The 115,343-nt window shown below is 44.9% G+C and carries 104 protein-coding genes, 1 tRNA gene, 2 pseudogenes and 1 riboswitch (1 of these 108 running past the window's edge); of the genes and pseudogenes, 64 read left to right on the top strand and 43 right to left on the bottom strand.

The window, feature by feature from the left end; translation table 11 throughout:
* Positions 1-627 (bottom strand): glycoside hydrolase family 11 protein (locus tag RF007C_RS06930; protein ID WP_037298609.1); only part of this gene is annotated, 627 nt, incomplete at its 3' end.
* Between the two features lie 502 nt (positions 628-1,129).
* Here RF007C_RS06930 and RF007C_RS06935 point away from each other — a divergent pair.
* The 5 genes and pseudogenes from RF007C_RS06935 to bglS form a co-directional block, all read left to right on the top strand.
* Positions 1,130-4,126, top strand: coding sequence for a family 43 glycosylhydrolase (locus tag RF007C_RS06935; protein WP_037298611.1), 2,997 nt, complete (start codon positions 1,130-1,132; stop codon positions 4,124-4,126).
* Positions 4,127-4,254: 128 nt separating this feature from the next.
* Positions 4,255-5,004, top strand: coding sequence for a helix-turn-helix domain-containing protein (locus tag RF007C_RS06940; RefSeq protein WP_019678372.1), 750 nt, complete (start codon positions 4,255-4,257; stop codon positions 5,002-5,004).
* Positions 5,005-5,189: 185 nt separating this feature from the next.
* On the top strand, positions 5,190-5,981 hold the full coding sequence (locus RF007C_RS06945) for an AraC family transcriptional regulator (RefSeq protein WP_019678373.1): 792 nt from the start codon (positions 5,190-5,192) through the stop codon (positions 5,979-5,981).
* Positions 5,982-6,130: 149 nt separating this feature from the next.
* Positions 6,131-7,228, top strand: a pseudogene (locus tag RF007C_RS18045) (glycoside hydrolase family 11 protein); the annotation flags it as partial.
* A 561-nt stretch (positions 7,229-7,789) separates the two neighbouring features.
* Positions 7,790-8,470, top strand: a pseudogene (gene bglS / locus RF007C_RS18300) (beta-glucanase); the annotation flags it as partial.
* A gap of 128 nt (positions 8,471-8,598) precedes the next feature.
* Here the strand turns inward: bglS and RF007C_RS06960 are convergent.
* On the bottom strand, positions 8,599-9,465 hold the full coding sequence (locus RF007C_RS06960; RefSeq protein WP_019678376.1) for an AraC family transcriptional regulator: 867 nt from the start codon (positions 9,463-9,465) through the stop codon (positions 8,599-8,601).
* Positions 9,466-9,688: 223 nt separating this feature from the next.
* Between RF007C_RS06960 and RF007C_RS06965 the strand changes: the two genes are divergently transcribed.
* The 11 genes from RF007C_RS06965 to upp all read left to right on the top strand — a co-directional run bounded on the left by RF007C_RS06965 (position 9,689) and on the right by upp (position 21,482).
* Positions 9,689-10,579 (top strand): hypothetical protein, encoded by an 891-nt coding sequence (locus tag RF007C_RS06965; RefSeq protein WP_037298612.1) that lies wholly within the window; start codon positions 9,689-9,691, stop codon positions 10,577-10,579.
* Between the two features lie 69 nt (positions 10,580-10,648).
* Positions 10,649-12,727, top strand: coding sequence for a glycoside hydrolase family 3 C-terminal domain-containing protein (locus RF007C_RS06970; RefSeq protein WP_019678378.1), 2,079 nt, complete (start codon positions 10,649-10,651; stop codon positions 12,725-12,727).
* Between the two features lie 11 nt (positions 12,728-12,738).
* Entirely contained in the window at positions 12,739-14,055 is a 1,317-nt protein-coding gene (xylA, locus tag RF007C_RS06975; RefSeq protein ID WP_019678379.1) for a xylose isomerase, read from the top strand.
* A gap of 47 nt (positions 14,056-14,102) precedes the next feature.
* Positions 14,103-15,503 carry an ABC transporter substrate-binding protein gene (locus RF007C_RS06980; protein WP_019678380.1) on the top strand — a complete coding sequence of 467 codons (1,401 nt, stop codon included), beginning with the start codon at positions 14,103-14,105 and terminating at the stop codon, positions 15,501-15,503.
* A gap of 66 nt (positions 15,504-15,569) precedes the next feature.
* A complete protein-coding gene (locus RF007C_RS06985; RefSeq protein ID WP_019678381.1) occupies positions 15,570-16,562 on the top strand; it encodes a carbohydrate ABC transporter permease in 993 nt (330 codons plus the stop codon).
* The gene (locus RF007C_RS06990) at positions 16,550-17,401 is read left to right on the top strand and encodes a carbohydrate ABC transporter permease (protein ID WP_019678382.1); all 852 of its coding nucleotides are present in this window, start codon (positions 16,550-16,552) and stop codon (positions 17,399-17,401) included. The genes RF007C_RS06985 and RF007C_RS06990 overlap by 13 nt, the downstream gene beginning before the upstream one ends.
* 170 nt (positions 17,402-17,571) lie before the next feature.
* Positions 17,572-19,245: a formate--tetrahydrofolate ligase gene (locus RF007C_RS06995; RefSeq protein WP_037298613.1), complete on the top strand. Its 1,674-nt coding sequence runs from the start codon at positions 17,572-17,574 to the stop codon at positions 19,243-19,245.
* Between the two features lie 14 nt (positions 19,246-19,259).
* Positions 19,260-19,700: a tRNA (adenosine(37)-N6)-threonylcarbamoyltransferase complex ATPase subunit type 1 TsaE gene (gene tsaE / locus RF007C_RS07000; protein WP_037298615.1), complete on the top strand. Its 441-nt coding sequence runs from the start codon at positions 19,260-19,262 to the stop codon at positions 19,698-19,700.
* A complete protein-coding gene (gene tsaB / locus RF007C_RS07005; protein WP_242836282.1) occupies positions 19,672-20,370 on the top strand; it encodes a tRNA (adenosine(37)-N6)-threonylcarbamoyltransferase complex dimerization subunit type 1 TsaB in 699 nt (232 codons plus the stop codon). Before tsaE ends, tsaB begins: the two co-directional genes overlap by 29 nt.
* Before the next feature lie 28 nt (positions 20,371-20,398).
* Positions 20,399-20,836 (top strand): ribose 5-phosphate isomerase B, encoded by a 438-nt coding sequence (rpiB, locus tag RF007C_RS07010; protein WP_037298621.1) that lies wholly within the window; start codon positions 20,399-20,401, stop codon positions 20,834-20,836.
* 16 nt (positions 20,837-20,852) lie between these two features.
* Complete coding sequence (upp, locus tag RF007C_RS07015; RefSeq protein ID WP_019678387.1) at positions 20,853-21,482, top strand: uracil phosphoribosyltransferase; 630 nt, start codon at positions 20,853-20,855, stop codon at positions 21,480-21,482.
* Positions 21,483-21,612: 130 nt separating this feature from the next.
* On the opposite strand, the gene RF007C_RS07020 is transcribed toward upp, so the two are convergent.
* The 4 genes from RF007C_RS07020 to RF007C_RS07035 all read right to left on the bottom strand — a co-directional run bounded on the left by RF007C_RS07020 (position 21,613) and on the right by RF007C_RS07035 (position 24,527).
* Complete coding sequence (locus tag RF007C_RS07020) at positions 21,613-22,593, bottom strand: Gfo/Idh/MocA family protein (protein WP_037298627.1); 981 nt, start codon at positions 22,591-22,593, stop codon at positions 21,613-21,615.
* A 14-nt stretch (positions 22,594-22,607) separates the two neighbouring features.
* Positions 22,608-23,081 carry an LURP-one-related/scramblase family protein gene (locus RF007C_RS07025; RefSeq protein WP_037298629.1) on the bottom strand — a complete coding sequence of 158 codons (474 nt, stop codon included), beginning with the start codon at positions 23,079-23,081 and terminating at the stop codon, positions 22,608-22,610.
* A gap of 56 nt (positions 23,082-23,137) precedes the next feature.
* On the bottom strand, positions 23,138-23,947 hold the full coding sequence (locus RF007C_RS07030; RefSeq protein WP_037298630.1) for a TrmH family RNA methyltransferase: 810 nt from the start codon (positions 23,945-23,947) through the stop codon (positions 23,138-23,140).
* Between the two features lie 73 nt (positions 23,948-24,020).
* On the bottom strand, positions 24,021-24,527 hold the full coding sequence (locus RF007C_RS07035; RefSeq protein WP_037298639.1) for an SUKH-3 domain-containing protein: 507 nt from the start codon (positions 24,525-24,527) through the stop codon (positions 24,021-24,023).
* A 206-nt stretch (positions 24,528-24,733) separates the two neighbouring features.
* On the opposite strand from RF007C_RS07035, the gene ligA reads away from it, so the two are divergent.
* Positions 24,734-26,689 carry an NAD-dependent DNA ligase LigA gene (gene ligA, locus RF007C_RS07040; RefSeq protein ID WP_037298641.1) on the top strand — a complete coding sequence of 652 codons (1,956 nt, stop codon included), beginning with the start codon at positions 24,734-24,736 and terminating at the stop codon, positions 26,687-26,689.
* Positions 26,690-26,755: 66 nt separating this feature from the next.
* Here the strand turns inward: ligA and RF007C_RS07045 are convergent, their stop codons facing one another.
* The gene (locus RF007C_RS07045; RefSeq protein WP_037298642.1) at positions 26,756-27,406 is read right to left on the bottom strand and encodes a CpXC domain-containing protein; all 651 of its coding nucleotides are present in this window, start codon (positions 27,404-27,406) and stop codon (positions 26,756-26,758) included.
* A gap of 208 nt (positions 27,407-27,614) precedes the next feature.
* Between RF007C_RS07045 and RF007C_RS07050 the strand changes: the two genes are divergently transcribed.
* From RF007C_RS07050 to RF007C_RS07100, 11 genes are all read left to right on the top strand, one after another.
* Positions 27,615-28,427 carry a sigma-E processing peptidase SpoIIGA gene (locus tag RF007C_RS07050; RefSeq protein WP_037298646.1) on the top strand — a complete coding sequence of 271 codons (813 nt, stop codon included), beginning with the start codon at positions 27,615-27,617 and terminating at the stop codon, positions 28,425-28,427.
* Positions 28,428-28,444: 17 nt separating this feature from the next.
* Positions 28,445-29,143, top strand: coding sequence for an RNA polymerase sporulation sigma factor SigE (gene sigE, locus RF007C_RS07055; protein WP_019678396.1), 699 nt, complete (start codon positions 28,445-28,447; stop codon positions 29,141-29,143).
* Positions 29,144-29,266: 123 nt separating this feature from the next.
* Positions 29,267-31,345, top strand: coding sequence for a single-stranded-DNA-specific exonuclease RecJ (recJ, locus tag RF007C_RS07060; protein WP_037298649.1), 2,079 nt, complete (start codon positions 29,267-29,269; stop codon positions 31,343-31,345).
* Positions 31,346-31,356: 11 nt separating this feature from the next.
* Positions 31,357-33,654, top strand: coding sequence for a RelA/SpoT family protein (locus RF007C_RS07065; RefSeq protein ID WP_019678398.1), 2,298 nt, complete (start codon positions 31,357-31,359; stop codon positions 33,652-33,654).
* Between the two features lie 10 nt (positions 33,655-33,664).
* Positions 33,665-34,303 (top strand): MBL fold metallo-hydrolase, encoded by a 639-nt coding sequence (locus RF007C_RS07070; protein ID WP_019678399.1) that lies wholly within the window; start codon positions 33,665-33,667, stop codon positions 34,301-34,303.
* Positions 34,296-35,783 carry a coproporphyrinogen dehydrogenase HemZ gene (gene hemZ, locus RF007C_RS07075; protein ID WP_051456584.1) on the top strand — a complete coding sequence of 496 codons (1,488 nt, stop codon included), beginning with the start codon at positions 34,296-34,298 and terminating at the stop codon, positions 35,781-35,783. The genes RF007C_RS07070 and hemZ overlap by 8 nt, the downstream gene beginning before the upstream one ends.
* Complete coding sequence (rlmD, locus tag RF007C_RS07080; RefSeq protein ID WP_037298652.1) at positions 35,747-37,105, top strand: 23S rRNA (uracil(1939)-C(5))-methyltransferase RlmD; 1,359 nt, start codon at positions 35,747-35,749, stop codon at positions 37,103-37,105. The genes hemZ and rlmD overlap by 37 nt, the downstream gene beginning before the upstream one ends.
* Before the next feature lie 60 nt (positions 37,106-37,165).
* Positions 37,166-37,882 carry a Type 1 glutamine amidotransferase-like domain-containing protein gene (locus RF007C_RS07085; protein WP_051456585.1) on the top strand — a complete coding sequence of 239 codons (717 nt, stop codon included), beginning with the start codon at positions 37,166-37,168 and terminating at the stop codon, positions 37,880-37,882.
* 720 nt (positions 37,883-38,602) lie between these two features.
* Positions 38,603-39,196, top strand: a complete 594-nt coding sequence (locus tag RF007C_RS18305) for an acyltransferase family protein (RefSeq protein ID WP_430344442.1) — start codon at positions 38,603-38,605, stop codon at positions 39,194-39,196.
* Positions 39,197-39,473: 277 nt separating this feature from the next.
* Positions 39,474-40,112: a GNAT family N-acetyltransferase gene (locus RF007C_RS07095; RefSeq protein WP_206537802.1), complete on the top strand. Its 639-nt coding sequence runs from the start codon at positions 39,474-39,476 to the stop codon at positions 40,110-40,112.
* 168 nt (positions 40,113-40,280) lie between these two features.
* A complete protein-coding gene (locus RF007C_RS07100; protein WP_037298658.1) occupies positions 40,281-41,414 on the top strand; it encodes an acyltransferase family protein in 1,134 nt (377 codons plus the stop codon).
* Positions 41,415-41,481: 67 nt separating this feature from the next.
* On the opposite strand, the gene RF007C_RS17480 is transcribed toward RF007C_RS07100, so the two are convergent.
* Complete coding sequence (locus tag RF007C_RS17480) at positions 41,482-41,652, bottom strand: hypothetical protein (protein ID WP_161634880.1); 171 nt, start codon at positions 41,650-41,652, stop codon at positions 41,482-41,484.
* A gap of 10 nt (positions 41,653-41,662) precedes the next feature.
* A complete protein-coding gene (locus RF007C_RS07105; RefSeq protein WP_037298661.1) occupies positions 41,663-43,384 on the bottom strand; it encodes a DEAD/DEAH box helicase in 1,722 nt (573 codons plus the stop codon).
* Between the two features lie 343 nt (positions 43,385-43,727).
* Between RF007C_RS07105 and RF007C_RS07110 the strand changes: the two genes are divergently transcribed.
* The gene (locus RF007C_RS07110) at positions 43,728-45,011 is read left to right on the top strand and encodes an O-acetylhomoserine aminocarboxypropyltransferase/cysteine synthase family protein (protein WP_037298663.1); all 1,284 of its coding nucleotides are present in this window, start codon (positions 43,728-43,730) and stop codon (positions 45,009-45,011) included.
* 37 nt (positions 45,012-45,048) lie between these two features.
* Here the strand turns inward: RF007C_RS07110 and RF007C_RS07115 are convergent, their stop codons facing one another.
* The 7 genes from RF007C_RS07115 to RF007C_RS07150 form a co-directional block, all read right to left on the bottom strand.
* A complete protein-coding gene (locus tag RF007C_RS07115; RefSeq protein WP_037298667.1) occupies positions 45,049-45,798 on the bottom strand; it encodes a tRNA threonylcarbamoyladenosine dehydratase in 750 nt (249 codons plus the stop codon).
* Between the two features lie 13 nt (positions 45,799-45,811).
* Positions 45,812-46,777: a GNAT family N-acetyltransferase gene (locus RF007C_RS17880; RefSeq protein ID WP_082316723.1), complete on the bottom strand. Its 966-nt coding sequence runs from the start codon at positions 46,775-46,777 to the stop codon at positions 45,812-45,814.
* Between the two features lie 12 nt (positions 46,778-46,789).
* Complete coding sequence (locus RF007C_RS07130; protein ID WP_037298670.1) at positions 46,790-47,509, bottom strand: CPBP family glutamic-type intramembrane protease; 720 nt, start codon at positions 47,507-47,509, stop codon at positions 46,790-46,792.
* A gap of 13 nt (positions 47,510-47,522) precedes the next feature.
* The gene (locus RF007C_RS07135; protein ID WP_037298672.1) at positions 47,523-47,762 is read right to left on the bottom strand and encodes a DUF3781 domain-containing protein; all 240 of its coding nucleotides are present in this window, start codon (positions 47,760-47,762) and stop codon (positions 47,523-47,525) included.
* Entirely contained in the window at positions 47,762-49,030 is a 1,269-nt protein-coding gene (locus RF007C_RS07140) for a DUF1015 domain-containing protein (RefSeq protein ID WP_037298675.1), read from the bottom strand. Before RF007C_RS07140 ends, RF007C_RS07135 begins: the two co-directional genes overlap by 1 nt.
* A 223-nt stretch (positions 49,031-49,253) precedes the next feature.
* Positions 49,254-49,811 carry a Maf family protein gene (locus RF007C_RS07145; RefSeq protein ID WP_026052831.1) on the bottom strand — a complete coding sequence of 186 codons (558 nt, stop codon included), beginning with the start codon at positions 49,809-49,811 and terminating at the stop codon, positions 49,254-49,256.
* A 71-nt stretch (positions 49,812-49,882) separates the two neighbouring features.
* Positions 49,883-50,227, bottom strand: coding sequence for a dockerin type I domain-containing protein (locus tag RF007C_RS07150; RefSeq protein WP_037298681.1), 345 nt, complete (start codon positions 50,225-50,227; stop codon positions 49,883-49,885).
* Positions 50,228-50,445: 218 nt separating this feature from the next.
* Here RF007C_RS07150 and RF007C_RS07155 point away from each other — a divergent pair, with 218 nt between their 5' ends.
* From RF007C_RS07155 to RF007C_RS07190, 8 genes are all read left to right on the top strand, one after another.
* Positions 50,446-52,035, top strand: a complete 1,590-nt coding sequence (locus tag RF007C_RS07155) for an MATE family efflux transporter (protein WP_037298684.1) — start codon at positions 50,446-50,448, stop codon at positions 52,033-52,035.
* A 67-nt stretch (positions 52,036-52,102) separates the two neighbouring features.
* Positions 52,103-52,177, top strand: a tRNA-Gln gene (locus RF007C_RS07160).
* Positions 52,178-52,857: 680 nt separating this feature from the next.
* Entirely contained in the window at positions 52,858-53,979 is a 1,122-nt protein-coding gene (locus tag RF007C_RS07165; protein WP_173908292.1) for a substrate-binding domain-containing protein, read from the top strand.
* 162 nt (positions 53,980-54,141) lie between these two features.
* A complete protein-coding gene (locus tag RF007C_RS07170; RefSeq protein ID WP_037298687.1) occupies positions 54,142-55,590 on the top strand; it encodes an efflux RND transporter periplasmic adaptor subunit in 1,449 nt (482 codons plus the stop codon).
* A gap of 5 nt (positions 55,591-55,595) precedes the next feature.
* Complete coding sequence (locus RF007C_RS07175; protein WP_026052832.1) at positions 55,596-56,309, top strand: ABC transporter ATP-binding protein; 714 nt, start codon at positions 55,596-55,598, stop codon at positions 56,307-56,309.
* Complete coding sequence (locus RF007C_RS07180; RefSeq protein ID WP_037298690.1) at positions 56,296-57,624, top strand: ABC transporter permease; 1,329 nt, start codon at positions 56,296-56,298, stop codon at positions 57,622-57,624. Before RF007C_RS07175 ends, RF007C_RS07180 begins: the two co-directional genes overlap by 14 nt.
* A gap of 120 nt (positions 57,625-57,744) precedes the next feature.
* Positions 57,745-58,227, top strand: coding sequence for a deoxycytidylate deaminase (locus RF007C_RS07185; RefSeq protein ID WP_037298693.1), 483 nt, complete (start codon positions 57,745-57,747; stop codon positions 58,225-58,227).
* 128 nt (positions 58,228-58,355) lie between these two features.
* The gene (locus tag RF007C_RS07190) at positions 58,356-59,105 is read left to right on the top strand and encodes a radical SAM protein (protein WP_037298695.1); all 750 of its coding nucleotides are present in this window, start codon (positions 58,356-58,358) and stop codon (positions 59,103-59,105) included.
* Positions 59,106-59,211: 106 nt separating this feature from the next.
* Here the strand turns inward: RF007C_RS07190 and RF007C_RS07195 are convergent, their stop codons facing one another.
* Positions 59,212-61,167, bottom strand: a complete 1,956-nt coding sequence (locus RF007C_RS07195; RefSeq protein ID WP_082316724.1) for a substrate-binding and GGDEF domain-containing protein — start codon at positions 61,165-61,167, stop codon at positions 59,212-59,214.
* Between the two features lie 373 nt (positions 61,168-61,540).
* Here RF007C_RS07195 and RF007C_RS07200 point away from each other — a divergent pair, with 373 nt between their 5' ends.
* The 3 genes from RF007C_RS07200 to RF007C_RS07210 all read left to right on the top strand — a co-directional run bounded on the left by RF007C_RS07200 (position 61,541) and on the right by RF007C_RS07210 (position 66,477).
* Complete coding sequence (locus RF007C_RS07200) at positions 61,541-62,071, top strand: inorganic diphosphatase (RefSeq protein ID WP_037298697.1); 531 nt, start codon at positions 61,541-61,543, stop codon at positions 62,069-62,071.
* Positions 62,072-62,143: 72 nt separating this feature from the next.
* Positions 62,144-63,289, top strand: coding sequence for a ribose-phosphate pyrophosphokinase (locus RF007C_RS07205; RefSeq protein ID WP_019678422.1), 1,146 nt, complete (start codon positions 62,144-62,146; stop codon positions 63,287-63,289).
* Between the two features lie 176 nt (positions 63,290-63,465).
* Positions 63,466-66,477, top strand: coding sequence for an ABC transporter ATP-binding protein/permease (locus RF007C_RS07210; RefSeq protein WP_037298698.1), 3,012 nt, complete (start codon positions 63,466-63,468; stop codon positions 66,475-66,477).
* A gap of 47 nt (positions 66,478-66,524) precedes the next feature.
* Here the strand turns inward: RF007C_RS07210 and RF007C_RS07215 are convergent, their stop codons facing one another.
* Genes RF007C_RS07215 through RF007C_RS07255 form a run of 9 tightly spaced genes read right to left on the bottom strand, consistent with a single transcriptional unit; the run spans position 66,525 to position 72,996 of the window.
* Positions 66,525-67,193, bottom strand: a complete 669-nt coding sequence (locus RF007C_RS07215) for an HAD family hydrolase (RefSeq protein ID WP_037298703.1) — start codon at positions 67,191-67,193, stop codon at positions 66,525-66,527.
* Complete coding sequence (ribH, locus tag RF007C_RS07220) at positions 67,193-67,660, bottom strand: 6,7-dimethyl-8-ribityllumazine synthase (RefSeq protein ID WP_019678426.1); 468 nt, start codon at positions 67,658-67,660, stop codon at positions 67,193-67,195. The genes RF007C_RS07215 and ribH overlap by 1 nt, the downstream gene beginning before the upstream one ends.
* A 21-nt stretch (positions 67,661-67,681) precedes the next feature.
* Positions 67,682-68,206, bottom strand: coding sequence for a hypothetical protein (locus tag RF007C_RS07225; protein ID WP_037298709.1), 525 nt, complete (start codon positions 68,204-68,206; stop codon positions 67,682-67,684).
* Positions 68,207-68,218: 12 nt separating this feature from the next.
* Positions 68,219-68,707, bottom strand: a complete 489-nt coding sequence (locus tag RF007C_RS07230; protein ID WP_019678428.1) for a hypothetical protein — start codon at positions 68,705-68,707, stop codon at positions 68,219-68,221.
* A gap of 11 nt (positions 68,708-68,718) precedes the next feature.
* Positions 68,719-69,918: a bifunctional 3,4-dihydroxy-2-butanone-4-phosphate synthase/GTP cyclohydrolase II gene (locus RF007C_RS07235; protein WP_037298713.1), complete on the bottom strand. Its 1,200-nt coding sequence runs from the start codon at positions 69,916-69,918 to the stop codon at positions 68,719-68,721.
* Positions 69,918-70,775 (bottom strand): hypothetical protein, encoded by an 858-nt coding sequence (locus tag RF007C_RS07240; protein WP_037298715.1) that lies wholly within the window; start codon positions 70,773-70,775, stop codon positions 69,918-69,920. The genes RF007C_RS07235 and RF007C_RS07240 overlap by 1 nt, the downstream gene beginning before the upstream one ends.
* Before the next feature lie 13 nt (positions 70,776-70,788).
* On the bottom strand, positions 70,789-71,436 hold the full coding sequence (locus RF007C_RS07245) for a riboflavin synthase (protein WP_037298718.1): 648 nt from the start codon (positions 71,434-71,436) through the stop codon (positions 70,789-70,791).
* Complete coding sequence (ribD, locus tag RF007C_RS07250) at positions 71,436-72,557, bottom strand: bifunctional diaminohydroxyphosphoribosylaminopyrimidine deaminase/5-amino-6-(5-phosphoribosylamino)uracil reductase RibD (RefSeq protein WP_037298720.1); 1,122 nt, start codon at positions 72,555-72,557, stop codon at positions 71,436-71,438. The genes RF007C_RS07245 and ribD overlap by 1 nt, the downstream gene beginning before the upstream one ends.
* A 55-nt stretch (positions 72,558-72,612) precedes the next feature.
* A complete protein-coding gene (locus RF007C_RS07255; protein WP_019678433.1) occupies positions 72,613-72,996 on the bottom strand; it encodes a DUF3021 family protein in 384 nt (127 codons plus the stop codon).
* A gap of 74 nt (positions 72,997-73,070) precedes the next feature.
* Positions 73,071-73,185, bottom strand: a riboswitch (FMN riboswitch).
* 275 nt (positions 73,186-73,460) lie between these two features.
* Here RF007C_RS07255 and RF007C_RS07260 point away from each other — a divergent pair.
* The 7 genes from RF007C_RS07260 (at position 73,461) to RF007C_RS07290 (ending at position 80,036) form a co-directional block, all read left to right on the top strand.
* Positions 73,461-74,285 carry an Mrp/NBP35 family ATP-binding protein gene (locus RF007C_RS07260; protein ID WP_037298722.1) on the top strand — a complete coding sequence of 275 codons (825 nt, stop codon included), beginning with the start codon at positions 73,461-73,463 and terminating at the stop codon, positions 74,283-74,285.
* A gap of 175 nt (positions 74,286-74,460) precedes the next feature.
* Positions 74,461-75,489 (top strand): 3-deoxy-7-phosphoheptulonate synthase, encoded by a 1,029-nt coding sequence (locus RF007C_RS07265; RefSeq protein WP_019678435.1) that lies wholly within the window; start codon positions 74,461-74,463, stop codon positions 75,487-75,489.
* 74 nt (positions 75,490-75,563) lie between these two features.
* Positions 75,564-77,285, top strand: a complete 1,722-nt coding sequence (locus tag RF007C_RS07270; RefSeq protein WP_037298723.1) for a MutS-related protein — start codon at positions 75,564-75,566, stop codon at positions 77,283-77,285.
* 157 nt (positions 77,286-77,442) lie between these two features.
* The gene (locus tag RF007C_RS07275) at positions 77,443-78,441 is read left to right on the top strand and encodes a lysylphosphatidylglycerol synthase transmembrane domain-containing protein (protein WP_275450840.1); all 999 of its coding nucleotides are present in this window, start codon (positions 77,443-77,445) and stop codon (positions 78,439-78,441) included.
* 101 nt (positions 78,442-78,542) lie between these two features.
* The gene (locus RF007C_RS16460) at positions 78,543-79,055 is read left to right on the top strand and encodes a MotA/TolQ/ExbB proton channel family protein (protein ID WP_019678438.1); all 513 of its coding nucleotides are present in this window, start codon (positions 78,543-78,545) and stop codon (positions 79,053-79,055) included.
* A 2-nt stretch (positions 79,056-79,057) separates the two neighbouring features.
* Positions 79,058-79,633 (top strand): biopolymer transporter ExbD, encoded by a 576-nt coding sequence (locus RF007C_RS07285; protein WP_037298724.1) that lies wholly within the window; start codon positions 79,058-79,060, stop codon positions 79,631-79,633.
* 10 nt (positions 79,634-79,643) lie between these two features.
* On the top strand, positions 79,644-80,036 hold the full coding sequence (locus RF007C_RS07290; RefSeq protein WP_037298726.1) for a hypothetical protein: 393 nt from the start codon (positions 79,644-79,646) through the stop codon (positions 80,034-80,036).
* Between the two features lie 38 nt (positions 80,037-80,074).
* Here RF007C_RS07290 and RF007C_RS07295 read toward each other — a convergent pair whose 3' ends face one another.
* Genes RF007C_RS07295 through thyX form a run of 6 tightly spaced genes read right to left on the bottom strand, consistent with a single transcriptional unit; the run spans position 80,075 to position 85,597 of the window.
* Positions 80,075-81,292 (bottom strand): peptidase U32 family protein, encoded by a 1,218-nt coding sequence (locus RF007C_RS07295; RefSeq protein WP_037298728.1) that lies wholly within the window; start codon positions 81,290-81,292, stop codon positions 80,075-80,077.
* Positions 81,285-82,811: an endolytic transglycosylase MltG gene (gene mltG, locus RF007C_RS07300; RefSeq protein ID WP_037298731.1), complete on the bottom strand. Its 1,527-nt coding sequence runs from the start codon at positions 82,809-82,811 to the stop codon at positions 81,285-81,287. Before mltG ends, RF007C_RS07295 begins: the two co-directional genes overlap by 8 nt.
* Positions 82,804-83,364, bottom strand: coding sequence for a 5-formyltetrahydrofolate cyclo-ligase (locus RF007C_RS07305; protein ID WP_242823059.1), 561 nt, complete (start codon positions 83,362-83,364; stop codon positions 82,804-82,806). The genes mltG and RF007C_RS07305 overlap by 8 nt, the downstream gene beginning before the upstream one ends.
* Before the next feature lies 1 nt (position 83,365).
* Positions 83,366-83,908, bottom strand: coding sequence for a DJ-1 family glyoxalase III (locus tag RF007C_RS07310; RefSeq protein WP_037298732.1), 543 nt, complete (start codon positions 83,906-83,908; stop codon positions 83,366-83,368).
* 13 nt (positions 83,909-83,921) lie between these two features.
* On the bottom strand, positions 83,922-84,812 hold the full coding sequence (locus RF007C_RS07315; protein ID WP_037298735.1) for a DUF2156 domain-containing protein: 891 nt from the start codon (positions 84,810-84,812) through the stop codon (positions 83,922-83,924).
* Positions 84,813-84,829: 17 nt separating this feature from the next.
* A complete protein-coding gene (gene thyX, locus RF007C_RS07320; protein ID WP_037298736.1) occupies positions 84,830-85,597 on the bottom strand; it encodes an FAD-dependent thymidylate synthase in 768 nt (255 codons plus the stop codon).
* 224 nt (positions 85,598-85,821) lie between these two features.
* Between thyX and RF007C_RS07325 the strand changes: the two genes are divergently transcribed.
* Positions 85,822-87,099 (top strand): hypothetical protein, encoded by a 1,278-nt coding sequence (locus tag RF007C_RS07325; protein ID WP_037298737.1) that lies wholly within the window; start codon positions 85,822-85,824, stop codon positions 87,097-87,099.
* 32 nt (positions 87,100-87,131) lie between these two features.
* On the opposite strand, the gene RF007C_RS07330 is transcribed toward RF007C_RS07325, so the two are convergent.
* From RF007C_RS07330 to sigK, 5 genes are all read right to left on the bottom strand, one after another.
* Positions 87,132-88,094 (bottom strand): ATP-binding protein, encoded by a 963-nt coding sequence (locus tag RF007C_RS07330; RefSeq protein WP_037298738.1) that lies wholly within the window; start codon positions 88,092-88,094, stop codon positions 87,132-87,134.
* A gap of 10 nt (positions 88,095-88,104) precedes the next feature.
* On the bottom strand, positions 88,105-89,094 hold the full coding sequence (locus tag RF007C_RS07335; RefSeq protein WP_019678449.1) for a DnaD domain protein: 990 nt from the start codon (positions 89,092-89,094) through the stop codon (positions 88,105-88,107).
* Between the two features lie 105 nt (positions 89,095-89,199).
* Positions 89,200-89,643, bottom strand: coding sequence for an HD domain-containing protein (locus tag RF007C_RS07340; RefSeq protein ID WP_037298744.1), 444 nt, complete (start codon positions 89,641-89,643; stop codon positions 89,200-89,202).
* The gene (locus RF007C_RS07345) at positions 89,640-90,551 is read right to left on the bottom strand and encodes an NAD-dependent epimerase/dehydratase family protein (RefSeq protein WP_037298745.1); all 912 of its coding nucleotides are present in this window, start codon (positions 90,549-90,551) and stop codon (positions 89,640-89,642) included. Before RF007C_RS07345 ends, RF007C_RS07340 begins: the two co-directional genes overlap by 4 nt.
* Before the next feature lie 57 nt (positions 90,552-90,608).
* Complete coding sequence (gene sigK, locus RF007C_RS07350) at positions 90,609-91,292, bottom strand: RNA polymerase sporulation sigma factor SigK (protein WP_082316726.1); 684 nt, start codon at positions 91,290-91,292, stop codon at positions 90,609-90,611.
* 227 nt (positions 91,293-91,519) lie between these two features.
* On the opposite strand from sigK, the gene rpe reads away from it, so the two are divergent.
* The 11 genes from rpe (at position 91,520) to pfkA (ending at position 103,846) form a co-directional block, all read left to right on the top strand.
* Entirely contained in the window at positions 91,520-92,179 is a 660-nt protein-coding gene (gene rpe, locus RF007C_RS07355) for a ribulose-phosphate 3-epimerase (RefSeq protein ID WP_037298750.1), read from the top strand.
* Positions 92,173-93,159 (top strand): RnfABCDGE type electron transport complex subunit D, encoded by a 987-nt coding sequence (locus tag RF007C_RS07360; protein WP_037298752.1) that lies wholly within the window; start codon positions 92,173-92,175, stop codon positions 93,157-93,159. The genes rpe and RF007C_RS07360 overlap by 7 nt, the downstream gene beginning before the upstream one ends.
* Positions 93,152-93,787: an Rnf-Nqr domain containing protein gene (locus tag RF007C_RS07365; protein ID WP_037298755.1), complete on the top strand. Its 636-nt coding sequence runs from the start codon at positions 93,152-93,154 to the stop codon at positions 93,785-93,787. Before RF007C_RS07360 ends, RF007C_RS07365 begins: the two co-directional genes overlap by 8 nt.
* Positions 93,771-94,343 carry an Rnf-Nqr domain containing protein gene (locus RF007C_RS07370; protein ID WP_019678456.1) on the top strand — a complete coding sequence of 191 codons (573 nt, stop codon included), beginning with the start codon at positions 93,771-93,773 and terminating at the stop codon, positions 94,341-94,343. Before RF007C_RS07365 ends, RF007C_RS07370 begins: the two co-directional genes overlap by 17 nt.
* Positions 94,344-94,375: 32 nt before the next feature.
* Positions 94,376-95,575, top strand: coding sequence for a putative glycoside hydrolase (locus RF007C_RS07375; protein ID WP_019678457.1), 1,200 nt, complete (start codon positions 94,376-94,378; stop codon positions 95,573-95,575).
* 38 nt (positions 95,576-95,613) lie between these two features.
* The gene (hprK, locus tag RF007C_RS07380) at positions 95,614-96,573 is read left to right on the top strand and encodes an HPr(Ser) kinase/phosphatase (RefSeq protein WP_037298758.1); all 960 of its coding nucleotides are present in this window, start codon (positions 95,614-95,616) and stop codon (positions 96,571-96,573) included.
* A 28-nt stretch (positions 96,574-96,601) separates the two neighbouring features.
* A complete protein-coding gene (murB, locus tag RF007C_RS07385) occupies positions 96,602-97,507 on the top strand; it encodes a UDP-N-acetylmuramate dehydrogenase (RefSeq protein ID WP_037298952.1) in 906 nt (301 codons plus the stop codon).
* A 24-nt stretch (positions 97,508-97,531) separates the two neighbouring features.
* Entirely contained in the window at positions 97,532-98,404 is an 873-nt protein-coding gene (rapZ, locus tag RF007C_RS07390; RefSeq protein WP_019678460.1) for an RNase adapter RapZ, read from the top strand.
* 17 nt (positions 98,405-98,421) lie between these two features.
* The gene (gene whiA / locus RF007C_RS07395) at positions 98,422-99,336 is read left to right on the top strand and encodes a DNA-binding protein WhiA (protein ID WP_037298760.1); all 915 of its coding nucleotides are present in this window, start codon (positions 98,422-98,424) and stop codon (positions 99,334-99,336) included.
* Complete coding sequence (locus RF007C_RS07400; protein WP_037298763.1) at positions 99,326-102,730, top strand: DNA polymerase III subunit alpha; 3,405 nt, start codon at positions 99,326-99,328, stop codon at positions 102,728-102,730. Before whiA ends, RF007C_RS07400 begins: the two co-directional genes overlap by 11 nt.
* A 153-nt stretch (positions 102,731-102,883) precedes the next feature.
* On the top strand, positions 102,884-103,846 hold the full coding sequence (pfkA, locus tag RF007C_RS07405; protein ID WP_019678463.1) for a 6-phosphofructokinase: 963 nt from the start codon (positions 102,884-102,886) through the stop codon (positions 103,844-103,846).
* Positions 103,847-103,887: 41 nt separating this feature from the next.
* On the opposite strand, the gene RF007C_RS07410 is transcribed toward pfkA, so the two are convergent.
* Positions 103,888-104,805, bottom strand: coding sequence for a S1 RNA-binding domain-containing protein (locus tag RF007C_RS07410; RefSeq protein ID WP_037298768.1), 918 nt, complete (start codon positions 104,803-104,805; stop codon positions 103,888-103,890).
* 66 nt (positions 104,806-104,871) lie between these two features.
* Positions 104,872-105,228: a hypothetical protein gene (locus RF007C_RS07415; protein WP_037298770.1), complete on the bottom strand. Its 357-nt coding sequence runs from the start codon at positions 105,226-105,228 to the stop codon at positions 104,872-104,874.
* A gap of 171 nt (positions 105,229-105,399) precedes the next feature.
* Here RF007C_RS07415 and RF007C_RS07420 point away from each other — a divergent pair, with 171 nt between their 5' ends.
* The 5 genes from RF007C_RS07420 to RF007C_RS07440 are packed head-to-tail and all read left to right on the top strand — an operon-like array spanning position 105,400 to position 109,831.
* A complete protein-coding gene (locus RF007C_RS07420; RefSeq protein ID WP_037298772.1) occupies positions 105,400-105,588 on the top strand; it encodes a DUF951 domain-containing protein in 189 nt (62 codons plus the stop codon).
* Between the two features lie 49 nt (positions 105,589-105,637).
* Positions 105,638-106,711, top strand: coding sequence for a peptide chain release factor 1 (gene prfA, locus RF007C_RS07425; RefSeq protein ID WP_037298774.1), 1,074 nt, complete (start codon positions 105,638-105,640; stop codon positions 106,709-106,711).
* Between the two features lie 5 nt (positions 106,712-106,716).
* Positions 106,717-107,730: an L-threonylcarbamoyladenylate synthase gene (locus RF007C_RS07430; protein WP_037298777.1), complete on the top strand. Its 1,014-nt coding sequence runs from the start codon at positions 106,717-106,719 to the stop codon at positions 107,728-107,730.
* Positions 107,727-108,377 (top strand): dephospho-CoA kinase, encoded by a 651-nt coding sequence (gene coaE, locus RF007C_RS07435; protein WP_019678467.1) that lies wholly within the window; start codon positions 107,727-107,729, stop codon positions 108,375-108,377. The genes RF007C_RS07430 and coaE overlap by 4 nt, the downstream gene beginning before the upstream one ends.
* Before the next feature lie 50 nt (positions 108,378-108,427).
* Positions 108,428-109,831, top strand: coding sequence for an aminopeptidase (locus RF007C_RS07440; RefSeq protein ID WP_037298779.1), 1,404 nt, complete (start codon positions 108,428-108,430; stop codon positions 109,829-109,831).
* A gap of 300 nt (positions 109,832-110,131) precedes the next feature.
* Here the strand turns inward: RF007C_RS07440 and RF007C_RS07445 are convergent, their stop codons facing one another.
* The 4 genes from RF007C_RS07445 to RF007C_RS07460 form a co-directional block, all read right to left on the bottom strand.
* Complete coding sequence (locus RF007C_RS07445) at positions 110,132-111,070, bottom strand: LysR family transcriptional regulator (RefSeq protein ID WP_019678469.1); 939 nt, start codon at positions 111,068-111,070, stop codon at positions 110,132-110,134.
* 84 nt (positions 111,071-111,154) lie between these two features.
* Positions 111,155-113,392: a DEAD/DEAH box helicase gene (locus RF007C_RS07450; protein WP_037298782.1), complete on the bottom strand. Its 2,238-nt coding sequence runs from the start codon at positions 113,390-113,392 to the stop codon at positions 111,155-111,157.
* Between the two features lie 11 nt (positions 113,393-113,403).
* A complete protein-coding gene (locus RF007C_RS07455; protein WP_037298783.1) occupies positions 113,404-114,723 on the bottom strand; it encodes an ATP-binding protein in 1,320 nt (439 codons plus the stop codon).
* A gap of 12 nt (positions 114,724-114,735) precedes the next feature.
* A protein-coding gene (locus tag RF007C_RS07460) for a TerB N-terminal domain-containing protein (protein WP_037298785.1) crosses the window boundary here: on the bottom strand, positions 114,736-115,343 show its 3' portion. Its footprint extends 880 nt past the window's final position; the window shows 608 of its 1,488 coding nt (coding positions 881-1,488); the start codon falls outside the window, past its right edge; the stop codon is at positions 114,736-114,738.

The raw sequence follows: 115,343 nt of genomic DNA on the forward strand, positions 1-115,343 counted from the left end.
GAGACCTGCCTTGCTCCATGCGTCAAAGTGTGCCGAAACGGTAACGCTGTCCTTCATGTAGTTTGTGGTATTGTTGCGTGAACCGCTTGAAGTGCGGACGCTCCAGTACTGCGGGAATGTCTTTGTACCCTCGATGGAAGGCTGATTGTAACGCATAGACTTGCGTATCTTGTAGGTCCTTCCGTCGATGGTTGCAGTACCGAAATTGTCTACGCCGTCATTTCCGGGTGGCTCCCAGTCGCCCCAGCCCTCAACTATGTAGTACTCCATAAGGGGATTTCTTGTCCAGCCGTAAATACACATATACGAGTTACCGCGGGGAGTGTACTCAACGTCATAGGAGAGCACGATGTCGCCCAGAGCCTTGTAATTGATCTTCTGTGAGTCATAGTTCTTACCCATACGGGCAAGGAAGTTCTCGATACCGCTCCATGAGCAGGTAAAGGAACCTGCACTGGGCTTCATGGAAACCGTACCTGTATAGTTCTGATTCCACATCTCCCAGTCGTATCCGCCTACGTTGCCTTTTTCCTGCTGGTCATCGGCATAAGCGGAAAGAGCTGCAGGCATACTTGAAGCGATAATAAATGCTGAAAGCAGCCCGCTGATTATTTTCTTTGTTTTCACTTAAATCACTCCTTTGTTTAATTAAGCAATGTCATGATTTTAGCAATCCCCTGAAGAGGCACAATTCCTCTCCCTTTTTTTATCTGTTTATATTATAATACATATAAATAATATAAATCAAGTCAAAATTTGTGCTGTTTATATATAATAGCTAAAAATTGCGTGACGTGTTGAACACAGAATGAAAAATATAATCATAAAAAGAGCTTATTATAATACATCATTTCACTTTATCTTTCAACCCACTTTTTGAAGAAAAGGTGGATAAAGTACGGAAAAACGGTTTTTTCATTAGTTGGAAAATATAATTATGATATCCGTAGCGCAAAAATGTTATTAATAGTAGAAAAAATACCATTTATGTCATAATAGTGGTATAAATATTCAAGCTGGCGCAATTATAATTTAGGTAATATAAAGAAATATGTGTATTTTGTATAAGTTTTTACAAAATGCACAACACAAGAAGGGTAAAAAAATCTAAAAAAATGGGGGCAGACTTATGAAAAAAATTGTCTCACTCGTGGCTGCTGCGGCTTTGACTATACCCGCTGCGGTCTTCACTCCGTCTGCATTGACAAATGCGGACAATCCCTGCATCCAGACCATTTACAGTACCGATCCGGCGCCTATGGTGTACGATGATACGGTCTATGTGTATACGGGCAGGGATGAGGACAACGCAAGTAACTATGTAATGCCTGACTGGCACTGCTATTCATCCAAGGATATGCAGAACTGGACAGATCATGGCACGATGCTCTCATGGGACAGCTTCTCATGGGGCAATAAGAATACTGCGTGGGCCTCACAGTGCATTGAGCGCAACGGAAAGTTCTACTACTACGTTACTCTTGAGTGCAACAACGGCGGTGGACGCGGCATAGGCGTTGCTGTTGCCGATTCACCAACAGGGCCTTTCAAAGACGCTCTCGGCAAGCCACTCTGCGGTCCAAGCTGGGAGTACATCGATCCTACGGTATTTATCGATGATGGCCAGGCATGGCTCATGTTCGGAAATCCGAGTTGCTACTACGTTAAGCTTAACGAGGACATGATAAGTACCAGCGGCGGGATAAAGAAATTCGACATGAATCAGTCGACTTTCGGTCCCAGCAAGAACGGCAGTTCTTACATTGAGGGTCCGTGGTTCTATAAGCGCAATGATCTTTACTATCTTGTATTTGCTGCGTTCTACGGAAATGACGGCAGCGAAAGCATAGGTTATTCCACATCGTCTTCTCCCACAGGTCCGTGGAAATACGGCGGACAGGTGATGAAAGCAGGCGGTTGTTATACAAATCACCCCGGTGTTATCGACTTTAAAGGACATTCGTACCTGTTCTACCATGACGCGAGCCTTCCGGGAGGCGGCAGCTTCACAAGAAGCGTATGCGTAGATGAGTTCAACTACGGCTCAGACGGTTCGATACCTACTATTTCGCCTTCAAAGACAGGTCCCAAACAGCTTCAGAGCCTTGATCCCTACAAGCGCGTTGAAGCTGAGACCATGTCTTTCTCAAAGGGTATAAAAACAGAGGCCTGCAGCAACGGCGGCATGAATATCGGCATGATCGAGGACGGCGACTATATCAAGGTCAGCGGTGTTGATTTCGGCAGCGGTACAGATAAGTTCACTGCAAGCGTCTCTTCAGATTCTGACGGAGGCAATATCGAGCTCTATCTCGACGGCCTCAACGGTAAAAAGATAGGTACCTGCAAGGTTCCCGGAACCGGCGGATGGCAGGAATGGAAGGAAGTTTCCTGCGATGTCAGCGGAGCAAGCGGAGAGCATGATCTCTACTTCAAGTTCACAGGCGGCAGCAGCTACCTACTCAATGTTGACTGGTGGAAGTTCGGCGACGGCAGTGAGCCTGTCACAGTTACAACTACCACATCTTCACCTGTAAATGTTACTACGACCACTTCTCCTACAGTCCCCGAAACTGGAAATTATATCCTGTACAGTTCCTTCGAGAGCGGAGATGACGGCTGGGAAGGCAGAGCAGGCGGAAGTGTTGAAGTATCTTCAAAGGCTTCTCTTGCAGGAAGCAAGTCCCTTTACTGCTCCGGCAGATCGGAGGCATACCAGGGTGCTGCTGTTTCTGTTGACGGCAAGCTCAAAGCAGGTGAGAGCTACAGCTTCAGCGCTAATGTGATGTACGATACAGGAAAGGACAGCGATACCTTCCACCTGACCATGCAGTATGACCTGAACGGCGAAACAAAGTACACAAAGATAGCTACCGGTCAGCCTATGAAGGGCAAGTGGGTACAGCTGGCAAATACCAATTTCCAGATACCTTCGGGTGCTGAGAAGATCTACATATATGTTGAGACAGACAAGAGCACTCCCAGCTTCTATGTTGATGAAGTAAAGGTAGCAAAGGCTGGTACGTCGATAGCAGGCGCTGAGGGCGGACAGTTCATTCTCGGCGATGTGAACTCTGACGGCTGCATAAATTCTCTTGATATGATAAAGGCAAGAAAGCTCCTCCTTTCACAGAATAAGGATGCTACACTGGAGAAGCTTGCCGATATTGACAGAAGCACCGCTTTCGAGGTAAATGACCTCGTACTTATCCAGCAGTACATTCTTGGTAAGGTTACGACCTTCCCAGACAATACTCCCGAGCCTCCTCCGAGTGATTTTATTTACGAGGCGAATAAGAAGTATGTTACGGCTCCTGACTCTCCCGGGAATAGTTATTTCGACTCATGCTCACAGCAGGGAAAGGTAACGAAGGAGACCTATAACGGCATCAGAGGCTCCAAGTCGCTGTATGTTTATACACCTTACAACTATGATCCCGGCAAGAAGTACAACATATTCTATCTCATGCACGGAGGAAACGAGAACGAGAATACTCTGTTCTTCCAGAATGATACCATGATCCAGAATATGCTCGACCACATGATAATGAACGGCGAGCTTGAGCCGCTTATCGTGGTAACTCCTACATTCAACGGCAGCGGCAGCTCAGCTCAGAACTTCTATGAAGAGCTCCGTCAGAGCGTTATTCCGTTCGTTGAGGGCAAGTATTCAACATTTGCCGAGAATACCACAGCCGAGGGCATTGCTGCTTCCAGAATGCACAGAGCTTACGGCGGTTTCTCTATGGGTGCAGTTTCCACATGGGCTGTATTCAAGAACGATCTTGATATCGTTGGCTACTTCATGCCTCTCAGCGGCGATCACTGGGATGCAAATTCTCCTGACGCCAAGGCACAGGATCTGGCTAACGCTGTTCATAAGTTCGGTCTGAATCCTAATCAGTACTTTATCTTTGCTGCTACAGGTACAAAGGATATGGCTCAGCCTAACATCGGACCTCAGATAGAGGCCATGAAGAAGCTGGATGAGTTCATATTCACCTCGGATTTCTCGAAGGGTAACTTCTACTACTTCGAGGGACCTGGCAACGATCATTGGTGGGCTCACGTCAGACACTATGTATATAACGCACTCCCGTATTTCTTCCATGAATCAGGTCAGTGATTACTGAAATTGAAGGACGGCTCACTGTGAATTTCACAGTGAGCCTGTTCTGGGATATGAGAATGGTAGAATAGTTCATAATTATGTGATATAATTTAGGGGAGATCTTATTTGAGAGGTGTTAGTACATGAGTGATTATACTGAAAAATATATTTCATCACATCTTTTTCTCAAGCGTGAGGAAGGATTTGAGCACGCTCCTTTTGACCGTGAAATAGCCTGTTATGAAAGCATATGTTCGGGCAATATCGAGCTCGTTAAGGTCTTTGCAACTCCGCTTTGCAGCGAAGGCTACGGAATTTTAAGCAAGGATCCGCTCAGGAATTTAAAATACCATTTTGCAATTTCGGCGGCTCTTATCGCACGTTTTTGCATCAACAGCGGCATGACTCTGGAGGAGGCCTACAACCTCAGTGATATTTATATCATGAAATCCGATGAGTGCCGTACCGAAGCAGAGGTGCACGCTGTCCATCAGGAGATGATAGAGGGGTATACCCGCCATATGAGAAGAGTCCGCAACAGCGGTATCTACTCGAAGCAGATCGTCCGCGCCCTGGACTACATAAGCGATCATCTCCACGGCAAGATAATGATCGAGGATGCCGCTGCATACCTCAAGATCAGTCCTGCTTATCTTTCAAGGCTTTTCAAGGCTGAAACGGGCATAGCCTTCAGTAATTATGTCAGCAAGACAAAAGCTGAAGAGGCTGCAAATCTGCTTACCTTCTCGGAGTATACCGATTCCGAGATAAGCAATCTTCTGGGCTTCAGCTCACAGAGCTACTTTATAAAAATATTCAAAAAATATCTGGGAGTTACTCCGAAGGAGTACAAGAAGCGTTATAAATTCCCTGATTTTTCAAAAGAAAAATAATGAACTTTATCCCCCGCACTGCGGGGGATAACATTTTATGCAGATATCATAAAAATACCAATTTTGACAATAAAATAATATATTTTTAGGCCTCAAAGTGGTATAATTTACACAATCGGTAACATACACAGTTGATAAAGGGTAATGTATCTGCCAAAAATATTACAGAAAACGGAGAGTTGACAATGATCATCAATAATGTTGGCTTTGACCACTGCCATGATGCAGACTTTTTTATTGACAGACCTGACGGCAGCGGAGATTATCTGCTCCTGCTGGTCAGAAGTGCGGCGGTTTTTGAGATTAACGGCAAAGAGACCGTTACTCCTGCAGGTTCGGTATTTATTTATCCAAAGGGAAGACCGCAGCGTTACCGCTGTGTTCCGTACAACGTGTTTGAAAATGACTGGGTGCATTTTGATTTCGTCAGTCCCGATGAGGAGGAAGAATTCCTCAGCATGGGCATACCCATGGAAACTCCCGTGCAGATGTCGCTGGAGTTCCTAAGCTACTGCGTAAAATCCATTGCTTATGAAAAGTATTCGGACAATCCCTGCAGCGCAGAGACTTCCGACCTTTTTATGAAGCTCATGTTTATAAAGATCCGTGAAAGAGCACTTAATAAAGTGGCCGGCAGGAGAAGCACTCAGTTTGAGCTGATTTCTACTGTGCGCAACAAGATATACAGCCGTCCCTACGAGCAGCGCAATGTGGACAGCACTGCTCATGAAGTGCGGATGAGCCGCTCGGCTTTCCAGCACGCTTATAAAAAGCATTTCGGAATGACTTTTATAGAGGATCTTGTCCGCAGCAGAGTTAGCTATGCAAAAATGCTTCTTTCCACTACTAATATGAATATAAATGACATTTCCACAAGCAGCGGTTATCACAGCTATGTTCACTTTGCAAGGCAATTCAAGGAACAGACGGGAGTTACGCCGTCTGAATACCGCAAAAAGGCACAGAGTGTAACGTGAGGCGGCCGCCCGAAATGAGTCGGGGGCGCTGCGTTGCAATGATGTATAAATAATACAGTGACCACGGTCACGGAATGAGAGGGCTGATTATGAAAAAGAGCATATTCAAGCGTTATGCTGCTGCTGTCGGTTTAATGGCTTCAGTTCTTATGTTTACCGCAGTACCGACAACGTCAAATGCTGCTGATGACCAGAAAACAGGTAAGGTCGGCGGATTTGACTGGGAAATGTGGAATCAGAACTATACCGGTACAGTTTCTATGAATCCGGGCGCAGGTTCATTTACCTGTTCGTGGAGCGGCATTGAGAACTTCCTTGCCCGAATGGGTAAGAATTATGACGACCAGAAGAAGAACTATAAGGCTTTCGGTGACATCGTGCTTACATATGATGTTGAGTACACTCCCCGCGGAAACTCATATATGTGTATTTACGGCTGGACAAGAAATCCCCTTATGGAATACTATATCGTTGAAGGCTGGGGCGACTGGGAGCCACCCGGAAATGACGGCGTAGACAATTTCGGTACAACAACTATCGACGGAAAAACATATAAGATACGCAAGTCCATGCGTTACAATCAGCCTTCTATCGAGGGAACAAAGACATTCCCGCAGTACTGGAGCGTCCGCACTACAAGCGGTTCACGCAATAATACTACAAACTATATGAAGGATCAGGTCTCTGTTACCAAGCATTTTGACGCATGGAGCAAGGCAGGTCTTGACATGAGCGGTACTCTTTATGAGGTATCACTTAATATCGAAGGCTACAGATCAAACGGTTCTGCCAATGTCAAGAGCATATCCTTTGACGGCGGTATTGATATTCCCGATCCCGAGCCGATAAAGCCTGACGAGAACGGCTACTATCTCAAGGAAGATTTTGAGTCCGGCGAAGGAAACTGGAGCGGACGCGGATCTGCAAAGGTCAAGTCAAGCTCGGGCTATGACGGAACGAAGGGCATCTTTGTTTCAGGCCGTGAAGATACATGGAACGGCGCTTCCATAAACCTCGATGAACTTACATTCAAGGCAGGAGAGACTTACAGCTTAGGTACTGCTGTTATGCAGGACTCCGAGTCATCTGTTGACTTCAAGCTTACTCTTCAGTATACAGATGCTGACGGCAAAGAGAATTATGATGAGGTAAAGACTGTTACTGCTGCAAAGGGACAGTGGGTAGACCTTTCAAATTCTTCATATACGATACCTTCGGGCGCAACAGGACTTGTTCTCTATGTTGAGGTGCCTGAGAGCAAGACAGACTTCTATATGGACGGCGCTTATGCTGGCGTTAAGGGCACAAAGCCTCTTATCTCCATTTCTTCTCAGTCTGTTGATCCGCCTGTTACAGAGCCTACAAATCCCACAAATCCTACCGGTCCTTCGGTTACGAAGTGGGGTGATGCAAACTGTGACGGCGGTGTAGACCTCAGTGATGCTATATTTATCATGCAGTTCCTTGCTAATCCGAATAAGTATGGTCTTACAGGAACTGAGACAAATCATATGACCAATCAGGGAAAGGTCAACGGAGATGTCTGCGAGCATGGTTCGGGACTTACCGGAGACGATGCTGTTTCCATCCAGAAGTACCTCATCCGTGCCATCAGCGAGCTTCCAGAGTCTTATCTCGAAGGCCACGATCCTTCAAAGACAACGACCACCACAACAAGGATCACTACTACAACTACAACTACCACAACGACTACAACATCGAAGACAACGACAACTACTACCACAACTTCTCCCGCAATGCACGGCGGTTACAGAGATCTTGGTACTCCTATGAATACAAGTGCTACAATGATCTCCGATTTCCGTACAGGCAAGGCAGGCGACTTCTTTGCATCCGACGGATGGACCAACGGCAAGCCTTTCGACTGCTGGTGGTACAAGCGTAATGCTGTTATCAATGACGGCTGTCTCCAGCTGAGCATTGACCAGAAATGGACAAATGACAAGAATCCCGACTGGGATCCCCGTTATTCCGGCGGTGAGTTCCGTACAAATAATTTCTATCACTACGGATACTACGAGTGCTCAATGCAGGCTATGAAGAATGACGGTGTTGTATCATCGTTCTTCACCTATACAGGTCCGTCTGACGATAACCCGTGGGATGAGATCGATATCGAGATCCTTGGCAAGAACACTACACAGGTTCAGTTCAACTATTACACAAACGGTCAGGGAAAGCATGAGAAGCTGTACGACCTCGGCTTTGATTCTTCTGAGGCTTATCATACATACGGCTTTGACTGGCAGCCGAACTACATCGCATGGTATGTAGACGGCAGGGAAGTTTATCGTGCTACTCAGGATATTCCCAAGACCCCCGGAAAGATCATGATGAACGCATGGCCCGGACTTACAGTTGATGACTGGCTCAAGGCATTCAACGGAAGAACTCCTCTTACAGCTCACTATCAGTGGGTTACATATAATAAGAACGGTGTTCAGCACAGCAGTCAGGGACAGAACCCCTGGGGTTGATAAAACGCAATAATTGAAGCTTAGGCAATTTTCTTCCATTATATAATAAGCAGGGCAGTACAAATGTACTGCCCTGCTTGCATAAAAGCGGTTGCACATCATGCAGCCGCTTTTATGATTTATGTGTGATCTGAGATCTTATACAATGTCTTGAACTCTGTGGGAGTGCAGTTTTTGGCTTTTTTGAAGGCGCGATTAAATGTGGTCAGACTGGCAAAGCCGGCACGCATAGCGACCTCGGTAACGGAAAGATTGGGATCTATGAGAAGCCTTTCCGCTGCTTTTATCCTCTTGCTGTTTATATATTGTATATAGGAAACATTATTGTACTTCTTGAAGATACGTGAGAAGTGGTATTTGCTGTAGCCGGCGATGGATGCTATCTTTTCAAGAGGTATCTCGTACATATAGTTCTGGTTGATGTACTTCATTACCATGCTGAACTTCCTTGTATCGTCCCTGCCGCCAAGCTCGCCGGAAAATGCGTCGGCTGCCTGAGTGAGCTGGTACTCGCGTACAGAAGTGAGCATTTTTATAAGACAAAGGTATATCCTTACATCCGAAAGAGAAGATTTTGAGTAGTACTCGGAATAAATATCGAGTATGCTCTTGCGCGACAGGATATAGAGCTCCTTGCTTATTGTAGGGGTTATGTGGAATGCCTCCGAGAAAACGGGGACAATAGCTTCCAGCGCGGGAACATCGCTTATTATACTGTTATCACACTGGAAGATGATCCTGCGTCCTTCCTGAGCCGGCATGGAATGAAGCTCTCCGGGAGGGATGATTATTATTTCCTTTTCATTTAAATGGTAATCGACACCGCCGGCGGTAACGGTGAAGCCGTTGTGCAGGGGTATTATTACTTCAACGGCATTGTGCCAGTGAGTAGGATATTCTTCAATTTCATCGTTGTCGTAAAGCATGACAAATCTTTGGTTTTCGTACTCAACGGTTTCATAGTCACCGGATAGATTTTTAATCATGATTAGCCTCCTTAACCAAAAATTGTTGTGAAAAATATGTCAATATTCATAAATCAGCGTAATATCTGGATATATTATACACTATTATCATAGTATTTGTAAAGTGGGTTTGAAGAATTTGTGCAATGTTAGCAATTCTTGAATAAACAGACGCAATTTTTGATTAGTATAAATTGCCGAAGTAGTATATAATAGCAATAGAGCAAACGAAAGGTGATGTGTGATGTCTGTTAAATGCTATGAGAGCGACTACAAGAATTATGGGAAGTGTCTTTGCCTTGATAACGGGAAAATAAAGCTTATCGTCACTATAGATGTAGGACCGAGAATTGTTTTCTTCGGATTCAAGGACGGGGACAACGTTCTTTTTGAGGATGTTGACAGAAATTTCTACGAAATCAATAACGGATACGGTGTATGGTATGCTTACGGCGGTCACAGAATATGGTCAGCTCCGGAGGTCATGCCTGAAACTTATCTTCCCGATAATTCAAAAGTAGAAGCTATTTTTGACGACGGCGTTCTTACACTCACCCCGGCAAAAACAAAATTTGATAAGCAGTTCGAGCTGGTTATTGCAATGGGCGATGATTGCTCGGTAACTGTTGAGAACAAGATCACCAACTGCTCGGATAAAGCTGCGGAGTTTGCACCGTGGTCCGTTACGGGACTTGCGGCAGGAGGAGTGGAGCTTATTCCGCTTTGCCGTGATGATAACGGCTTTTTGCCTAACAGAACGGTGGCTCTGTGGAGCTACTCGGACATAAACGATCACAGGTTTACTCTTGCAGACGGCTATGCTGTCCTCAGGCAGGATTCGAAGGAGAAGAAAGCATTCAAGGCCGGCTTCAATGTAACAGGAAAACAGGTAATATACATTAAAGGACACAATATATTAAGACTGTGTTTCGACGGATACGAGCCCGTTAGATATCCTGATTTCTGCTGCAATTATGAAACCTACACAAATGACCTTTTTCTTGAGTGCGAGATACTCGGAGAGCTTAAAAGCTACCTCCCGGGCGAGACTGCTTCTATCAAGGAAAAATGGGAACTTTCAACTACAGAGTGGGCTGCTGATAAGGTAATAGATGAATTTGTAAGCAAATTATAATCAAATTGTAACAAAAAAATAATTGGATTGTAAATAAAATATAGTATAATTTAAGAAAGGAGAATGCTTGTGGAGAAGTATTTGGACGAAGCATTATCCGCTCTTGAGAGAGCCGAGGACATTACGGACAGGCTTTCAACAGAGGAAAAAGCCGAACAGCTGAAGTATGATGCTCCCGCAGTAGAACGTCTGGGGATAGACGCTTACAATTGGTGGAGCGAGGGATTGCATGGTGTTGCAAGAGCAGGAACAGCAACAATGTTTCCGCAGACCATCGGCATGGCTGCCATGTTTGATGATGAGGCTGTTCACAGAGCAGGCGAGATAACTTCTATAGAAGCAAGAGCCAAGTATAACGAGTATTCAGCTCACGATGATCGTGACATATATAAAGGTCTTACACTCTGGTCACCGAATGTAAATATATTCCGTGATCCGAGATGGGGCAGAGGTCAGGAGACCTACGGTGAAGACCCTTATCTTACATCATGTCTCGGAGTTGCTTATGCAAAGGGACTGCAGGGAGACGGAAAAGTCCTCAGAACTGCTGCCTGCGCAAAGCATTTTGCTGTTCACAGCGGCCCCGAAGCTACAAGACATGAGTTTGATGCCAAGGCAAATATGAAGGATATGACAGAGACCTATATCGCCGCCTTTGAGGCTCTTGTAAAAGATGCCAAGGTCGAGAGCGTTATGGGAGCTTACAACCGTGTAAACGGTGAGCCCGCCTGTGCAAGCGATTTTCTTATGAATAAGCTTGAGGAATGGGGCTTTGACGGTCATTTCGTTTCAGACTGCTGGGCGATAAGAGACTTCCATACAAACCACGGAGTTACCAAAACGGCTCCCGAGTCCGCAGCGCTTGCACTCAAAAAGGGCTGCGACCTCAACTGCGGCAATACATATCTTCATCTTCTTGCCGCATTCAATGAAGGTCTCATCAACGAGGAGGATCTCAGACGTTCCTGCATCAAGCTGATGAGAACAAGAGTAAGGCTGGGAATGTTCGACAAGTCCACTGAGTATGACGGACTTGATTACGACATTGTAGCCTGCGATGAGCACAAGGAATTCTCGCTCAGATGTTCGGAGCGTTCCATGGTGCTCCTGAAAAATAACGGTATCCTGCCTCTCGACGGCAGTAAATACAAGACTATCGGTGTTATAGGCCCAAATGCTGACAGTGTTCCCGCACTTGAGGGAAACTACAACGGTAAAGCGGATGAGTACATCACGTTCCTCAGCGGTATACGCGAGGCACATGACGGAAGAGTGCTATACACCGAAGGAAGTCACCTTTATAAGGACAGATGCATGGGACTGGCTCTTCCCGACGACAGACTCTCCGAAGCGGAGATCATTACAGAACACTCCGATGTAGTGGTTCTTTGTGTTGGTCTTGATGCTACCATCGAGGGCGAAGAGGGAGACACAGGAAATGAATTCTCCTCAGGTGACAAGAATGATCTCAGACTTCCTGAGTCTCAGAGAAAGCTCGTTAAGACGGTAATGGCTAAAGGTAAGCCCGTCATCATAGTTACTGCGGCAGGCAGTGCAATAAATGTTGAAGCAGACTGCGATGCTCTTATACAGGCATGGTATCCAGGTCAGCTTGGCGGCAGAGCTCTTGCGAATATACTTTTCGGTAAGGTCTCTCCTTCAGGTAAGCTTCCGGTAACATTCTATGAAGATGCTTCAAAGCTGCCCGATTTCTCGGATTACAGCATGAAGAACCGTACTTACAGATATTCCGAGGGAAATATCTTGTTCCCCTTCGGCTACGGACTGACCTACTCCGAGACAGAGTGTTCGGAGCTGTCCTTTGAGAACGGCGTAGCTACTGTAAAGGTAACTAATACAGGCAGCCGCTTTACAGAGGACGTAGTTCAGATCTATATCAAAGGTTATTCGGAGAACGCAGTTCCTAATCACAGCCTCTGCGGCTTCAAGAGAGTCGCGCTTGACGCAGGCGAGAGCAGGATCGTACAGATCACTCTCCCTGAAAGAGCCTTTATGGCTGTCAATGAAAAGGGCGAGTGGATAAAGGAAGGCAGTGAGTTCACCCTCTACGCAGGCACCTCTCAGCCAGACGAACTCAGCAAAAAGCTGACAGGCAAGGAATGCACAACTCTGAAAATAAATATATAATGGAGGATAAAATGGAATTTTTCAGCAATATCGGTAAAATTCAGTATCAGGGACCAAAAAGTACTGATCCTCTCTCATTTAAGTACTATAACCCTGAAGAAGTCATCAACGGAAAGACAATGCGCGAGCATCTGAAGTTCGCTCTTTCATGGTGGCACACAATGGGCGGCGACGGAACAGATATGTTCGGCTGCGGCACAACAGACAAGACCTGGGGACAGTCCGATCCCGCTGCAAGAGCAAAGGCTAAGGTTGACGCAGCATTCGAGATCATGGATAAGCTCTCCATTGACTACTATTGTTTCCACGATCGCGATCTTTCTCCCGAGTATGGCAGCCTCAAGGCTACCAACGATCAGCTTGACATAGTTACAGACTATATCAAGGAGAAGCAGGGCGACAAGTTCAAGTGCCTCTGGGGTACAGCAAAGTGCTTCGATCATCCAAGATTCATGCACGGTGCAGGTACATCTCCTTCTGCTGATGTATTCGCTTTCTCAGCTGCTCAGATCAAGAAGGCTCTCGAGTCAACAGTAAAGCTCGGCGGTAACGGTTACGTTTTCTGGGGCGGACGTGAAGGCTATGAGACACTTCTTAATACAAATATGGGACTCGAACTCGACAATATGGCTCGTCTTATGAAGATGGCTGTTGAGTACGGACGTTCGATCGGCTTCAAGGGCGACTTCTATATCGAGCCCAAGCCCAAGGAGCCCACAAAGCATCAGTACGATTTCGATACAGCTACTGTTCTGGGATTCCTCAGAAAGTACGGTCTCGATAAGGATTTCAAGATGAATATCGAAGCTAACCACGCTACACTTGCTCAGCATACATTCCAGCATGAGCTCCGTGTTGCAAGAGACAATGGTGTGTTCGGTTCTATCGACGCAAACCAGGGCGACGTTCTTCTTGGATGGGATACAGACCAGTTCCCCACAAATATCTACGATACAACAATGTGTATGTATGAAGTTATCAAGGCAGGCGGCTTCACAAACGGCGGTCTCAACTTCGACGCTAAGGCACGCAGAGGAAGCTTCACTCCCGAGGATATCTTCTACAGCTATATCGCAGGTATGGATGCATTTGCTCTGGGCTTCAGAGCTGCTCTCAAGCTTATCGAAGACGGACGTATCGACAAGTTCGTTGCTGACAGATACGCTTCATGGAATACCGGTATCGGTGCAGACATAATCGCAGGTAAGGCAGATTTCGCATCTCTTGAAAAGTATGCTCTTGAAAAGGGCGAGGTTACAGCTTCACTCTCAAGCGGCAGACAGGAAATGCTGGAGTCTATCGTAAATAACGTTCTTTTCAGTCTGTAAAGGCTGATTGAAATAATATCAATTTTTATAATTGGAGGTCAAGAAAAATGAAAAAAGCATTATCGGTCATCTCAGCAATCGCACTTCTCGCTTCATGCGTAGCTGCTACAGGCTGCAGCAAGAAGGATGAAGGCACAAACACTGACTCAACACCCAGCGGCGGTGGCGAGAAGAAGGGCAAGACAGTAATCAATCTCTGGACATTCACTGACGAAGTTCCGAAGATGGTTAAGAAGTACATGGAAATGAACCCTGACTTCGCTGCTCAGTATGAGGTTAAGGAGACAATCATTCCTACAACTGACGGTAACTATCAGCCTGCACTTGATAAGGCTCTTCAGGCCGGCGGCAAGGATGCTCCCGACTTCTACTGCGCTGAGGCTGCATTCGTTCTGAAGTATACACAGGGCGATATGTCAAGCTACGCTGCTCCTTACGAGGATCTCGGAATCGACGTTGAAAATGAGATCAACGCTTCCAAGATCGCTCCTTACTCTGTAGATATCGGTACAAATCCTGCAACTAACAAGGTTGTTGGTCTTGGTTACCAGGCTACAGGTGGTGCATTTATCTACAGACGTTCAGTTGCTAAGGCAACATTCGGCACAGACGATCCTTCTACAGTAGCAGAGAAGATCGGTGCAGGTTCAGGCAGCTGGGATAAGTTCTTCGATGCTGCTGAAGAGCTCAAGGGCAAGGGCTATGCTATCGTTTCCGGTGACGGTGATATCTGGCACGCTGTTGAGAACAGCTCTGACAAGGGCTGGATGGACGGCGACAAGCTCTTCATCGATTCCAAGAGAGAGGAATTCCTCGATCTTTCCAAGAAGCTCAAGGACAATAACTATCACAACGATACAGAAGACTGGTCTGAGGCTTGGAAGGCTGATATGAGAGGCGAGGGCGATAAGGAAGTTCTCGGATTCTTCGGTCCTGCATGGCTCATCAACTACACAATTGCTGAGAACTGCGGCGGTAAGAAGCCCGGCGAAGGCACATACGGTGACTGGGCAGTTTGTGCACCTCCTATCGGATTCTTCTGGGGCGGTACATGGCTCATCGCTAACAAGGACAGCGAGAAGAAGGAAGCAGTTGGTAAGATCATCGACTGGATCACACTTGATTCTTCTGACACAGGTCTTCAGTATATGTGGGCTAACGGCACACTCAATGGCCCTGGCGGAACAAAGGACTGTGTAGCTTCTAACACAGTTATGGAGAAGTCTGACGGATCTCTCGAGTTCCTCGGCGGACAGAATATGTTCGATGCATTCGTTCCCGCTAACGAGTATGCAAACGGTAAGAACCTCACTCAGTATGATGAGAAGATCAACAGCTCATGGCGTGGACAGGTTCGTCAGTACACAGCTGGCAACAAGTCAAGAGACGCTGCTATCAAGGACTTCAAGCAGGAAGTTGCTGATAACCTCGGTATTTCTGTTGACTAATTTTTCTAAGAGCTGTACCGCAGACTACTGCGGTACAGCCCTCTAATAAAAAGGAGGCTAACGGCTTTGAAAACGAAGCTTAAGGGTATTAGTTATTCAAAATACGGATATCTATTCAGTATTCCTTTTATTGTTGCATTCTTGATTTTTACGCTGTATCCCACTATATATACAGCTACCCTCGGTTTTACCGACTGTAAAGGCGTAAATGGTCCTGAGAATTATCATTTTCTGGATAAGCCATTTGAAAACTTTAAGTCTATATTAGAGAATGATACTTTCCGTATATCTCTCAAGAACACGATTCTTATCTGGATAATGAACTTTATCCCTCAGATCAGTATCGCACTTCTGCTTACTGCTTGGTTCACATCCCACAGTAATGAGATAAGGGGAAAGGGTTTCTTTAAAGTCGTTTTCTATATGCCGAACATCATCACAGCTGCAACAGTTGCGATCCTCTTCCATACACTTTTCAACTATCCTATCGGACCTGTAAACGATTTCCTCGAAAGTACAGGCCTAAGAGAATCACCGTACTATTTCTTTACAAGTAAGACAGCGTGCAGAATAATTGTAGCTTTCATACAGTTCTGGACATGGTACGGAAATACAATGATAGTGCTTATCTCAGGTGTACTTGGTATAAGCCCTGACATTTATGAAGCGGCAGAGATCGACGGAGCGAACGGTGTTCAGACCTTCTTCCGTATTACAATACCTAATTTAAAGACAGTGTTGCTTTATACACTGATAACCAGCCTTGTCGGCGGACTTAATATGTTCGATATTCCGTTCCTGTTCCTCAACGGCGGACCTGACAGAGCTACAACAACTACAAGCGTATTCATTTACAATCAGGCTTTCGCGGGCAGCTACCTGTATAATAAGGCTGCGGCGGCAAGTATGATCATGTGGGTAATCATTGCTCTCTGTTCAGCTGTATTGTTCTTTGTGATGCGAGACAAGGATCAGATAAAGTTGGAGAAGGAGATCAAGAGAGCCAAAAAAGAAGCTAAATTGGCGTCGAAAGGAGGAGTAAATCAGTGGCAGTGGTGAATAAAAAGCCGGGAAGTTACGCTTTCAAAATCATTGCGTATACATTCTGTTTACTCTTAACAGTGCTCAGTTTATTTCCGTTCGTTATCATGATCGTTAACGCAACAAGAAGTTCGGGACAGATCCAGAGCCACGCTCTTTCTCTTGTACCCGGAACAAATCTGGCGAAAAACTGGAGCATCCTTTTTGGACGCGGATTTAACCCACTGGCAGGTTTTAAGAATTCGCTGATCATTTCTGTATGTTCAACAGCCTGCAATGTATATTTCTCAACAATGACTGCATTTGCACTCGTTGCTTATGACTGGAAACTCAGAAAGCCGTTCTTTACACTTATCATGGCGGTTCTTATGATCCCCGCACAGGTAACAAGTATCGGTTTCTATCAGTTTATGTATAAGATCCATTGGACAAACAGCTATTTGCCACTTATACTTCCTGCAATAGCAGCGCCTACAACTGTATTCTTTATGAGACAGTACATGATTCCCTCGCTCCCTATGGAGATACTCCAGTCAGCGAGAATCGACGGTGCAGGAGAATTCAGAATCTTTAACCAGATAGTTCTTCCCATGATGAAGCCTGCTATGGCTACACAGGCAATTTTCTCTTTTGTAATGAGCTGGAACCAGCTGTTTATGCCCCAGATCCTTATTACAAGGATGGAGAAGTATACAATGCCTATGATGGTAAGCCTTCTCAACGGTGACGCGTACAAGACCGAGTACGGTTCCGTTTATCTGGGACTGTTCTTAACGATAGTTCCTATTCTTATTGCATACTTCCTGTTGTCAAAGTACATCATCGAAGGTGTTGCATTGGGTGGCGTTAAGGGCTAAAGTTTATTCTTAATGTTATTACATTTTTCTTTCTTAAATCTTGGAGGACTGTGCCGTAAGGCACAGTCCTCTTTAATTTATGCCGTGAATAATATTGTGTGAGACCTTGCATTTGTACATAAAACGTGGTATAATATAACTACTATTACAATGACACGGAGGATCTATTTATGTTATCTGATATTGAAATCGCTCAGAGCGCTGAAATGAAGCGTATCACCGAGATCGCAGCTGATCTTGGCATAGATGAGCAGGACATCGAACCCTACGGACATTATAAGGCTAAGATGTCGGAGGCTCTTTATTCCAAGCTTGCCGATAAAGAGGACGGAAAACTCATACTTGTTACCGCTATAAATCCTACTCCTGCGGGCGAAGGAAAGACTACCATAAGCGTCGGCCTTTCAGATGCACTGCGCAGGATCGGCAAAAAGTCCGTTCTCGCACTGAGAGAACCTTCTCTGGGCCCTGTATTCGGTATGAAGGGCGGAGCAGCCGGCGGCGGATATGCTCAGGTAGTTCCTATGGAGGATATCAACCTCCACTTTACAGGTGATATGCACGCTATCACAGCTGCAAATAATCTTCTCTGTGCAATGATCGACAATCATCTCCAGCAGGGGAATGAGCTCAGAATTGACCAGCGCAGGATAATGTTCAAGCGCTGTATGGATATGAATGACCGTGCTCTCAGAAATATTCTCATCGGACTGGGCGGCAGAGCAAACGGTATCCCCCGTGAGGACGGATTCAATATCACAGTTGCTTCCGAGGTAATGGCTATACTTTGCCTTGCTTCCGATGTGGCAGACCTCAAGGAGAGGCTTGGCAATATCCTTGTGGCATATAATCTCAGCGGAGAGCCTGTATACGCAAAGGATCTCGGCTGCACAGGAGCTATGACAGCTCTTCTGAAAGATGCTCTCAAGCCTAATCTGGTACAGACCTTAGAGAATACTCCCGCGTTTATACACGGCGGACCTTTCGCAAATATAGCTCATGGCTGCAACTCACTGAGAGCTACAAAGCTTGCTCTTAAACTGGGCGATTATGTTGTTACGGAGGCTGGCTTCGGTTCAGATCTTGGCGCTGAGAAGTTCCTTGACATAAAGTGCCGTATAGCAGGACTTGCTCCTGCCTGTGTAGTTCTTGTAGCTACCATAAAGGCTCTCAAGTACAACGGCGGTGTTCAGAAGCAGGACCTTGCAAAGGAGAATATGTGGGCACTTGAAAAGGGTATCGAGAACCTGAGGACTCACATCGAGAATATGCACAAGTTCCATGTGCCTGTAGTAGTTGCTATCAACAGGTTTGCAACAGATACAGACGAAGAAGTAAAGTTTGTACAGAATTTCTGTTCGGATATGGGCGTTGAAGTGTCCATGTGCGAGGTATTTGCAAAGGGCGGCGAAGGCGGAAAGGATCTTGCAGAGAAGGTATGCGAGACCATAGACCTGGTGAGCGGAACCGAATTCAAGCCTATTTATGATACTCATATGACCATCAAGGACAAGGTCGACAAGATCGCTAAGGAGATATACCGCGCTGAGGGCGTTACCTTTACAGCTCAGGCAGAGAAGGCTATCAAGGAGATCGAGAGCATCGGATTCTGGGATCTTCCAATATGTGTAGCAAAAACACAGTATTCTCTCTCAGATAATCCCAATCTTCTCGGAAAGCCCAAGAATTTCAAGATAACAGTCCGTGACGCGCGTCTTTCATCCGGTGCAGGCTTTGTTGTAATATATACAGGTGATATACTCACAATGCCCGGACTTCCCAAGGCACCTGCCGCACTCAATATCGACTGCGATAAGGACGGAAATATCTCCGGACTCTTCTGATAGGACTGACTTTTATGAAGATTGTAACTCATTCTCCTCAGGAAACTGTCAAAGCTGCTGAAAAGCTGGGCAGTCTGCTCAAAGCAGGAGATATGATAGCCTATAAAGGCGGACTCGGTGCAGGAAAGACTACTTTCACAAGAGGGCTCGCCATTGGAATGGGACTGGGGGACAGTGTTACTTCTCCCACATTTGCCCTTGTCAACGAGTACAGGGGCAAAAGCATGACGCTCTATCATTTTGATATGTACCGCATCAGCTCAGAGGAGGATCTTGAGTCTACAGGATTTTATGATTATCCCTTTGAAGACAATGTGGCAGCTGTGGAATGGTCGGAGAACATCGCGGAGTTCCTGCCGAAGGATACTATTTATATAACCATTAACAGTATCGGTGAAAACGACAGGGAAATTATTATCGAGGACGGTGGAAGATTTGCTGCTGCTTGGGATTGACACATCGGGAAAGAATGCTTCCGCAGCACTTTTTGATTCGGAAAGTGAGCTGTTTTTAGCTCAGAGTACGGTATATACGCAGAAAACACATTCTCAGGTCATAATGCCCATGGTAAAGGACGTAATGGCTCAGGCAGGTAAGGAGCTCTCAGACCTCGGCGGCATAGCCGTTGCAAACGGTCCGGGATCATATACGGGACTTCGTATCGGAGTTGCCGCAGTAAAAGCGCTCAGCTTCGGGCTCGGCGTGAAATGCTGCGGAGTATCGACACTTCTTGGGCTTGCCTGCAACAACCTTGCCTACAAGGGCAATATATGTGCCATAATGAAGGCAAGAGGCGAGCTTGTATATACCTGTACCTATAAGAGCGACGGATTCTGCGTGGAGCAGATAGGTGAGGAGCGTATAATCTCCCGTGATGAGCTTGCAGAGGATCTTGCCCTCAACATAGGCGGAGCAATGCTCTGCGGTGACGGCGCGGCTGATTTCTATAACAGCTACAGCTCTCCATCATTTGTCATAGCACCGCCCCAGGGAAGGCTTCAGACAGCTATGGGAGTATGCCTGGCAGGTGTTTCACGAAAGCTTATCGAGCCCGAGGCTCTGGAGGTCTCCTACCTTCAGAAGGTGAAGGCTGAAAAGGACTTAGAGGAAAAAATCAATAAATGATACTTTTTTACAGATCGGAGATGTTATTATGATCGCAATTGGCTGTGACCACGCAGGAGTGGAAATGAAAAAGGCAATAATCGCTGCACTGTCAGTACAGGGTTATGAGTTCATGGAAATGGGCTCCGAGGGCGAGCCCTGCGACTATCCTGATGTAGCTGAAAAGCTATGCCATGAGATCCTTGCAGGCCACTGCGATAAGGGTATCCTTATCTGCGGTACAGGTATAGGTATGTCGATAGCTGCAAACAAGATAAAGGGCATAAGGGCTGCACTCTGCGCAGACTCATTCTCGACACGTTTTACACGTATGCACAATGATACAAATGTAATGTGCATGGGTGCAAGAACTCTCGGCTGCGGACTTGCCTGTGAGCTTGCAGAGATATTCCTTACCACAGAATTTGAGGGCGGACGTCATCAGAGACGTATCGACCTTATTACAGCAATAGAAAACAATCAGTGAAGGGAGCATTATAACTATGGCTGAATTACACATTATAGATCATCCTCTTGTACAGCACAAGATCTCACTTCTCAGAGACAAGAATACAGGTACAAAGGAATTCCGTGAGCTTGTATCCGAGATAGCAATGTTTATATGCTATGAGGCAACAAGAGATCTTCCCCTGAAGGAGATCGAGCTTGAAACACCTCTTGCAGTTGCAAAAACAAAGATTATCTCAGGCAGAAAGCTTGCATTCATACCGATCCTCCGTGCAGGCCTCGGTATGATAGAGGGTGTTACGACTCTTGTTCCTGCTGCAAAGATAGGACATATCGGACTTTTCCGCGATCCTGTTACCAAGGAGCCTGTAAAGTACTACGCAAAGATGCCTGATGACATCAGTGAGCGTGACGCTATCATCGTTGATCCTATGCTTGCTACGGGAAATTCCGCAGTAGCTGCCATAACAGAGCTCAAGGAGCTGGGGGCAAAGCACATTAAGTTCATGTGTATCATATGCTCGCCAGAGGGTGTTGAAGCTGTTCAGAAGGCTCATCCCGATGTAGAGATCTACGCAGGCGTTATGGACGAGAAGCTCAATGAGGACAAGTACATCGTTCCCGGTGTAGGCGATGCAGGAGACCGTATTTTCGGTACAAAGTGATCGTTGTGATGTGCTTTCATAATAAGTGCAAAAGTGAATGAAATTCAATGGAAAAACATTGAATTTCAAAAAAATTTTTTAATCTTTGTATATATGCACAAAAAAGCAGCTGCAATTGCAGCTGCTTTTTTTACTCGTTGGGAAACTTCATGTCCCACTGTGCGCGGCACTCGTCCATGAGCTTCATAACAGCAATGGTATCACTGTGCGGTACGAGAGGACTTTCCGTAAGACCTGCCTCCAGACAGCGGTGTACCTCCTCCACTTCGTACTCATAGCCGTTTATTTCGTCCTTGAATACGTATTTTTCCATTTCCTTGCCCGCACTGTCATAAAGGACGCCTTCATCTGTGCAGTGGAACCAGTTACCGAGAGTGATAAAACCCTTTGAACCGGATATTATGGCATTATTGCGGAGCTGAATCTCAAAACCGTTGTCCATCGACGCAAAAGCGCCGTTACTGTACCTGAAAATGATTGAATTGCTCATATCAATACCATTCATCATATGTGCTGAGCTTATTATCTCATCAGGCATACCGAGCAAGTCATGGGTGAGGGTAATGGGATAAATACCGAGATCGAGCAGGCATCCGCCTCCGCAGTCGGCGCGGAACAGCCTGTCTTTTTCATCATAGGGGATAAAGTTGCTGAAATCAGCTTTTATGTACTCTATATCGCCTATAAGTCCCGAATTGATCCACTCTTTCATTCTGCGGTATACGGGACGGCATTTCATCCACATGGCTTCCATGAAGAACAGCCCTTTTTCCTTTGCAAAGGCAAGGAGCTTCTCTGTCTGAGCTGAATTTAGGGTCAGTGACTTTTCGCAGAGCACGTTTTTACCCTTTTCAAGACAAAGCATGGCGTCCTCAAAATGTGAAGCCATGGGGGTAGCTATATATACTATCTCCGCATCGCTTTTTTCAGCGAAGTCCTTATAGCTGCCGTAATGATCCTTAAAGCCGAATTCCTCAGCGAATTTTATTGCCTTTTCGTCTGTCCTTGAAGCTACAGCGCAGAGCTCTGCTTTTTCACAGTGTCTGAGTGCAACGGCGAAGGTATTTGCTATCTTGCCCGTACCTATGATGCCCCATTTGTATTTTCTCATGATAATGCTCCTTTTTAATTCTGTGACTGGTCGATAACGCAGTCAATTGCGATAATAACTGCAAGCGCCATTACTGTATCCTGTTGGTATGCTATGTCTATTTCAAAACTGTCTCCCCACGTCATCCAGTGCTTGTGAATGGACGCTATGTACTGTCCGCCGCAGGTTATCCTGTAATCGTGAGCGAAGAAGTCACCGTCGATTTTCCAGTTAAGTCCCTCAATGTGGTAGTTGTGCTTGAATAAAGTGAACTCTCTGACTACATCAGCAATGTACTGACCGTTGATGTATACCGAGAATCTTGGCATAAAGTGCATGAGGCGCTGCTGTACAAATCCGACTTCGTTGTTCATATTGTCGTAGATATGCATTCTTCTTCCAAAGGATAGTAGTTCTTTCTCGGCAGTGAACATAATGTTCCCGAATTCGTCGAATATATTAGCACTCTGAGTGAATGAAAGAACCTTTTGTTTGAAATACAGTTTCATATAATATCCTCCATATCATTATATACGTTGATATCCGTTACCCCTCGGATATAAGGTCATCTTCCGAGCTGCCAGAAGGCAACTGCGCTTGCAGCTGCAACGTTCAGAGAATCCACCCCGTGAGTCATGGGGATTTTCACAGTATAGTCGCAGTCTGCAATGGTTTTGTCGGCAAGTCCCTCGCCCTCGGTACCGAGGACTATTGCCAGTTTGTCAATGCTCCTGAGCTCGGGAGCGTCTATGCTCAAAGAGTTGTCGCTGAGCGCCATAGCAGCCGTGGTGAACCCCATATCACCAAGCTGCTGCGGGTAGTCGGCATCGCTGCCGAGGTATGTCCACGGTATCTGGAAGACAGTCCCCATACTCACACGGGAAGAACGCCTGTACAGCGGATCGCAGCAGGAAGGTGTGAGCAGGACAGCGTCCATATTAAGAGCGGCTGCTGAGCGGAAAATAGCTCCTATATTTGTGGGATTGACTACATTTTCAAGAACTGCTATACGCCGGGCATTTCTGCACAACTCATATATATTGGCAGGATGTCTGCGTTTGAAAGCACAGAGAGCTCCGCGTATGAGCTTGAAGCCCGTCACCGCGGTTATCTCGTCGAAATCCGCAATATATACGCGAACCTCGCCGCATCGCGTGATAATATCCTTCATCTGCCCGTAGACGTCCTTTTTTTCCATAAGGAGAGCGTACGGCTCATATCCTGCATTGAGAGCGCGCTCGATGACCTTGGGACTTTCCGCTATGAACAGTCCGAGGTCTGGCTCGAAATAGTGAAGGAGCTGCGGCTCGGACAGCAGAGCGAATATTTGCAGTACATCGGTATTGTTTTTGTTTATCTCGATTATTTTTGACATAGTTTGCCTTTCTGTATGTAGGTGACGGTGTTCCGAAAGCTGATAGTTATGAACTACTGTGGTAAATCATTATTTACCAAATACAAGCCGTATCGATAAATTCGTCCGTCATTATTCGTTCTAAAGATTTTTCAAAAGATGTTCCGAAGCAAATTACATTTCCTTCATGTGCTGCAATTAATTCTGTATTCATACCGAGAAAATACTCGTCTTCAAAGTTTTTTGTATAGCCAATAGGAACTATCAGTTTCATTCCAAAATATTTCCCGATATCATTTACATACTCTATGGATTCTTTGATGTCGGAATCAGAATAATCCGGAGTAATAAAATGATTAGGATTTATGGTGATTATCTCGTCTGTGTTATCGGCATATTTTGTAAGTCTGACTTGATATCTGTAGCAAGGTATCTTTAAGGTTAATTCTCCAAAAGAAGATAAGAAACTTATAATTTCATCTGATACTTTAAATCTATATTTTTGATACCATTTTATATAATGCGAGATATCAATTGCACGATTTTCATGCCAGCCACTTTCTATTAAAACTTGTTTTATATACTGATTCTCTATTATCATATTGAGCCTCACTCTATATGTAAATCCCGATTTATCTTATTTATCTTGTCAAGCCAATAGCGCAAAAAGCTAACGGCTTAAAACAATTATACCAGTTTCCCCTCATTTCGTCAATATCAGCAGCCATAACTCTTTTTATCTTTTGGTATGGTCTTTTTTGAAGTTTTGTGTTATAATAGTATTACTATTATTAAGGAGTTTTCACTATGGCAAATAATGATATAAACAGAATGAAGGAGCTCAATGAGCTGCTGGCAAAGGCTTCTGACGCCTACTATAACACAGGCGTGGAGATAATGTCTGATAAGCAGTACGATCAGCTCTACGACGAGCTTGAAGCTCTTGAAAAAAAGACGGGGGTTATCCTCAGCGGCAGCCGCACTCAGCAGGTGGGCTACGAGGTATCTTCGGGACTTCAGAAGATACGTCATACTACAAAAATGCTTTCCCTTGACAAGACCAAGAGCGTTGACGAACTGAAAAGCTGGCTGGGAGAGCATGAAGGCTTTCTCAGCTGGAAACTGGACGGACTTACGCTCGTACTGACCTATGACGGCGGAACTCTCACACAGGCTGTTACCCGCGGAAACGGCGAGATAGGCGAGGACATAACAGCAAATGCCCGTCATATCATCGGCATACCTGCACGTATCCCCTTTACGGGACATCTTGTTGTCCGCGGAGAGTCGCTTATGAAGTACAAGGACTTTGAGCGCGTGAATGAGGAGATAGAGGACGGCTCAAAGTACAAGAATCCCCGAAATCTCTGTGTGGGAACAGTTCGTAACCTTGATTCCAGAGTTACAGCCGAAAGAAATATCAATTTCTTTGCTTTTAACCTTGTTTCCGCTGATGGCTTCGAGGAGAATTCCTTCTCTGCCCGTCTCGGATGGCTTGAACAGCAGGGATTTCAGCGCGTATACGGCGTTAAGGTCACAGCAGACGGAATTGAAAAGGCAGTAGCTGATTTTGAAAAGGCTGTTTCGGAGAACGAGTTCCCGTCGGACGGACTTGTGCTCATGCTGGATGATGTTGCTTACGGTCTCAGTCTCGGTGAGACATCTCACGCCCCGAGAAACGGCATAGCCTTCAAGTGGCGTGACGAAACTGCCGACACTGTTCTCCGTGAGGTGGAATGGTCGGCCAGCCGCACTGGTCTTCTCAATCCCGTGGCAATATTCGATCCTGTTGAACTGGAAGGAACTACGGTAACACGCGCTTCCGTGCATAATCTCAGCATTGTGAAGCAGCTCCGTCTCGGCATAGGCGACACCCTTACCATTTTCAAGGCGAATATGATAATCCCTCAGGTCCTGGAAAATAAGACCGCCTCCGCAAGCCTTGAGATCCCCTCGGTCTGTCCTGTATGCGGTGCTTCCACGGAGGTACGCACATCCGACGAGGACGTGGAGACTCTGGTATGTCCCAATAAGGACTGTGCAGCAAAGCATATAGGCAAATTCGAGCATTTTGTGCAGCGTGACGCCATGAATATCGTGGGTATGTCAACAGCTACCATAGAAACTCTCGTTTCCGAGGGCTTTGTACGTGAATTCCGCGATTTTTACCACCTTGACGATCATAAGTTCAGGATAGTCGTCCTTGAAGGCTTCGGTGAGAAGTCATATCAGAAGCTTGCAGACGCTGTTGAAGCTTCACGAAAAACCGAGCTGAGCAGAGTTCTTTATGCTATGGGAATACCGAATATAGGCAGACAGGCCTCACGTCTCATATGCGGAATGTATCCTACTGCCGATGAGCTTGAAAAGCTTATGGTCACGGAGCTCACTGCAATAGACGGTATAGGTGAGGTACTTGCCGGTGACTATGTGAAGTTCTTCGCAGATGAGAAGCATCTCACAGAATTCCGTAATCTCCTCGCGGAGCTGGAGATCGAAGAAGCTGTCGCAGTAAACACAGAGTCAGCCATAGCGGGCAAAACCTTTGTTATCACAGGTTCTGTGCATATCTGGAAGAACCGCAACGAGCTGAAGGCATTTATCGAGCAGAACGGCGGCAAGGCGGCAGGTTCTGTGTCCTCAAAGACGGATTATCTTATCAATAACGACAATACCTCAAATTCTGCCAAGAACAAGACTGCAAAAGAGCTGGGCGTGCCCATAATCACAGAGGAAGAGTTCCGTGAGCTTGCAAATGCGTAAGCCGGTATCGGCGTAGTTGACAGAAATATAAAGAAAAAGCGGACAGTTCAGCTGTCCGCTTTGTTTTTACAGGTTTTTGTTGAGTATACTCATAGCCCATTCGGTATCAATGATAAACTCATCTGCGATAACAAGGTCTTTCATAAAGGTCTTGGCTACCTGATCGTATGAGTTCTGGACGAATTCGCTCTCGCCCCATCTGTCATTGTCGAAGATGACCGCAAAGCAGTATTTTCCTTCGCCGTTTACATTAAAGAATATATCCTTCACCTTCAGGTCGGGATTCCTGTCCTGAAGGTCGGCGATAATGAAGAGCTTCATGAGTTCGATTATCTTGTCGTCCAGGTCGTGGTCAAGGATAAGGAGCTTCTCGCGGAGCTTGTTCATATCCGTAACAATACGTTTTGTGTAGCCTATGGAGAAGTCGTAGCCGCTGTCGTTATTGCTGTTCAGGTCTTTCATATAACCTATGGCAGATGTGGGATCTCCGGGGACATAAGCAAGTACATATTTCTTATCGACCTCATGGTATATAGTCGGGTAGAAGATGAGAGACTTGTTGTCGCAGCCGGGACAGTACCAACTGAAAGCGTCGCCATTTCTTATCTGTTCAGCCATCTGAGGATCCTGAGAGGTGTCGATCAGCTCCCATACGAGCATATCCGAAACTTTTCCGCACTTGGGACATTTTATCTTTTCAATATGATTTTTTGACATAGTCATTTCCTCTTTTCTTTATGTTAAAAAGGTGCCTGTCATGCAACAGGGACTTGTTTTTCGTTCATTGCACGTTAAGGAGATTATACCATAATACGCAGATAATGTCAATATTCAAGATAATACCGGAGGGCAGACAGCTTATGACATATTCTGCGGGGAGGCTGCATTATAATTATAATACAGACAGCAATTCGGGAGGTGGCTCGTGGAAACCATATATGTGGATGTGCTTCTGGTACTCAATATCTATGTGAACTTCTTCCTTCTCAGGATAACCGCAGCTATTACCCGTTCGGGAATGGGCAGGGGACGCTGTGCGGCAGCGTCGGTATATGGCAGCCTGTACTCGCTGATGATACTTCTTCCGAGTCTCGGTACTCTGCTGTCACTGGCGATAAAGCTGGCCGCAGCTGTAAGCATAGTCGCAATTGCCTTCGGCTTTCAGGGCAGAAAGCGGCTGGCAGTGAATACTCTGGCATTTTTTACGGCAAATTTTATCCTTGCGGGAACGGTTTACGGAGTATCTTCGCTGCTTAGGCCTCAGTTCATACACTTCAACAATGCCAGCTTCTACATAGATTTTTCGCTGCTGATACTCATAATCACAACGGCGCTGCTGTATTTTGCTGTCCGGCTTGTCCGTATAATATGGGACAGGTCTCCCGACGGGACATTCAGTGTGGTCATACGCTGCGGACATAAGGTGCTGAAGCTTGAGGGTCTTGCGGATACCGGAAACGGCCTTGTGGACTATTTTACGGGCTCTCCCGTGATAATATGTCCGGAGGAGAGCTTTACGGAGCTTACAGGCGTGAGATTTGACATAACAGCCCTTCCGAAGGGATTCAGGCTGCTGCCGTGTTCGGCGGTATCGGGAAGGGGACTTCTCCCTGTCTGCCGTTGTGACGAGGTGATGATATACTGCGCGGAAAGCGGTGAAAGAAAGGCTGTTGAAGCTGTCATAGGCTTCGGAGAATGCGGCAAGGCTGTTTTTAACCCGAAACTGCTGAAAATATAGGCATAAGGAGAAATACTATGAACATCATTGAAAAAGCAAAGCAATTCCTGAAAAAATACTTCACAGGCAGAGTATTCTATGTGAACGGTTCGGATACACTTCCGCCTCCTTTAACAAGAGATGAGGAGGCGGATGTATTTGCAAGGCTTATTGAAAACGATCCTGACGCAAAGAAATGTCTTATCGAGCATAATCTGCGTCTGGTGGTATATATAGCGAAGAAATTTGAATCCACGGGTATCGGCATAGAGGATCTGGTATCCATCGGAACTATCGGGCTGATAAAGGCGGTGAATACATTCTGTCCAACGAAAAATATCAAGCTTGCGACATATGCTTCCAGGTGCATAGAGAACGAGATACTCATGTTTCTGCGCAAGTCCTCTCAGTACAGGAACGATCTTTCAATAGACGAACCGCTGAATATAGACTATGACGGCAACGAGCTGCTGCTCTCGGACATTCTCGGCACAGATGAGGATATAGTCAATAAGGGCATAGAGAGCGAAGCAGAGCGTGAGATACTAAGGAATGCTGTTGCAGGGCTCTGTCAGCGTGAAAGAGAGATAATGGAAATGAGGTTCGGGCTTATTGACGGCAAGGAAATGACTCAGAAGGAGGTGGCTGACTGCATCGGCATATCACAGTCTTACATATCGAGGCTGGAAAAAAAGATCATAAAAAAGCTGCGTATAAAGATAGAGAGCGTTTCATGAATGATGTCCCTGCAATAGCAGGGACATTCGGTTACAATTTGGGTTTTTTTGACCTCGTCTATTGAAAAAAACTCCTTTTAGTGGTATAATATTCTATATATTTATGTTGTCAGGAGTATTTATATGAAAAAATGGAGCGTCGGCAGCCCTGAAAAGAGCGTTATCTCTTCATTGATGCTTGGCTGCGGTGTAAGCTCCCTTGCAGCTGCAGTACTGGCTGCAAAGGGCTATTCTTCGCCTGATTCAGTCATTGAAAGTCTGAATGCGGACGAGCTTTCGGATCCCTTCCTCATAAAGGATATGCAGGAGGCTGCGGATACGATAAACAGCGCCATAGACAACGGCGAGCGAATATGTATCTACGGTGATTACGACTGTGACGGTATAATGTCCACAGTTATACTTTATTCCTATATGCTGGAAGCGGGAGCGGATGTGACATATTATATCCCTGAACGCTCAGAAGGCTACGGTCTTAATATGAAAGCCGTTGACAGGATCTCAGACGACAGTGTTTCCCTTATAATAACGGTTGATAACGGTATTTCCGCTATTCCCGAGGCAGAATATATATATGCTCTTGGTATGAAGCTGGTGGTTACGGATCATCATCAGCAGGGTGAGCAGCTTCCCCGTGCGGAGGCTGTGGTCGATCCCCACAGACACGATTGCTTTTCAACATTCAAATATATGTGCGGAGCAGGCATAGCTCTGAAGCTTGTGGCCGCTCTTGACGGCGGCGATTATACCATGGCGCTGGAGCAGTTCGGCGACCTTGCCGCCATAGCAACTGTTGCGGATATAGTAAGCCTTAAGGGCGAGAACCGCTTCCTTGTCTCATACGGTATGGAGCTTATCAGGAACTCTGACCGGCCTGCAATAATGGCTTTGAAGGAGGTCTGCGGACTGACAGATAAGCCGATAGATACGCGTTCCATCGGTTTCAGCATAGCTCCGAGGATAAACGCCTCAGGACGCTTCGGAACTCCCAGAGCTGCCGCAGAACTTTTTCTCTGTGAGGATTACGATGAAGCTCTCGAAGCTGCACGTGAGCTGGACAAGCTCAATAATCTGCGTAAGGAAACAGAAAACAGGATCATTTCCGAAATATACTCCCTGATAGATGAGGAACCGTCGCTGATACGCGGACGTGTGATATTTCTCTGCGGAAAGGACTGGCATCACGGCGTTATCGGCATAGTAGCTTCAAAGATAGCGGAGCAGTTCGGAAAGCCCTGTTTTATCGCTTCGGAAGCGGAAGGTGAGATCAGAGGCTCGGCACGCTCCTTTGGCGGCTTTTCTGTTTTCGGCGCTCTCAGCTATGCTTCGGAGGTCCTTGAGAAATTCGGCGGTCATCCTTCGGCGGGAGGCTTCACCATAAAGGAGGGCTGTGCGGAGCAGTTCGGCGGGCTGCTTGAAAAGTATGCTGCTGAAAATCACAGTTCTATGCCTGCTGCCGAGCTGAAAGCGGATCATACCGTCCTTCCTCAGGAGCTTACCATACAGAACATAGAAGGTCTGAATGTCCTTGAACCCTTCGGCACGGATAACGAAAAGCCTCTGTTTTTTATAGAAAACGCAGTCATAACCGATATTTATCCGCTGGCTGACGGTGCGCACTCAAAGCTGCGCATAAGGTTCGGCTCTGCTCAGGCAGACGCGCTGGTGTTCAGGACTTCGCCGTCCGATCTGTGCATATCAAAAGGAGAAAGCTGTGATATGATCGTATCCCTCGGTGTAAATGAGTTTAGAGGGAGCAGCTCTGTCAATATTGTTGTGAGTGATATACTGCCGCATTTCCCTGATGAAAGGAAGAAAAACAAGGCTCTCAGTTCTCATGAGGATTTTCATAATACCTTTTTTGCTGCAAAGTCAGCCTTTGAGAGCTTTCTTCGCGGCGAAGAGCTCCCTAAGAATTTCTATCCTTCCATGGAGCCTTCAAGAGAAGATGTGGTCAGGATATACAAGTCCATACCCGATAATGGGATATGCGCGGACTCACTTTATATAAACCTTTTCGGAAAAGGTATGAATTACTGTAAATTCTGCGTTTCTGCGGAAGCGCTCAGGCAGCTGGGGCTCATAACCATCTCAAGCTCCGACTCAAGGATCAAAAGAGTCAAGGTCTCACAGAAGGCAGATCTGGACTCGGCTCCAATACTCGTTTCGCTCAGGAAGCTGACGGGACATAGCAAAGATTAAGGAGAACAGATATGACAGATGACATGAATGTATCAAATCTCATACATCACGAGCTGGAGGTGCCGATACCTGATTCGGCGCTGTCTCAAAATCCCGAGGAGTTCCTGAAGGATATTCCCGATTTCGAAGACGATTTTACCATAGAAAAGATAATACAGAAGATACTCACCGATGATAAGCAGTATGACCTGAGCAAGATAATCTCGGCATATGAGTTTGCGGCAAAAGCACATGAGGGACAGGTGCGTTCCTCGGGAAAGCCATATATAACTCATCCTCTTGCTGTTGCCTATACTCTGCTGGAGCTCGGCATGGATACGGATACTATCTGTGCGGCGCTTCTTCACGATGTTGTGGAGGATACGGACGCAACTCTTGACGATCTTAAAAAGCGTTTCGGACAGGACGTTGCACTTCTTGTTGACGGAGTAACAAAACTGAGCAAGATCCCTACATCTACCAAGGAGGAACAGCAGGCAGAGAATATCCGTAAGATACTCCTTGCCATGTCTCAGGATATACGGGTTATGATCATCAAGCTCAGTGACCGTCTTCACAATATGCGTACACTGAAATACCGCCCTCTTGAAAAGCAGCGCAATACCGCTCTTGAGACCATGAATATCTATGCTCCCATAGCTCACCGTCTCGGTATCAGGGCTATCAAGGAGGAGCTCCAGGATCTTGCTTTCCATTTTCTGGATCCCTATGCTTATTCGGAGATAGAGAATATCCTCGAGAATAAAAAGGAAGAGCGTGAGGCCTTCATAGAGATAATCAAGAGCCGTATCGCTCAGCGCTTCAAGTCCGAGGATTTCTCACAGCCGCCTCAGATCGACGGACGTGTAAAGAGCATATACAGTATCTACCGCAAGATATTCATAAATCATAAGAATATTGACGAGATATACGATAAATATGCGGTTCGTATCATAGTTACCACCATTGCGGAGTGCTATAACGTGCTGGGACTTATCCATGATATGTTCAAGCCGCTGCCGAACCGCTTCAAGGACTATATATCCACTCCTAAGAACAATATGTACCAGTCCCTGCATACGACCGTTCTCGGAAAGGAGGGAATACCCTTCGAGGTGCAGATCCGTACATGGGATATGCACGAGACTGCGGAATACGGTATCGCTGCCCACTGGAAGTATAAGGAAGGCATACAGGGCAAGGACAAGATGGAACAGCGTCTTGCATGGGTTCGTCAGGTGATCGAGGCCCAGCAGACCTCAGATGACGTTGAGGAGATAGTCCGTATAATCAAGACAGACCTTGATCCCGAGGATATAGTCGTTATGACTCCTAAGGGTATGTCCGTAAGCCTCCCCATCAATTCCACTGTTATCGATTTTGCATACCGTATTCACACCGAGATCGGCCACAAAACTGTAGGCGCAAAGGTTGACGGAAGGATAGTTCCTCTGGATTACAAGCTCCAGACAGGACAGATATGCGAAATAATCACCAGCAAGGATCCCGAAAAGGGCCCCAACCGTGCATGGCTCAATATAGTGCAGACCAATGAAGCACGTTCAAAGATACGCTCCTGGTTCAAGAAGGAGCGCCGCGATGAGAACATCATCGAGGGCAAGTCGCAGCTTGAACGCGAATTCAAGCGTCACAGGATAAATCTTAAGGAGGATCAGTATACAGAGTTCCTTCAGGACGATTTCAAGCGCCATAACTGCGAGACACTTGATGATTTCTATGCTTCCATAGGTTACGGAGGAATACTCCTCTCCAAGATCATTCCACGTCTGAAGGACAAGTATGAGAAGCTCTATGAGAAGGATGAGGAGACCTCGGCTATATCACTTATAAAGCCCAAGCCGAACGGCAGGAGCAGTATCGTACTGGATCAGATAGATGATATGCTCATAAAGTTTGCTCAGTGCTGCAATCCGTTGCCCGGAGACGATATTATAGGCTTTATTACCCGAGGCTACGGTGTTTCGGTGCATACCACCAACTGTACAAACTACAAGGCTGCCCTTGCAAGGAATATTCCCGAGGAGCTTGAACGCTGGGTAGATATACAGTGGACAGATAACAGCGATACACAGCTCCAGACCAGCTTTGAGGTCACAGCTATCGACCGTGTCGGTCTTGTATATGATATTTCCGCAGTTCTTCTTGAGGCCCGTGTGCCGATTGTACATTCGGCTTCGAGAGTGCTGAAAAACGGCAATGCACTTTTTGAGGCAACGATAGTTATATCAAGTACCGAGCAGCTCAAGTCGCTTTTCGACAAATTAAGAAAAATCAAAGGCGTTATCTCGGTAGAGAGAGCGGCTATCTAAGGAGGATAATATGAAGATCCATCATCTGCAGCTCGGCCCCCTCCGTGCAAACTGCTATATCGTGGAGACAGCGCCCGGAAGATGCGTCGCTGTTGACATCGGCGGCGACAGCAGACTGCTGCTGGAGTTTCTGAAAATGAAAAAGCTCCGCCTTTCAAAAATACTCCTCACTCACGGCCATTTCGACCATATCGGCGGAGTAGAGGAGGTACGCAGCATAACAGGTGCAGAGGTATATATACATGAGCTCGATGCACATATGCTCACCAGCGAGGTACATTCCCTTGCAAGTGATATGTCCTTCGTAAAATTCACTCCCGTTACAGACTGGACCTGTGTTTACGGAGACTGCTATATAAATGACGGAGAGCTTGAATTCCGCGTATTGCATACTCCCGGACATTCTCAGGGAAGTGTATGCTATGTATGCGGCGATGCTCTTTTCTCAGGGGATACGCTTTTCTGCTGCTCTGTAGGAAGAACGGATTTCCCGCACAGCAGTGCTTCTGCCATGACATATTCGCTCAATAAGCTTTATCACCTTGACGGCGACTATAAGGTATATCCGGGACATAATGAGACTACCACTCTTGATTATGAACGCGGATCAAATCCATATATGAAACAGTTCAGAGGTAAAAATGACTGATAATAATTCAAAAATGCCGATTATAATGATCGGCCATTCTTTTAAATACGAGACCGAAGCAACATTGAAGCTTTTTTTCAATACCGCAAGGTTCACTTTCTCTGCGGATAAGGCTGACGCCGTTGGAGGAGACTATGTTTACACCGAGATAAGCGGAGACGGTAATGTTACTGTAAGTGTCTGTCTCGGAGGCGATGCGGAAACAGAAACCTGCAATATAGCCGTTGATGCTGAAAAAAAGGACGCAGAATATGCCTTATGCAGGCTTCTGTTTGAGATACTTGTGAGAAAAACAGGGATAAAACCGCCCTGGGGACTGCTTACCGGTATACGCCCCGTAAAAAAGGTCGTGGATATGATACGTCAGGGAAAGACCGAGGAGGAGATATGTGCGGACTTCGGCACCAAGTATCTGGTCACTCCGAAAAAGATCAGGCTTGCCTATGATACCGCAGTAAATCAGCTGCCCATACTTGACAGGATAGACTCAAAGGCAGCAAGTCTTTATGTGTCCATACCATTCTGCCCCACAAGATGCAGTTACTGTTCCTTTGTGTCTCATTCAATGGACTCAGCCATAAAGCTCATGCCCGAGTATATTTCAGCACTCTGCCGCGAGCTTGAGATACTTGGCAGGATAGTTAAGGAAACCGATACCAAGATAGATACCATATATTTCGGCGGCGGAACTCCCACATCTGTTTCCGCAAAGGAGCTCCGAACCATCATGGAGGCTGTTGAGAAGAATTTCGATCTTGACAAGGTAAGGGAGTACAGCGTCGAAGCAGGCCGTCCCGACACCATAACCGAAGAAAAGCTTCGCGTGATAAAGGAGCTGGGGGCAGGCCGTATTTCCGTTAATCCCCAGACTCTCAACGATGATGTACTGAAGGTCATAGGCAGAAAACATTCGGGTGAGGACGCGGTAAAGGCTTTCAAGCTTGCCCGCAGGGTAGGATTCCGCAATATCAATACCGATCTTATCGCCGGACTTCCCACCGAATCGGCAGACAGCTTCAGAAATACCCTTGACCGTATGATAGAGCTCGATCCTGAGAGTATAACAGTACATACCCTTACCATAAAGCGTTCTGCCACCCTTTTTGAAACGGGTAGCGAAAATATCTCGAATCCTGCTTCGAAAATGGTTGATTACAGTGTTCCGACTCTTATGTCGCACGGCTATCTTCCGTATTATATGTACCGTCAGAAGAATACAGTTGATAATCTTGAGAATGTCGGCTATGCAAAGAAGGGCTTCGAGAGCTATTACAACATTTTCATAATGGACGATACCCAGACCATTCTCGGTGCGGGCTGCGCCGCTTCCACAAAGCTTCTGTATGAGGGCAACAGGATAGAGCGCATACACAATTATAAATTCCCTTATGAATATATAAGGAGCTTTGACAAGCTTATGGAGAAAAAAGAGGAGGTCATAGAATGCCTGAAAAAAATCAAGTATATACAGCCGAGATAACAGGATTGACCTCAGAGGGCAGCGGAGTCTGCCGCATAGACGGTATGGCGGTATTCGTTCCCCAGACCGCAGTGGGAGATATATGCGGTGTAAAGATAGTAAAGGTACTGAAAAGCTATGCCTTTGGCAAAGCTGAGGAGATACTCACGCCGTCTCCCGACAGGATAGAAGACAACTGTCCCGTTTATAAAAAATGCGGCGGCTGTCTGCTCAGGCACATCTCCTATGAGGCTGAATGCAGGACTAAAGAGGGGATAGTACGCGATGCCTTTGAGCGTATAGGCGGACTTTTTCCGGAGTTCGATGAATTCATAGGTGCAGAGAGCACAGAGCGTTACCGCAATAAGGCGCAGTATCCTCTTGCAGTCAGGGATGGCAGAGCTGTGTGCGGATTTTATGCTCCGAGAAGCCACAGGGTGATACCCGTTGAGGACTGTGCGCTTCAGCCTGAGATATTCAGCGATATACTGCAAACAGTCCTTGACTACATCAACGTGAAAAAGCTCTCGGTATACAGCGAGGAAACAAACACAGGCATCATACGTCATATCTATCTGCGCAGGGGAGCTCATTCGGGACAGATAATGGTCTGTATTGTTGTGCGCAAGGACATTTCAAGGCAGCTTTCGGCGCTTTGCAGACTTCTCAGCGAAAAATACAGTGATATCAATAGTATCATTATGAATATAAATCCTGACAATACCAATGTAATACTCGGAGACAGGTGTATAACATTGTGGGGAAGCGATACTATCTCCGATACAATGTGCGGCAATAACGTGGAAATATCACCGTTATCCTTCTATCAGGTGAATACAGTACAGGCGGAAAGGCTTTATGCCAAGGCTCTGGAATATGCAGCTCCCGGGAGCAGCGAGACTATTGCAGACCTGTACTGCGGAGCAGGCACCATTGGACTTTCAATGGCAAAGCAGGCGGCTAAGATAGTCGGAGTGGAGATAATTCCTCAGGCAGTTGAGAATGCAAAGGAAAACGCTCTGCGGAATGGTATAACCAATGCGGAGTTCCATTGCGGAGACGCAGGTGAGGTATTCGGCAAGCTCCGCAGACAGGGCTGCAAGCCGGATATAATAGTTGTTGATCCGCCGCGGAAGGGATGCTCATCGGAAACGGTTGATATTATTTCCGAGGCTGCTCCGAAGAAGATAGTGATGATATCATGCAATCCTGCAACAGCCGCAAGAGACGCGAAGCTGCTCTCAGAAAGAGGCTACAGCGTTGATAAGGTATGCGGTGTTGACCTTTTCCCGAGAACAGGACACGTTGAGTGCGTAGTTCTGCTGTCACGGCAGAAATCCTGAAACGACAGAAGATGCCAAGAGGTGTTTTCAGAGGATTAAAATACAAACAGGAGAACTGAAATGGCAAAACAATTATTTTTGGTGAGTTCCCCGTTTACTGAGCCGGGAAAGCCATTGAACAAGAGCAATCAATTTGTCGAAAGACTGTTAAAGTGTGAACATCATAGCGCACTTATGGTTACTTCAGCACCGTCAGATATTCGGTTTTCAGAAAGTTTTTCTTATGCGATCCAGCATACAATGGCGTTATCAGGGATCACATTTGAGAACTATATCATCTTAGATGACAGAAATAAAATGGATGCACAAGAGCTTGTTGCCGCAAGTGACTTTATCATTCTGGGCGGCGGGCATGTACCGACTCAGAATGCTTTTTTTGCAGAGATCGGTCTAAAGGACTGCATGAAGAACTTTGACGGGACTGTACTGGGAATCAGTGCAGGAAGTATGAACGCGGCAAGCATTGTGTATGCACAGCCGGAAGAGGAAGGAGAGGCTGCTGATCCAAATTACCGCCGATTCCTGAAAGGTCTTGGGCTTACAAATGTGATGCTGCTTCCTCATTATCAGGATACGAAAGATTGTATTTTGGATGGGAAGAAACTTTTTGAAGAAGTCACCTATCCGGATAGTTTCGGCAGACAGTTTATCGCGATATGCGACGGTAGTTATCTTTATGCAGACGGGACCGCAGAAAGAATCTGCGGTGAAGCATATCTGATTCAGAATGGAACAATTCGTAAAATATGCGATGAAGGGGAAGAGTATCCTCTTTGAAGACAACAGAAGATGACTGCCAAATCACGCACTTGAATCATGGTGCGTGGAACTGCTTTTTTTGTTTTTTCAGTGTGTGGATTGAATGTCACACTGAAAAATAGCGTAAAATCGCCAAAAATAGACTAATCAAAAATTGCGATTGGGGTGATTGCAAAATGGCGTTGAGTGTGGGGAAAGGTTGAATTATACTATTTTTTACAAGGAGCGTTACTATGTTATTTGATGAAAGAGATTTAAATTTTTTTAACAATTCGGAAGCAAAAAAATATTTCATGGAAATCGTTCAATCCTAGTAGAATGACTTTCGATTCATTAAAGGTGTCGTATAAAACATTTACAAGATTACTGTATGTTTCTAATGATAGTGAATGCATTAAAAATATAAAAGGCTTATATGTATTCACTTATGCTCTTACAGATTATCTCTTAAATCAAGGGGATACGTCAATTCTAAAAAGTCACGACATCATTAAGAATTACGAAAGAATAGACGTTGAAGACCTTGCCAATAATGCTGATAGAAGAAATGCGATTATAAGTATTTGTTTGAATTTTCCATGCGTATTAGATTCAATTAGGGGCATTGAAACACTATTTAACAAGCTATCTGAATTGGTACTGCTTATCTTCAATATTATTACAAACAGAACTTATCCTGTTAAAACAATACTGTTGTCGTATATAGGATGGGAATCAATTGGTAATTCCAACTGGTATATGTTTGCAATTTTTTCGCTGTATATATTCATATATATTTCTTTTCGTTTTTTTAAAAAAATGGAATCTGTTATTCCGTTAATCATTTTTACATTGCTGGCTTCATGTTTTATTGATGTATTATATTTTTTTGAATTAGGTATTTGGTGGTATAATACGATCTTGTGCTTTGTTTCCGGAATGTGGTATAGCAGATACAAAAAGGAGATAGATTGCGTTGTTCAAAAAAATGATATAGCATATTGTCGGACACTTCTTTGTTCAATCTTCATATTCGCAGTACTATACTATGGGCATTTAAAGTATTCGCCACAGATCATGATTTTTACAGCGCCAATTTTTGCTTTAATTATCATTTTTCTTTCAATGAAGGTGAAATTTAGAAGTAAACTACTTTCGTTTTTAGGAGACCATGTATTTTCAATTTATATTCTGCAAAGATTAGCATTTCTTATTTTGAAAGATAAAACTACAAATCAATACCTATATTTTCTAAGCAGTTTATTGCTCACAATTATTATTTCACTTTTATTTGATAAAGTTTTTAACACAATTGAAAGAAGTTTGCGAAAAAGAAATATCTACAGAGAATAAACTTGCGTATCTTTATAATTTATCGAATGAATTCAAATAGAGAGTATTTGCATTGGCAAAAACATATAGCGAATTGATGAAGTTAATAACTGATAAACATCGTGAACAGAAATAATTTCACCGCTCATCTTAATCACAGTATTTCGCTGCAAAACATCAAATTGGGCGTATCGAGACTCGTTGAGTGCGTTGTACTGGTGTCCCGTGGAAGTTTGGGGCAATACAATCATATAGATTGGACTGAATGGACAGGGCAATGAAACCGCAGACTTGTTTTATGCTGTATCTGGAAAGACATCTGCGCACTTGGTTTGTGGGCAGATCGTATAGCATAGAGGTCGTAACTTCGCAGATCGGCCATCATTCAATAAAGGGAGATGAAAATATGAAGGGAGTAAAACTTGTTCCGCTGGAAGAATCAGATCGTGAGCAATTCATCACGGACAATCAGGAAGCATTCAATTATGGTGCTCTGGAAGAATTCGGTCTGCGTGACGACCATTTTGAGGAGGACGGACAGATCATTTCCCGTGAGACGATCGAGCAGTCGATTGACAGCGGTGAAGCCTATCGCATCATGCAGGACGGCAAGCCTGTCGGCGGGGTTATCATCAGCATAAACGGCGAGCACGGTGAGCTGGAGATACTGTTTGTTTCGCCGAGAGTTCACAGCAAGGGTATCGGCTATGCCACATGGTGTACGATAGAAGAAATGCACCCCGAAGTTAAGATATGGGAGACCGTTACTCCGTATTTTGAAAAGCGGAATATCCACTTTTATGTGAACCGCTGCGGATTTCATATCGTGGAGTTTTTTAACAGCCATCACCTCGATCCGAATGATCCTGATATGGCTGATCATACAGATGAACAATTTCCCGACGGAATGTTCAGATTTGAGAAAAGAATGAAATAATAATGCCCAGCACTACTGAATGTCATTGATGCGAAGCCTCCCCTTATCCTATGAAACAGGAGGAACCATGCAGGTAATAAAATGCGGAGGGCTTTCATTAAACTCAAAAGATAAAAGGAAGTTCGGAAATCAGCAGGTATTCTCCGGGCTTTTTAGGAGTGATTATTTTTGGCAAAAGAAAACAAAAAGTTCATGGTTCTGTCTGCAATAGGCATAATCATGGTCGTTGATTCACATACCTGGGGCACATTCAATATCTTTGGTAATTTTTTTCCTTTCAATTCATTCTTTATGCCAATGTTCGTATTTATCTCGGGTTATTTCAACAAAGCTGACAAGAATACAGATCTGTGGAAATACACAAAGCGTAAATTTATGACACTGTTGCTGCCGTATCTGGTAGTATCGGTTATTGCGCTGATAACTGAATGGCTGATAATGTGCTATAAAACAGAAGCGATACAGCCGTTTTTAATGGAATACAAACTGAAAGCGCTGCTTAATACCTTTACAAGCGGAGAGATAACCACTATCGCTCTGCCGATGTGGTTCGCACCTATGCTGTTTGCTGTTCAGATAGTTTACGCACTGATAAAAAAAGTGCTGTCCGATCACTGGAACAGCGGGATAGCTCTGATACCGTTTATTGCATTACACATTTTTGTCGTCTGGTATGCAAAGGAGCATGATGAGCTCCCGGAGTATTTGCTGCTGCCTCTGAAGGTGCTGTTTTTCCTGCCTTTCATGGAAATGGGCATACTTTACCGCGATGTGCTCGAAGAGAAGCTCAGGAAAGCCAATCATCTTCTTCTGCTGACTGCCTTGCTTATAATAAATATGGTAAGAATTATGATACTGCCCAATGAATACGATGTAGCTTTTGACAGTATGGCAACATTAAGCGGTTTTACAAGTCCTTACGCTGTGACGCCGCTGCTTTCATCGGTTGTAGGAATCCTGTTCTGGACCGAGGTAGTTGAACTTATAGGCAAGCCGTTTTACGGAAGCAGAGTTGTAAATGCCATTTCGGAGAATACTTTTTATATAATGAGTTTTCATGTTATCTTCTTCAATATATTCAATTGTATTCTTTTTACGATCAACAGATTTGCTGTACTTCCCGGATTTGAAGCTCAGACATTTCAGGATTCGAACTGGTACCGCTGGGATTACGTTTCGCAATTCCGCTTTGTCTACTTTTTGTTCGGTTTGTTAGGACCTGTCGGGCTTATGAAATTATATGAACGTTTCATAAAAAAGCCCATTGTCAAGCTCATAAAAAAACAGCAGCCCGATACATGAGAGCTGCCTTGTATTATATGAAAAAACAAATCCCCTCAACACCATTTCGGGTGCTGAAGGGGATTTTTTACAGTAACTGAAGGATTATAGCGCCGAATACGCTGAGTACCATAACGCCTGCAAGTGCGAGAATGAATATCCTCATAGCGAGCGATTTCTTGTCACTGATACGCTTGCTGTTCTTTACGGGCGGAACAGGTCTTATTTCCTGTACTCTTCTGGTTTTCTTATTGCTCATTCATATCACCTCAATGTCTTTTTTTAGTACGTTTTTTGCGATTTGGTATGTAATCGGAGTATATCTCCGACTTTTTTCTGTTTCCGTAGGCTGCTCTTTTGCGGTCAAAGTGCGGCTTGTCATCGGGACGGCGGTTCCTGCGCTGACCGAGCTCTCCACCTTTGTATAGCTTTACCTCGACTTTATTGCCGTTTATCTTCATGGAATCGGTGCTGTCGATGATATATTCGTATTCAGCCTCGGGTACCTCAACGGTAGTATGCTCATCGAATATATCTATCTTGCCGAAGTCCTTGCCTGTCATTCCCGTAGCGTCCACGAGGGCGCCAAGTATGAAATTGGGAGCAATACGGCGGTTCCTGCCGATATTGATAATGATCTTGGTAGTTTTTGCACCGCTGTTTCTGCCTTTTTTCAGAGGACGAGTCTTTTCAAAGTCGGGAAGATCACTTGTTTCGGTCAGCAGCTGCTTTTCAAGTATTCTTGCGGCAGCCTCACGGTAGTCTATACCCATTGCAGCAAGACGGTCGAGAATATCATAGGAATTATGACCTGCCTGTGCTTCGGAGATCTCCCGGATCATAGCTTCCTTTTTCATAGCGATGATATCAGCTTTATCCGGAAGGGTCATCTCACGGATCTCGGCGTGGATATATTTTTCGATAGCGCGCAGGTCGAAAAGCTGGCGCCTGCCGCTGATAAGGGTATAAGCAGTACCTGTTCTGCCTGCACGGCCTGTTCTGCCGATACGGTGTATGTAGTATTCGTTATCCTGAGGGAGATCATAGTTGAAGACAGCGTCAACGCCGCTTACGTCGATACCTCTTGCAGCCACATCGGTAGCTACGAGTATCTCGGCAGCCTTGTTCTTGAAGCTGTTCATCACCTGTGTACGCTGTATCTGCTTCATATCGCCGTGGAGACCTGCTGCGCGGAAGCCGCTTTTCAGCAGCTCGTCGGTGAGCTGATCAACCATAGCCTTTGTGTTGCAGAACACCATAGCCGATGAAGGCTTGTATGCAGCAAGGAGGAGCTTTAAAGCGTCTGTCTTGCGTCCCATTGCCACTTCAAAGTAAAACTGCTCAATAAGTTCAACAGTGCGCTGAGCTGATTTTATCTTGATATGTACGGGATCACGCTGGTATTTTTCGGTTATGGCCATTATCTCCTTCGGCATTGTGGCCGAGAAGAGAACGGTCTGTCTGTCCTCGGGAATATCAGCAAGTATTGACTCAATATCCTCACGGAAGCCCATATTAAGCATTTCGTCAGCCTCATCAAGGATAACGGTACGTATATTGTCAAGCTTCAGAGTTCTTCTTCGGATATGATCCATGACTCTGCCGGGAGTACCGATTATGATATTAGCGCCTCTTTTCAGCTCATGGATCTGCTTTTCCATGCTTGCGCCGCCGTACACAGCCGAAGTCTTTACGCCCTCCTTGAATTTGGCGAATTTTCGTATTTCCTCGTTTGCCTGCATAGCCAGTTCGCGGGTAGGGCAGAGGATAAGCACTACAGCGGACTTCCTGTCAGCGTCTGTAATGCTTTCAACGGCAGGGATACCGAAGGCAGCAGTTTTGCCCGTGCCTGTATTGGAGCGTCCGACAACATCGCGGCCTTCAAGGAGAAGGGGAATGCTTTGCTGCTGTATCTCTGTCATCTCAGTATACCCAAGCTCTTCTACAGCGCGCAGAAGAGCCTGTGATAGGTTTAGTTCATTAAAATTCATTATTTATCCTTTCATACTCTCTTATTTTTCCGATACAAATTATAATAGCACAAAAAGGCGAAAAGGTCAAGGAGAAAAGCGAAAAAAGCCTTTTATATAATAATATGTAAGCATTTTCATATGGATATGAGTTTACGGTTATAGGCTGAGGCTATAGCTCATCATAATCCATTTGTATTGGACAAATACCTATCGATGTGGTATGATTAAATCACAGAAGAAAACAGAGGTGATCAGAATGCCGGAAATACGTTATATCATCAATTCAGAGCGAATGTGACGCTCTTGTACAGCAGTTGATAATATTCATTTATAAAAAAGTATTTTTGAAAGGAAGATCGTTATGAGTAATTATAGATTTGAGACAATACAGATACACGCAGGTCAGGAGAATCCCGATCCCACTACAGACGCAAGGGCAGTGCCCATATATGCTACCACATCATATGTTTTCAAGGACAGTGCACAGGCAGCAGGCCGCTTCGGTCTCACTGAGGGAGGAAACATCTATACAAGACTGATGAATCCTACCTCTGATGTATTTGAGCAGAGAATAGCTGCTCTCGAAGGAGGCGTGGGAGCACTTGCAACAGCCTCAGGTTCGGCAGCAATAAGCTATGCGATCCAGAATATCGCTACAGCGGGAGATCATATCGTGGCTTCTTCCGCACTTTACGGAGGTTCCTTCAATCTTCTTGCACATACTCTCAAAGATCAGGGACTTACGACCACATTTGTGGATCCTTCCGAGCCTGAGAACTTCGAGAAGGCAATAAAGCCCGAAACAAAGCTTCTCTACGCAGAGACACTCGGCAATCCTAATTCTGACGTTATCGACATTGAGGCAATAGCCGCCATCGCTCATAAGCATGGTATACCGCTTATAGTTGACAATACCTTTGCGACACCTTTCCTGCTCAGGCCTATCGAGCACGGCGCAGATGTGGTAGTTCATTCCGCTACAAAGTTTATCGGCGGACACGGTACTGTAATGGGCGGAGTTGTTATCGACTCGGGTAAGTTTGACTGGGCACAGAACGATAAATTCCCCGGACTTTCCAAGCCCAATCCTTCATATCACGGAGTAGTTTTCACAGAGGCCTGCGGAAATCTTGCCTATATAATCAAGCTTCGCACAACACTTATGAGAGATCAGGGCGCTACTATTTCGCCATTCAATTCCTTCCTGCTCTTACAGGGCCTCGAGACACTCTCTCTGAGACTTGAGCGTCATACCGAGAATGCACTGAAGGTCGTTGATTTCCTCAGATCACATCCGCAGGTAGAGTGGGTAAACCATCCCTCACTCCGCACAGGCAGAGCAAAGGAGATATACGACAGCTACTTCCCGAATGGAGCAGCTTCAATATTCACCTTTGAAGTTAAGGGAACAGCAGAGGACGCAAAGAAGTTCACTGAGAGCCTTGAACTCTTCTCACTCCTTGCAAATGTAGCCGATGTTAAGTCGCTGGTCATTCATCCTGCATCGACCACTCACTCGCAGATGAGCGAGGAGGAGCTTCTTGCCGCAGGCATAAAGCCCACAACAGTAAGACTTTCCGTTGGAACCGAGCATATCGACGATATTATTGCTGATCTTCAGCATGGTTTTGATGCAATAAAGTAATATAAAAAGGGTATCTGTAAATGTACAGATACCCTTTTTATTTCCTGTTAAAACCTGTCAGATCCTTGATGACTTCGCCGGCGATAATAAGTCCCACTACAGAAGGCACGAAGGCAACGGAACCCGGAGTTGCTCTTCTCGCAGAGCCGCTGCGCATATCCGTCTGTCCCGAACCGTCCTCGGCAGCCTGTCCCTTTGGAACTACAGGTTCCTCTCTGGAGTAGACGACCTTGAGCTTTTTTACGCCGCGGCGTTTCAGCTGATAGCGCATGACCTTGGCAAGAGGACAGACAGATGTCTTGTAAATATCCGTAACCTCAAATCTTGTGGGATCGAGCTTGTTCCCCGCGCCCATGGAGCTTATTACGGGTATACCCGCATTTTTTGCCTGCATTATTATTTCCAGTTTGCCTGTGACGGTGTCGATAGCGTCTACCACGTAATCGTACATGGAAAAATCAAGTTTATCGGCAGTTTCTGGCATATAGAACATCTTGTGGCAGGTGACCTTGCAGTGGGGATTTATGTCGCGAATACGTTCTGCCGCAGCGTCCACCTTGTACATACCGACAGTACTGCCGAGAGCGATTATCTGGCGGTTGATATTGGTCACACAGACCTTGTCATCGTCGATCAGGTCGAGAGCACCTACACCTGAACGTGCAAGAGCTTCAACGGTATAGCCGCCTACTCCGCCCACGCCGAAAACGGCTACACGGGAGCGAGCCAGTATATTCATAGCTTCCTCACCGAAGAGAAGCTGAGTTCTTGAAAAAAGGTCTGACATATTATGCTCCTTATTAAAGAATTTTTTCCATATATCCGCAGGTGAAGGGGAAGAAATCGAACTTCTTAGTATCTACATGGACAGCGCCGTTCTTTTCGTACCATTTGCGGAGTTTACCGTTTTCTTCAACAATGCCGAAAACCAGCTTGATGCAGCCAATTTTCTTTGCACTTGCGCAGGCGTGTCTGAACAGTGCCGTGCCGATAGCATTGTGTCGGAACTCAGGAATTACACAGAGATTATTCAGCTCGCACTCGCCGTTTTCCAGTTTTAGCAGGGAATAATAGCCGATTATCTTGCCGCCCTCTGAAAAATAGGCATACATAGGGCGGTGCTCGTTATCAAACTGCGAAAACAGTTTTTCATCATTAGTTGCAAAAGCAACATACATCGGAGCATTATCAACAGTAAAGCCGAACTCATCAGCTACAGTCATAAAGCTTTTCTTTATGACCTTTACACATTCGGGTATATCGTTTCTGCTTATCTCTTTTATACCTGACTTGCTGACATTCCTGAACTTTTCAAGGCGGTAAAGCCTCTCCTCGTCAAGCTCTGCGATGCCGTTCTTGTAGTCGTAGCCGAACTTTCTGTAAAACTGACAGCCTGTGATTGACGAGGGTATCTCGATGCGCTTGGCTCTGAGGAAGTACTCGTCCTTTTCCAGTGTTTCTATGATACTTCTGCCAATGCCTTTACCCTGATATTCCGGAAGCACGAATATAGTGAACAGACCGCTCTCGTCCTCCTTGCCCCAGAATGGACCGATAGAGCCGCAGCCGATTATCTTATCACCGTCCTCAACAACATAGAAGTGGGTCCAGCCAGCGCGTTCAAGGATATTCTGCGGCTGCATAGTTTTGACTACTTCTTCCATAAGCTCGGCAGGGTAGTCTTTTATGTTGGAAATCCTGAGAGTTTTTATTACAACAGCCGAAACGGCTTCGGCATCTGATTCTTTAAATCTTCTTATGTTCATATTGGAGCTCCTTTACATATTTATCATTTTTTCGTACAAGCTATGATCGGCTGATGTAGCGAGGATAGTCATTGCTGTAGCAAGATCAAGTATAGCATGAGCGATCATTATCGGCAGAGGATCGCGCTTTTTGTGGTAGTGAATGCAGAATATAACAGTCAGCGGAAGGAATGAAATAAATCTGTATATCATGTACCTTGCGTCAAACATGGTAGGTATGAAGCAGTGCTGAAGTGCATAGAAAAAGGCGGGGACAATTATTGCAGCATACTTGTTCTTTATCTGATTTACGCCGCCGCCGAGGTACAGACCGTCCTCAGCCAGCGCTGTAGTAACGGGGAGTACAGCAATGTTCAGTATAGCGAAAATGAGCGGTATTGGCTCGACCATCATGGGCGATGAATAGGGAAGAACTCCGTAGCAGACGAAGCCTGCGGCGTAAAGACCTGCCATACCGATGAAAATAAAGCCTACAATAAGGAGTATCATCTTCTTAACGGGAGTTTTGCCCTTCTCATAGCCGATAAGCTCACGGTAGCTGCTGCCTGTTTTTTTGGCGGATATCACAAGAAAAAGAATAGTCAGTATATTTACTGCGGAGGCGATTATCGACCACCAATTGCTTATTCCGCTGATCTTACGATCTGAGATGAAAGCTCCTGCAACAAAGATGATAAGGAATAATATGCAGCGGGCAGGAAGAAAGCATTTAAGATAACTTGTTTTATTCATGACGATACCTCATTTACCGAACTGCTTTGTGTGCGGTTATTATGGTATAGCTGTAGGCATTTACGGTGATGATACAGCCGTTTACGGTTATATACCAGTTCTTTCCTTTGCGCTCTATGACAGCTTTGGGAGAGCTTATCTGTTCCCTGCACCATGCGACTGTATCGCCGCAGTCAAGAGCGAGATTCCGCCTTATACGAACTGCGCCAAGCTCCGTGGTGCGGAGCTTGGCGAGATTGTTCAGTAATTCCATTATTCTGTGATCCTGCGGGCTTCGATGTAGAATCTCTTGTCCTCGGCGTGTCCCATGGAGAAAGTCTTTCTCGGGAGAGCGCCGTCCTTGATAACAGTGGGGAAGAGCTGTGATTTGTCCATATCGGGGAGTATGAATGCGATACCGTTGTGCTTGTCAGCAAGTGACTTTACTGTATCGGCACCGTGGATATAGTCTATCTTGCCGCCGTTTTCCTTGATATAGCTGTCAAGGAAGTTCTGGAGCGAACCAACGGACAGATTTGATGACTTCTTGTTGATGTAGAGTTTCTTTTCAGTACCCTTGCATGAGCAGATAACGTACTGGTCGGACACCTTTGTCCCGGAGAGTTCAAGGGCATCTGTGAGCTCGCTTATGAGCTTATCGCAGTCTACATCGTATACAAGGCGGTGTATAGCCTCGAATTTAAGTGCATCGCTATGGAGATTTACTATCTCAGCCAGAGCATAGCGTGCAGGGTGGTTTGATAAGTCCTTACCCGGGTTTGCTTTTTTCAGCTGCTCGTAGAACTCCTTTGCAGTAGCGAGGGAATGGTTTCCGTCGCCCATAGCATAGAGGAGTACGGGAGTATCATTGAGACCGTACTTCTTGCAGAAGGTATCGGGATCGGCCAGTGCACAGAGAGCTTTGTCAATAGTCTCCTGAGCATTCTTGTCTACCAGCCATCCCTTTATGCTGCCGCCATTCTGCATGAGCTCAAAGTCGTAGAGCTTACTGTCATCGGAAACATTCTTTGCAAGGGGCTCGATAACTGTATTATCAGGATCGTCAATGAGTATCATAATATGAGGAAGTTCAAGGGGAGCGCCCTGTCTTACCTTGATGCGGGGAGGTATACGCTCTATTACAGTAGCTTCGGTAGCTCTTACCTCTGAGGTGCTGCCCTTGGAAAAGTCATACTTTTCAAGGTCGATAGCTCCTACTATGCCTTGGCGGAGTATGCCGTTGCTCTGAATGCGCTCAACGTATACCATAGCGTCCTTGTACTCTGTGAATATGCCGTCGGCAAGGCACTTATCCATAGCAGTGTGGATATTGTCAATACGCTCTGCAACGCCCTCCTGCTCAAGGTAGAGCTCGGGAAGGATAAGGTTCAGTGTAGAGGGAGCGCTGCCAACTGTAGTGCTTACCTCGTCCCAGTATTCAGGCTCGCTGGTGTACTGATCGCAGGCAATAACGGACCACTTGTGCATATCGCAGTCCTTGGGGATAAGAATGTCAGCAGAATGAAATGCGGTTGAGTTCATGATAAATACTCCTTTATATTTTTGTAGGGGCAGATATTATCCGCCCGAATAATTATTGTGTAGTGGACAGCGTCCTCGACGTCCCATGTAGGGGCGGCGTTTCGCCGACCGTGAAAACATTTAAAATTTTAGAGTTGAGAATTGAGAGTTGAAAGTTATGGTATCGCCTGCGGCGATATTATTAAATAATGTTAGCGAAGCGAACAAAAACAACTCTACACTTTCAATTATCAACTGTTTTCAATTCATTAAAGAGCCGTGCTACGGGCAATCCCACCACATTGAAGAAGTCTCCGTCGATATGGGATATAAGTTCCGAGCCGCGTCCCTGTATTCCGTAGCCGCCAGCCTTATCGTAGGGCTCGTCGGTGTCGGCGTAGGCTTCGATCTCGGCAGCCGTGAGGTCTTTGAAAGTAACGTCGGTCACCTCAGAGAAGGAACTGACCCTGCCGCCGCTGATAATGCAGCAGCCGGTTATGACCTGATGTGTTTTGCCCGATAGCTTGGATATATCGGCTATACATTGTGCTCTGTCACGTGGCTTTCCCAGTATCTCGCTGCCGAGGATAACAGTTGTGTCGCAGCCGATAACAACGCAGTCGGGATATTTCTCCGCAGCAGCCTTTGCTTTGAGAACAGCAAGATGCTCGGAGGCCTTTGAAGGTTCGATATTGTCGGGGAGAGTCTCGTCACAGTCCATAGATACAGCTTCAAAGTCTCCGGTTATGTATCTCATCAGCTCACGCCGTCTCGGCGAAGCCGATGCAAGTATAATTTTCATATTTTCACTTCCGTTTACGGTTATTTGCAAAGTTTTTAAATGACAGACATTTATTCTGCTTTCCAAATGTATTAGTCTGATTTATGCAGAAAATCGTCAATGCTGAGATTACCGCCTGTAGAAAGGTGAGAGTAATAAGCAAGTATCTGAGAGGCGTCAACAGCGTCTGTCTTGCCGTCTTTGTTTATATCGGCAGAATCATTCTGCTCCTTTGTGAAAGAAGCAGGTTTATTTCCGGAAATAGCACTATATTCTGCAAGAACCGCAGAGGCGTCCACGGAATTTATCTGCCCGTCGCCGTTTACATCTCCCGGAATATGCATTTTACTATCCTTGGAGGTGTTGCGTACAAGTACAAAAAGCCCTACCGCGATGACGCCGGCAGCCGTAAAAGCAAGAAAACTGCGAAGACTCATAATAAAACCTCCTTAAATAATACTATTAATAATTTTATCACAGAGAAGGCCTGCTGTCAAGGAAAAAGATAATCCCTATTGTTTAAATTGCATTATGATTAACGAAAAGTATTGATAAATTTTATGATATGATTTTTTTCTCCCGCTATTGCGTTTTCTATATAAATGATGTATAATGTATAAGTATTTGTTAATTTGTAAAAAGAGGGATAGGAAACATGAATAATTATAATTACGGAGGAACGCGCGGTAGTTACGGACCTCCACCAGGGGTAGACAGACCTCCCCAAGGCATGGGCGGGCCTCCGCAAGGCATTGGCGGACCGCAGCAGGGCAGGGGAGATGCTCCGCAGGGCATTGGCGGACCTCCTAATGGTATGGACGGGCCTCCGAGAGGAGCCGGCGGACCTCCGCAGGGATTTGGAGGAGCTTCCACAGGGACGGGGAATCCCCTCGGGTTTGCTCCGGTACGTTCTCTTATGATGAAATTTGCTATACCAAGTATAATCGGTATGCTTGTCAGCGCCCTTTATAATATGGTAGATCAGCTATTTATCGGAAAGGCAGTTGGAACTCTCGGTAATACCGCGACTTCTATCGCTTTCCCGTTTACAACAGGGTGTATGGCACTGGCGCTGCTGCTGGGAATCGGCGGTGCTTCTTGCTTCAATCTTACACTTGGCATGGGGGATAAGAAGCGTGCACCGTATTTTGCGGGAAATGCACTTTCTCTCCTGGTAGTCAGCGGCGTGATACTTTCTGTTCTGACTCTTTTCTTCCTTGATCCGCTGCTTAAACGCTTCGGTGCTACGGAAGCGGTAATGCCTTATGCCAAGGAATACGTAAAATATACGGCTTTCGGTTTTCCGTTCCTTATTCTTACGGCAGGCGGCGGACATATAATCCGCGCTGACGGAAGTCCGAAAATGACTATGCTGTGCAATATAACGGGAGCTGTTATCAATACCATACTTGATGCGATATTCGTTATCGGCCTTGGCTGGGGCATGAAGGGCGCAGCTATCGCTACGGTTATCGGACAGTTTATTTCTGCTGTGATAGTTGTGGTATACTGCTTCAACTTCAAGACCGTATATCTTTTCGGCAGACATTTGTTTCCGAAATTCAGCATTATCGGCAGAGTATGTTCGATAGGTATGGCTTCCTGCTTCAATCAGCTGGCTATAGCCGTTGTACAGATAGTTCTGAATAATTCTCTCAGACATTACGGCGGACTTTCGCAGTACGGTGCTGAGGATCCTATCGCCGTGGCGGGTATCGTAATGAAGGTAAATATGATAGTCTTTTCTATCGTTATCGGACTTGCACAGGGAACCCAGCCTATCGAAAGCTTCAACTACGGCGCTCAGAAGTATGACCGCGTAAGAAGTGCTTTCTGGATGGCGGTAAAAGCAGGTGCGGCAATATCGCTTGTGGCCTTTGTGGTGTTCCAGCTTTTCCCGAAGCAGATACTCGGTTTCTTTGCAAATAAAAAAGCCAGCGACGGGTATTACGAATTCGGAGCAAAGTTCTTCAGGATATTCCTGTTCTTTACATGGATCAACTGTTTACAGCCTATAACCTCAACTTTCTTTACTTCAATAGGCAAACCCATAAAGGGTGTTTTTCTGTCACTTACAAGGCAGATACTCTTCTTCCTGCCATTGCTCGTGATACTTCCCATGGTCTTCGAGATCGAAGGTATCCTTTATACAGGACCTCTTGCGGATGCGCTTTCGGCAGTTGTTGCTATACTTATGGCGATGCACGAATTCAAGGTCATGAAGAGGCTTGACTATTATTATTAAAAGAAAAATAAAAATCCCACGGTATTGATTTATTGTGGGATTTTTGTTATAATATTCAAGTGAGTGTTGGGGCATAGCCAAGCGGTAAGGCAACAGACTTTGACTCTGTCACCCGTGGGTTCAAATCCCGCTGCCCCAACCAACAAGCCCTGCTTATCGGTGGGGCTTTATTATTTGCCGAAGATAAAGAGCGCTGTTGTTCAGACGGCGCTGATGTATAAGTTTATACGCCGGAGCAACTCTGACAGTGTCGTCAGAATTGCTCCGGTATTTGCTTTTTCATAAGTGTATAATCTTTTTCTTGCCGGAGTGGGAGCGATCCGTGGTAAAATATGTATCTGAACGGTCAGAAGAACGGTTATGCACAAAAAGCAGTGAATTTTGCATAATAAAAAAATTGAGTACAAAAACATATTAAAAAAATATATAGCCCGCTTTGTTAAAAACATGAAAATGATACTTTCTTGCATAAAGTAGATATTATTTTCTATACGTGTAAAATGTAATATACAAATATCATATTACCAATTGTATATTATTTTTGGCGTTGTTTTGTGATGTCTCAAAACTGTAAAGCCGTATATAAAAAACATATAGTATGAAATAACGAAAAATCCGATACAAACTGTATTGAAAATAGTTTATGATTAAGGATGGATTGGTGTTTTGCATATATTTACCCTGCGTATATTATACAATTCTCTGAATAAATGACAAATGTATTGACATATCGCAAAAAACGGTGTAAAATAAAAGTATCAAGATAACTATATACCTGCTTCGGATAACCGGGGCGTAAATAATTCAGGGGGTCGTATTCCTATGAAAAAAATTATCGCGGCATCTATGGCGTTTCTTATGGCAGGAAGCCTTGTTTCCTGCGGTAAGGACAAGAGCACAGACGAGGCAAATGAAAAGAAGACTATCGGCATCGCTATGCCGGCTAAGGAGCTTGATCGCTGGAACAGCGACGGTGAGTTCCTTAAGAAACAGTTTGAGGATGCGGGCTATAATGTTAACCTGAAATTCTCTCAGAACGATTCCACAAGACAGAACAACGACATTCTTGCCATGTTATCAGATGGAGTTGATCTTCTTCTTGTTGCAGCAGTTGACGGTTCGACTATGTCAAAGCCGCTGGCTGAGGCAAAGTCAAAGAATATCCCGGTAGTTGCTTACGACCGTCTTATTATGAATACAGACGCTGTAACATACTATATCTCATTCGATAACTATACTGTTGGAAAGCTTCAGGGCGAATTCGTCCGCGATGAGCTCGGACTCAACAACAATGACGGACCTTTCAACATAGAGTTCGTTGCAGGTGATTCCGGCGATAATAATGCACGCTACTTCTTTAACGGTGCATATGATACTCTTGCTTCTTATATTGATGCAGGAAAGCTCGTTATTCCTTCCGGAAAGACATCATTCGAGCGCGTTGCTACATCGGGCTGGACTTCCGATAATGCAGCAAAGAACATGAAGACTACCCTTGCAGGTTATTATAAGGACAAGGAACTGGATGTTGTTCTTTGCTCCAATGATTCCACTGCTCTCGGCGTTACAAGATGTCTTGCGGATAACTATGTCGGACGCAGACAGCCCATCATTACCGGTCAGGACGGAGATATTGAAAACCTTAAGAATATCGTTGACGGTAAGCAGTCTATGACAGTTTACAAGAACGTTAATGACGAAGCTAAGGTAACATATGAGGTATGCAAAAAGCTCCTCGACGGTGAGATCCCTGCTGCTCAGCTTGCAAATGAGCTCACTATCGACTGCGTATTCGATTCCGAGTCCTATAATAACGGTGTCAAGTACGTTGCTTCCTATCTGCTCGTTCCTAATGTGATCACCAAGGACAATCTTCAGGTCCTTGTGAATACAGGTCTGTATCAGTGGGATTCAGCTAATAAGTATCTTGAACTCGTGAAATGATCCGAGCGTTAATAAAAGGAAATCTGAAGTGGAAAAAGGCTGCTTTTGCAGTCTTTTTCTGTTTTTTAAAGACTTTTTAATATTTCATGTGCTATTATATTACCAGGGCTTGTATATGCAATACGGGCAAAATGATATACTGAATTATTGAGGAGGAGAAAAATGTCAACTACGAAGAAGAAAAAGGCCAAGCTTATCATCTGGCTGGTCGTTATCGCCGTTATCATAGGCATTATCGTTATGGTGATAAGGAATATTATAGGGGGAGCTGCTGTATCCCTTACATTGTTCAATCAGACCTGCGGAAAGGCGAAACAGACCGACCTTATAAATTATGTCAACCTTTCGGGTAAGGTATCGAGCAGTGATAAGGTGAGCGTTTCAGGTGAGCAGAGCCTGAAGGTCAAGAAGCTCAATGTAAAGGTGGGCGATAATGTCAAAAAGGGCGATGTTCTCTGCGTGTTCGACAGTGCTGAGCTTGAAGAGCAGTACAACACACTTGTGGCAAACTCCGAGAAGGCCAAGGGCGCTTCCGATTATAACCATAGTATAAATCAGAGAAATCTGGACAAGGCAAAAAATGAAAAGACCGACGCTCTTAACAAGGCTAAAGAGGCTATAAGCAATGCCGAGAAAAAGCGTGATGAGGCATACAATAAGTACAATGATATGCGTGCACAGGCAGATCAGCTCTATTCAGAGGCTGACGATGCGTACAATGAAATGATTTCGGCAGAGGACGAAAATGTTGCTGCCGATGCAAAGAAAAGATGGCAGACTCTCAGCTCAAAGGCTGAGACCGTATATGAAGCAGCCGAGACTTTTGAGTCAAATCTTTCTTCCTATGATGACGCCGTAAAGGCTGCAAATTCTGCCTATGATGATGCTGTAAAAAGTGCGGACAGTGTTATACAGTCAGCTCAGGATGTAATAGATGCAGAGAAGTATTCTGTTACAGATACTTCTTCTGAAAAGCAGATAAAGACTCTGAAGGAGCAGATAGAAAAATGTACAGTAAAGGCACCGAAGGACGGAGTCATTACTCAGCTCAACATCTCAGAAGGAAGTGTGCCTCTTACCTCAGAACTCATGACCATAGAGAATACCTCAGAGCTTGTTATCGCAGGCAAGGTGAACGAAGCTGACATACTTAAAATAGAAGAGGGCATGGAGGCTGATGTCAAGACAAGTGCTACAGGCGACAAGATAATCGCAGGCAAGGTTAAGCGTATAGAAAGGATAATATCCTCCGAAAGTCAGGATGCTCTGGGCGGCTATACCGTTGAGGTTAGTATCGAAGATAAGGAAAGCGGCCTTCTTATAGGTATGTCCGCTAATGTAAAGATAATACTCGATAAGCGTACTGATGTTCTTGCCGTTCCCTTTGACGCTGTTGAAGGCGGTGAAAATGACGGATACTTCGTATTCGTGGCTGTTCCCAACGGGGACGGTAAATATACTGTAAGAAAGCGTACGATGGAGAAGGGCTTTGAAGGTGATTATTATACCGAGGTCCTCAAGGGTGATATCAAGGCAGGGGATATTGTTATCACTGATCCTGCGGGTATTGATGACGGTTCTGTTATCTCTCTTGATGTTCCGGAGGATTAATGCCGATGAAAACAGTTATTTCTATGCGCGGGATCGTCAAGAGGTTCTACATAGGGCAGCCTAATGAGCTTGAGATCCTGCACGGCATTGACCTGGAGGTCGGCGAGGGCGAATTTACATCCATCGTGGGTCCTTCCGGATCGGGAAAGAGTACACTTATGAATATCATAGGAGCTCTTGACCGGCCTACCGACGGCATATACGAGCTTAACGGCACGGATATTTCCGCGCTTGACGATACTGAGCTGAGTATGATCAGAAATAAGGAGATAGGCTTCGTATTTCAGAATTTCAACCTTATTTCACGTACCAATGCCATCGAAAATGTTGAACTGCCAATGCTGTATGCGGGTGTCGGTAAAAAAGAGCGCAGAAGACGGGCAGAGGCTCTTCTTGAGCTTGTTGGAATGAGCGACCGTGCCGACCATAACCCCAATGAGCTCTCGGGAGGTCAGAAGCAGAGGATAGCCATTGCAAGAGCTCTTGCAAATACTCCTTCCATTATACTTGCAGACGAGCCCACAGGCGCTCTTGATTCGGTAACGGGACATATGGTAATGGATATATTCCACAGGCTCCATGATGAGGAGAACAAGACCATAATCCTTATCACTCACAGCAAGGAACTTGCTGCGGAAACAGATCGTATCATTACCATCAATGACGGAAAAATAGTTTCCGATACCGGGGCGGGAGGTGACAGCGATGTTCTTCTTTGAAAATATCAGACTTGCTTTCTCTTCACTTAGGTCGAACAAGATGCGTGCCATACTTACCATGCTCGGTATAATTATTGGTATAAGCGCTGTTATAACTATTACTACTCTGGGAAGCTCGCTGAAAAAGACTCTTGCCAATTCGTTCAATGAGCTGGGCGGCAAGACACTGGGAATCCGCTATCAGTTCAAGTATGAACCTGATGAAAACGGCGATTATCCTGATTACGTTCCAATAACGAAAGAGGAATGTATAGATCTGGATATGATAAAGGAACTCAATGAAAAGTATCCCGGCAAGTATCTTGTGAGTCTCAGTAATTTCTGCGGCGATTCATCGATAAAGAATAAAAAGGGACAGATGTTTCCTGCAAGTCTGGCGGGTGCAACGGAAGGCTATCTCAAAGAGGATAACGTATTCAAGATAATACAGGGAAGATGTTTCAATGATGCCGACAGTGACGGTCAGAAGCACTCTGCCATAGTATCCGATATCTTTGTAAAGCAGTATTTCGGAAGCGAGAAAGCCAATGCGATAGGCTGCGATATAAATATCGATGTGAAAGATGTCTGCAATATGGATGTTACCATTATCGGCGTTTACAAGTATCCTAAGCTGCTTGAAAAGCAGTTCCAGCCCGGTACAGGTCTTATGGACAGGGAAACTATTATCTTTATTCCTTACGGTACATCGCAGAAGATAAAAAGAGTAGATGAGACAGCCGATTACGGTTTCCAGTTCATGCTTTCAAGTCCTTCATATGACAGAAAGCAAGCCAAAGCGGAGCTGAAAAGCTTCTTTGATGAAAAATACAAGACCAACCGCAGATGGGGCGTAGAAGTTACCGATCCTATGGACGAGCTTACGTCCGTAACAAAGATCCTCAATATAGTTACGCTGGTCATCTCGATAATTGCGGCTATATCCCTTATAGTCGGCGGTATCGGTGTTATGAACATAATGCTCGTAAGCATTACGGAGCGAACCCGTGAAATAGGTGTCAGAAAGGCTCTCGGAGCCAAAAACAGCTACATCAGGACGCAGTTTATCGTTGAATCGGTCATCCTGTGTCTCATAGGCGGTATCATAGGAGTTCTGCTCGGTATGTTCAACGGATTCCTTATCGGTAAGATAGCAGCGTTTGCTCTGAGTCAGATGCCAGAATACGAGGAGCTGGTATCACTTACCATACAGCCTTCGCTGGTCGCTATAATCATTGCACTTGCATTTTCGATGCTCATAGGTGTATTCTTTGGAAGCTACCCTGCGGGCAAGGCTGCAAAGCTCGATCCTATCGAGGCTCTGCGTTACGAATAATGATACAGTACATTCTCCCTGCGCGTCAATACGTGCAGGGAGTTCTGTTTTACGGCGCTTGACAGTTGTGGCGGGGTGTGTTATAATTCTATTAAATCAGATCATTAGCGGGGTGAACGTATGAAAAGGAATGATTATATCAGCTGGGACGAATACTTCATGGGCATTGCAATGCTTTCGGCACAGCGCAGTAAGGACAATTCAACGCAGGTAGGTGCCTGTATCGTAAATGACAAGCATAAGATCGTTTCGGTCGGATATAACGGTATGCCTACAGGCTGTGATGACGATGATATGCCCTGGGAAAGGGAGGGAGAGAGCTCTCTCGACACGAAATATCCCTTTGTTTGCCATGCTGAGCTGAATGCCATACTAAACAGCAGCTTCGGCAGCCTCAACGGCTGTACTCTCTATGTTACTCTTTTTCCCTGCAATGAGTGTGCAAAGGCAATAATACAGTCAGGTATCAAGCGTGTAGTGTATAAGTGCAATAAATATGCCGATACCGACAGCGTAAAGGCTTCATGTATACTTTTTGAGAAGTGCGGAGTTTCCTTTGAGGAATACAGATCCAACGGAAAGAGTATTGTTCTTTCAGTTTGAGTGGGAGGATAAGATGATGAAACGAATTAACTGCTCGGTGCAGTACTGAAGGGAACGTATCACCGAGTAAGAATAGTTCTCGTACTGCGCCTGTATTTATAAAATGTATTATAAAGGAGCAGTTTATTATGAACAGATTTTTTAAAGAACTTGATCGTATAGAATTTATTGTGACTATGGGCTGTACAGGCAGATGCAGGCATTGCAGCGAGGGAAGCCATGAGTTCGGAGGAGAACATATTGACGGAGCTGTTGCAGCAGCGGCTGTGGAACAGATCTGCTCTGCTTACGGAATCAGCTCCCTGATGACCTTCGGCGGTGAGCCTCTGCTCTATCCCGAAACGGTCTGCGCAATACACCGTGCGGCTGTAAAATGCGGGATAAAGTACAGAGATGTCATAACCAACGGCTATTTCAGCAAGGATAATAAAAAGATAGAAGAGGTTGCGGAAATGCTGGCGGAAAGCGGTGTCAACCGTGTCCTGCTGTCAGTGGACGCCTTTCACCAGGAGACTATTTCTCTCGGACCTGTGGAGTATTTTGCGAATGCGATGAAGAAAAAGGGAGTTCTCACAGAGATAAGTCCCGCATGGCTGGTAAGCAGAACACATGATAATCCGTATAATGCTGTTACAAAAGAGCTTGTGGAGAAATTTGCAGGCAGAGGATTTGAGGTCGGGGACGGAAATATAATTTTCCCCAGCGGAAACGCCCTGAAGTATCTCAGCGAATATATGAATGAGACCACAGCTGAAAATCCCTATGAGGATGATCCGGAAAATATCCGGTCTGTCGGTTTTTCACCTGACGGAAGTGTTCTGGGCGGAAATATATACAAAACACCTATACTTGAGATAATGGAGAATTATTCGCCTTGATGCCACGGGATTTTTCTTTTTTATGCTGAACAAAAACGCCATAGCAGCACTGACGCTGCTATGGCGTTATATTATTAATATTTATATGCTGCGTATGCAGCTGTTTTTAGGCTTTGGGAATATCCTGGCCGCTGAGTCTCAGACGGCGGGAAAGCTTTTTCTGGCGTTTTTCATTGTACATTTTCTTATCGGCTTCCGTAACAAAGTAGAAGATATCCTCTCCCTGTTTAGGTATATCAATGAAATAACCAGTGCTGGCGCTGAGTTCAAAGGGGTTCTTCTTACTGTTATTTACCTTTTTTATGTTTTCGTTTATACGCTTAGTGAGCAGTTCGGCTTCGCTTTCGCTGTAATCCGCTCCGAAAACTATGAATTCATCTCCGCCGAAACGGCAGTATATCTCATTTCTGTTGCAGGTGTTTCTTAGTACATCGGCTATTTCACATATGGCATGATCGCCGGTGGCGTGTCCGAAGGTGTCGTTTATCTGCTTGAGTCCGTCCAGATCAATGAACATCACCATTATATTACGCTTTTCTTCAAGGCAGTTCTTGTATAATTCCTCTGTTGCCTGAACAAAGCCATTGCGGTTATATATACCCGAAAAAGTGTCTCTTGCGTAGAAATCTCCCATTTTTTTCAGTGCATATTCAAGACACATCAGCTTGCGGAGGTTTTCAAGGGAATTGCAGATGTTTATGCAGAGAGTTTCAAACATGATGTTCTGGAATTTTATTTTTGAGCTCCTTACAGCCATATATCCGAAACAGCGTTCACCAAAATGCAGTGGAGTTACATAATAAAGTCTGCCCTTTGTTCCCGAGAAAGCAGCTTCAGGCAGAATGTCCCTTGATCTGATCTTGCTGCATTCTGCGAACTCACCGTTGACATATGCTATCGGCACATACACATTCTCTGTGTATGTTGACGGAACGGTTACTTCAGTGTTATTTGAAGCTGACGGATTATATACGGGAGATTCCGAATCCCAGTTGTCGCAAAGGCAGAAATAGAACTCCTCGGGATGTATCTCGACAGCGGTTTTTTTCATTGTTGAGATGTAGTCATCGAAGCTGTTGCAGGCTTCCAGCTGAGTGGACATTCTGTTGAGCAGTGTCATATAGTTCTGGAGATTTTCAAAATTGGCATAGTTCCTGCAATTTATCTCCTTTAATTCCCTGATATCCGAAAGGGCATTGTGCCGGCAGCCGCAGCTCTCCGTGAAATGTACGGACATATTCAGCTTGATATTCCTTTCCTGAGGATAACCACAAAAATGGTTGTGCAGCATTTTGCAGGCAAGTCTGCCCGAAAGACCGAGGGGACGCTCCACAGATGTGAGCTCCACCTGGAAATTATGTCTGTTATAGGTGTTGTCAAAGCCTGTAACGGCAATATCGTCGGGTACCATGTATCCCATACCCGTAAGTGATGTAATAGCCGATGCAGCCATTACGTCGTTTGCACATATTATAGCCTGAGGCATTTCGTCAAGGTATTCCTTGAAATGCTCAATTGCGTCCTTTCCCGACGGAGAACGGAAGTCTCCGTAGTATACGGCATCCGCTGCAAGATTAAGACCATGCTCCTGCAAAACAGTACAGAAAGCTGCCAGTCTGTCGGAGCTTTCGGAATTATATGCAGGACCTGAGATATAAGCGAAATTCCTGTAGCCGTGCGTATTTATCATATGCTCTGTCATACAGCGCATTGCGGTCTTGTTGTCGATACCGATATGGTAGAATGAAGGAAGGTCTTTGTCTATGCTTACAGCGGGGATACCTGCTTTATTTATCCTTTCCACAAGCTCTGCTGCCATATGTTTTGACGATAGAGTGTTTGTGAGAAGGATAGCGCCGTCAAAGCGGCTGAAATCCGGCAGATCGAATATATTGAGTTCGCCCAGCTCATGTCTGGGATTCTTTATGTTTCCGCTGAGAGAGGAGAATGCGGCGATATTGAAATTAAATTCGGCAGCTCCGTCGGATATTCCGTTGAGTATAGCGCTCTGATAGTTCTGGCCGATCTCTTCGACAATAACTGCGATTTTTTTCATTTCCATACTGCATCCCTCCTGTTCCTCATAATTACATAAAAAAGCACAAAACCTTATATATATTTTACAATATTTTTCGAAAGAAATCAATAGATTTTCAATATAATATTCATTAGCAATATTAATTCTTTGTTAATATATTCATTCCTCCGAGTATTATCAGATCGGCTTTATAATAAAACGGGATAAAGTCGAAAAGACGAAAAAAGCCGACGATTTTGGGAGAATTTATAATAAATGCCGAAAATGATGCGGTATATTGACAAATCTCAAAAAAATGGTATACTAATTTGTAGGGGATAACGTCATAACTTAATGGCTTATCAAATAATTCTGTTCGTGTACTTGTGTACAGACGGATATGCTGCGGAGGGAATTTATGAATATCTGGCATAAGATCAGTCCCAAAAGAATAAATCCCGAAGATTTCATCGCGGTGATAGAGATAGGTAAGGGAAGCAAGATCAAGTACGAGCTTGACAAGGAAACAGGCCTTATCAGAATGGATCGTATCCTTTATACTTCCACTCATTATCCCGCAAACTACGGATTTATCCCAAGGACTTATTCAGACGACAACGACCCCCTCGATGTTCTGGTCCTCTGTTCGGAACAGCTCATGCCGCTCACGCTGGTAAGATGCTATCCTATCGGAGTTATCAGAATGCTTGATAACGGTCACCGCGATGACAAGATTATTGCTATACCGTTCGACGATCCTAATTACAATATGTACAAGGATATCGAGGAGCTTCCGAAGCACATTTTCGATGAGATGACACATTTCTTCACAGTCTACAAGGAACTTGAAAACAAAACAACAGCCGTTAACGAGGTCGATCATGCAGACGTTGCAAAAGAGATCATAAGCGGGGATATTGAACGCTATATTGAGAACTTCTGCAAGTGAGCATTGCTCGCACCGAACATGACTAAAAAGCGAAAGGAGTATCGTGCGTAAACACGTACGAAAACAGGTATTATGACAGCTTCAAGTGAAATTCTATTCGGCAGTGATTCAAATGTTGCCCCTATCGGCATTATCGCTATGAACAGCGTTACCGAGCTGGGAAAGAAAATCGACGATTATCTCGTTGACTGGGCAGGCAAGGGCGGTATCAACGTTGATTCTTTTCTCGTTGAGAGCGAATGCCCGCGTTTCTCATCAGGCGACGGCAAGGGACTTATCAAGTCAACTATTCGCGGCAAGGATCTTTTCATTATCATTGATGTCGGTAATTACAGCATAAAATATGACTATTTCGGAATGCAGAACGCTATGTCTCCAGACGATCATTTCCAGGATCTCAAGAGAATAATCCAGGCTGCAAGTGGAAAAGCCCACCGTATTACTGTCATTATGCCTACTCTTTACGGCGGACGTCAGCACAGAAGAAGCTATCGCGAGTCACTTGACTGTGCCTGTGCTCTTCAGGAACTGGAGGCTATGGGTGTATCAAATATCGTTACATTTGATGCTCATGATCCCAGAGTGCAGAACGCTATACCGCTTATGGGTTTTGATAACGTTATGCCTACATATCAGGTCCTCAAGGCTATGCTCAAGGATATAAAGGATCTCGACTTCAATAAGGACAAGTTCATGGTGGTAAGTCCTGACGAAGGCGCTCTCAACAGAAATATGTACTATGCTTCTGTTCTCGGCGTTGAGATGGGTATGTTCTATAAGAGAAGAGATTACTCTACAATAGTCAACGGCCGCAATCCTATCGTTGCTCATGAATATCTCGGCAATCCCGTTGAGGGCAAGGATATATTCGTTTCCGATGATATTATCTCATCAGGTGAATCTATGCTTGATCTTGCGTATGCTCTGAAGGAGAAAAAGGCAGGCAGGATCTTTGCATATGCTACATATACTATATTTACCAACGGTCTCGATAAGTTCGACAAGGCTTATTCAGAGGGCGTTATAGACGGTGTGTTCGGCACAAATCTTACTTACAGAACTCCCGAACTTCTCAGCAGACCTTGGTTCCACGAGGTAGATGTATCAAAGTATATCGCATATTTTATAGAAGCTATCAATCACGACGTATCTATCAGCAAGATCATCGATCCCCATACAAAGATCGAGACTCTTCTTAAAAAGTATGGAATGAAATGATTTACATTAAGGCACTGTTTACAAGCAGTGCCTTTTTATTATGTGAAAAACAGATGAAACCTTTGTTAAGGTCATACAGTTTGATTGACAATTATTCGTCAATGTGCTATAATCAATAGTGTAAATTTTAATTTACAGCAGCTATTGGTTGTTAAAAGATTTAAAGGGGGATTTTAATGCTACAGTTAAAAGACATTGTCAAGAAGTACGGCGTTGGGGATAACGTTGTAACTGCACTTGGTGGGGTAAGCATTACTTTCAGAGAAAGCGAATTTGTGGCTGTGCTCGGGCATTCCGGCTGCGGAAAGACTACACTGCTAAATATCATCGGAGGTCTTGACCACTATACGTCGGGTGATCTTGTTATCAACGGTACTTCTACAAAGGAGTATAAGGACAGGGACTGGGACGCTTACAGGAATCATTCCATAGGCTTTATTTTCCAGAGCTATAACCTTATACCGCACCAGACTGTGCTTTCAAACGTTGAGCTTGCGCTGACTATCTCGGGTGTATCCAAGTCCGAACGCCGCAAGCGTGCAAAGGAAGCTCTTGAAAAGGTTGGTCTGGGAGATCAGCTCCATAAGAAGCCCAATCAGATGTCGGGCGGTCAGATGCAGCGTGTTGCCATCGCGCGTGCTCTCATCAATGATCCCGATATACTCCTTGCTGACGAGCCCACAGGTGCTCTTGATTCGGAGACATCCATACAGGTAATGGAGCTGCTCAAGGAGATAGCAAAGGATAAACTCGTTATCATGGTAACTCATAATCCCGAGCTTGCAGAGCAGTATGCCACACGCATAGTAAGGATAAAGGACGGAAAGCTTACTGACGACAGCAATCCATATAACGGGGAAAAGGAAAAGAAGAAAAAAACAAAAACGGCTAAGTCTGAAAAGGCTTCAAAAGCAAAGAAGGACGGCTCCAAGAAGAAAAAGAAGGTCTCAATGTCCTTCGGAACAGCAGTTTCACTTTCACTCAACAACCTGCTGACAAAGAAGGGAAGAACGATACTTACTGCTTTTGCAGGATCTATCGGTATCATAGGCATTGCGCTCATTCTTTCTCTTGCAACGGGTATAAACGAATATATCGACGATATCCAGGAGGAGACGCTTTCATCCTATCCTCTTGAGATCATGCGTGAGAATACCGATACTACAGGTATGCTCAATGCTCTTATGAATAATAAGCAGGAGTATGATAAACGCGTATTCAAAGACGATACGGTTTACGCAAACACTCAGGTATACGATATGTTCAACTCCTTCAATGCTTCTGCAAAGCAGATAAACAATATGAAGGACTTCAAGACATTTGTTGACAGTGACAGCGTTATAAAGGAAAAGGCAAGTGCTGTTGGTTACAGATATGATGTTAAGATGCCCGTATTCACCGAGGCTCCCTCAGGCGAGATAATCAAGGTAGACTTCATGGATATGTACAGCAAGGCAATGGGAATGAGCGATTCCGATATGATGGCTGCTTCAATGAATAACCCTATGGCCGATATGGAAATGCAGGCTTTCGGTCTCAATATCATGGAGGAAATGCTGGCTGGTGAGAACGGCGAGCCTGTAAGCGACATCGTCAAGGAACAATACGAGGTCGTAAACGGAAGATGGCCCGAGAATTACGATGAGGTCGTGGTAGTTCTTACAAGAAACAACGAGCTCCCCGATATCATGGTCTATCCTATGGGCTTGAAGGATAAGGAAGGCTTCAACGAAAAGCTGAAGGCTGTTATGAGCAATCAGGAGATCAATGACTACGGCAAGACCGAATGGAGTCTTGATGAGATAACAGAGAAGAAGTTCAAGATGATACTCCCATGCGAGTATTATCAGAAGAATCTCACAGGAAAGGGCTTCAACGATATATCTGCTACTGAAACAGGTCTTGATTATCTCTTTGACTCAGATGATATCGGTACCGATATAAAGATAGTTGGCTTTATCCGTCCCACAGAGGACGTAAAGGCTCCTATGCTCAAGGGCTATATCGGATATACAAGCCAGCTTACACAGTATGTTATAGATAAGACCAACAACAGCGACATTGTAAAGTCTCAGCTTGATGATAAGGAAAACGATGTGATCACAGGCACAAAGTTTATGACAGATGATTACGTTGAACCCACTCCCGAGAAAAAGGCAGCCACAGTAAAGGAGTTCATAAAGAACTCGGATATTGCAACAAAGGCTGATATTTATCGTCTTGTGGCTTCACAGCCCGATCCCGCACAGGCTGATGCCCAGGTGGCAGCTGCTATGAAGGATTTTGACCGCAAGCAGTTTATAGAACAGATCACACAGATGTATTCCTCTGAGCTGGGAGTTGACGCTTCGCAGATCACTGCATTTGTATCTCAGATGAGTGATGACGATATAAAGCAGTACGCAGAGCAGGCTATCCGTGAACAGATAGCTCAGCAGTACGCTCAGATGGCTCAGGAGCAGCTGGGAAGCCTTCCCGATGCGGAGCTTGCAAAATTACTTGATTCAGCGGAGATAAGCAGTGAAAACTACGGAGTGATTTTTGATAAGTATACACCTGAGGAGATCTCTCAGTCGACCTATGATGATAATCTGAAGCTTCTCGGAGTTGCAGATGAAAGCAATCCTTCAATTATCCGTATCTTCGCAAAGAGCTTTGAGGACAAGGATGAGATCGCAGACGCGATCACACGCTACAATAATGGTGTTGATGAGGCAGATGTTATCCATTATACTGATATCGTCGCACTTCTTATGTCGTCGATAACAGGCATAATAAGCGGTATTTCATATCTCCTTATTGCATTTGTAGGTATTTCACTGGTAGTATCATCTATTATGATCGGAATTATCACATATATATCGGTCCTCGAGCGTACACGAGAGATCGGTATACTTAGAGCCATAGGTGCATCAAAGCACAATGTCCGTACAGTATTCAATGCGGAAACCCTTCTTGTGGGACTGGCGGCAGGCCTTATCGGTATTGGAGTATCAGTGCTTCTGACGATACCGATAAATGCGATAATACACAGCCTTACAAGTCTTGATACACTTCGCGCTCATGTACCTGTTACGGGAGCGATCGTTCTCATAATCATAAGCATGGTACTTACCCTTATAGCAGGACTTATTCCTTCGGGCGTAGCTGCAAGGAAGGATCCTGTGGAAGCACTCAGAACAGAATAACTTACGCATAAAAAGCCCGTGAGTCAACTCACGGGCTTTGCTTATGTTTATTGCTTTTTGTTTGTGCAGAGCTTCTGCACGGCTTCCGGTATCTCACTTATGCTGTGGACAATAATGTCAGCCTTTGAAAGCTCCTCTTCCGTTCCGAAGCCGTATCCGCAGCCTATTGAGGGAAGTCCGTTCTGTGCGGCTGTTTCAATGTCGTGGAAGCGGTCTCCGATAACTATGTAATTGCCATCGTGTTGTGGAGCTATTTTGCGGAAGATCTCATATTTCGGTATGAAATCATATGCCTCACAGCAGTAGAAAAAGTCAAAGAAACGGTCGAGTCCGAAAACTTTTTTATGCCTTTCAAGGTAATGAAAACGGCAGTTGCTGAGGAATATGAGAGTGTATCCTATACTTTTAAGCTCCATGAGCATTTTCTCGGCACCGTCATAAAGGGCACCTTCGCCGTTGTCGATTCTCCTTGCCATATCCTGACCAAGCATAACGCGGGCTTTTTCACGTATCAAAGGATCAAGCTCGGGATGGAACTGCCCCCACATATCAGTGGAATTGAAGCCAAGCCAGTAGCTTATCTCCTTGTCGGTATACTTGCGGTCAGCGATATATCCGTTATCAGAAAGCCATTTCATGGTACTTCGGAAAGCAGGAGCATAGGTGAGGATTGAATTATGGATAGTGCCGTCGTAATCGAATATAAGATTGGTCATTATGCCTCTATCTCTCTGATGAGGTTAATCATCTCGATAGCTCCCTCAGCACATTCGCTGCCCTTGTTGCCGGCTTTGGAACCTGCACGCTCTATGGCCTGCTCGATATTCTCTGTGGTAATAACGCCGAACATTACGGGGATGTCACTCTGGAGAGAAACCTGCGCGATGCCCTTTGCAGCCTCGTTGCATACAAGATCGTAATGAGAGGTGCTGCCTCTGATTATAGCACCGAGGCAGATAACAGCGTCATATTTGCCTGATTTAGCCATTTTGGAAGCTATGAGTGGGATCTCGAATGCACCGGGTACCCATGCGATATCAATAGCGCCGTCGCTCACGTCATGGCGTTTTAGTGTGTCGATAGCTCCTCCCAGCAACTTTGAGGTAATGAACTCGTTGAAACGAGCTACAACTATACCTACTCTTATGTCTTTGGATACGAGTTTTCCTTCATAAGTTTTCATTATTATTCTTCCTTTCAGGTTTTATATTGATTTATTGAGCTTGTAATTGTCCTTGAGAAGCTTTATGAGCTCATCATTCTTTTCAATTATAGTGAACTGCTTCGGCATTATGCCATTGTTGAACCAGAGTTTCAGAGTATCTCCCGAGACCTTGTACATTATCTTTTTCTTCTGTCTTGCAAGACCGAAGTTGTCGGGAAAGTATACCCTCTGAGAGGTTATATAAGCGTATTTCCCGAAAAACAGATCAAGGAGCAGCATAGCTGTGAGTATGAGTCCTGCAATGAAGAGCATACCGTAGCAGTTCATATGGTATGTGTCCTTCATGGCTCTTGCACCGTTCCATTCGAGAAAGCCGACGACCAGCCATACAGTCCAGATGCAGGACCACCAGAGTGCGTCCTTTTTGCGCTGCCTTTTCAGCTTAATTGCCGTTTTTTTAGTTGATACTCTTTTTTTAAAGACGAAATAGCCTGTGATTCCCGCTATGAACATGAGTGAGACTATGCAGAGTATGCAAATTGATATTACTTTAAGTTTTGGCATAAAAAGTACTCCTTATCTGGTCAGGGGATTTTCATAGTTATGTTTGCCGTACCAGTCAGCGAGGAGCTTGACGGTTTTCATATTCTTTATGCCGAGATGGAATGTGGCGGGCTTATCTGTGCCCTGACGGTAGAGCTTCAGACATTCGCCCATTTTGTCCTTTCCGAATTCGTAGCTGTATTCCTCACGGGGAAGGAGCTTGCAGCCGAGAGGGCCTGCGCTGACTATACCCTGTGATGTTATTGGTACCAGAGCGGTGAATACCGAGAGAAGCAGCATTACTTCAAGAAGTATCCACGGTACTCTGAAGCTCTTATTGAATATGATGAGAAAGATGCCTCCGATAATGGCGATAGTGTAAAGCAGTAGTACGGGAAGATTGAGCACGATAGCCTTGTCCTTGAATTTGAAAATACCGCGAAGGAGATTGATACAGCAAAGGATTGTGAATAAAAGTCCTGCTGAAATAGCAATGGTTGCAATATACCACCAGATACTCATAATTTTTCACCTCAATAATCAAGAATATGTCCCATCTTGTCGCGTTTTGTTTTAAGATAGAACAGGTCATAGGCGGTAGCGTCCACCTGTATCGGTACACGCTCCTTAATTTCGAGTCCGAATCCGCTGAGTCCGTAGACCTTGTCGGGGTTATTGGTAAGCAGGCGCAGAGTTTTGCAGCCCAGGTCGCGGAGTATCTGTGCTCCGATATAGTATTCGCGCATATCTCCGGGGAAACCGAGGGCAAGGTTGGCTTCAAGGGTATCCATGCCTTTGTCCTGCAATTCGTAGGCGCGGAGCTTATTTATAAGACCGATGCCTCTGCCTTCCTGACGCATATAAAGGAGTATTCCGCGGCCCTCCTTTTCGATCTGTGCCATAGCTGCGGCGAACTGCTGTCCGCAGTCGCATTTCAGTGAGCCGAAGGCATCGCCTGTAAGGCACTCGGAATGTACGCGGCAGAGAATATCCTGTCCGTTGCCTATGTCGCCCTTGACCAGAGCAACATGATGTTCGCCGTTAAGCTTGTTTACATAACCCAGTGCACGGAATTCGCCATATTTTGTGGGAAGCTTTGTATTCGCCACACATTCCACAAGCTTGTCGTGTACCTTCCTGTACTCCTTCAGAGCCTGAATTGTTATGAACTTCATGCCCCATTCAGCGGCTTTTTCCTGCAATTCCGCGGCTCTCATCATAGTGCCGTCGTCGCGCATTATCTCGCAGCAGAGACCGCATTCCTCAAGACCGGCTATGCGCATAAGGTCTACGGTAGCTTCGGTATGTCCCTCGCGTTCAAGAACTCCGTTTTTCTTAGCCATAAGAGGGAACATATGCCCCGGCTTGCGGAAGTCATCTGGTCTTGCTTCGGGAGAAACTGCCATACGTGCGGTATAGCCGCGTTCTGCGGCGGATATTCCCGTTGTGGTGTCTACATGGTCTATGGATACGGTGAATGCCGTACAATGGTTATCCGTGTTGTAGTCAACCATCTGATGAAGATGCAGTCTGTCGCAAAGCTCTGCACTCATAGGCATACATATGAGTCCCTTTGCGTGAGCCGCCATGAAGTTGACATTTTCCGTGGTAGCAAACTGAGCCGCGCAGATCATATCGCCTTCATTTTCACGGTCTTCATCATCGGTGACGAGGATTATCTCGCCATTTCGGAGAGCCTCTGCGGCTTCCTCTACTGTGTTGTACTGGAACATCAATTATTCTCCTTATCTATTTTGAGTTTGCCTGAATTTACAGAGGCGGATATCTCGCAGCCCATGGCACTGAGGCTCATGCTGCCGGATTCGGGAGAGCCTTTCTCCATGGAATACTCCGTGTCGCCCTTAAAGCTTACAGAGCCGGTGTCAACTGACACATCTACTTTGCCGCCCTCGGAATTATCTTTCGGCAGTCCGAATGAGACATTTCCTGTCTTGACTTTGATCTCCGCATCTGATCTGAATGTGCAGCTTGTAATGGTTATATTTCCGATCTCGCAGTACAGATCCGAGCTTTTTTTCATATTACTTCCGGTGCAGGTAATATTTCCCGTTTCGGCGTTGGCTATGAAGCTTCCGCTCAGATCCTTAAAGGTGATATTGCCTGTTTTTACATCAACGCTGAAATTATTGAAGTATGTGGGAACGCTTACATCCGCACTTAATTCGATACGGCACCTCTGCCCTTTCTCACAGATCCATCTTTCTATATCCTTGCCGCTGTCTTTATCTGCAAGTTTTATATCGTATACTCCGTCCTTATCTTCGCCCACAGATGAAATGCGATCTGAGAACTCCTGACATAGGTCGTGATCGTTTGCATATATTTGATAGTCTATCGCAACTGTCACATTGTCATCGTCCGATGGGACTATTTTTATACTGCCTGAATTGATGGCTATATGCATAGCAGAGAGATCCTTGATCTCTCCCAGCTCAACTGTTCTTGTGCCTCCCATCTGCTCCTTGTATTCGATGTCATCGAACTGTATGACTGAATTTTCATTGCTGCAACCTGTGAGCAGAGCTGCAGCCATAAGTGCAGATGTGAGCCTGATATATGTTTTTTTCATTGCATAACCTCTGTTAAAATCCGTTTTTGATTAAAAATTCCATTGTAATGCCGCTTTTTTTATTCCCCGTATCAGCAGGTTTCATAAGCTTTTCAACATACTTGCCGATTATGTCGTTTTCAATATTTACTGTATCTCCCGCTTTTTTTGTGCCGAGAATGGTCTGCGAAGCGGTATGGGGAATGATAGAAACGCTGAATGAGGTATCGGTGACCTTTGCTACGGTAAGACTTATACCGTCAATGGCCACAGAACCCTTTTCCACGATATATCTCAGCAGCTCAGGAGCGGCGCTGACAGTGTACCACACAGCTATACCATCGTTTCTGATGTCTGTGATGCAGCCTGTGCCGTCGATATGTCCCGAGACAATGTGACCGCCGAACCTGCCGTTTGCAGACATAGCCCTTTCAAGATTTACGGGACTTCCCGTTGTCAGGCTGCCAAGCGATGAACGGCTGAGAGTTTCATTCATAACGTCTGCACGGAATGTGCCGCCGTCAAAATCAGTAACGGTAAGGCATACTCCGTTTACGGCAATACTGTCGCCGATATGAACGTCCACCAGTACCTTTTTTGCCTGTATCTCTATGAAGGATGAGCTTCCCGACCGCTGAACGCGGCTCACCGTGCCCACTTCTTCGATTATTCCAGTGAACATTATTTATAGACCACCTTTCCTTCAATGAGGATATCTTCGCCTATACGCTGTATTTTCGTATTCTCTATCATGTAGGCATTGTCGGGGGATTTTACTCCCGTACCCTCGACAGGTGATTTTGCATCTCTTCCGCCGAATATTTTCGGGGCTATGTAGGCTTTTACCTTGTTGACCAGCTTACGGCGGAACATATCCTCGATGAGCTCGCCGCCCCCTTCAACAAGAATGCTGTCTATATCCATGTCCCTGAGCCTCAGCATTAAAGTATAGACGTCAACGCTGTTCGGGTTTGGCTTGGTGGATATTACCGTACAGCCCATTTCTTCGAGGATATGACGTTTTTTACGTTTTTCGTCGTTATATCCTTTGTTGTAGTTGGTCATGGCTATAATAGTCGGAACCTCTTTTGCCGTCTGTACTATCTTGCTTTCAAGGGGGATCCTGAGATTTGAGTCGCATATTATCCTTATTGGATCCCTGACGTTTTCAAGTCGGCAGGTGAGCAAGGGATCGTCTGCAAGTACAGTGCCTATACCCACCATTATGGCTGAGTGCCTCAGCCTTTCACGCTGTACGTCAAGCCGTGCTTCTTCTCCTGTTATCCATTTGGACTCGCCTGTGCGGGTAGCAATCTTGCCGTCCAGTGTCATTGCGTATTTAACCGTAACGAAAGGCCAGCCTTTGGTGATATAGTGGAAGAATACCTCGTTCAGGGCGTCACATTCATCTTTGAGAATACCCTCGATGACCTCTATGCCGTGTTCGCGGAGTATCTTCACGCCCTTGCCGTTCACGACGTAATTGGGATCGGCAGAGCCAATGAATACACGCTTTATGCCGTGTTCGATAACAGCATCGGTGCAGGGCGGCTGCTTTCCGTGATGACAGCAGGGCTCAAGAGTTACGTACATATCCGCTCCCTTGCAGTCTATGCCATTTTCGTCGCAGTATGCAAAGGCAGAGCGTTCTGCGTGGAGGTCGCCGTATTTCCTGTGATAGCCTCTGCCTATTATCTCGCCGTTTCTGACGATAACAGCTCCCACCATGGGATTAGGGGAGGTGAAGCCCATACCCTTTTTTGCGAGTTCGATAGCCTCCCGCATAAAATCTTCGTTAGTCATAGTATCTCCTGTAATAGTTTGAAGTAAATGTCAATGAGAATCGCTGCTATGCTGCTTAGTCTTTGGTTTCGTTTTTCTCTCTTTGCGGTATATTGCCGAAGTATCTGATATAAAGGAACAATAAAGCATATACGGCAATAAATACCGGCACAGTAACAGCCAACAGCTTTTTGAAGTGTATCTCACCGCTGATAAAATACGAATAACCGCATCTTATAAAAAGCGTTATTGCAAAGCAGGTCAGAAAATGGAGCGGTATCCGCAGGATACTTTTCCAATTGAGTATTGCAAATGAAAGTCCGTAAAGTATTGAGGCCGTCAGCCAGATAACTACAGACTTCATGGTCTCGTTGAAGCCGTTGTCGATAATGAGCATAGGTGTGAATATCAGCGCACCGAGTCCGACAGACAGAAAGATATTCCGGAAAGTATTTTTCATAGTCCCCTCCATATGTATACAAATAGAAAAAGCCCCTGAAATGGGGCGTAAAGTCATATACTGCACTTTGTGCGGCTTATCTTCTTTCATCCGGACTTTACCGTCGGCTTCGGAATCTCACCGAATCAACCCAAAAGGCTCGCAGGCTCTACTGCCGGTCAGGACTTTCACCTAACCCCGAAGATATAATGTGGATATTCAGTTATTCTTCGGGAGCGTATGATGTAAGCGGAGGCACTCCGCCTGTCGGTATGGAATCACACCCTGCCCCGAAGACATTTAAAGTTGAGAATTGAAAGTTTTTGCATCGCCTTACGGCGATATTATTAAAATTGCCTGTAAAGCAGACACATTAACTCTCAACTGATATTATATCACTGTGTTATACATTTGTCAATATCCTATTGACTAAAACTGAAAAAAAGGGTATAATATATGTATTATATCTTTAAGGAGTGTTTTTAATGAGCGAATGTACACACGATTGCTCAAGCTGCGGAAGCGATTGCGGCAGCAGAACAGAGCCGCAGAGCCTGTTGGAGAAGCCCAATGCCATGAGCAGTATCGGCAAGGTCATAGGCGTTGTCAGCGGTAAGGGCGGTGTTGGTAAGACTCTTGTATCTTCAATGCTTGCAGTTTCCATGCAGCGTCTCGGAAAAAAAGTCGGTATCATGGATGCTGATATTACAGGTCCTTCTATCCCGAAGGCATTTGGTATCCATCAGAAGGCTGATGCTTGTGAGTTCGGTATAATCCCTGCCAGAACAAAAATGGGACTTGATATCATGTCGATCAATCTTCTTCTTGAGAACGAGTCTGATCCTGTAGTATGGAGAGGTCCTGTTATAGCAGGAGTTGTAAAGCAGTTCTGGACCGATGTTATATGGAAGGATATTGACTGTCTCGTAGTTGATATGCCTCCTGGAACAGGAGATGTTCCGCTGACAGTTTTCCAGTCTCTGCCTGTTGACGGTATAGTTATCGTGACCTCGCCTCAGGAGCTGGTTTCCATGATAGTTGAGAAGGCTGTAAAAATGGCTAAGCTCATGAATATTCCCATTCTCGGTATCATTGAGAATATGAGTTACTTTGAATGTCCTGACTGCGGCAAGCGTCACAGTATATACGGCGAGAGCCATATCGAGGAGATCGCTGCACAGTATGACATTCCCGTACTTGCAAAGCTTCCTATTGATCCTCAGCTTGCAAAGCTCTGTGATCAGGGAACAATAGAGCTTTTTGAGGGAGAATGGCTCACAGAGGCTGCCGAGAAGGTCGCTTCATTATAATAAGATACGGAAAGGACTGCCAAGGCAGTCCTTTTTTGATAATATGAGAGCATTCTGTCGTCGTATTATCGAAAACGAAAATGCGTATACAGCCGTGTTCGTATTGATTTTTTCGGTGTGATATGTTATAATATAATGGAAAAACTGACATTATTGCAGAAAGGATAATACCGTTATGAATATGAATTTTAAATGCAAGCTGCCCATACCTGCCGAGGTAAAAGGGGAGTATCCTGTTTCGGAAGAGCTCAGCAAGGTCATCGCAGAGAGAAACAAGCTTATAGCAGACGTTATCAGAGGAGAAAATGATAGATTGCTGCTTATTATAGGACCTTGCTCTGCTGATAACGAAGACAGTGTCCTGGATTATATCACACGTCTCAGAGGCGTACAGGAAAAGGTAAGTGATAAGGTACTTATAGTTCCGCGTATATATACAAATAAACCCAGAACAACAGGTAAAGGCTATAAAGGTATGCTTCATCAGCCCGATCCCAGCCAGAAGCCTGATATGTACAAGGGTATAGTAGCTATACGTAAAATGCACCTCCGCGCCATAGAAGAGACCGGCTTTACCTGTGCAGATGAGATGCTCTATCCTGAGAACCACCGCTATCTTAACGATCTTCTGGGTTATGTTGCTGTGGGAGCGCGATCTGTTGAAAATCAGCAGCACAGACTTACTGCCAGCGGACTCAATATACCTGTGGGCATGAAGAATCCTGTCAGCGGCAGTATCCCTGTTCTTATGAATTCCATTGAGGCTGCTCAGTCAGGACATACTTTCCTTTACAGAGGCTGGGAGGTAAGCACTGAGGGCAATCCTCTTGCTCATGCCATACTCAGAGGATATGAGAATCATCACAGCCAGAGTATGCCGAACTATCACTATGAAGACCTTCAGCTCCTTTTTGAGTTTTATGAGAAGAAGGGCTTCAGCAATCCTGCTGCTATTATCGACACCAATCACTGCAATTCCGGAAAGCGCCACCTTGAACAGCCTCGTATAGTCAAGGAGGTACTGAGCAGCAGAAGATACGACGATAACATCCGCAAGCTTGTAAAGGGCTTTATGATCGAGAGCTATATAGAGGACGGTTCTCAGAAGATAGATGAGCATATTTACGGTAAGTCGATAACTGACCCATGTCTCGGCTGGGAAAAGACTGAGAGAATGATACTTGATATAGCTGACAGATTATAATATCGGAAAAAAGCTTTGTTTTTTATTAAAAATGAAGCTTTTTACACTATAATCCTCATAAAGGAGGCTTTAATATGAAGGATAGCGGAAGATTCAGCATACTTTTTCCATATAATAATGAAGTAAGTTTTAAACAGATGTCTGAATGTACGTGCCATGACCTTGGGCTGGATACTTTCTGCAAGGAACTAACCAATGACAGTCTGGAGCAGCGTATGATAATGAACGTTCTTTCAAATATGACTGCCGATCATCGTACAGCTGTTTACAGGCAGAAGATCTTTGCGGATATTCTCAAGCTTCCTGAAATGAGAAAACGTTTGTCCGAATTGTTTGAAAAGATCGAATTTATAAGAAAATTCAGCACGAACCGCATGGAATCCGATGAAAACCTCGGTTTCTGGTATCTGATGCACCGTGTTGACGAGCTGGACGATTATATAAAATGCGTAGAGGCTATGAAGGAGTGCCTTGCTGAGGAAAAGATTGAGTCTGAGGGACTTATCGGCTTCAGGGATTACATAGACCAGCTCTATAATGAAGCCTGCTTTGCGGAAATGAAAAAGGATATTGTCGAGCTGAAAGAAAAGACTGGTAATATCCGCAGCGTTACTCTCGGCATAAATGTCAATTCGAGATTTGAGGCTGAAAGTCTCGGCCTGATTTCCGTAAACACAAAGCCTTTCAAAAAATCCGGTGTCGTAAGTAATTTTGCGGATGCCATAACCTCAAAGGATAAGCTCAATGAAGGCAATGAATGGAACGGCGATATGCACTATTATCAGGTCGACAGGCAGCACAGTCGTCAGGTTTCATCCTTCATAGAAAAAGCAGGTTCATATATGGCAGTAGCGGGAACTCCCATAGTTGACGGCAGGATAAGGGCTACGGTAACCAAGACTCCCGACAGCGACAATTCGGAGAATTCCACCTTTTATCTTGACAAGGTTCTGAATAAGATGCTCAGTTCCATTGTGAAAAAGCTTAGAGACACACTGAGCAAGTATGCAGATATTGCAATAGTCAATATTTCCGAGCTTATTCCGGAGTTTATCTATTATATAAGATTTGCCAAGTTTATCGAGAAGAGTATGGAAAAAGGCTTTGCCTTCTGCGAAGCCCATACCATAGACGGAAATGATACATCTATGGAGGCTGAAGGACTTTATAATCTGAAGCTTGCCGTTAATGTCGGGAAAATGGATGATATTGTCTGCAATGACCTTGTTTTTGACAAAAAACATACCATATATATACTTACGGGTGCAAACCGCGGCGGAAAAACCACAATAACCCAAGCGGTGGGCCTTCTCTATGTGCTGGCTCAGGGCGGTATCTATGTTCCGGCTTCGTCATTCGGATATAAGCCCGTAGACTGTATATATACCCATTTTCCTGCTGATGAGGACAAGACGCTTGATCTCGGCAGACTGGGCGAGGAATGTGTCAGATTCAGGCAGATTTATTCCGATTGTACCTCTGACAGTCTGCTGCTGCTGAATGAGACCTTTTCCACAACTTCCTTTGAGGAGGGTTACTATATTGCAAGAGACTCTGTTAGAGCTATTGCCGATAAATCTGTAAGGACAATTTATAATACCCATATGCACAAGCTTGCTTTTGACGCCGACAGTGAAGGAGAAGGCGTTTCCTCGCTCATCGTTAAGAGCGAGAACGGCAAACGTTCCTTCAAGGTGGAGGTTGCTTCACCAGAGGGAATGTCATATGCCAAGGATATTGCGGAAAAGTATGGAGTGACGTATGAGATGCTTACCTCTGAGTGCGGAAATAACTGAATAAAAGGGCAAAAACGGGTTGTGTACTTATTGACATTGAAGTATATATATGCTATAATTTAAGTCTGATGACTACAACTTCTTGCCTTTTTATGCGGAGGTGACATAAATAAAGAAATTTCTTAAATATGCACTGAATGTAAGTCTTATTCTTGTTATAACTCTTCTGACGCTCCATCTGATCTTCAAGGAGCAGGAGCTGCCCGAGATAATCCGCGATCTGAGAAGTGCAAATACCTCATGGATCATATGCGGTGCTGCAGCGGCCGTGCTTTTTGTAGCAGGTGAGTCGGTGATAATACATTATATGCTCAGAGTCCTTGAACAGAAAATAAGCTTTTTCAAATGTCTTAAATACTCCTTTATCGGCTTTTTTTTCAGCTATATCACACCTTCTTCGACAGGCGGACAGCCCATGCAGATGTACCATATGAAGAAGGATAAGATTAAAATAGGTTATTCTACGCTTATAATGCTTTTGATAACCATTGCGTATAAATCTGTCCTTATTATTATGGCACTGGGGTTTATGATGTTTAATTTCGGGACTGTAGTTAAGTATTCGGCGGATATGAAATGGCTTATCGTTCTTGGCTTTGTACTCAATTTGTTCTTTATTGCTTTGCTGCTGCTGGTATTTATCAAGCCTATCTGGGCAAGAGCTCTTGGTATCAAGACAGTCGGACTTCTTGTAAAAATGAAGATAATGAAGAAGAAAAACAAGGATAAGTACACCGAAAAGCTCATCAGGATATGTGATACCTATGCCATGGGAGCTGACTATATAAAGAAAAACCTTTCGGTAGTATTCAACGTTTTTGTGCTTACAGCCATACAAAGAACCTTTCTTTTTTCAATTACATGGATAGTTTATAAGGCTTACGGCCTGAGCGGTATGAGCTTTATGGATATGCTGACTCTTCAGATCCTTATAGCCGTTGCAGTTGAGATGCTGCCTTTGCCCGGTGCCGCAGGTATTTCCGAGGGCTGTTTTCTGCTGACGTTTACAGGTATATTCGGAAATGATCTTGTAAAGCCTGCACTTCTTATCAGCCGCGGACTCAACTTCTATCTGATACTTCTTATCGGTGCTGTTGTGACTTTTACGGTACATATTATCAATATTAGAAAAGAAAAGAGAACAACTATACAATAACATCTGCTCCGCTTCAGGCGGAGTTTTTTATTGTCAAATATTCGTAAAATATCTTGCATTTTGGATTTTAATGCTGTATAATAAAGATTGAGGTGATACTAATGGGCTTCTGGGCAAAAATCGGACACGCCGTTTCTCCTTATTACAATATCATTATATTGGCATTTGCTGTTATCACAGCTTTGGTAGCTGTTATGCTGCACCAGAACAGACAGGCGGTTGATAACGAAATATACGATTGGGAAGCGTCAAGCGATGACCTTTACAATGTTGACAGGGTAGACAAGATCTTTGATAGCTACCGCAAGATAAATTCGAGTTATACACTGTTCATTACACTTATATCTATTTTTCCGCTTCTCGGTATGCTGGGTACGGTCTTAGCTTTACTCGGACTGGATATGTCCAGTGCAGAAGCTATAAGCAATGCTAAAAACAACTTCTTCTCGGCTCTTTCTTCTACAGCATGGGGAATAATTTTTGCTGTTACATTTAAAATAATAAATGCAAGATTCTTTGCTGATGTCGAGGATCTTATCCAGAGACACCTTTCTCTTATCAAAAAGCTCAGAAAGAGTGGTATTGATGAGTCGCAGAAACAGTCGAGGATGTAGATATGAAGGTAAGAGAAATAATTCTTGATTTTACTTCTCTGCTTGATGTCGTTATGATTATTCTGTTTTTCTTTGTGCTGTACAGCTCGCTGGATGCAGAAAATGCTGCTGAAAAGGCAAAAGCTGCCGAGGCTTCCTATACGGAGATGCAGGAGCAGAATGAGAAGGAACAGCAGGAATGGCGCGAAAAAGCAGATGAAGAATGGGATCGTATCCTTTCAGCTGATGCCAATGCAGGAAAGAATCAGCAGGCTCTTTCGGCATATAATGAAGGAAAAGGAATCACCTTTAATCTGCATGAGGTCGAAAAAGGCGATGTCTGGACACTGAGTGTTCTCGCTGACGGAAAGAGAATTGGTAAGATAAGTTCCGATGACGCCTGTCAGCTGCGCGGAAAGCTGAAGGAAATGCTGGAAAAAGCGGGCTACGGCACAGAAGATGTGGTGATAGCAACGCTGACCTTCAACGGAAATGATTACGGAACAGAAGCTGCTGTTCCAAAAGTGGAAAATGCTGTAATGGGTATTCAGAGAGAATACAAAAATCTCTATTTTACAACAATAAATATATCAAAGTGAGGTAATCGATATGAAGAAAATATTTGGAATACTGCTGATACTTATCATCGCGGCTCTGATATTCGCTCTGCTTTATTTCAAGGGCTTTGGTGGATTCGGTAAAAATTCTGGAGACGGCAAGAAAAATGATACATCTACATCGGATTCTGTCACAAAGGATGAACCGACTACCGAGGCAGCAAAGAATGAAAAAGCTGCTGAGATAACTGTTTCCGGACATGATTATCTTTTCAATAACGAAAAGATTTCACTTGATGAGCTTGCTGCTGAGATAAGCAAGCTTGACAAGGACACAGAGATTATTATTACTTCCGACGACACCGCCGCAAAGAACACGGTGGACGAGCTTACGGACAAGCTTGACGAGCTTGGTTATAAGAACTACAAAAAGGTAGAAAAATAAGTGCAAAAAAGGCTGATACGTAATGTATCAGCCTTTTTTTATGTAGTTTCTTTTCTTATTACAGTGCCCTTTGGGAAAACAAGATTGGACTTGAACGAAAACTTCATCATTGCGTGATTTGCAGTATCTATTTCGTTTCCTTCCTCGTCGTAAAGCTTTTCGAGGACAAGCTCCACAGGCTTCTGAGAAGGAGCAAGCAGCTCAACGGTATCGCCCGCAAAAAAGCGGTTGCGCTGTGTACAGTATACAGTGCCGTTTTCGCAGCTTTCAACAACAGCAACTACGTCGTAATTACGGATATATCCGCTGTTTTCATAGTACTGTGACTCCTCGGGAGTACCGAAAAAGAAGCCGTTGCAGTATTTTCTGTGGCTTACCTTGTATACCTCGTCTCTGATCCAGTCGGGAAGCACAAAATTATACGGATCCTTGTAATAGTGATCCACAGCCATTTTGTAAGCGTTGGTGACTACGGTCACATAGTAAGCTGATTTTGCTCTGCCCTCGATCTTAAGGCTTGTGACTCCTGCTTCTGCAAGCTTGTCGATGTGCTCTATCATGCACATATCCTTTGAATTGAGGATATATGTACCCTTTTCGTCTTCAAAAACAGGGAAGAACTCATTCGGGCGCTTTTCCTCAACAAGGTGATAGCCCCAGCGGCAGGGCTGGGCACATTCGCCGCGGTTCGCGTCACGGTTAACGAGATACTGTGAAAGCAGGCATCTTCCCGAGAATGAAACGCACATTGCACCGTGTACAAAGGTCTCAATGTCAAGATCAGGGCTTGTCTTTGCTCTGATCTCTGCTATTTCATCAAGGGAAAGCTCTCTTGCAAGTACCACGCGCTTGGCACCCATATTGTACAGTTCACGGGCGGTAACGTAATTAACTATTCCTGTCTGTGTGGAGATATGTATCTCCATATCGGGAGCATACTTTTTTATAAGCATGAGAAGACCGATGTCTGCAACAATGAGAGCATCTACCTTTGCTTCAACGGCTTCCTTGACAAAGCGCTCAAAGAAAGGTATCTCATTGTTCCTCGGAAGAGTATTACAGGTGAGGTATACCTTGACATTCCTTGCGTGGGCGGTTTCCACCGCCCTGCAAAGCTGTTCAAAATCAAAATTCATGGGAGATGAACGCATACCGAACTGCTTTCGTCCGAGATATACGGCGTCCGCACCGTAATCCACAGCAGCGGTAAAGCGTTCTTCATCACCTGCGGGAGCAAGAACTTCAAGCTTATTCATTGTTTGCCTCCGCTGCGGCAGCTGCTTCTTCCTCAGCTATGCGCTGTTCTTCTATAATTTTTTCGTCGGCCTTGACCTTTGCCTCATTCTGGAGGTGTTCGTCATAGGTCTTAGAGAAGATAGTTTCCTTTGTATAGATATTAGCTACAAAGTAGAAATCATCAGTCTGCATCTTCTCAAGAACTGCGTCGATAGCGTCCAGACCGGGGCTGCATATAGGTCCGGGAGGGAGGCCCTGCCCCTGATATGTGTCATAGGCAGCGAGTATTTCATTGTTCTTTACAGTCATATGAGGTCTGATAACTTTCTCTGCATAGTTCGTAGTAGGATCTGACTGAAGCTTGCCTGCTGTTTCTTCGGGCTTTTCGAGTCTGTTCCAGAATACACCTGCTACGTGATTCATATCCTCACGGGTGGGAGCTTCCTTCTGAACGATGGAAGCCATAGTAATGACCTGATCGAGTGTAAGATTAAGAGATTTGATCTTTTCGAGTCTTTCGTCGGTCATTTTCTGATCGAAGTTGAAGTATATCTTCTGGCATACCTGTTCGGGATCCATATCCTTTGTGAAGGTATAGGTATCTGGGAAGAGGTAGCCTTCCATACGGGTATCGGCAAATCTGAGCGCAGGAGGAGTTTTCGGGAGATACTCCTCAAACCTGTAGCCGAATTCACCGGAATTGAAATAGAACATAAAGTCACTGCCGTTGCAGACTCCTTCTGCTTCAAGCTTTTCGGCTGCGTCATACAGAGTACCGCCTTCATAGAAGGTAATGTCGACAGCTTCCTTCTTCTGCTCTTCGACCTGGTTGGTAAGGGTTTTGATAATGGTCTCATAAGCCATATTAGGTCTTACGAAGTGTTCGCCCTTGATGTAAACATCGTTCTTTTTGCGCATTTTTGCAAACATCTGGAAGCATTTAGGAGAGTTTATGATACCCTCGTCATGGAGAAGGGTAGAGATCTGTTCCGTATTTGCACCCTCGGGAACGATTATGAGCTTTGTGGTATCGCTTTTTCCTATACCGAGCATATCTCTTCCGAAGGCGATTATTACCATTGAAAGGCATATGGATACAGCAAAGATGAATACTGTAAGGATAAGAACACCCGGAAGTCTGCTTCTTCTCTTCTTTTTCTTCTTTTTATGATGGAGATTATTGCGCTTTGCGCCTGCTGCGCTTCTGGTCGGAGGAGGAGCAGGTCTTGAATGAGGACGCTCTGCATCATGATCAGCCGGAGCTCTGCGTACATGATGAGGCTCCTCGCTGCTCTGAGGTTTTGCCTCTTTTACGGGCTTTTCCTCGCGCAGGTGTCTTGCTTCTGCGGCAGTATCACCGATGGTCCTCGTTTCTTCCGCAGGCTTTTCATGGCTGGGAGAGTACTTTTCTACAAACTTATCCATTTTATCTTCAGTCTTTTCAGCTGAAGCCTTCGTCTCTGCTTCCGCTCTTTTCTTTTCATTATCGAGCTGATTGAGAATATCATTGATAACATCATTATTTTTGTTATCAGGCATTGCAGAGCACCGTCCTTTCTTCCGTAACTATCATATTGACCTTAAGGTCGTGCTGCATAAGGGGCAGCTGTTCGGTGATAAGCTCTTCGTAAGAAAGAGCTATCGTAAAAATATCGGGATTTTGCATTATAAATTCGTCATAATAGCCTCCGCCGTAGCCGAGTCGGCCGCCTTCCTCGGTAAATGCAAGTCCGGGGATAATGCAGATTGTCTTATCGGTTATAACAGGCAGGGGCAGGGCGCTGTCAGGTTCGGGGATACGGTACATACCTTCATGGAGGTCAGCCACGGAGCCTATAAGGTGGAAGGTCATGGCGCGTTCTGTGCCGCACTTTGGCAGAGCCACCTTCTTGCCCATCTCAATGAGCTTGTCTATGAGCAGGTATGTATCGACCTCAGAGCCGAAGGAGGCATACAGGAGCACAGTATCGGCTTCTGCGATCTTTTCCTCTTCAAGGAGCCTTTCGGTTATGTCCATATCCTTTGATACCTTATCGCGTATCTCTGCGCGAAGATGTGAATATTGTTTTCGCAGTTCTTTTTTACTATCCATATCAGTCACACAGTATAGCATTGCGCTGTCGGAGGCTTTCTTCCTTTGAATGTACCTTTTCAACGAGCTTCAGACCAAAGTTCACGGCAACTCCCGCACCTCTTGCGGTTATAAATATGCCGTCTTCGGCAACGCTGCCGCTGCCGATATCTGCACCTGTAAGCTGAGTCTCAAAGCCTTCGTAGCAGACTGCGGTCTTTCCGTTGAGCAGACCCTTATGTCCGAGAATGGAAGGAGCTGCACATATAGCGCCAATGTACTTGTTATTGGATACACAGAAGTCGATAGCCTTCTGAACGTAGTCGGACTTTTCAAGATTGAGAGTTCCGGGCATACCTCCGGGGAGAACTATCATTTCAAGCTCATCAGTGAGCGGAGCTTCCTGTGCAATGGTATCGGTAACTACGGGGATACCGTGTGAGCCGGTGATTATATTATCGCCGACACCTACAGTAATGACTTTTTTTCCTGCGCGTCTGAGCAGGTCGATTGGTGCGATAGCCTCGGTCTCTTCAAAACCGTTTGCAAGAAAAACGTAGATCATGTTCTGTTTCCTTTCATTTAAATGTAACAGTATATTTTTTGAGGAGAAACAGGGGATGATAGGACTGCTTTGCTTTTCTCAGTCCTTCAAGTCCGAGATCCTCCTCCCTGTTGGTGTATTCAAAGCCTTCTGTAAAGGCTTTTGCAGACAGGTTGTTGATACCTGTATATATGCCGTTATAGGATTTATCAGCTTTTTCTATATGAACGCAGAAGGTACTGTCGTTAAGACGGTCACCTATGGAAAATGCAGCTACCTTTCCGCCTATCCTTATAACTCCGCCTGACAGGTCGAGCTCGTTATAGTAGTTGAAATAGGTGTTTATGGCGTACTGCTCAGCAATAAAGGAATGATCCTGTCCGTCGGCTTTTTCGTTGTACTCAACAGCGCTGAAGGTTATACAGTCGTCAAAGTCCTTTTCGGTAATAACAGAAAAGGAGGCATCAAGCTCGCCGAATCTTGCGAGATGATTGCGCTTTGAGTGGTATCTGCGTCCCGGGAGCTCCCTGAGATCCTTTGAGGCGTAGATATAATCCCAGTCTCCCTCATCTGTACTTACATCAAAGCTGTCGGGGAAGAGATCACTGAGCATATCAAGAGAAGATTCCGTAATGCCTGCTATTCTGAGCGGCTTTCCAAGCCCCTCCGCAGTTTTTTTCATTTCTGCGATTACTTCTGAGCAGCTTCCTTTGCCGGAAGGGAAGAAGAACTTCGGTATTCCGTCTTCCGAACGGAAGGAACAGCAGATGTAAAATTCCTTGAAAAAGCTGATCTTTGAGTCGCCCAGGCGTTTCCAGGCCATATTGTTGGAAAAGCTGTATTCGCAGCCCATGAACTGAGACTCGTTCAATGCTGCTGTTATGCGTTTTTTATCGGTAATATCTATGTCTCTGAATTCAAGCATTGTTTCTCCGCCGGCTATTATCCTTTCATGGATGAAAAATACTCTCTGACTTCATTTATCCTGCCGCAGGTCATTTTACCTTCGGGGCATTTCCCTTCCGCAACGCATGAAGGACCTGCGTGAGCGAATATATGGGGAGCAACTTCAAGGCATTGCTTCAGCATTTCGTTAGCCACAGCCCTTATCTCCCACTGTGCGCGGTTGCAGCAGCGGTGACGGAAAAAATTGAAAAGAGAGCGTACATTCATGGTAACAACTATTTTGGTCTCACAGGCATTGGGGAGTATGAATCTTGCGTCTTCATTTGCTAGCTTTCCTGCCTTTGAACGGGCAGTTTTCTCATCGAGACCCTGTGCTGTGAACTCTGCGGTATGCTTTTCTGTAAGTATATTCACCAGCTTTTCATAGCTTTCGGTTATTTCGTTTATCATTCTGTCGTACTCCGACTTAGCCTCCGGGATCTCTTCAATGGCTGGGGGAGTGATGAACTCGAAGCCGTTTTCGTTGACATAGCGCTGGCTTTTCTGAGAGTATGAAGCTATACGGTGTCTGACAAGCTGATGTGAGCAGGCTCTGGAGATACCTTCGATACCGAAAGTGAATGTAACGTGCTCTGTAACGCTTTCGTGTCCGATAGAAACTATCATATCAATGAAGCTTTCCACCTTGTCGTCGGTGAGACCGTCGCGGAGAGACTCAATGTCGCTGCTGGAGTAGCAGAGCTTTGCAGCCGTGGCTATAAGCTTTTCAGCGTCGGGAGTATATGATAAAAGTTTGACGTTCAATTCAGACACCTTCCTTATTTACAATAAAGCATATACTCTTATTGTATCATTTATCTTACATTAAGTCAAGAAAATAACGTAAAAAATAATTAAAGTAATTTATTTAATAAGTTTGTCCGGTGATAAAATGAAAAAAATTTCAATTTTACTATGGACAAACAGAAAAAAATGTAGTATAATAAAACAGTATCTGGAATCTACAATTATATCGGAGGAATATACAGATGAATAAGTTTAATAAGTTTGCGGCTGCTGCTGCGGCATTTGCTATTGCAGCTTCAATGTCGGGATGCAGTGCGCCTGAAGCTATTACAATAGGAAAGGGAACACAGACTGCACTGACTGTTGACGGTTATGAGGTTCCCGCAGGCGTATTTATTTATAATGAGATATCCGCATATAACAATGCTGCATATGAGCTTTACACAAAGAACGGTGCACAGCCTTCAGTTGACGATGTAAAGAATGCTGCTATCGGTGACCTTGATGCTGTTGACTGGATACAGAACAAGGCTACCGAGTCGTGTAAGGATTTCGTTGCTTATGAAAAGGAATTCGAGAAGATAGGCGGAGAGCTTACTGCCGAGCAGCTTGACAATATCAAGTCGGTTATTTCGGCAAATTCTTCAAATGATATGTTCACAGACAACGGTATCGGCGAGGAGTCTCTCAGAAAGCTTATCGAGAATTCTTACAAGCAGGAAGCGATATTCAAGCATTATTACGGTATCGACTGTGAAAAGGGCTGTTCAGAGGACGAGCTCAAGGAGTACTACCAGGATAAGACCACAAGAGTAAAGTATTTTGCGGTAAGCATGGTAGATGATAACGGCGAAGAGTTCGGTAATGACGAGAAGAGACGTCTCAATAACATGATCACGGATTATGTAAAGGAGATCAACGCCGAAAAGACAAACGAAGGCAAGCTCAAGAAGATAGACGAGTGCGAAGAGGAGTATAAGGAGTATGTTGAAAAGCGTACTGCCGAGGCTGCTGCAAAGGCTGCCGAGGAAGCAGGCGAGACAACAACTACTACAACTACCACCACTACTACTACAGCCAAGGGTGAGACCACAACCACCACTACAACAGATCCTTATGCAAATGAGATAACTGTTACAAAGTTCACAACAACTACAGCTGACAAGGATGCAGATCCCGCAACAACAACTACAGCATCAGCTGAACAGCAGGCTTCACTTAAGGCATATCAGGCATATAACGATTATCTTTTCAACAAGCTTGAATGTTATAAGGCCGAGAAGTATGATTATGATGAGAAAAACGTTTATATCGTTATCAAGGCTGATATAAAGGAAAGAATGACAAAGGATGACCTCTGGAGCGAGGATAATATCGATGCTCTTCTCAATGAGCGCTATTACAGCGATTATGAGGATATGATGAAGGCTATTGCCGAGAGTTATTCGGTTGAAAAGAATTCATCCGCTTACAGAAAGTTCACTCCCTTCAAGCTCAAGCTTGAATCTGATCAAACGTAAAAGATCAAAGGCTGCCGTGTAGGCAGCCTTTTTTATGCGTTATTGTTTCTTTTTTGAAGTCTTACGTCCTTACCTTTGAATTCAAGGCATGAATACATTGATACCAGCCGTGAGACCACTCTTTTGTCGTAGCGTCTGCCGATGCCTGCAAAATCAAGATTTGTGCTGATTATTGAGGGTTTTCCGCGGTTAAGTCTTGTGTTTATAATATTGTAAATGGTGGCGGTATAGAACTGCGATTCGTATTCCGTACCCATATCGTCCAGTATAAGCAGGTCCGTATCCATGACCAGATCTATCATTTCTGATGAATGTTCGCGGCTGAAGTGCTCTTTTTCGATCTTACGAAGGATATTTATAGCCGAATCGTATATTACTCCGTAGCCCTTTTCAAGCACTTTATTGGCAATGGCAAGAGAAAGATGCGTTTTTCCGAGGCCTGTCTGACCAAACATGAGTATACTTTTGGAGTCAGGCGAGAAGGTGGCTGCATATTGCTTGGTGAACTCAAGGATATTCTTCATAGCGTTGTAGTTTTCGCCCGAGTAATATGACAGAGAGAAGGTATCAAAGCTTGAAAGCTCTAGCTGTGAATTGTTGTTGAGCTCATCAGCGGCAAGCTTTCCGCATAATGCTTTGAAGCAATCGCAGAATTTACTGCCGTTATAGCCTGTATCGCTGCATTTCGGACAGGTATAGTGCATTTCCAGATAGTCCTCGGGATAGCCGTTTTCGGCAAGTATTTTCTTTGACATCATCTGTGCACCGAGATTATACTGCCTGAGCTGTTCGATCTTATCGGATATATCCTTGCCTTTTCCGTTTGAGATGATAGAAATGAGCTCCTTGCCCGTATTATAAAGAACTTCGTTTATTTCACGGATCTGAGGTATCTTCTCGTTGACCTCTCGGATCCTCATTTCGTTTTCACTGACAGCTCTCATGCGGCGGTTTGTAAGGATAGCCTGGGCTTTATCAAATATTTCGCTGTCCATTTTTACCTCCTTACAGCAGGAATTTGTTTATTACCGATTCATATTTTTCATAGTCACTGTCATCGGAATTGTTTTTTGATGCTGTATTTTTCTTTTTCTTCACATACTCGCTCTCTGCGTTCTGAACTTCCTTGACAGACATGAAACCGCTGTCCCGCCATGAGAGGAGTATTTTGTTTATGTAATTGAAATTGAGCTTGTTTATCTGCTCAATGGTCTTTTCGTAAGCGTATTCAATGAGCTCGAAGCTGAAACCTGCGTTTTTCCACTGCTGTATGAACTCATTCTGCTTTGATGTGGGACGGTTCTGCATCTGGAATATTTGCATTATCCTGGAAATATATTCCCTGCCTGCATTTATGCTCTGTATCTCGTCCTGTGCGGCAGCAATAGTGTTTATCTCTTTTTCTGCCCATACAGAGGCTATCTTTTCGATATATGCGGTGTTGACCTTTTCTATGGAAGCACAGTAGGAGAGAAGTGTGATTATTACTTCCTTTTTGAGCCCGAGATGATCGAACATCCATATTATGGAGTTCATCTGTCCGTTTTTCAAAGGTCCGAGTATAGTCTCGGAGATTTTGAACAGTTCCTTTATATCCTGAGATTTTTCCATTATGGCGGCTATTTCCGAGCCGCTGAAATTGAATTTATGATCGGGAGCCGCAACAGCAGTATTTGCAGCTGGTGTGTTATTTGCGGGAGCTTTCGTACTGACGGGAGCAGTCATTATCGGCTGCGCAGAAGGAGTATTAACAGAGGTCTGGGGACTGAGGACATTAGCCTGCTGCCAGAAAAGAACAGCGTCTTCAACTTCCTCGGCGGATACACCTGTATTAGCTGATATTTCTTCGGCAGAACACGTTTTACCCGAGCATCTCAGCAGGAAAAGAAGCACTTTTATCTGCTGTCCGGAAGCAAGCTTCAGAAAATTATCGGCAACTATACTGGGAACTCCGAACATTGCTCCCCATATGCCGCAGTTTACTTTGAATTCCAATGTGTACACCTCCGAAAAAATACTGCAAAAAACATTATAACATATTTTTAAGGCGTTGTCACCATGCAAATTATACAATCAGCGTGTGAAAAATGTGTTTATTTTTTAGTCCGTATCTGTCAGTAGTTTAAGTGCGGCTGCGTATTTTTCAAGGCGTTCTGCGGTCTTTTCCGAGCACCTGACAGCGTCGCAGCCTATGCGCGAAATATCGGAATTATGCTTCAGATCAGCTGCTTTTACAGCCTTTGCCACAGGATTTGTGCTTATTTTTCTGATGTAGTCAAGATAATCCGTGTTTTTGTCATGAGTAAGCAGCTTTAAAGCATCTGTGACCTCGGCAGGAAAGACCTTTTCAAGTTCTTCTATGGTGACGGAGGTGTCTTCGGCCACATCGTGAAGGAGGGCGGAACAGACTGTTATCTCGTCAGTCATCTGCTCTGCAAGGTGAAAGGGGTGAAAGATGTAGGGAACGCCGCTTTTGTCGAGCTGTCCGTGATGAGCGTTATAGGCGATTATCATAGCTTTTCTTGTAAGATCAGTATATATCATTTCATTATCTCCTTCAATTCGGAATCAATGAATTGTATCAGCGGCTTTTTTATGATAAGCTCACGATTATTGCGAAACCATTCATAGGAGCCCGCAACAGAATCTTCAAGTGGAGTGAGATCACTTAAAATACGGTTCATCCGTGATACATCAAGCTCGTACTGATAATCATAGAATGGGAAATAGCTCCGCTGTGGAACAGTTTTCGGTACATTTATAAATTCAGGCTCTCTGCCCACGGATTTATAGCACAGCTTCACCCAGTCTCTAATGCTGACAGATATGGGGTATCCTGTGTTGAAAATATGATCTGCGGGGCTTGTATTCAGGATCAATTCCGTTAATCTGCAAAGATCGCCTATGTGGAAGAACTGCAGCTTCATGCTGCCGTCTGACGGGAGATAAAATGGTCGTCCCGCTTCAGCACATTCAAAGACGAAGGCTTCTCTGTAAAGATTGTTCATATAGCCGCAAAGGTATGGCGGACGAAGGATATAAGCATCGCTCACCCTGCTGAGAAGTGCGTTTTCGGCGCTGATCTTGTCGCTGCCGTATTTCCCCCATATGGAGTTGGCACCGCATTTGTATGACTCGCTGAACGGGCTCGGAAGAGTTTCGGGATAGACAGCGCTTGAGCTTATCAGTACATAGGTGCCGAAGCATCCGAGGCTGTCGAGAAGATCGTTTACATCATCGGAGTCATAAGCGGTGACATCGAGGACAGCGTCAAAGTGCCTGTGTTTCAGTCTGTCTCCGAGGGAATGGCGATCGGCGATTATGGGAGTTACGTTCTGCGGCTGAGGGCGTGTACCTCGGTTGAGAACGAAGACATTATGGCCTGAATCTGCAAAATATTGAGCGGCAGCCCTGCTTGCGAAAACGGTTCCGCCGGTTACGAGAATATCCATATAACAGCTCCTTACATTTGATACTTTAATTATAACACGGACGGAGCTTTAATACAACTAAAATCCGCCTTTTTCAAACATAATTTTCAGCTTTCCGATAGCCTTTTTTTCAAGCCTTGAAACATAGGATCTGGAAATCGCGAGTTTTTCAGCGGTTTCGTTCTGGGTATGTGGAGTGCTGCCATACAGACCGTAGCGGTATATGAGTATTTTAAGTTCGCGGTTGTCAAGACATTTATCCAGAAAGGTGTATAGCTGTTTTGAGCGCATGAGTAAATCGACCTGCTCGTGTATATCTATCCCGTCATCTATGAGATCCATAAGAGTAAGCGAGTTGCCGTCCTTATCGGTCTCAACCGGCTCATTTATGTAAATATCTCCCGAAGACTTTTTGGCGGCGCGGAACTGCATGAGTATCTCATTTTCAATACATCTGCTGGCATATGTTGCAAATCTTGCGCCTTTTGTATGATCAAAGGACGAAACGGCTTTTATAAGTCCCACAGTGCCAACGGATATAAGTTCGTCCTGTTCATCGGCCTTTGAAGCGTACTTCTTGACGATATGTGCCACAAGGCGGAGATTGTGTTCGATAAGGCGGTTCCTTGCGGAACTGTCACCGCGGCTCATTTGTTCAAAACAAAGCTTTTCTTCCGCTTTGGACAGCGGTTTCGGAAAGACTGAGGTGTTTTCGATATGCAGAGCAAAGAAAAACAGATTCCGAAGCAATTCAATAAACATATAATATACCTCCGATGATTTATAAAACATCTTATGAATAAAGGCATGGACATTATTTTATAATCATAAATATTAACTATAGCTCAGCCTGCGAGGGGCAAAAATATCTCAAAAATCAGATATTGGTATTGACGTAAAGCGATAAATATTATATAATAATAGTGTATGGTTTTTTGTTAGATCTAATTGCCTGCAAGACGGGCGAATGTATTGGAAGAAGTGATAAATTGAAGAATTACGTTTCGGCTTCTGTGCTTAGTGCAGATATGCTTGAACTGAAAAAGGAAATAAAAAAACTCGAGATCAGCGGTATAGATATGCTGCATTTCGATGTTATGGACGGCAGCTTTGTGGATAACATCACTTTCGGACTGCCTGTTCTTCAGCAGGTGCGGAAGGCTACAGATATGAAGCTTGATGTACATCTGATGATAAATGATCCTTTGAGGTATGCTTCGGCTTTTGCTGATTACGGCGCCGATATGATCTCATTTCATATCGAAAGCAGCAGTGATACTCTTGCAACCATCAGAAAAATAAAGGAAAAAGGCGTAAAGGCTTCTGTTGCCTTAAAGCCTGCTACCTCCGCAGAGGAGGTATTCGAGTTTCTTCCTTACCTTGATATGGTGCTTGTAATGACTGTGGAGCCCGGCTTCGGAGGACAGGATTTCCTTCACGGGACTCTGGATAAGATCAGTGTTTTGAGAAAAAAGATAAATGAACTCGGTCTTGATATCGATATTGAGGTCGATGGAGGAATAAATGCCGAAACTTCCGTGCTTGTAAAGCGTGCAGGGGCCAATGTTCTTGTATCGGGAAGCTATCTCTTCGGAGCTGCTGATATGGCAGCAGCTGCCGATATTATCAGGGAAGATCTGCCATGCTGAAAAGTGTAAGAAAAGAACGCCTTGTATGGCTTGATATAATGATAACCCTTGTAACTCTCGAGCTTATGTCTTACTTTTACTACGGAATAAGATCACTGGTACTTGCAGGAATATGTATTGCATTCGGCTTTGCGGCGGACCTTCTTTCGCTGAGACTCATGGGAAGAAAATTTACTGCCGATGATCTCACCTGTACTTCTGACGCATTGATGCTTTCTCTTATGTTCCCCGCTGTTATAGATTTCAAGATTGCGGGGATAGCTGTGGTTTTTGCAACAGTAGTTGCAAAGAACCTTTTCGGAGGGCGCAGGAACATGATATTTCAGCCTGCGGCGGCGGCATATGTTTTTGTGCTGACCTCATGGGGAAGGCAGCTTCTTCAGTTTACCGAGCCCCATGTAAAGACAGGGGTATTTGAAAAGCCGGATGTCCTTGTTAATTCGGCCTCTCACTCCTTCAATATGACGGGAGTATTCAAACATACAGACTTTGAGATACTCCTCGGCAATTTCAGCGGAGCTCCAGGAACGGTAAGCATATTGCTGCTTTCTGTTGCGGCGGTAGTGCTGATGTTCAGAAAGAGCATTTCGGCAGGCGCTTTCCTCGGAACCATATTCGGTACGGGCTTCTTTGCTCTGCTTACTCCCATGGTTTCGCAAAGAGGTGCTTCCCTGAAGTATTCACTTGTCACAAATATGGTGCTTTTTGCAGCCATATATATAGTTTCCGATCTGAGGATCGCTCCGAAGCGCAACTATTATGCATTCTTCTATGGCTTGTTCATCGGAGTCTTCTCCTATGTTCTTGTCCTTACAGGGGCAAAGGAGAATGCGATAGTTATAGTTTCGGTGCTCTTTACTCCTGTTGCTCTCGGTTTCAAGAACCTTGAAAAGAAGATCGATACTGCCGCAAACGAATATGAGAATACGGCAGCTTCAACAGGAAACAAGACGGGAGAGGGGGAAATAAGCGTTGAATAATCGCAAAAAGCTCCTTTTCGGCGGAGTTCTCGGTGATAATATCGTATTATCGGGATTAATGGTGATATCACCTGTAATAATCTGCGGTGATACGCTTAAGAATGCGGAAGCGCTGATATATGCTTTTTCTGCGATCACCTTTCTTTCGGTGCTTATATCGTCATTTGTGCCGCGTAAGCTTCCGTATACGGCAAAGATAATAATATATGCGGTCATTTCTTCGCTGGTATATATACCTGTCAGACTTGCAGCCAGCGAGTTCTATCCCGAATCCATTGAAAGGATAGGGATATATTATCCGCTGCTGGCAGTTAATTCGCTTATAGTCTTTCAGACTGAAGCCAAGTTCTATCGTATGAAGAAAGCGGATATGATAATATCCCTTCTGTCATGTATACTCGGCTTTGATTTAGTGATGCTCATCACAGGCTTTTTGCGTGAGCTTTTTGCCTACGGTACGATCAACAGCAAGATAGTTGATATAAATACCGTTATAAACGGTCTGGCACAGCCCTTCGGAGGCTTTATATTCCTCGGGCTTATGTGCGGAGTTTACAGGTATATCCGCGGAATGGTTTCAAAAAATAATAATGAAGTAAGGAGTGGTACCGATGTTTCTGATAAATGATCTTATAGCTCTCCTTGCTGCAAATCTCATATTATCACAGGCACTTGGTACAAGTACCCTGTTCATCGCTGCGGGCAGCAGGAAAAATCTTGTAGCCACAGCAGGTGTTATCACATTGTTTACCACTATCGGTTCGGCAGCTTCTTTTTTCATAGATCTTGCCGTTCCGTCATCTGTTTCAGATCTCAGACTGCTGTTTTATACTCTTGTAATAGCTTTCCTTTATGTCGCTTTGCTCATTATCGTATATAAGTTCGGCAGCCGCTGGTTTGAGGATATGAGAAAATATATCCATGTTTCAGCCTTTAACTGTGCTGTTATGGGTACATTGTTCACCATAAACAAGAGAGCTGATGCAGACAGTGCTCTATCGGGCTTCGGGGGATATGTATCGGCAGGCTTTGAAGCGGGAATAGGCTTTGTTATCGCAGCGATAATCCTTACAGCTGCGTACAGGAAGCTGAATTCACGGAAGGTTCCTGCGGCTTTCAGGGGATTTCCCGCAATGCTTGTATATCTTGGAATTATTTCAATGGCAGTATATTCGCTTAAGTGAACGCAATATACTGATATAGGAGAGTTAGGTTAATGAAGTTCAAGAACAAAGGAAGAAAGATCTACAAAACAAAGGAAAAGAATTATTACGGAAAAAGTCCTGTTGGCAAAGCCTTTTCCATAGGTCTGACAGTTCTTCTTATCGGAGGTATAGGCTTTATAGGTTACAGTGTTGCCGAGCCTCTGCTTAATTACAGCAAGAAAAAGGGCGATAACAGTGCTTCCTCGGAGGTGGTTTCAGCCGAGACCGATCCCACTGATGAGAACGGTAACCCCATAGAGAAAGAAACAGCATCTGTTCCGGTACCTGTGAATACAGAGAATTATAAGGCGTATGCTCTCAGTCCGCTTGAAATATCGGACGCTCAGTCTATAAAGAGCGCTCTGAAGCGCGTACCTTCCGATGAAAAGATAGAGTATATCGAAGTACCTCTCAAGGTGAGCGGAGGAGAGATATACTATGCTTCGAATAATTACTATGCCACATCTTCGGGGGTTATTCAGGCATACACAAAGCTGAGTGATATAGTTTCGGCTATTTCGTCAGAGGGCTACAAGCCCGTGGCAACTGTAAGCACCTTCAATGATAATGTGCTTCCGAATTATTTCCGTGATATGAGTTATCTGACTGTTGATGACGGTTCACAGTGGATAGATAACGATATAGATGCGGGCGGTAAGCCATGGATGACTCCTTTTTCGGAATCGGCTGTCAGCTATAACAGCGATATTGTTGAGGAGATCTCACAGGCAGGCTTCAGCAAGATTGTCTGCTACGACTTTATTTTCCCTGATTTCCGCGCAAGTGATATGGAATACCTTGGCGAAAAGGTAACAGGTGCGGACAGGTATATGGCACTTACTTCAGCTGCTAACCTTATGTATGACAAGATACTCAATAACGGTTCGAATATGCTGCTTGAAGTCAACGCTTCAGACCTTCTGAAGGGTAAGAAGGATATACTTCAGCCCATGCTTCTCAAAGTCAATACGGTTATACTGAATATTGACCTTGATGTTATAAGCTACGGCGTATATACAGGTGATACCGTGTATGAATTTACAGGTACCGCCGCGGAAAACGTCAAGAAAATGCTCGATCTCGTAAGCAGCGATGTTGATGACTTCAATGTTGCTGTGCGCGTTTCCGGATCAACATTAAGTACCCAGGATTTACTTGACGCTAAGAAAGTGATAGAAGAGTACGGGTATGATTCGTTTGTACTCGGCTAAAAATATTCCCGGTCTTTGATCGGAGAACGGAGCTTGTTATGGCAGAAAATTTCAAGGTTTCGCTTCAGCGTGTCATCGACGAATTCAAACTTGAGGCGATATATGTTCACAAGGATCCTAACGAACTGATGATAGATGAGAACGATGTAAATCGTCCGGGACTTCAGCTTATGGGCTTTTATGAGTATTTCAATCCCGAGCGTATCCAAATCATCGGAAAAATGGAATTTGCCTATCTTTCAACAATAGATGAAAAGACAAGAAGAGAGCGCCTTCAGCTTCTTTTTGCACAGAGGATACCTGCGCTCATAATCACACGTGAGCTTCCGTACTTTGCAGAGATGCTCGAGCTTGCAAAGGAGTACGAGGTACCGCTCCTCAGAAGCAAGGAGAGCACTTCAAACTTCATTGCGGGACTCATTGCTTTCCTTAACCTTACTCTCGCTCCCAGAATAACCCGTCACGGTGTTCTTATCGAGATATACGGTGAAGGTGTGTTCATTACTGGCGAAAGCGGCGTCGGAAAGAGCGAAACGGCCATTGAGCTTGTAAAGAGAGGTCACAGACTGGTAGCTGATGACGCTGTTGAGATCAGAAAGGTCTCGAATATAAGTCTTGTGGGTAGCTCTCCCGACAATATCCGTCACTTCCTTGAGCTCAGAGGTATCGGTATCATCAATGCAAGACGTCTTTTCGGTATCGGTGCTGTAAAGATGACTGAGAAGATCGACCTTGTGGTAGAGCTTGAACAGTGGAACTCTGAGAAAGTTTACGACAGAATGGGCGTTGATACCGAATTTGTCAGCCTTCTCGGCGTAAAGATACCTTCACTGACCATACCTGTTAAGCCGGGACGTAACCTTGCGGTTATCCTCGAGGTCGCAGCTATGAACAACAGACAGAAGAAGATGGGCTATAATGCTGCCCGCGAGCTTCTGAACAGACTCGGTATGGAGTCGGATCCGAAGGAAGTAGTCCGTGACTATGAAGCTTTCTGATAATTTTTTTGTGGAGCAGGGGGAAACTATGCTTGATATAAGTGAGATCTCACAGCTTTGTGAAGAGCTTGGATGTAAAATAACACCTGAGTGTTCGCTGAGAGAATATATAACTTTTCGATTCGGAGGACCTTGCAGAGCGCTGATAAGTATAAATTCAGCTGAGTCTGCTGCCAAACTGATACGCTTTATGAGAGAAAAAGGCATAAAGTACGGCATCCTCGGAAGAGGCAGCAATGTTCTCGTACCGGATGAGGGCTTTGACGGAGTTATTCTCCTGTTTGGCAGCGATTTTGCAGGTATTCAAGTCAATGGCAGTACGATACGCTGTGATGCGGGAGCCCTTCTTGCTTCCGTTTGCGTCAGGGCACAGCAGCTTGGACTTACGGGTATGGAGAACCTTTTCGGTATCCCCGGTACTGTGGGAGGCGCACTGTATATGAATGCAGGTGCTTACGGCAGTGAAATGAAGGATGTGGTCGTTTCAGCCGAGTATATAGACAAGGACTGCAATATCCGTACCATATCCGCAGAAGATATGGATCTTTCATATCGTCACAGCTTTTTCTCTGAAAGCGAAAATGTTATTACTTCCGTGACAGTTGAGCTTCAGAAGGGCAATGCAGATGAGATAAAGGCTGCAATGACAGAGTGTATGACGAAGAGAAGTTCAAAGCAGCCTCTGGATTATCCCAGTGCGGGAAGCACCTTCAAGCGTCCCGAGGGAAGTTATGCTTCGCTTCTTATCGAGCAGTGCGGACTGAAGGGCATGACCTGCGGCGGTGCCATGGTAAGTGAGAAGCACAGCGGATTTGTTGTGAATAAAGGCTATGCGACCTGCGCAGATGTTCTTGAGCTCTGCGATAAGGTGAAAAGTATTGTAAAGGAAAAAACAGGCTACGTGCTGGAGCTCGAACCTGTTATCCTCGGATAAATCTTTTGTCGTAAGGAGTTTTTTATGCAGCTTTTGATAGTAACAGGTATGTCCGGATCGGGAAAGTCCAGCGTCATGGATGTTATGGAGGATATAGGCTTTTACTGCATTGATAATATACCTCCCAAGCTGATAACTCAGTTTGTTGATCTTTGCAGACAATCAGAATCTGAGATAAATAAGATCGCAGTCGCGGTAGACATCCGTACAGGTGATATGTTTACCGAGATATTCCGTTCATGGCAGGATCTAAAGCATTACAGTGATGTTGATGTCAAGGTGCTTTTTATCGAGGCGAATCACGACGTTCTTCTGAAGCGATATAAAGAGACAAGACGTAAGCATCCTCTTTCGGAAAAATTCAACGGCAACATTCACGAAGCTATTAACTATGAGTGGGTACAGCTTTCCCAACTCAGAGAAATAGCCGATTACTACATAGAAACTTCTAATTTTACTGCTTCCCAGCTAAAGGAGCAGGTAAGGGAGCTCTTCCTTGAAAACAGCTCCGATTCCCTTATAATCAAGGTAATGTCCTTTGGCTTCAAGTACGGTGTATCAACCGAAGCCGACCTTGTCTTTGATGTAAGATGCCTGCCAAATCCCCACTATATAGACGAACTTAGGAACCACACAGGACTTGAAAGCTGCGTCAGAGACTATGTAATGAGTTTTGAACAGTCACAGGTCCTTTTTGAAAAAATGAAGGATCTTATCGATTATCTGATACCTCTTTATGTCCATGAGGGCAAGAGCCAGCTGGTGCTCTCCTTTGGCTGTACCGGCGGAAAGCATCGCTCTATAACATTTGCCGAGCTTATGGCGGATCATCTGATCGAAAATGGTTACAAGGTACAGAAATACCACAGAGATATTACTAAGGATAAGAAATTCTGAGCAGGGAGTGATTTGCTATATCCTTCTCAAATGATGTCAGAAAAGAAATATGTACTTCTGTCAACGATAAGGACAGAAGATTTGCCTGCCTTTATGGTATGATACTGTTCTGCAGAACGCTGTCGGAGGAGTATATATGCTTCCAGAGCGAAAGCAGAACTTCCGCAGAGCTTTTCCGTGAGCTCTTCAGTGCGGTCTTTAAAAAGGAGATCGCCGTCGGAGAGCATATACGCAAGAACGGTACAGTTCTTCATACCTGTGAGATCGAAGCCGAAACAGCTGAGGCTGTTTTTGTGAGATACAGGCTTTCCAAAGAAAATAGAGCCATTGATTCCGAGATTATTGCCACCAATAGTCTCGGAGTTTTTACAGCAGGAGTTTTTCTTGCCTGCGGAAGTGTAAACGATCCCGCCAAGGAGTATCATCTTGAATTTGCCTGTCCCGAGGAAGGGCTTGCGGTACAGCTTGCGACACTTCTGGGAGACATCGGCGTGACCGCAAAAACTATGCTTCGCAGAGGTCAGCATATAGTTTATATCAAGGGCAGTGAATCGATTGAGGATACGCTGACCTTTATCGGTGCGCCGCAGTGTACCCTTGAACTAATAAATACCAAGATATACAAGGATATACGCAATAAGGCCAACAGGATAGCAAACTGCGACGCCGCAAATATAGACAAGGTAGTCAAGGCGGCTATGAAGCAGATAGAGGACATAAAGCTTATCGACAAGGTCATCGGCCTTGAAAATATTTCACAGGAGCTCAGAGAGGTGGCGCAGCTCAGGCTTGAAAACATAGACATGAGCCTCCAGGAAATAGGAGAGGATCTCAGTGAGCCTATAAGCCGTTCGGGAGTAAATCACCGTTTCAAGAAGCTTGCAAAAATGGCTGATGAGATACGCGGCGGAGGTGGAGCGAATGAGAAATGACGAGTTTGTTAATCTTCACGTTCACACCGAATACAGCCTTCTTGACGGTGCGTGCCGTATAAAGAAGCTGATTGAAAGGGTAAAGGAGCTCGGACAGACGGCAGTTGCCATAACAGATCACGGAAATATGTACGGCGCCGTAGAGTTCTGGAGTGCTGCAAGGGCAGAAGGCATAAAGCCTGTTATCGGCTGCGAGGTATACGTTGCAAGAAGAACAAGGCATGACCGTGAACCTAAGCTGGATTCTTCGCCTTATCACCTTATACTTCTCTGCGAGAACAATGAGGGATACAAGAATCTTGTAAAGCTTGTGTCTATTGCAAGTCTTGAAGGCTTTTACAACAGACCGAGAGTGGATCTGGAGCTGCTGAAGAAGTATCACAGCGGCCTTATATGTATGTCGGCCTGCCTTGCCGGAGAGATACCGAGACTGCTTGCTGACGGTCATTATGACGCTGCAAAGGAGACTGCTCTCAGATACCGTGATATATTCGGTGAAGGCAACTACTTTATAGAGATCCAGAATCACGGCATAAAGGAAGAGCTTAAAATACTGCCTCTTCTGTACAGGCTTTCTGCCGAAACGGGCATTGAGCTTGTAGCTACAAATGACTGCCATTATATAAATAGGAAGGATGCTCAGATGCAGAACATCCTTATTTGCATACAAACGGGTAAAACCCTTGACGATCCCAATGCTCTGCGCTTTGAGACAGAGGAGTTCTTTGTTAAATCCGCAGAAGAAATGGCTGAACTCTTCAAAGGTCATGAAGAGGCGGTCACGAATACGGCAGCTATCGCAGAAAGATGCAACGTCGAGTTTGAATTCGGCAATATAAAGCTTCCTAAATTTACAGTGGATGGCATAACCGATAATAAGGAATATTTCAGAAAGCTCTGCCGTGAGGGTATGGCTGAGAGATACGGTGCCGAACCTCCCGAAAAAGTAAAGGCTCGCCTTGAATACGAGCTGGATGTAATTATAAAAATGGGCTATACGGACTATTACCTTATTGTATGGGACTTTATACACTACGCAAGAGAGCATGGTATACCCGTAGGCCCCGGACGAGGTTCCGGTGCGGGAAGCCTTTGCGCGTACTGTATAGGTATCACAGGTATCGATCCTATAAAGTTCAATCTTCTTTTTGAACGCTTTCTAAATCCGGAACGTGTCAGTATGCCTGATTTTGATATTGATTTCTGTATTGAAGGCAGACAGAGCGTAAAGGATTACGTTATAGAAAGATACGGCAAGGACTATGTTTCGGAGATTATCGCCTTTGATACGCTGAAGGCAAGAGCGGCAGTCCGTGATGTCGGAAGAGTCCTGGGAATGTCATATCAGCTCTGTGATAAGGCTGCCAAGGAGATAGATACACGGATGACTCTCGATGAAGCCATGAAGGAGTCCGAAGAGCTTGAGTCCATGTATCATACAGACAGAGATGTCCGCAGACTTATAGATATTGCAAGACAGCTTGAAGGTATGCCGCGTCATGCCTCCACTCATGCGGCAGGAGTTGTTATATCGGCGGTACCGCTCAGTGACCTTGTACCTCTTCAGAAGAACGATGAGACCGTAGTTACTCAGTACACAATGGGTGTTCTTGAATCACTGGGACTTCTGAAAATGGATTTCCTCGGCCTGAGAAACCTTACTATAATAAGGGATACCGTAAACGAGATTAGACGCACTGAGCCAGATTTTGACATTGATTCTGTTCCTACAGACGATGCCGGTGTATATAAAATGATGACAGCCGGCGACACAGAGGGAATCTTTCAGTTTGAAAGCGAGGGTATGACAGCGCGTGTCATGGAGCTTGCACCCGAAAGACTGGAGGATCTTATAGTCATAATATCTCTTTATCGTCCCGGACCTATGAAGTCAATACCTGTTTATATTGAAAACAAGAAGCATCCCGACAAGGTCACCTATAAGCATCCGCTCCTCAGGGAGATACTTGAGGATACCTACGGATGTATGGTCTATCAGGAGCAGGTTATGGAGATCTGCCGCAAGCTTGCGGGATATTCTTACGGACACGCAGATATTGTACGCCGTGCCATGGCCAAGAAGAAGCATGATGTCATGATGAAGGAACGCGAGAGCTTCGTTAATGGTGCCTCTGAAAACGGTGTTTCGGAGGAAACTGCCAATTCGATCTTTGACGAAATGGTCAGCTTTGCTTCATATGCCTTCAATAAATCCCACGCAGCCGCATATGCTTATCTTGCATACCAGACTGCATATCTGAAATACCACTACCGCGGTATATATATGTCCGCCCTCATGTCAAGCGTTATGGGAGTAAGCTCAAAGCTTGCGGAGTATATTAATTCATGCAGCGAAAACGATATAGAGATACTCCGTCCCGACATAAACAGGAGCAATAAGGGATTTACCTATGCTGACGGGAAGATGTATTTCGGCCTTCTTGCTATAAAAAACGCTGGAAGCGGACTTGCGGACAGGATAATAGGCGAGCGTAATGAAAACGGCTCCTATAAGAGCCTTCAGGATTTCTGCGAGCGCGTTTCTGGAAGAGAACTCAACAAAAAAGCTCTGGAAAATCTCATAAAAGCGGGAGCCTTTGACGGCCTTGGACTTAACAGGAGACAAATGCTCGAGAGCTACGAAACTATCATGGAAATGACAGGAGCAGGCGCCAGAGGAGTTATTGAGGGACAGCTCAACTTCCTTGAAGGAACGGATACGACTGAAATGAATATACGTATCCCGTATAAGCAGGAATATGATCATAAGACCATACTTGCACTTGAAAGAGACGCTACGGGTATGTACCTGAGCGGACACCCTCTATCTCCGTACAGCTGGCTGGCGGAAATAATGCACGCTCGAAGCATCGGCAGTATCGTTGAAGACAAGTATATAAAGGACGGAGTGTCGGTAAAGATCCTCTGCTCTGTGGAAAGTTCAAAGCTGCATATGACCAGAAACGGCGATAAAATGTGCTTTGTGACCTTTACAGACCGCACAGGGGAGATAGAAGGAGTTGTGTTCCCTGATTTATTTATGCTGAACGGCTCAAAACTGACAGAAGACGCGATAGTTCTTGTAAGCGGCAGGATCTCCGTAAAGGATGACAGGATTACCGTTATCTGCGGCGCGATAACCGCAGAAAAAGAGTTTGACAGGCTTGTCTCGAATATGAAGCTCTGTATAAAGACAAGCTCGGCAGATGCAGCCCTGAAGCCAGAGCTTATACAGCTTTGCGGCAGATTCAGCGGTGATACTGCGGTCTGCTGCTATCTTACGGATATGAAAAAGACGGTTATACCCCGTAGCAAGCTTTCGCTGAAAATAACGGAGGAGTCCTTTGAAGCGCTGAAAAATATATATGATACTTCGCAGATAGGGCTTATATAATTACTGACTTAAATATTTTTAACTTTCTGCGTGAAAAATTCGGAATATACTTGACATTTTTCTGGCAAAGTAGTAAAATATAAGAGTATGGAATTATGACGCAGAAAGCCTGCGTGTTAAACAATATATGCTTATGCAGAATGGAGAATATGTATGATCAAGAAAATCGGTGTTTTAACAAGTGGTGGAGACGCACCCGGAATGAATGCCGCAGTCAGAGCAGTTGTAAGAGCTGCCCTCAGCAAAGGCATGGAAGTTTACGGTATCCGCAGAGGATATGTTGGCCTTTTAAACGGTGACATCATTAAGATGGACGAAAGAAGCGTTTCAGATATTATACACACAGGCGGTACAGTTCTTTATACTGCAAGATGTCCTGAATTCAGAACACAGGAAGGCGTTGCAAAGGGCAAGGCAAAGTGTGACGAACTCGGTATCGAAGGACTTGTAGTTATCGGCGGTGACGGTTCATTCAGAGGCGCTGCAGACCTTTCTGCACAGGGAGTTCTCTGTATAGGCCTTCCCGGTACTATCGACAATGATATTGCCTGCACAGATTACACCATCGGTTTTGATACAGCTATGAATACAGCTATGGAGCTGGTAGACAAGCTTCGTGATACATCTCAGTCACATGACAGAATCTCCGTTGTTGAGGTAATGGGAAGAGGCGCAGGTCACATCGCTGTTAATACAGGTATTGCCTGCGGAGCTACTGACATTATCACAAAGGAAGTTCCTTATGATATAAATGCTATTGCAAATACAATGCTTGCAAAGAAGGCAAAGGGCAAGCAGAACTTTGTAGTTATCGTAGCAGAGAGCGTCGGACATTCTCAGGAGATCGCAAATATGCTCCAGGAAAAGACAGGTATCGATGCAAGAGCTACTATTCTCGGTCACGTACAGAGAGGCGGTTCACCGACAGTAAGAGACCGTGTTGAGGCTACAAGAATGGGCTATTATGCAGTTGAGCTTCTTGAGCAGGGAATCGGCAATCGTGTTGTTGGTATCAAGGACAGCAAGATCGTTGATTACGATATTCAGGAAGCACTTGCCATGCACAAGGAGTATGACGAGAAGCTTCATCATATTGCTGAAGAGATCGCATTCTAAAGAATATCATATAAAAGCACCTGTTATAACAGGTGCTTTTTTTATCGGAAGTCGGAATAGATATTTTTTTCGGAAAGGGAAGTGGAGTACTCCCAACGGTCGATATGGGCGCTGTTTATGAAGTATTTTAAGGGAGTTTGCGGTGAACAGTCGCATACATCCACTATTATCAGCTTTATCTTCATTTTATCGGGGATAATGGTTTTTATGTAGACGCTGACACTATCCCCCGGGACTATACCTTCACGCGGCTCTGCAAGACCTGCAAGATTTGGCGTAAGCTCGATGAAGATGCCGTATTCCTCCACGGAGCGGACTATCCCGGGAACAGTTTCACCGGGGCTGAATAATGCGGCATTTTCCGACCATGTGCCGAGAAGCTCTTTATGTGTGAGATATATCCTGCCGTTAACGTTTGCGTTTACTATAACTTTTATGAGCTGCCCGGTTTTAAAACGGTCGGAGGGATGGACTATACGTGAGACCGACATTGTGTCTATGGGCAGCAGGGAGGGAAGTCCGCATCCTATATCCACAAAGCTTCCGAATTTTTCATGATGAGTAACTCTTGCTTCTATTATATCTCCCGCGGCAAGCGAAGATATGTATTCGGCTGCACATTCTTCCTGTGCAGCTTTTCTCGACAGCTCGGCTGTAAGCTCGTTATTCTCCGAAAGATACAGCTGTTTGACCTTAAAGCAAACAATTTTATTAACCCTCGAGATGAGAGCAATATCCCTTGTACTTCCTTCCTTAATACCTTCAGCACCGTCTATGCGTCTGATTATACCCTTTGCGCAGGGCAGGTCTACAATAAGGTCATGAGAATTTGTGCACATCAGGGCTCTTGCTTCAAGTATTATCCCTTTTTTAATAGCTTCGGTAAGTCCTTCGGGAGTGGCGGTAAGCCGTTTATTCTCTTCTGTATCAATGATGCAGCCTTCAGGTCTGTATTGCATGTTTGTACCTCCGTTTTCGTTAAATACTCTTGTATTCAATCCTATTCAGATTTAACCGGAGATATGCTACTGCGCAAATCTTATATTAAGTCCGCCCATTCCGTTAAGAACGGCTATTACATTATCTACGGCAGCGCTGCCGCATATAATACAGGCTGAGGTCTTTCGGTTCCGTGCAGGCTCGGGGATAATGTCACGCGATGCGGGGGACTCCATGACTGCGGTAAGGAAGTTGGTATGAGTATTGTAATAGGTGGGGATAATTGTGAACGAAGTCGCCCTTCCAAGGCGTTTTGCACGTTCTGAGATGGGATTATAGATCATTTTTGCGGAATAGACGTAATCCACACTTTCCTTTATACGCTTTATTGCGTATTCTGCAAGTTCGGGAGTTTCAAATTCGGCGGTCACTCTTGATAACATATATTTATCCTTTCTGTTTTTTTGTATGTGTTCAATATGTTTAATTGGCGGTTTTTATTATTTTTCACCAAAATGAAAAAAATATACTTCTAAAATATTGATTTGAGAGCCGATTTAGGGTATAATAAAAATGTTCGATTTTTATTATTGCCCCGAAAGGAGGTCAGCACTTTGGATATAAGACCGGGAGATATTCTTACCATGAAGAAAAATCATCCCTGCGGAGGCAACGAAATGTTCGTTATTCGTGCAGGAATGGATTTCAGGCTCAGATGTGTGAAATGTGAACGAGAATTTATGGTAGCAAGGAATAAGATCGAGAAAAGTATCCGAAGTGTCAAGCACGCTGACGAGGGATAGCTGTCTGCAACAGTATTTGTAACATTTTTAGCATTAAGGAGAATACCCGATGTTTGAAAAACTTGCAGTAATGGAGCAGAAGTATGAGGAGTTGAGCCGTAAGATCTCGGATCCTGATATTATAAGCGATAATAAGCTGTACGCTCAGCTTATGAAGGAGTATAAGAACCTTACTCCCATAATCGAGAAGTACAGGGAGTATATGAAGGCAAAATCATCCTTCGACGAGGCTAAGGAGCTACTTGACGGGGGCGGCCTTGATAAGGATTTCAAGGAGATGGCTCAGGCAGAGTATGATGAATCCCGCGAGCTTATGGAAGCTCTGTCACAGGAGCTGAAGATACTTCTTCTGCCTAAGGATCCCAACGATGATAAGAATGTAATAATTGAGATAAGAGGCGGCGCAGGCGGTGAAGAAGCTTCACTCTTTGCTAATTCCCTCTATCGTATGTATACCATGTATGCGGAAGCCAACGGCTGGAAGCAGGAGGTGCTCAGTGCTAATCCTACGGAGCTGGGCGGCTTTAAGGAAATAAGCTTTACTATCGAGGGAGAGGGAGCATATTCCCGCCTGAAGTATGAGAGCGGAGTCCACCGTGTACAAAGAGTTCCCGAGACTGAGTCTCAGGGAAGGATCCATACCTCGACGGTTACCGTGGCTGTACTTGTCGAAGCAGACGATGTCGAGCTGGACATAAATCCAACGGATCTGAAAATAGACTATTTCCGCGCAAGCGGTGCAGGCGGACAACATATAAATAAAACAGAATCCGCTGTAAGAATAACATATCTGCCCACTAATGTTGTGGTGGAATGTCAGGACGAAAGAAGCCAGCATAAGAACAAAGATAAAGCAATGAAAATTCTGCGCTCAAGGATCTACGAAGCTATGCAGGAGGAGCACGACGCAAAGATCGCATCGGAAAGAAAAATGCAGGTCGGTACAGGCGACCGTTCCGAGCGAATAAGAACTTACAATTATCCGCAGGGACGTCTTACGGATCATCGTATCGGTCTTACCATATACAGACTTGAGGACATCCTTAACGGAAATCTTGATGAAGTATTTGATGCGCTTGCTACTGCCGATCAGGCTGCCAAGCTCGCAAATCAGGAAGCGTAGTTTTTATGGATACAGTTTTACTGAGTGATAATGAGACTGACCTTTTAAGAGCGGCAGAATTTATAAAAAACGGTGAAATAGTAGGTATACCCACAGAAACGGTGTACGGTCTCGGCGCCGACGCTTCCAATGAAGCGGCTGTGCGAAAGGTATTCGAAGCCAAAGGCAGACCTGCCGATAATCCGCTGATAGTTCATCTTGCGGATTTTTCTCAGGCAGTTGAGTATACTGAAAATATCCCGGAGCTTGCCTACAGGCTCGCCGAAAGATTCTGTCCCGGACCGCTTACAATGGTACTGCCGAAGAATGACAGGATACCTATGATAACATCAGGCGGCCTTGATACAGTCGGTATACGTGTTCCGTCTCATCATGTCATGCACAGGATAATAGAGCTTTGCGGCAGACCTATTGCTGCTCCGTCAGCTAATACGTCAGGCTATCCAAGCCCTACATCGGCAGAGCACGTCATGCGTGATATGAATGGCAGGATCTCAGCCGTTGTTGACGGTGGAAGCTCGGAATTCGGTGTTGAATCAACTGTTATTTCCATAGAGGACGAGAATACCGTAAGAATACTGCGTCCCGGATGTGTGACCGAGGAGATGCTTGGTGAGATATGCAGCAAGGTCATTATTGACCATGCTATTCTCCACGAGCTTGAAGCAGGCCAGAAGGCTGCTTCACCGGGTATGAAGTATAAGCACTACTCTCCCAGAGCGGATATCGTCATGGTGGAGGGGAAGCTTGACAGCTTTATCTCCTATGTTGGAGATCATAACGGCGATGGAGTTTATTCGCTTATTTTTGATAATGACAGGGATATTTTCCCATACAGATATATGACCTATGGTGAAAACAGTTCTCAGCAGGCACATCTGCTCTTCCAGAGGCTTCGTGAGCTTGATGACATAGGTGCAGAAAAGGTCTATGTGCGGGCTCCGAGACCTGAGGGTGTCGGACTTGCCGTATATAACCGCCTTATCAGGGCGGCTGGATTCGAGGTGATAAGGATATGAACAGTCTTAACGGTGTCATGGTCGTCGGACTTACAGGGCAGACAGGTGCTGGAAAAAGTACAGTATCCAAGATATTTGCATCTAACGGCTTTGCAGTCATAGATGCCGACCAGGTGGCGCGAAAGATAGTTGAAAAGGGAACCAAGTGTCTTGACGAGATAGCTGATTTTTTCGGCCAGGGCGTCATTAATGAGGACGGTACCCTTAACAGAAGAGCCCTTGCGGGTATAGTATTTTCTGACAGATCAAAGCTTGAGATGCTAAACACTATCTCATATCCTTATATAACAGGAGAGATCCTTCGTCAGATAAGGGTTCACTCTATGAAGGGCGAGAAGCTTATCCTTCTTGATGCTCCTACACTTTTCGAAAGCAGAGCAGACGATTTCTGCGAGATCATAATATCTGTACTTGCTGATGAGGATATACGCGAGAAGCGTATTATTTCCCGTGACGGACTTACTTCTGAGCAGGCAAGAAAGAGAATGAATTCTCAGCTTGATGAGGAGTTCTTCCGCAGCCATTCCGACTATATAATACATAATAACGGAAGTATCGATATGGTCAACGGCATCTCATGGGAGGTTTCTGACAAGATCAGGGAGCTCTTCAAGGAGAAACAGACTCCTGTTGTGAATGTGCAATAACTCAGCAAAATGCTGTGCTATAATTTTTCTGCGAAAGGAGCATACACATAATGGCAGAAAAAAAGGATGCTGTAAAGAAGCTCAAGGAAAAGCTTCTCGTGCAGCGCAAGAACGCTTATCATCTTATTTCGGACAAGGAACTGAAGGCCTGCGACAAGTTCTGTGAGGACTACAAGGACTTTATGAATAAGGCGAAGATAGAGCGTGAAGCAGTTATTTATTCTATAGAACTTCTTAAAAAGAAGGGCTTTGTAGAGTATAAAAACGGAATGAAGCTCAAGGCAGGGGATAAGATATACCGCAATAACCGCGGTAAATCAGTACTTGCAGCTATCATCGGTACAGCCCCCATTGAGGAGGGTGTAAGGCTGTGTGCAGCTCACATCGATTCTCCGAGACTTGATCTGAAGCAGAATCCTCTTTATGAGGACACTGAAATGGCTCTTTTCAAGACCCATTATTACGGCGGAATAAAGAAGTACCAGTGGACTACTATCCCTCTTGCACTTCATGGCGTTATCATCAAGGCAGACGGTACAAGTATCGCTGTAAATATCGGAGAGGACGAAAAAGATCCTGTTTTCGTTGTAACAGATCTGCTTCCTCATCTTGCAGCAGCGCAGATGCAGAAGCCCATGGCTAAGGGAATAACAGGAGAGCAGCTGAATCTGGTTATAGGTTCTCGTCCTTTCAAGGACGATGAGGAAAGCGGCTCTGTAAAGCTTGCTATATTAGATCTTCTCTTCGAGAAATACGGTATAACAGAGGCTGATTTCATTTCCTCAGAGCTGGAAGCTGTTCCTGCTTTCAAGGCGAAGGATGTAGGCTTTGATAGAAGTCTCATAGGTGCGTATGGACATGACGATAAGGTTTGCGCATATCCTGCACTGGCAGCTACTGCTGAATGCAAGAAGCCGAAGCATACCGTCGTTACAGTTCTTACCGATAAGGAAGAGACAGGAAGCGACGGAAATACAGGTCTGAGATCTTCATATCTTCAGTATTTTATCGCTGATATTGCTGAGGCATTAGGCTCAGACGCAAGAACAGTGCTTTCTGCTTCCGAGTGCCTTTCAGCGGATGTAAATGCAGCATATGATCCCACTTTCCCTGAGGTCAATGAGCGCCTCAACAGTGCATATATCAATCACGGCGTTGTAATAACCAAGTATACAGGTGCCAGAGGAAAGGCAGGAACCTCAGATGCTTCTGCTGAGTTCACAGGACGTATCAGACGTCTTATGGATGCACATAAGGTAGTATGGCAGACAGGCGAGCTCGGCAAGGTAGATGAAGGCGGCGGCGGAACTGTCGCAGCTTACATTGCGAATCTTAACGTTGATACAATTGATCTGGGAGTTCCCGTGCTTTCAATGCACGCTCCCTACGAGATCGTATCAAAGATCGATACTTATATGGCATATAAGGCTTTTGAAGTATTTATGGATGACTGAGTTAAAGGCTCCGCGTTATGCGGAGCCTTTTATTTCCAAAATACTTCGATTTTGTTGCGGAATTGTAAATTGCTTACTTAAATAATCAATAATAAATAATATATATAAAGGAATTGATTTTTTATATTTGCATTATATGGGCGACTATGCTATAATAACTTATGGAAAGTCATTCTTTCATAAATGACAATCTCATATCCCCTTATTAAGAATGAGAACCTCCCCCCTAATGGCTCTCATTCTTTTTTTCGCCAGAAAAAACCCCGATCAAAGACGGAAAGCCGTCTGATCGGGGTATAATTATATTTCAAGACCTTCGACCTTGTCTGCATATTCGAAAACAGTTCTGATACAATCGGATATAAGAGTGCTGTTTTCGCTGGCTTTTCTGTAAATGATCATATCACGGTTGAGATTATTTGCATATGAACACTTTCTTAATACAAGATCATTGTACTTGAGTACACGCTGCGACATGGGAGATACCCACATATAAGCATTCTTTACTGTTTTGAGCATACTTATCTGAGTTCCGCGGTCGTAGATAAAGATACGCTTTGTCGAACGCTTATCATCGTAGTCCTGATTTATGGAAGCTCTTCTCATCATTTCAGGCTCATCGTCTCCATGGATTATCTCGGGATAATTATAGAGAAGCTCATACGGAATATCCTCATACTGTGCAAGAGGATGATTCATATTCATGACCACCTGGAGAGGGAACTCCATAATAGTTTTTCCCACTAGGTTTCTCGCCTTCAGACGGCTTTCGATCATATCGGCGTAAGTACTTGGGATACGGATAAATCCGATATCGTATTTACCTGCACATATATCCTCCATGACCTTAGCAGTGCTGGTCTCCATTACGTGGACTTCGATCTTGTCAGTTTTTTCCGAATAATCGCTTATGAGTTTTCCCATAGCTGAAGTAGCGTATGTGGAACGAGCTGCAGCGACTTTGAGCTTTAACTCGTTTTCGGGTGTCTGCGCATAGTCTCTTTCAAGACTCTGCATTTCATCGACAATGGTCTGAGCTCTTGCAAGGAACTCCTCACCTTCAGGCGTAAGTATCATTCCGTTGGGAGAACGGTTGAATATCTGTATCCCCAGAGAAGCTTCGAGCTCCTTTAAAGCAATACTTATATTCGGCTGAGCCTGATACAGCTTTTTAGCCGCTTTGGTAATGCTTCCTTCTCTTGCCACAGCGATGACGTATTCAAGCTGCTGAATTTTCATAAAACAACCTACCTTTTTATCTATGTCTTTTTGTGCTTAATATTATATCACTTTTTAGCTTAAAAATCAAGACAAATATTGCGATTAATTTATTTTTCCTTCCCATTCTTTTATTCTTGACTTCATTTCATCTATTCCGAGTATACCATAGGCAAATCCCTTCTTAACAAGAACTTCCGGAAGGAACTCGTCGTATTTTTCAAAAACAGGTACTTCTCCGGGATAGATGAGCTCCATGGGATCGAATTCCTTTTCGGCTTCCTCATTTAAAACAGCGAAAAATTCCTGCGGAGAGACTTTCATCGTGAACTGTATATAGTACGGCCGTGATGAATCCATCCCGCGCAGGCCCAGTCTGTCGGCGCATTTCAGTTTGAGAAAACGCTCCATAGCAAAAAAGGCATAGGTTCCCAGCCACGGGAACAGGCACCACATATTTCCGCCGAGACATATGAGCGGAGTTTCAGTCAATCCGCTGTTACGGGAAGTAGCCCTTGCCTGTTTAAGTCTTCCTACTGCATTGTTCATAAGATACGGGTAGCTTTTGTCCTCGCGGAGTACTTCACGCATACGCAGCAGTATTTTTGTATTAATATCACCGGGACAGTCTCCGAAGTATGCGGGGACTTTTCCTTTTATCTGTTCACAGTATACAAGTCTGCGCTTATGATCTACTTCCTCGACTATCCATACGTGACCGGCAATAGCGATCTTTTCACCTACAGGAGGCGGCATGACAATAGTACCAAGCTCCTGAGAACCCCATCTGACGGTATATTCTTCGTTTTCCTGGAAAACGGCATAGAATTTGAAGCTGTTGACTATACGTTCACCTGCAAGACCTATGATAAGTCCGCCTTCTTCAGTGAGCTGTATATGCTCTATTTCAAGGAGGTGTCTGAGAAGAGTCCTGTAATCCGCACTGGTAATGCGGTGGAAGAACTTCAGGGATAGGACCTTTGATGCAAGAGCCGCAGGTGTAAGCTCACCGCAGGAGGCAAGAGTGCTCATTGTCTGGTGGTAAAGCAGGCTGAAAGGCAGCCTGTCCAGCTTAGGCGGTTCTACCCAGCGTTCTTCAAGGTAGACCTGTATCAGAGCGATTCCCTGTATAAGCTTCCACGGTACAGTCTCCGGGAGCATAGAACGGGGCTCGGGAAGCTCCTCACGGATAACGAACCACATTTCGGGAGGCAGATCACGTCTGCCTGTACGTCCCATTCTCTGCAAAAAAGAGGAAACGGTAAAAGGTGCGTCGATCTGAAATGCTCTTTCGAGTCTTCCGATGTCTATTCCGAGCTCAAGAGTAGCCGTAGTGCAGGTAGTCATGAACACATCTTCGTCTTTCATGGCCTGTTCGGCCGTCTCACGGTATGCAGCCGACAGGTTTCCGTGATGGATAAGGAAGCGGTCAGGCTCGTGTCTGGCTTCGCAGTAAGAGCGGAGCGTAGTGGTCACAGCTTCACATTCTTCACGGGAATTTACAAAAACAAGACATTTTTTTCCTCGTGTATGCTCAAAAATATATGCCATGCCCTTGTCGGCGTGTTCGGGAGCAGTATCCGTCTTTTCGTCAAGGGCTGAAATGGCATCGGAGTCAGTTTTTTCATCAGGCATATTTTGCTGACTGATATAGAAATGCTCCATAGATATACGCCATCTTGTGCCTTTGTTTTCGATTTTGGGTATCACTGTGCCCCTGTTTGTGCCGTAGGACAGGAATTCGCCTGCAGCACTGGGATCGCCTATGGTAGCGGAAAGACCTATCCTGCGCGGATCAGCTCCTGCCATTCTGCAAAGTCTCTCTATAAGGCAGATAGTCTGACCGCCGCGGTCTCCGCGCATAAGAGAGTGTATCTCATCAATGACGATGAATCTAAGGTCACCGAAAAGTTTTGGGATAAGGGCGTGTTTTCTCAGCATCATGGCTTCAAGAGACTCGGGAGTGATCTGAAGTATGCCCGAAGGCTTTTTCAGCATTTTATTCTTGTGTGACTGAGCCACATCTCCGTGCCAGTGCCATACGGGGATATCCGCCTCCTCGCATAGATCGTTCAGACGCATGAACTGGTCATTTATCAGAGCTTTCAGCGGACCTATGTAGATCGCGCCAACCGAACGCGGCATATCCTCGGAAAAGAGTGTTAGTATAGGGAAAAAAGCAGCTTCTGTCTTGCCAGATGCGGTTGAAGCGGTCAGAAGTACATTTTGATCGGTGTTGAAGATAGCATCACCTGCAGCAGCCTGGATCGCTCTGAGAGATTCCCAGTTGCTGCGGTATATATAATCCTGTATAAATGGTGCATAGCGTTCAAAAATACTCATAATCGGTTACCTTAGATCTCAAATTCGGCGTATTCATAAGAGACTTCCACACTTTCTTCGGCAGCAGGCTTTGAAAAGTCCATTGAGCCAGAAGAAATAAACTCACATATATTTATAGCCGGATTCTGGAAGATTATATCCAGAAGCTCTATGAAATCGCGTATTACCTCTCGGGGAGTTATATGGCTGTCAGAACCTATACGCCCGAATTCAAGCTGTATGAAACGTATCATATCCTCCTGAGTGATCTTCTGCTGGTAATCAAAGAGAACAGCGTGTATATCTGCGAGTTTTTCGGTCAGGACCAGCATTTCCTCATAGGTGAGGGGAGAAAGGTGTATAACGGGTGCCAGCATATCCTTTATGCCTTCTCTTCCGAAACGTCCTTCCGCAAGTCTTGAACGGAGCGCCTCATAGCTGTAGACTCCGCGGCGGTTGTCCTCTATGCACTGAGGAGTTCCGCCCATAATTATCCCCATGTACTTTGCCTTCCCCTGAAGGGTATCATTGTACATTGTAAGTATTTTTTCATAGTTGTACTGTCTGGTGATACTATTTGGTATCTTGTAGATATTAACGAGCTCGTCTATGAGGATGAGCAGACCGTTGTAGCCTGCCATTTTGAGAAACATGGCAAAAAGCTTGATGTACTCATACCAGTCGTCATCGGTAATTATGATGTTTACTCCGAGTTCGGCTTTGGCTTCGGTTTTTGTAGAGTATTCTCCTCTGAACCATTTTATGACCTTGGCCTTTTCTTCGTCGCTGCCGTTTATCGAAGCTCTGTAATATATAGTCAGAAGTCTTGCAAAATCAAAGCCGTGAACCAGTTCATTCAGAGTATTTATTACCTCGTATATCTTCATTTCAACAGCCTTTTCAAACCCGGGAGAGTCGGGAGAAATCCCTGATGAGGCTGCTGTTTCTGACTGGACACCGCTTATCCAACGGTCAAGTATAAGTGTAAGAGCTCCGCCGTCAGGCCGGGTTTTGGTGGACATATTGCGGATAAGCTCCTTATATGTTGAAAGTCCCTGACCTTTTGTGCCCTGAAGTCGCCGTTCTGGTGAAAGATCAGCATCGACTACAACAAAATTCCTGTCCATTACATGGCTTCTGATAGTCTGAAGCATAAAGCTTTTTCCGCTTCCGTATTTTCCGACGATGAAACGGAAAGATGCTCCGCCCTCGGCGATAATATCCACATCATGGAGCAGGGCATTTATTTCAGCTTCTCTTCCTACAGTTATATAAGGCAGGCCTATGCGCGGAACAACGCCGCCTTTAAGAGAATTGACAACAGCAGAGGCTATTCTTTTTGGGATTTTCATATTTATACTCCTTTATAGCGGAAACATACTTTTCAGTTCTTCGGTATAGTCATCTATAAGCTCAGGGGCGTCAGATGAAAAATCAATTACCGTATCGCCGAATGTATCATACAGCTTTTCATTTATGGAATCGGAAAGTATAGACGGCAGAACGCCGCATTTTTCGGCTGTCTCTTTGGGATCAAGACAGTAGAGCAGAGCCTTGAGAAAAACGGTTTCATCATTATTGAGAAGAGAAGGTTCTGCGGGCGGGGCGGCAGGCGATGCAATGTTCTCGGGCTCTTCAACGGGAAGCTCTTCATCGACTATGAGCTTGTCACGTGTCTTATCGGCGGAGATGCGTATAGCCGACAGCTTTGAAAGGTCGATCTCTATTTTCAGAGCTTCCTTCTTATGTTTTTCCTCATAATAGCTGGCTATAACGTTCTGTATCATTTTCAGGACAGTCTTGGAGATGCCGTCGCAGCTTATTTTGTGCCTGAAATCAGTTTTTTCACGCATAAGGCTGTCAACAGCCTTTACAATGTCGCCGAGTTTACCGTTTCTGCCGCGGCTGCCATAGTATTTCCTGCATTTCCATTTTCCGTTCTGACAGGTAAAGCTGTGTATTTCGTTGAGTT

Source organism: Ruminococcus flavefaciens 007c (genome assembly GCF_000571935.1).
In the GTDB taxonomy this organism is placed as follows: domain Bacteria; phylum Bacillota; class Clostridia; order Oscillospirales; family Ruminococcaceae; genus Ruminococcus; species Ruminococcus flavefaciens_F.

What these genes read in the sequence shown, in the direction of transcription:
- RF007C_RS07235 (WP_037298713.1), bottom strand. Translation starts at nt 69,918, where the DNA reads ATGTTCCAGTACAACACAGTAGAGGAAGCCGCAGAGGCTCTCCGAAAT.
- RF007C_RS06995 (WP_037298613.1), top strand. Translation starts at nt 17,572, where the DNA reads ATGTTATCTGATATTGAAATCGCTCAGAGCGCTGAAATGAAGCGTATC.
- RF007C_RS17880 (WP_082316723.1), bottom strand. Translation starts at nt 46,777, where the DNA reads ATGAACATAAGAAGATTTAAAGAATCAGATGCCGAAGCCGTTTCGGCT.
- RF007C_RS07415 (WP_037298770.1), bottom strand. Translation starts at nt 105,228, where the DNA reads ATGTTATCAAGAGTGACCGCCGAATTTGAAACTCCCGAACTTGCAGAA.
- RF007C_RS07170 (WP_037298687.1), top strand. Translation starts at nt 54,142, where the DNA reads ATGTCAACTACGAAGAAGAAAAAGGCCAAGCTTATCATCTGGCTGGTC.
- RF007C_RS07305 (WP_242823059.1), bottom strand. Translation starts at nt 83,364, where the DNA reads ATGGATAGTAAAAAAGAACTGCGAAAACAATATTCACATCTTCGCGCA.
- RF007C_RS07155 (WP_037298684.1), top strand. Translation starts at nt 50,446, where the DNA reads ATGAATAATTATAATTACGGAGGAACGCGCGGTAGTTACGGACCTCCA.
- RF007C_RS07020 (WP_037298627.1), bottom strand. Translation starts at nt 22,593, where the DNA reads ATGAGAAAATACAAATGGGGCATCATAGGTACGGGCAAGATAGCAAAT.
- ribH (WP_019678426.1), bottom strand. Translation starts at nt 67,660, where the DNA reads ATGAAAACTTATGAAGGAAAACTCGTATCCAAAGACATAAGAGTAGGT.
- RF007C_RS07310 (WP_037298732.1), bottom strand. Translation starts at nt 83,908, where the DNA reads ATGATCTACGTTTTTCTTGCAAACGGTTTTGAAGAGACCGAGGCTATC.
- RF007C_RS07210 (WP_037298698.1), top strand. Translation starts at nt 63,466, where the DNA reads ATGCTACAGTTAAAAGACATTGTCAAGAAGTACGGCGTTGGGGATAAC.
- RF007C_RS07430 (WP_037298777.1), top strand. Translation starts at nt 106,717, where the DNA reads ATGGATACAGTTTTACTGAGTGATAATGAGACTGACCTTTTAAGAGCG.
- RF007C_RS07030 (WP_037298630.1), bottom strand. Translation starts at nt 23,947, where the DNA reads ATGTCAAAAATAATCGAGATAAACAAAAACAATACCGATGTACTGCAA.
- RF007C_RS06935 (WP_037298611.1), top strand. Translation starts at nt 1,130, where the DNA reads ATGAAAAAAATTGTCTCACTCGTGGCTGCTGCGGCTTTGACTATACCC.
- RF007C_RS06965 (WP_037298612.1), top strand. Translation starts at nt 9,689, where the DNA reads ATGTCTGTTAAATGCTATGAGAGCGACTACAAGAATTATGGGAAGTGT.
- RF007C_RS07440 (WP_037298779.1), top strand. Translation starts at nt 108,428, where the DNA reads ATGGCAGAAAAAAAGGATGCTGTAAAGAAGCTCAAGGAAAAGCTTCTC.
- RF007C_RS07265 (WP_019678435.1), top strand. Translation starts at nt 74,461, where the DNA reads ATGAATATGAATTTTAAATGCAAGCTGCCCATACCTGCCGAGGTAAAA.
- RF007C_RS07145 (WP_026052831.1), bottom strand. Translation starts at nt 49,811, where the DNA reads ATGAAAATTATACTTGCATCGGCTTCGCCGAGACGGCGTGAGCTGATG.
- rpiB (WP_037298621.1), top strand. Translation starts at nt 20,399, where the DNA reads ATGATCGCAATTGGCTGTGACCACGCAGGAGTGGAAATGAAAAAGGCA.
- tsaE (WP_037298615.1), top strand. Translation starts at nt 19,260, where the DNA reads ATGAAGATTGTAACTCATTCTCCTCAGGAAACTGTCAAAGCTGCTGAA.
- RF007C_RS07410 (WP_037298768.1), bottom strand. Translation starts at nt 104,805, where the DNA reads ATGCAATACAGACCTGAAGGCTGCATCATTGATACAGAAGAGAATAAA.
- RF007C_RS18305 (WP_430344442.1), top strand. Translation starts at nt 38,603, where the DNA reads ATGTTTGCAATTTTTTCGCTGTATATATTCATATATATTTCTTTTCGT.
- pfkA (WP_019678463.1), top strand. Translation starts at nt 102,884, where the DNA reads ATGATCAAGAAAATCGGTGTTTTAACAAGTGGTGGAGACGCACCCGGA.
- RF007C_RS07185 (WP_037298693.1), top strand. Translation starts at nt 57,745, where the DNA reads ATGAAAAGGAATGATTATATCAGCTGGGACGAATACTTCATGGGCATT.
- RF007C_RS07215 (WP_037298703.1), bottom strand. Translation starts at nt 67,193, where the DNA reads ATGACCAATCTTATATTCGATTACGACGGCACTATCCATAATTCAATC.
- RF007C_RS07295 (WP_037298728.1), bottom strand. Translation starts at nt 81,292, where the DNA reads ATGAATAAGCTTGAAGTTCTTGCTCCCGCAGGTGATGAAGAACGCTTT.
- RF007C_RS07085 (WP_051456585.1), top strand. Translation starts at nt 37,166, where the DNA reads ATGGCAAAACAATTATTTTTGGTGAGTTCCCCGTTTACTGAGCCGGGA.
- RF007C_RS07330 (WP_037298738.1), bottom strand. Translation starts at nt 88,094, where the DNA reads ATGGACAGCGAAATATTTGATAAAGCCCAGGCTATCCTTACAAACCGC.
- RF007C_RS07255 (WP_019678433.1), bottom strand. Translation starts at nt 72,996, where the DNA reads ATGAAAAATACTTTCCGGAATATCTTTCTGTCTGTCGGACTCGGTGCG.
- RF007C_RS07455 (WP_037298783.1), bottom strand. Translation starts at nt 114,723, where the DNA reads ATGAAAATCCCAAAAAGAATAGCCTCTGCTGTTGTCAATTCTCTTAAA.
- RF007C_RS07315 (WP_037298735.1), bottom strand. Translation starts at nt 84,812, where the DNA reads ATGCTTGAATTCAGAGACATAGATATTACCGATAAAAAACGCATAACA.
- RF007C_RS07070 (WP_019678399.1), top strand. Translation starts at nt 33,665, where the DNA reads ATGAAGATCCATCATCTGCAGCTCGGCCCCCTCCGTGCAAACTGCTAT.
- rlmD (WP_037298652.1), top strand. Translation starts at nt 35,747, where the DNA reads ATGCCTGAAAAAAATCAAGTATATACAGCCGAGATAACAGGATTGACC.
- sigK (WP_082316726.1), bottom strand. Translation starts at nt 91,292, where the DNA reads ATGTTTATTGAATTGCTTCGGAATCTGTTTTTCTTTGCTCTGCATATC.
- upp (WP_019678387.1), top strand. Translation starts at nt 20,853, where the DNA reads ATGGCTGAATTACACATTATAGATCATCCTCTTGTACAGCACAAGATC.
- hprK (WP_037298758.1), top strand. Translation starts at nt 95,614, where the DNA reads ATGGCAGAAAATTTCAAGGTTTCGCTTCAGCGTGTCATCGACGAATTC.
- RF007C_RS07135 (WP_037298672.1), bottom strand. Translation starts at nt 47,762, where the DNA reads ATGGAATTACTGAACAATCTCGCCAAGCTCCGCACCACGGAGCTTGGC.
- RF007C_RS07325 (WP_037298737.1), top strand. Translation starts at nt 85,822, where the DNA reads ATGAATAAGTTTAATAAGTTTGCGGCTGCTGCTGCGGCATTTGCTATT.
- RF007C_RS07370 (WP_019678456.1), top strand. Translation starts at nt 93,771, where the DNA reads ATGTTTCTGATAAATGATCTTATAGCTCTCCTTGCTGCAAATCTCATA.
- RF007C_RS07180 (WP_037298690.1), top strand. Translation starts at nt 56,296, where the DNA reads ATGTTCTTCTTTGAAAATATCAGACTTGCTTTCTCTTCACTTAGGTCG.
- RF007C_RS06960 (WP_019678376.1), bottom strand. Translation starts at nt 9,465, where the DNA reads ATGATTAAAAATCTATCCGGTGACTATGAAACCGTTGAGTACGAAAAC.
- RF007C_RS07165 (WP_173908292.1), top strand. Translation starts at nt 52,858, where the DNA reads ATGAAAAAAATTATCGCGGCATCTATGGCGTTTCTTATGGCAGGAAGC.
- rapZ (WP_019678460.1), top strand. Translation starts at nt 97,532, where the DNA reads ATGCAGCTTTTGATAGTAACAGGTATGTCCGGATCGGGAAAGTCCAGC.
- RF007C_RS07140 (WP_037298675.1), bottom strand. Translation starts at nt 49,030, where the DNA reads ATGAACTCAACCGCATTTCATTCTGCTGACATTCTTATCCCCAAGGAC.
- recJ (WP_037298649.1), top strand. Translation starts at nt 29,267, where the DNA reads ATGAAAAAATGGAGCGTCGGCAGCCCTGAAAAGAGCGTTATCTCTTCA.
- sigE (WP_019678396.1), top strand. Translation starts at nt 28,445, where the DNA reads ATGAACATCATTGAAAAAGCAAAGCAATTCCTGAAAAAATACTTCACA.
- RF007C_RS07245 (WP_037298718.1), bottom strand. Translation starts at nt 71,436, where the DNA reads ATGTTCACTGGAATAATCGAAGAAGTGGGCACGGTGAGCCGCGTTCAG.
- RF007C_RS07195 (WP_082316724.1), bottom strand. Translation starts at nt 61,167, where the DNA reads ATGGAAATGAAAAAAATCGCAGTTATTGTCGAAGAGATCGGCCAGAAC.
- RF007C_RS07400 (WP_037298763.1), top strand. Translation starts at nt 99,326, where the DNA reads ATGAGAAATGACGAGTTTGTTAATCTTCACGTTCACACCGAATACAGC.
- RF007C_RS07190 (WP_037298695.1), top strand. Translation starts at nt 58,356, where the DNA reads ATGAACAGATTTTTTAAAGAACTTGATCGTATAGAATTTATTGTGACT.
- RF007C_RS07285 (WP_037298724.1), top strand. Translation starts at nt 79,058, where the DNA reads ATGAAGGTAAGAGAAATAATTCTTGATTTTACTTCTCTGCTTGATGTC.
- RF007C_RS07225 (WP_037298709.1), bottom strand. Translation starts at nt 68,206, where the DNA reads ATGCCAAAACTTAAAGTAATATCAATTTGCATACTCTGCATAGTCTCA.
- RF007C_RS07025 (WP_037298629.1), bottom strand. Translation starts at nt 23,081, where the DNA reads ATGAAACTGTATTTCAAACAAAAGGTTCTTTCATTCACTCAGAGTGCT.
- RF007C_RS07200 (WP_037298697.1), top strand. Translation starts at nt 61,541, where the DNA reads ATGAATATCTGGCATAAGATCAGTCCCAAAAGAATAAATCCCGAAGAT.
- RF007C_RS07130 (WP_037298670.1), bottom strand. Translation starts at nt 47,509, where the DNA reads ATGAATAAAACAAGTTATCTTAAATGCTTTCTTCCTGCCCGCTGCATA.
- RF007C_RS06945 (WP_019678373.1), top strand. Translation starts at nt 5,190, where the DNA reads ATGATCATCAATAATGTTGGCTTTGACCACTGCCATGATGCAGACTTT.
- RF007C_RS07375 (WP_019678457.1), top strand. Translation starts at nt 94,376, where the DNA reads ATGAAGTTCAAGAACAAAGGAAGAAAGATCTACAAAACAAAGGAAAAG.
- RF007C_RS07360 (WP_037298752.1), top strand. Translation starts at nt 92,173, where the DNA reads ATGCTGAAAAGTGTAAGAAAAGAACGCCTTGTATGGCTTGATATAATG.
- ribD (WP_037298720.1), bottom strand. Translation starts at nt 72,557, where the DNA reads ATGACTAACGAAGATTTTATGCGGGAGGCTATCGAACTCGCAAAAAAG.
- RF007C_RS07240 (WP_037298715.1), bottom strand. Translation starts at nt 70,775, where the DNA reads ATGAAAAAAACATATATCAGGCTCACATCTGCACTTATGGCTGCAGCT.
- RF007C_RS07260 (WP_037298722.1), top strand. Translation starts at nt 73,461, where the DNA reads ATGAGCGAATGTACACACGATTGCTCAAGCTGCGGAAGCGATTGCGGC.
- mltG (WP_037298731.1), bottom strand. Translation starts at nt 82,811, where the DNA reads ATGCCTGATAACAAAAATAATGATGTTATCAATGATATTCTCAATCAG.
- RF007C_RS07345 (WP_037298745.1), bottom strand. Translation starts at nt 90,551, where the DNA reads ATGGATATTCTCGTAACCGGCGGAACCGTTTTCGCAAGCAGGGCTGCC.
- RF007C_RS07450 (WP_037298782.1), bottom strand. Translation starts at nt 113,392, where the DNA reads ATGAGTATTTTTGAACGCTATGCACCATTTATACAGGATTATATATAC.
- RF007C_RS07110 (WP_037298663.1), top strand. Translation starts at nt 43,728, where the DNA reads ATGAGTAATTATAGATTTGAGACAATACAGATACACGCAGGTCAGGAG.
- RF007C_RS17480 (WP_161634880.1), bottom strand. Translation starts at nt 41,652, where the DNA reads ATGAGCAATAAGAAAACCAGAAGAGTACAGGAAATAAGACCTGTTCCG.
- prfA (WP_037298774.1), top strand. Translation starts at nt 105,638, where the DNA reads ATGTTTGAAAAACTTGCAGTAATGGAGCAGAAGTATGAGGAGTTGAGC.
- RF007C_RS07045 (WP_037298642.1), bottom strand. Translation starts at nt 27,406, where the DNA reads ATGTCAAAAAATCATATTGAAAAGATAAAATGTCCCAAGTGCGGAAAA.
- RF007C_RS07340 (WP_037298744.1), bottom strand. Translation starts at nt 89,643, where the DNA reads ATGATATATACTGATCTTACAAGAAAAGCTATGATAATCGCCTATAAC.
- RF007C_RS16460 (WP_019678438.1), top strand. Translation starts at nt 78,543, where the DNA reads ATGGGCTTCTGGGCAAAAATCGGACACGCCGTTTCTCCTTATTACAAT.
- RF007C_RS07290 (WP_037298726.1), top strand. Translation starts at nt 79,644, where the DNA reads ATGAAGAAAATATTTGGAATACTGCTGATACTTATCATCGCGGCTCTG.
- RF007C_RS07105 (WP_037298661.1), bottom strand. Translation starts at nt 43,384, where the DNA reads ATGAATTTTAATGAACTAAACCTATCACAGGCTCTTCTGCGCGCTGTA.
- RF007C_RS07270 (WP_037298723.1), top strand. Translation starts at nt 75,564, where the DNA reads ATGAAGGATAGCGGAAGATTCAGCATACTTTTTCCATATAATAATGAA.
- murB (WP_037298952.1), top strand. Translation starts at nt 96,602, where the DNA reads ATGCTTGATATAAGTGAGATCTCACAGCTTTGTGAAGAGCTTGGATGT.
- RF007C_RS07205 (WP_019678422.1), top strand. Translation starts at nt 62,144, where the DNA reads ATGACAGCTTCAAGTGAAATTCTATTCGGCAGTGATTCAAATGTTGCC.
- RF007C_RS07115 (WP_037298667.1), bottom strand. Translation starts at nt 45,798, where the DNA reads ATGTCAGACCTTTTTTCAAGAACTCAGCTTCTCTTCGGTGAGGAAGCT.
- RF007C_RS07065 (WP_019678398.1), top strand. Translation starts at nt 31,357, where the DNA reads ATGACAGATGACATGAATGTATCAAATCTCATACATCACGAGCTGGAG.
- RF007C_RS07230 (WP_019678428.1), bottom strand. Translation starts at nt 68,707, where the DNA reads ATGAGTATCTGGTGGTATATTGCAACCATTGCTATTTCAGCAGGACTT.
- RF007C_RS06980 (WP_019678380.1), top strand. Translation starts at nt 14,103, where the DNA reads ATGAAAAAAGCATTATCGGTCATCTCAGCAATCGCACTTCTCGCTTCA.
- xylA (WP_019678379.1), top strand. Translation starts at nt 12,739, where the DNA reads ATGGAATTTTTCAGCAATATCGGTAAAATTCAGTATCAGGGACCAAAA.
- RF007C_RS07035 (WP_037298639.1), bottom strand. Translation starts at nt 24,527, where the DNA reads ATGATAATAGAGAATCAGTATATAAAACAAGTTTTAATAGAAAGTGGC.
- RF007C_RS07175 (WP_026052832.1), top strand. Translation starts at nt 55,596, where the DNA reads ATGAAAACAGTTATTTCTATGCGCGGGATCGTCAAGAGGTTCTACATA.
- coaE (WP_019678467.1), top strand. Translation starts at nt 107,727, where the DNA reads ATGAACAGTCTTAACGGTGTCATGGTCGTCGGACTTACAGGGCAGACA.
- RF007C_RS07445 (WP_019678469.1), bottom strand. Translation starts at nt 111,070, where the DNA reads ATGAAAATTCAGCAGCTTGAATACGTCATCGCTGTGGCAAGAGAAGGA.
- ligA (WP_037298641.1), top strand. Translation starts at nt 24,734, where the DNA reads ATGGCAAATAATGATATAAACAGAATGAAGGAGCTCAATGAGCTGCTG.
- RF007C_RS07095 (WP_206537802.1), top strand. Translation starts at nt 39,474, where the DNA reads ATGCTGTATCTGGAAAGACATCTGCGCACTTGGTTTGTGGGCAGATCG.
- RF007C_RS07150 (WP_037298681.1), bottom strand. Translation starts at nt 50,227, where the DNA reads ATGAGTCTTCGCAGTTTTCTTGCTTTTACGGCTGCCGGCGTCATCGCG.
- hemZ (WP_051456584.1), top strand. Translation starts at nt 34,296, where the DNA reads ATGACTGATAATAATTCAAAAATGCCGATTATAATGATCGGCCATTCT.
- RF007C_RS06940 (WP_019678372.1), top strand. Translation starts at nt 4,255, where the DNA reads ATGAGTGATTATACTGAAAAATATATTTCATCACATCTTTTTCTCAAG.